Origin of the sequence: Rhodococcus sp. AH-ZY2, assembly GCF_030916465.1 — a bacterium.
In the GTDB taxonomy this organism is placed as follows: Bacteria; Actinomycetota; Actinomycetes; order Mycobacteriales; family Mycobacteriaceae; genus Rhodococcus; species Rhodococcus ruber.
Genome location: NZ_CP126458.1, coordinates 3,880,212 through 3,992,799 on the forward strand (window position 1 = coordinate 3,880,212; position 112,588 = coordinate 3,992,799).

Genomic DNA, 112,588 nt, shown 5'->3' on the forward strand with positions numbered 1-112,588 from the left:
CGTCGATCGACGTGCCGAAGAAGCCCTCCACGTTTTCCTCGACGGTCTGCCGCATGTCGGAGAAGTCGACGACTCCGCCGCGGAACTCCGACAGGTGGGTCGTCTCGGCGGAGAGTGTTCGGGTTGCCTCGTCCCACGTTGCGGGCAGCAGCTCGGAGACGTCCGGGTTGCGGTCACTGCGCGCGACCACCACGGGCTGCTGATCGTCGGTCAGATCGTCGAACGTGTCCTCACCGTCCGGGATCCGGAACCGGACGGTGAGCGCCGACTCGGGCTGCTGCCCGCCTCCGAGGGTGATCGACGCGGCAGGCCGGCTCAAACGCAATGCCGCGCCGTCGCCGGTGTCGACGGGGTCGAGCGGATCGACGACCAACTCGGTGCCGACCGGCGCCACCCCCGCTGCCCCCTCGACCGTGACCGCCCCCTCCGGTAGTTGCACGGTGAGCTCGACCCCGCCGGCCTCCACCGGCGCCGACGCGACGTGCGCCGGTGCGGAATCGGGGGCCGCCGGTTCGGACGGCGGCGACTCGGTGGAGCATGCCGACATCGACACGGCCAGGACCGTCGCCACCGACCATAATCCCTGGGATCGCCTCATACCGCAGTTCCTCCCCTTCACCGGAGCACCGCGGCCGCGGGCCCTCCGTCGCGCGGGTCTCGGACGTATCCGTTTGGCGGACACGTACGTTCGAACGAACCGACGCACGGTGGCTCGATGTTAGATGACGGCCGGGCGCACGTCCGTGCACTCGCGGGACGACACGGCACATTTCAGCGGCTCCGTGCCGGGAAGCACGCCCCGCACCGGATCGCCGGGCCGCTGTCGGATCGGGGACGTCTCATTCACCCCTCGAACACCTCGTACTTGTTCTGACAAATATTTCCCGTGCCCGAAATGGCGGTCATCCGGTAGCCCGCGGCACTCACCGGGAGACCCTCGGGGAACATCTTCTTCATGACATCCCCTACAGGGACCCTGCTGAAATCCCAGCACCCCGCCTTGTTTTGCCCCAAGAAGGGATTATCCCAGAAGATCTGCGCCCAACACTGAGGGTCCGAGCCATTGATGCTGTATGTCAGCCACCCTTTTGTTCCTGTCATGAAGCCCTTGTCTCTCACCGAGAACAGGGAGGCTTCTCCTGGCGGAACCATCTGATCCGGCGGTTCTGCCCATCCGCCGTGGTCGAATGAAGTCCAGGCAATTTCGAGCTCATGCGACGTGTGATTTGCAACTGCGATAGCGACGCCCCGGTCGCCGTCCAGGACGCCGTAAACGGTTCTCAGCGACTCCGCCATCTGCTTGATCGCAACTGCCACAGCCGCGATTGCCACGATACTCATTGGATTTTTCCTTCCGGGTCCGAGCCTAGGTGTCGACTGCAGGGTCGAATATCCATGTAGTCGCGCGTCTCTCCGATATCGATCCTCGGGCCCGAAGTCCACCGATGTCGATCCCACGTCTGAGGGATTGCGGTCCGGGCTGACATAGTTCGCACGGCTCGGCAGACGACAAGGTCCATCCGCCGTGAAGTAGCCGGACCACTGCAGGAAGGGTGCGGGCTCGCCAGGACGACCGGTCAGGAACGAAAGGCGTCCGCTGTCGAGCACATTTCCGCTCGGATCAGCTGAATTCGGCTCCGGCATAGCCTCTTCGACCCCGAGAGGTCGATGGCCAGGACTCGACCAACTGCTCGACGGCCCAGGTCAGCGGCTCCCGTGTCGCGCCAGCACGTCACGCACCGGATCGCCGGGGCCGACGTCGTAGGTGCACTGGTCACCGCGCGGATCGGGCACGAACGCCCACAGCAGCGCACCGGCGGCACCGGCCTCGCGGTAGCCGGTCAGCGCCTCGTCCACCCGCTGGGCGCGCTCGGTGAGCGACAGGCAACTCCCGGCTTCGATGCCGAGTTCGGCCACCAGGATCGGCTTGGTCACCTGGCCGAGGCGCACCGGCAGCCACGCCGCGTCGTCGTAGTCGTGGTACTGCAGCACGTCGAGGTAGGGCGACTGTGCGAGCTGCGCGTAGCCGTCCCCGGCACTGCCGCACTGATCCCCGCCGATCAGGCCGAGGGTGATCGGGTGCCGCGGATCGGTCTCGCGCACGATGCGGCCGACCGCGTCGATCCACGACCGCAGCAGCTGCGCCGAGTCGGCCGGGCACGAACGTCGGGGCAGGCTGCACACCTCGTCGCCGCACACGCCCGGCTCGGGCTCACCCAGCAGGTCCCATGCGGCGAGCGCGGGTGAGACCCGCCATCGGTCCACGGCCAGCCGCACCCAGTCCGCGAAGCTCACCGCGTACGGCGCCCGGCGCACGGTCCAGCCGTGCTCGTACCAGGCGCGATCCTTGTACAGCTCGTTGCCGCACGCGCCGTCCTGCGGGGACAGCACCGGCATCACCAGCTGCCCGTTCCGTTCCGCGGCGGCGAACACGGCGTCGATCGCGGAGAAGTCCAGGGTCCCCGTGACCCGGTTCAGCGCGAGCGCCTGGAAGGCGTTGAACCGGGTCAGCGACGTCGGCGGCAGGGACGAGAAGTACGCATCCAGATCCACCTGCGCGCCGCAGCCGCCATTGACGTCCCAGTCGGAGGCGAGCTGGTACGCGTTGAGCCCGGCCGGCCACCACGGTTTTGCGTCCAGGGTCAGGCCGCGGTGGTCGACGGCGACGCGCGGCGGTGGCGGCGGCTCCGGCGACTCGGACGGCGGTGGTGGCGCGCACGCGGTCGCCGCGATCAGGCAGGCCACGACCACGGCTGCGCGCATGCGCGAACGGTAGCCCCTTGCCGGCCCGGCAGGAAGACCGTCCGCTGTATCGACGGCAGGTGAAGACCGGTTCGGGTCCACTTGCCGCGCGAGCCGTCCGCCGGTGGTCGAAACAGAGCTCTGCAATCCGGCACTCGCCACGCACGAAGTCGAAGTCCATAAGTAGCATTAGTGCTACCATCGGGTATGGAGAGTGTGGGGTTGAAGGAACTGCGCCAGCACGCCAGCGACTACGTCAAGCGTGCCGAAGCGGGAGAGACGATGCTGATCACAGTCGCCGGCCGCCCGAGTGCGATCCTCGGCCCGGCCGGCCGGAAGACGTGGTGTGCCTTCGACGAGGTCGCCGGCATCTTTCGAACCGACACCGATCCGACGTGGGAGGCAGACCGCAACCTGATCGACGACCCGATCGCGGACCCGTGGGCATCGCGGTGAGGACGGTACTCGATACGAGCATCCTGATCGCGAGGGATGTTCCGCCCATTGACGGCGAGGTCGCGATCAGCGCCGTGAGTCTGGCGGAACTGCACTTCGGAGTCCTGGTCGCGACCACCGCGCAGCAGCGCGCTCAGCGGTTGCAGCGCCTGGTCGCCGTGGAGCGCGCGTTCGAGCCACTCCCTGTCGACGCCAGTGTCGCTCGAAGTTACGGACAGCTTGCCGCGGCCGTGCACGCGTACGGTCGCAAACCTCGGCCTCGAGCACTCGATCTGATGATTGCCGCCACCGCGCACGCGAACAACGCCCGACTCGTCACCCGCAACGCGGACGATCTCCGCGGCATCGAACACCTACTGGAGGTCGACACCATCTGAAGGACAACCTGCGATCGCTGCAGGCTCCGATCACCGGGACTCGCTCAGTTCAGGAAGCTCCGCAGGCATGCCGGCGTCCTGCAGCGACGAGGACCGACACCGAAATCGGTGGATTGCGGAGTTCGTGTCGACAGCGCGACCGATGCGGCAGCATGTCGACCATGTGTTCCGATGTGGCGGCGAACCTGCTCGACACCGTGCCGGGCCGCATGCTCGTCCAGTGGCACCTGCGCGCCTACTGCACCGCGGATCCACAGCCGTCCGTCACCGAGTTCGTCGAGGCCGACTCGCTCGAGGACTTCGTCGAGAATGCGCTGCGGATCGTCGGCGAGTACCTCTACGGCAACGGCGCCAACGAGATCCTGGATCTGCCCGTCACCTCCCCCGCCGTCCGTGAGATGAGCGAGGCGATCTGCGACGCCCTGCGTGCGCCGAGTCGCGACACGCTGGTCAACCCGCAGGTGCATCAGGGCGCCGTCACCGAACTGAGCGTGCCGCGGGTGCGCAACCGCGCGCGGCCCGGGGCGCTGCCCGACGGCGCGTTCTGGACCGCGACGCCCCTCGACGACGGGACGTCCGACACGTGGGGTGCCAGCGGCGAGAACCTGCGCAGCGCGACCGACCCCGCCCGCTACACGGTGCACTTCGACCCGGACGTCGCACGGATCGTCCGGATCGACACCGCCGACGACTGGGCCGAGCTGATCGCCGCGCACCCGCTCGAATACCGCGGGGCGCACGTCCCGGACTGGCCGTCGATCGCCGAGCGGTGGGACGCCGTGCACCTGTCTGCGCTCGGCCTGCTGTGCGCCCATCCGCGGCTGTCGGAGGTGCCGTACGACCGGTACGAGGCGGGCGGCTACCGCCACAGCCAGTCCGGACCGTGGCCCGGCGTCGGGGACTGGTCGACGGTGAGCACCGCGTGGCTGCGGATCCCCGAGCGGTTCGAGATCCGTCCCACCGACCCGGTCAGGCGACGAGAACCGGGGTGACGGGCTTCGACCGACAAGACGACAGCCACTCCCCGCGCTCGCCCGACCAGACCTGGCGGCCGTCAACGCAAATCGAGATGTAGCCGCAGCGCTTCCTCGAGCGCTGCGAGAGTTCTCGCCCCGAGCCTTCCGACAGGTTCGGTGTCCAGGCGACGCACGGACACCGAACGTACCTGTTCTGCCTGAGCTTTCGCTGCTCTGGTCAGCCCTGACTCGTCGGGTTCCACGAGTACCTGGAACGGAAAGACGTGTGAGGTGTTGGTGGTCAGAGGAACGACGGTGACCACTCCTCTGCCCAGATTCTCGGCGGTCGCGTTGGCGCGGTCGTTGCTCACGACCACTGCCGGCCGGCGCTCGGCCGCTTCGCTACCCTGCGCCGGGTCCGGATCGACCCAGTGGATCTGCGCTCGGCGGATCATTCGGTGTCGGCCGTGGTGACATCCCACGCGTCGTCTGTGTCGACCTCGGCAAAGGCTGTGGCGTAGTCCCGTTCGAGTCCGGCTGCCGCGAGCAGGCGGACAGCGGCCCGGACTCCCGCCGACCGGCCGCGGAGCCCATGATCCCGGATGTACTCGTCGAGGACGTGGGCATCCTCGTCCGGGAGGCTGATCGTGAACTTGACGGTCATACTGCAAGCATGACCGAAGTATGACTGGTGCACATGATGCGATCCGCGGAGTCGGGTGCGATCAGTCGGGGCCGGGCAGGGCGTGTCCCCGCGGCTCCGGCATGGACGCGAGGCCGCGCGGCCCCGAGATCGGAAAGCACCCCGTCGCGCGACTGTGAGGAACTGAAAAGAACTCGCGGCCGCCGCAGGCCGGCATCTACGCTCGGCGCGATGACCGAGATCCGCCCTGCAGAACCCACCGACGTCGACCGCGCGACCCGCACCCTGGTGCGCGCCTTCGCGGACTATCCCTTCACCCGCCACACCGTCGACGCCCGCGACCACCTGCACCGCGTCGAGGAGTTGCAGCGGTTGTACCTGACCGAGATCGGTCTGCGCTGCGGGCGAGTGTGGGTGTCCGACGACGCCACGGCCGTCGCCGTGTGGATCACGCCCGAATCCACCGATACCCCAGAAGCTTTCGCACGCATCGCCGCGCGCGTCTCCGAGCTGTCCGGCGATCGGGCCGACGCGGCGACGGCCGCGGACGAGGCGCTGGCCCCGCTGCGGCCCAGCGAGCCGGCGTGGTTCCTCGCGACCGTCGCCGTCGATCCGGACCGGCAGGGCTCGGGCCTGGGCGGCGCGGTCCTCGCCCCCGGCCTCCGGGAGGCCCGCGAGGCGGGGGTACCGGCGTATCTCGAGACCTCATCGGAGCGGAACGTCGCGTTCTACCGCAGGCTCGGGTTCGACGTCGTCGGCGCCGTGGATCTGCCCGGCGACGGGCCGCGCACATGGGCGATGATGCGCGAGTAACGTCCCGTCACGCGAATCCCGTTCGCTTCGACGCTTCCGTCGGCAACGACACCAGTTGCGCCTTCTCCGGCTCGGCGGGCACGAGCGGTTGCAGCGGCAACGCGACGTCCGGGGCGGTCACCGTCGCCAGGTGCTGCAGCATCACGCCCTCGCGCAGTGCCCACGGACTCACGTCGAGCAGATCGACGTCGAGCGCGCGCATCGCCTCGTCGGCGACGATCGCACCGGCGGGGATCTGCCGGGCCCGGGCGGGCGAGATGCCGCGCAGCAGCCTCGCCCGTTCACGTGTCGGCAGCTGCGTCAGCCGTCCCGCCCAGCGGTGCACGTCGCTGCGGTGCAGGGTGCGACGCACGAACGGACCGCGCCGCTGAGGTGCTCCGCCCGTCAGGCGGGCCAGCTGCTCGGAGGCATGCGGCTTCCCGCCGATAGCCACCATCGAATGCGAAATCGACACGAGAGTGTGCCCATCGGTCTTATTCGCCGACGTCACCGCTGAGCAGGGACGCTGCCGACTAGGCTCGACGCCGTGAGCGTGCGTGCAGGAATCGTCGTAACCGGGACCGAGGTGCTGACCGGGAGGATTGCCGACCAGAACGGACCGTGGTTGTCTCGTCAGCTCCTGACACTCGGCGTCGACGTCGCCCACATCACGATCTGCGGCGACCGGCCCGCCGACCTGATCGCACAACTGCGCTTCCTCGCCGACCAGGGCGTCGACCTCATCGTCACCAGCGGTGGGCTCGGCCCTACCGCCGACGACCTCACCGTCGCTACCGTCGCCGAGTTCTGTCATCGTGACCTGCTGCTCGACCCCGAACTCGAGGAACACATCGCGGGTGTCATCCGCCGCTACCGCCCGGACACCCCGGATCTCGACAAAGGGCCGACGCGTACCGGGATCCGCAAACAGGCGCGGGTCCCCACCGGTGCCACCGCCCTACCGCCGACCGGCACAGCACCGGGCGTGGTGATCCCCGCAGTAGCCGGTGACCGGCCGGTCCCGACCATCGTCGTCCTCCCCGGGCCGCCCGGTGAGTTGCAGGCGATGTGGCCGAGCGCGATCACCTCACCTGCGGTGGCCGAGGTGCTGACCCGAGCCGACGACATGCAGCAGGAGACCGTGCGCGCCTACGGACTGCACGAGGCGCAACTCGCCGAGACACTGCGCCGGGCCGAAGCAGAGATCGCCGGCCTGGATCGACTCGAGATCACCACCTGTCTTCGACACGGTGAACTCGACATGGTGACCCGATTCGCTTCCGGCGACGCGGACGTCTATCGCCGTCTTCTCGATGTTCTCGCCGAACACCATGGACACAAGATCTTCTCGACCGACGGCTCCACCATCGACGACCGGCTGATCGACGCCCTCGACGGCCGGCTGATCGCGACTGCGGAGTCGTGCACCGGCGGGCTCATCGCTGCGCGTCTCACCGCCCGCCCCGGTTCGTCGGCCTATGTCATGGGCGGGGTCGTCTCGTACTCCAACGACGCGAAGTCCGATCTGATCGATGTACCGGCCGAGATGATCGCCACGCACGGTGCAGTGAGCGAGCAGGTCGCCGCAGCGATGGCCGAGGGCGCCCGACGCCGTCTCGGGGCCGACGTCGCGGTCTCCACCACCGGGATCGCCGGTCCCGACGGTGGCACCGAGACCAAGCCGGTGGGCACAGTCTGCTTCGGCGTCGCGATCGACGGACGGCCGACGTACACCGTCACCCGCCGCTTCCCCGGGGACCGCGAACGGGTCCGAACCCTCACCACCACGGCCGCACTGCATCTGGTTGTCGCACAACTCGAACGAGATTGAACCAGCACCCGAACCACCGTTCACTGCGGCCAGGGCGGCAGCAGCCGACGCGTCAGGTTGCCCACGAGAGTGCGCAGCACACTGTCGGCGAACACGGGACCGCGTGGCACCTGACAAAGTCAGCCCCTTCCGTCTGGTGTCTCGGCCTCGACCCCACAGGACACGAGGATCACCGTCGATGTCGATTCCGACAACATTGCCGGGCCGGATCCCGCCGGAGGCGAATTCGGTCGACACGTGAGCCATCCCCGGTAGTGCATCGACCTCGAGACACCAGCGGTATCACGATGGTGGCCGTGCGCTGGGTGTGATGTCCCCAGGGAGGTTGGTCGGTCGGCTCCGCGTAGTACCCCGCCAGCGGGACAACCCGCCCACTCGGCGCGCCTGTCTGAGAACCTGGAGTGCATGGCTGCCCCCACAGCAACTTCCACCGCGCCCAGGAACATGGCATGGATCCCCGGCGGGACATTCTGGATGGGGTCGGAGGAGTTCTATCCCGAGGAGCGTCCCGTGCACCAGGTCCGGGTTGACGGGTTCTTCATGGACGAGCATCCGGTGACCGTCGCCGAGTTCCGGCGGTTCGTGAAGGACACCGGGCACGTCACCACCGCCGAGACGGCACCCGATCCGCGGGACTACCCCGACGCGGAACCCGAGCTGCTGGTGCCGGGGTCGCTGGTCTTCGTGCCACCGCCAGGTCCGGTGCCGCTCGACGACTACCGCCGCTGGTGGGCGTGGACGCCGGGCGCGCAGTGGCGGCACCCGGAAGGGCCCGGCAGCACCGTGGCGGGACGCGACCGTCACCCGGTCACGCACGTGTCGCACTTCGATGCGCTCGCCTACGCGCAGTGGGCCGGCAAGGAGCTGCCGACCGAGGCGGAATGGGAGTTCGCCGCGCGCGGTGGCCTGGATCGGGCGCGGTTCGTGTGGGGCGACGAGTTCGCTCCCCACGGCCGCTACCGCGCCAACACCTGGCAGGGCCGCTTCCCGTGGGAGAACACCGGCGAGGACGGCTTCGTGGGGACCTCGCCCGTCGGCTCCTACCGTGCCAACGGCTACGGACTGGTCGACATGGCCGGCAACGTGTGGGAGTGGACGGCGGACCACTACACCGCGCACCACGGCGCCGACGGTCGGGACACCGCCCCCGCGCACGCCTGCTGCATCCCCAGCAATCCCCGTACGGGTGCCGGCGACGAGTCCGGCCCGTACCCGCGGCGCGTGATCAAGGGTGGCTCGCACCTGTGCGCGCCGAACTACTGCCTCCGCTACCGTCCGGCGGCGCGGCAGGGCGAGTCGGTCGAGACGTCGACGTGCCACATCGGTTTCCGCTGCATCGTGCGCCCGGACAGGTGACGAGGCCGACGACCGCCGCCGGGTCGCGCTCGCCACCCACTGACCGGTCGACTGCGCAGTTGTCGTGACGACACCCCGACGCGGGCAACGACAACTGCGCAGTCACGGACGACCGATGTTCAGCGAGCGGCGCCTCCCCGCGTCTCCCGGCCGTGATCCAGAACGCCAGCACCGCACCGGCGAGCGCGGCGACGGCAGCCACGAGGAACGCGACGAAGAACCCGCGGCTGTCGTAGACGATTCCCGTCCCGTCCGCTGTCACCACGTGCCGGGCCAGTGCTCACCGCGTTCGCGCACTCGGCGAAGTTCCCGCTCGTGCTGTGGGTGCTGCTGTTCGGCATCGGTATGGGCATCGCGACCGCGTCCATCCTGTGTTTCTCTTCACGGTCCGCCGCCGAGCTGTTAGAGTCACCACAATCATTGATTGATCGCTTGATCAGTAAAGGACCCTCTGTCGCAGTGGGAGGCATAGTGACGACGCACAACGATGTGCCGGTGGCGGTGATCGATCGCGCTGCCCGGCTGCTCGAGGCGTTCCGCGACAGCGAACGGCTCACCCTGGCCGAGCTCACCCGCTTGACGGGCATGCCCCGCTCGTCCACGCACCGGTTACTGAACCAGCTCGTCGAGATCGGCTGGGTCCGACGGGACGCACCCGCGTACTCGCTGGGCACGAAGATGCTCGAGCTCGGCTCCCTCGTCCAGCACAACGACGCCCTCCACCGAGCCGCACTACCCGTCATGCACGAGTTGCACGGCCGCACCGGCCTCGTCGTCCACCTGGCGGTGCTCACGGGCACCGAGGTGCTGTACCTGGAGAAGGTCGGCGGACCCTACTCGATGCGCATCCCCTCCCGCGTGGGTGGCCGGCAGCCGGCACACTGCACGGCACTGGGCAAAGCTCTTCTCGCACAAGGGCAATACGATGTGGAAGCCCTCTTCGCCGATCATCCCCTCCCCGCCCGGACCCCGCACAGCGTCACCGACCCGGGCCGGTTGCGCAGCGAACTCGCCCGCATGCGCGAGCAGCACGTCGCGCACGAACGCGACGAGGCCGCGCCCGGCGTCTCCTGTGTCGCGGCGCCGATCGGACCGGCCGGCAAGTGCGTCGGAGCACTCTCCCTCAGCGGTCCGTCTGCATCGATCCGCGCCACCGCCCTGGCCGCTCCGGTGCGCGTGGCCGCACTGACCGCGTGGCGGCGCTTCACCCACCTGCGTGCCGGAAACGCCCGGACTGCGGTGTGACACCGCATTGATCGATTGATCAATAGATGTGGCACAATGGACCGGCCGACGACCGAGTCCCGAGGAGTGCCATGGATCCGCACGAGCGCCGCCGCCAGATCCTGGACAGATCCGCACACCTCTTCGCGTCCAAAGGGATTGCGGCGACGACCATCCGGGAGATCGCCGACGAGGTCGGCGTCTACTCCGGAGCGCTCTACCACTACTTCCCGTCCAAGGAAGCGATCGTCACCGAATTGATCCGCGAGTACATCGACGACCTGGGCGGGCGGTGTCGCGAGATCACCGCGCAGTCCCAGACCCCGGTCGACCGGATCGAGGCACTCGCGTTGCTGGCCCTGTCCACGTCGGAGGACTACCGCGGCGCCACGACGATCTGGCAGCGCGAGGGCGAGTACATGCGCGACCGCCTCGTCGAGGCCGACCTGGCCGAGACCGCCGACGAGGTCGAGAGAGCGTGGCGGGCGGCCATCGCCGACGGCGTGGCCGAGGGGACGTTCCGCGACGACATCGACCCGGACGTGTTCTACCAGCTGATCCGTGATGCCGTCTGGCAGGCACCGCGGTGGCACCGACCGACGTCGGAGCGTTCCAACGCCGATCTCGCTCGCGAGATCACCCGCATCTTCGTCGACGGCTTCCGCCCCCGCGCCGAATGACCGGCCACGGGGGCGTGCGCACATCGACCGATCAGGCCCGGCGTGCGAGGGTCTCGTCGACCTCCTTCTGCCAGTTCTCCAGCGCACGGGTGGTGTCCACCTCGAATTCGAAGCGCTGCACCATGTCCGGGGTGACGTCCTCGACGTCGACGAAGAACTGGCTGTACCAGCGACGCAACTGGTAGACCGGGCCGTCCTCCTCGGTCAGCAACGGATTCTCGATCCGGGTCTTGTGCTTCCAGATCTCGACGTCCTGTTTGAACTGCGTCTCCACGCCCTCGGTGAACATCGTCGCCATCGCAGCGGCCTCCTCGTCCCCGACCCCGTCCACCTTCTTGACGACGGTGCCGAACTGCAGCACGAACGAGTCCTGCGTGACAGGGTAGTGGCAGTTGACGAGCTTGGTTTCGACCGTCACATCCCCGGACACCGTGTAGACGGTGTCGAGCATGAAGGACGGACCGTAGTACATCGCGTCCGAGATGGTCTGAGAATCCGGGAGGTCGAGCTGCACACCCGTCTTGATGTCGTCGCGGCCCGTCGAACGCATATGCTGGGCGGCGACGTGCCCTTCGAAGACATTCTTGAAGTACTGCGGCATCTGGAAATGGACGTAGAAGAAGTGCGCCATGTCGACGACGTTGTCGACGATTTCCCGGCAGTTCGACCCGGTCACGTGGAAGGTGTTCCACGTCCACTCGCTCCAGACGTCGGTCCCGTAGTCGGGGATCTCCGGGATCGTCACGTCCGCCGGCGGCGGATTTCCCTGCGGATCGTTCCACACGAACAGCAAGCCGTTGCGCTCCATGCTGATCCACGACTTCGTCCGGGCAAGTTTGGGTGTGCGGCGGGCGTACGGGACTTCCGCGCACCGACCGTCGCCACCCCACCGCCAGTCGTGGAACGGGCACGCAATCGTGTCGCCCTTGATCTCGCCACGCGCCAGATTGCCGCCCATGTGGCGGCAGAAGGCGTCGAGCACGTGCAGGGCGCCCTTCGAGTCCTCGAAGACCACCAGATCGGTTCCGAAAACCTGTATCTGGTGCGGCTTTCCGTCGTGGAAGGCCTTGGCCAGGCCGAGGCAGTGCCAGCCGCGGGCATACCGCGTCGGGTTGGTCCCCGTCTCGACGCTCCGAACCTCGATGGTCTCGAGTTCGACAGTCATGAAGTCCTCCAAGTGATGTGCTTCCAGGTGCGGCGACGCCGGACCGGCTACGGTTCGATCTGCTGGGGTTCGACCCGGCGGGAGGGCACGAGCCGGCCGTCGCGCACGGCGCGATCGACCGACTCGTGCAGCGCCCCACAGCGGGGCAGGTAGGTCGTGGTCTTGTCCGCGATTGCCGCCGAAGCGAATTCACGGCACGTCTCGTGGGCCGGTCCGGTCCATTGAATGCTCGTGTGTACCGGGCTGTACTTCGCCACCAGCACCTTGTTGCCACACGTGTGGCACTCGAGCGACTGCATCCGATCACTTCCTTCCTCGGGTACACCGAGCGTAGGAAGTTCCCCGCTCCGTCGCTGCGGGGTGTCAGCTCAGCGGGACACCTGTTCGCTGGGCCGGGCCGGTTCGAGCACGTCGGGAATCTGCACGTTTCTCTCCTTCGGGTGTTCGTCCGTGGATCTGTTCATCGCATGAGCGCCTGGCCGCCGTCGACGGGCAGTGAGTGACCGGTGATGTACTGCGCAGCCGGACTGCACAGGAACACCACCGCCGGGCCGATGTCGGTTTCGGGGTCGCCGAGACGACCGAGGGGTACGGTGTCGAGGTAGGCCCGCGCCTCGTCCGGGCTGTCTTGCGCCCAGACCTCGAGCGCGGGTGAATTCGCGAGTGGGAGAATCGCGTTGACGCGGATTCCGTCGGCCGCCCACTCGCATGCTGCCGTGCGGGTCAGCACCCGGATTGCTTCCTTGGCGGCGGCGTAGCCGCCGTATCCGGACGGGTCCCAGCGCACTCCCGCCGCGGACCCCAGGTTGACGATCGAACCCCGGCCCTTCAGGTGGGAGTGGCATGCCCGCATCAGGCGCAGGGTGGCGGTCGGTCCCGAGTCCATTCCCCGCTGGTAGACCTCCTCGTCCAACTCGAGCAGATGGCCGTGAACGGTGGTCTGGGCGTTGTTCACCAGGATCGACAGTCCGCCGAAGCGCGCGACGACCTGCTCGACCAGACGGTCGATGCGATCCGCATCGGTGACGTCGCACTCGAATGCGGCCGCGCGACCACCCCGCTCCTCGATTTCCGCCGCCACCTTCTCGACCTTCTCCGCCGTCCGGCCGGCGAGGGCCACGCGGGCCCCGGCCGCCGCGAGCGCGAGGGCGATGCCGCGACCGACGCCCTGGCCCGCCCCGGTCACCAGGGCCGTCTCCCCGTTCAGACAGTTCACGTGCGTCCTCCTTCATTGAGTAATCGATCAATCAATCGCCAATGATGCCCCGACGGCACGAACCGGCAGACAACTTCCGCGCACAGTTCCACTGGATGGGAACCTGACAGCTGTGGAAATGGTGATCGCGGTGAACCCCGACCCGGCGTCCAAGCTGGGCTACCTGCTGCGCGTACCCCTCGACGGCGGGCTGGTGTTCCGGACCTCCGGCACCTGGCCGCGCACGAAGGCGCTGTACTGCCACCCCGTGCCGAGCGAGGAGTGGCCCGACGACCCCGAGGTCGTCGAGCGCGTTGCCGTCCGGTCGTGCGCACGCCGCGGCGCGGCGATCGACCTGGTGCTCGACCGCGGTCGCGAGAACCGCTCACAGATCGTGTACACCACCGCCCGCGGACGCGACGTCGTGTTCTGGCAGTCCCCCCGCACCCGCAAGCAGGCCCGCCCCAACGTGCGCACTCCCACCGCCCGCGCCGCGGGCGTCGCCGACCTGCCGATCGTCGTCGACTCGCACGAGCGCTACGCCTACCGGTTCGCCGACCAGCAGGTCGTCCTCACCAAGCGGGCACTGCCGTGCGGTGACTACGGCGTCTTCCACGACGAGCGTCTCGTGGCCTCGGTGGAACGCAAATCGATTCCGGACCTGGTAGGCAGCCTGACGAACGGCACCCTGCGCTACGCACTGGCCGAGCTGGCGGCGCTGCCGCGCGCCGCGGTCGTCGTCGAGGACCGATATTCGGCGATCTTCGCGCTCGACCGGGTGCGGCCGGCGACCGTCGCCGACGGCCTGGCCGAGCTGCAGGTGCGCTGGCCGAACGTGCCGATCGTGTTCTGCGACACCCGTGCACTCGCCGAACAGTGGACCTACCGGTATCTCGCGGCCGCCTACGTCTGGGCCGAGACCGAGAGCCCGGCCATCGCCCGCATCGCCGCGCCCGCCACCGCGGCGCCGTCGACGGCCGAGGTCCGAGCCTGGGCCCGCACGCAGGGCCTACCCGTGCCGGACCGCGGCCGCCTCCGCCCCGAGGTCTGGCAGGCGTGGCGCGCGGCTCACCCGGACTGATGCGATCGCCGACGATGCACTTCTCGTGACGACACGCCGGGCGATGGCACGAGAAGTGCTCACTCACCGGAACATTGGGCGCAACGCTACGGACGGGGCATCGATCACCTGGCGCGAGCACCGGTGTCCGGCACCACCAGGACGTCCGTGGTGGCGTGTCGCAGCACGTGCTGGGCGACGCTGCCGAGCACTGCGTATTCGAGGGCGGAACGCTCCCCGGTTCCGACAGCGATCAGCTCGGCGCGGTGCTCGGCTCCGATCTCCGGAATCATCGAGGGGGCGTGGCCGGATTCGATGCGGGTATCGGCGGGCTCGGGGATCAGGGTCGCGGCGAGTTCGTCGAGGTGGAGGCGGATCTGTTCGGTGCTGACGTGCCGCAGCTGCGCCAGCGCGGCGTCGTCGGCGCCGTGCAGTCGCATGAGTTGTTCGCCCATCACGACGGACACGTGTACGAGAACATGGTCGGCCTCGGGGGTCCAGGCTGCGGCGGTGTGGGCGGCCGAGGTGGCGGCACGAGAGGTGTCGACGGCCAGGAGGACGGTCTGGTAGGGGCCGGCCGGTGGATTCTTGACCACCAGTACGGTCGCGGTGCTGGTGCCGACGAGACGTTCGGCGGTGCTGCCCAGCAACGCTCCGGCGAGCCGGCGGGCTCCGTGCGCGCCGACGACCAGCAGGTCGGTGTCGCGTTCCCGGGCGAGGGCGCCGACGGTGGAGGCGACCTCACCGGCCCGGACCACGCCCTCGATGTCGCCGCCGCAGCGGCGCAGATGGTCCGTCAGGAGAGTGTGCGCGCGCCGCGTCGTCTCCGGTGCGGCCGGGGACGGCACGACCTGCACGGCGGTGAGATGCGCATGGTGCTCGCGGGCGAGTTGTGCAGCGCGGCGCACCGCGTCGGCCGCGCCGTCGGACAGGTCGGTGGCGACCAGGATGTGCCGAAGAGGGGACGTGTCCATCGTGCTCACGACTCGGCACGTCGGGCACGGATGCGGCGGACCGCCCATTTCTCCGCCTCGGCGACGAAGAAGACCGTCAGCCCGACGCCGAGCACCTTCGCCCACTCCACGAGCGTCAGTCCCGCGGAGCCGAACACGGTCTGGAAGAACGACGTGTAGGTGTAGAGCAGCTGCAGCCCGATGCAGGCGGTGATCGCACCCAGTACGTAGCGGTTGCCGAACAGCCCCTCCCGGTTCAGGACCGAGCCCTCGATTCGGCGGCTGTTGATCAGGTAGAACATCTCGGCCACGACGATCGCGTTGACCGCGATCGTGCGGGCCACCTCCACGGTCGTACCCGATTCCAGCTCCCACAGGAACAGCCCCAGCGCGCCGGCCATCATGAGCACCGACACCATCGCCACGCGCCACACGAAGAACGCCGACAACAGCGACTCGGTGGGCGGACGCGGCGGCCTGCGCATCACGGACGCCTCGGTCGGTTCGAACGCGAGTGCCAGGCCCAGGGTGCTGACCGTGGCCAGGTTGATCCACAGCACCTGGGCCGGGGTGAGCGGCAGCGTCAGCTGGAACAGGATCGCGGCGATCACCACGAGCGCTTCGCCGCCGTTGGTGGGCAGCATGAACAGCACGAACTTCTTGAGGTTGTCGTAGACGCCGCGACCCTCGCGCACCGCCGCGGCGATCGTCGCGAAGTTGTCGTCCGCCAGCACCATGTCGGCGGCTTCCTTGGCGGCCTCGGTGCCGCCGGCACCCATCGCCACACCGACGTCGGCGCGGGTGAGGGCCGGGGCGTCGTTGACGCCGTCGCCGGTCATCGCCACCACGTGGCCGTTCTCCTGCAGTGCCCGCACCAGGCGCAACTTGTGTTCGGGGCTGGCCCGGGCGAACACGTCGGTGTCGGCGACCACGCGCCGCAGCGCAGGTTCGTCGAGTGCTTCGATCTCGGCGCCGGTGACGGGCCGCGAGCCGATGCCCAGTCCCATCTGGGTGCCGATCTCGGCGGCCGTGTCGGCGTGATCGCCGGTGATCATCTTGACCGTGATGCCCGCCCGGTGGCATTCGCGGACCGCGACGACGGCTTCCTCGCGGGGCGGGTCGATGATCCCGACAAGCGCGAGCAGGGTGAAGTCGTGCTCGGCGTCCTCGAAGTCGAGGGTTGCACCGACGGCGTCGCGGTCCCGGTAGGCCAGGGCCAGCACGCGAAGTCCCTGCGTGGCGGTCTCTGTCGCGCGGGTGCTCCAGTAGGCCGTGTCGACGACGGTCCGCGAGCCGTCCTTCTCGAGCTGATGGGTACACGCCGCGAGCACCTTCTCCGGCGCGCCTTTGAGGAAGATCCGCTCGTGCACATCGTCGTCGGCGCGGTGCAGGGTGGCCATGAATCGGTGTTCGGATTCGAAGGGCACGACGTCCAGACGCGGCCAGGCGTGCTCGGCGTCCTGCTGAGTCAGTCCCGCCTTGCGTCCGAGTACGAGCAGTGCCGCCTCGGTGGGGTCGCCCTCGATCTGCCATGCCCCGTCCACGTCGAGCAGGCGCGCGTCGTTGCACAGCACACCGGCCCGCACGGCCAGATCCAGCGGGGGGACGGATGCCCGATCCACGACGGTGCCTTCGCCGGCGGTCAGCGCCCCGACCGGGGCGTAGCCGATCCCGCCGACGTCGATGCGGTGGTGCGCGCACAACACCTTCTGCACAGTCATCTCGTTGCGGGTGAGCGTGCCGGTCTTGTCGGAGCAGATCACGGTGACCGAACCGAGCGTCTCGACCGCCGGTAGTCGCCGGATCACCGCGTTGCGCCGGGCCATCCGCTGCACCCCGAGCGAAAGGGTGACCGTCATGATCGCCGGCAGCCCCTCGGGGATGGCCGAGGCGGCGAGCGCGACGACGAGGGTGAACATCTGCGCCGGGGATTCCCCGCGCCACGCGATTCCGAGTACGAACGTCGCCGCAGCGGCGACCAGGATGACCACGGCCAACCACCGGGCGAACCGGCCGATCTGCCGCAGCAGCGGCGTCGTGGTCTTCGGAATTCCGGCGAGGAGGGCATTGATGCGGCCGAGTTCGGTGTGGACACCGGTAGCGGTGACCACACCGTCACCCTGCCCGAACACGGCAACGGTTCCGGCGTAGGCGGCCGACCGGCGATCCCCGAGTTCGCTGTCCGCGTCCACCGGGTGGGACGTCTTGTCCACCGGGACGGATTCCCCGGTCAGGGCCGCCTCGTCGACTCGGAGTTCGCGCACGCGGATCAACCGCAGGTCGGCGGGCACCCGGTCTCCGGAGACGAGTCGGACGACGTCGCCGGGCACCAGGTCGGCCGCGGGGAGATCGACGATCCGTCCGTCCCGGTGCACGCGGGCGCGGGGTGCGAGCATCGCCCGGATCGAGTCGAGCGCCGATTCGGCCCGCCCCTCCTGCACGAATCCGAGGAGCGCATTGATCACGACGGCGGCGAGCAGCACCGCCGTGTCGATCCAGTGCTGCAGGAACGCGGTGATGACCGCGGCGCCGAGCATCACGTAGAGCAGGACGTTGTGGAACTGCCGTAGCAGCCGCCACCACCAGCGGTCCGACGGGGGACGCGGCAGCTCATTCGGACCGTGCTCGGTCAGCCGCCGCTCTGCTTCGTCCGAGCTCAGCCCGGTCGGCGAGGTGCCCAGACGATCCAGCGTGGCGGTGGTGTCGAGCGCGTGCCATCGGTGCATTACTTGCACTTTACCAAATCAGGTGTGGCGGGTGCTGAACCTTCGCGGCGAGGGCGCGCGCACGGAGAGGACCGTCCGACGAGTATCCGGCCCCACAGCGACCGCAACGTCCAGACGCGTCCGGGGGCGCGGGTCAGCCGCGAGTACAGCAAGGCGAGCCCGACAAGGACGGCGAGCCAGGTGACGACGTGGAAGATCCCGTCCCACAGTGTGTCGATCTCCAGGCCGTGAACGACTCCGGGCAGGGCCAGCTCCCGGGCGGGTGCAGCGGTCCGTTCTGCCTCGACCATGACGCCGATCCCTTCGTGAATGCCTCGTGTCGAAGCACCCATACGGATCACGCCGAAACGGGGATGTCGGGCGCTGCGGGTCAGTGCCGGGCACTGCCCACGGTCTCGTGCGTCCCGGTGTAGTGCATCGGGCTGTCCATCAGGTGCGCCGGCGGCAGGTTGCGGTCGGGGGTGTGCACGACGGGCGCGTCCGCCGGGACGCGGCCCCGGGCCCGGTCCCAGCCGGCGCGGGCGCGGGGATGGTAGCGATGACGCCGGGGAACGAGCTTCTCCCCCAGCCCGATCGATCGGCCGACGAGGCGGTGCAGGCGCTGCTCCCGGCGCGAGAAGGTGAACCCGAGGAGGTCGCGCACCGCCGGGTCGTACAGGCCGACCGTCAGCCACAGGAACCCGCGGGTCACCGGCGGCCGCAGCACCGCCCACACGCTCGCGGGCACCCACCGCACGAACGGCGGCCGGCCCAGGTGCGAGAGGTCGAGCACGTCGCGGGTCGCCTTGTTGTCCTCGAGGACCTCGCGGCACATGCGGTCCCAGTAGCACAGGAAATCCTCCCAGCTGTCGGGGACGGACCGCATCGACATCCCGTAGAGCCGGTACCACTGCACGTGCTCGTCGAACAGCCGGTGCTTGTCGGCGAGCGGGAGCGGGCCGTCGAACCATTCGATCGAGACGACGAGGCTGTAGAAGAACGTGGCGTGCGCCCAGTAGAACGTGTCGGGGTCGAGGGCGTGGTAGCGCCGGCCCTGCTTGTCGATTCCCTTGATCGTGTCGTGGTAGCCGCGCACCCGCGCGGCGGTCTCCGGGGCGCGCGGCCCGTCGAAGACGACCCCGTAGATGGGGTACAGCGAGCGGTACAGCCGTTCCCACCGCTCGTCGAAGAACTGCGAGTGCTCCTCCACGGCCGCGCCGAGACCGGGGTGCATGTTCTGCATCGATCCGGCCCACGGCCCGAACACCATTCCGCGCCAGCCGCCGAAGTACTTCCACGTCAGGCTGTCCGGGCCGAGCGGCACCACCTCGTTTTGACTACGCACGTTGTCAGTTTGGGGCGCGACCCGGAGGGTGTCAAGGGCACATGGATCTGCTCGCATCTTCGGAATCTGCCCACGCCGTGAATTTCCGGGAACACGAGGATCTGCGATCGGTCGGGCATGCGCCACCTCGGACTCGGCGGTCCCCGGCCGCGACCGCCGCCCGATCACGACGGTTGGTGCGTCCGATGGACGGCGGAGTGCACCGGCACACGCCTGCGAACACGGCACGGCACCTCGCCGGCCGGGTGCAGCAGCAGGTCGACGGTCAACGGCACCGACCCAGGAGGGGAGCGGAACTCGAACTCACGCAACAGGATCGCCAAGGTCACCGCTGCCTCCAGCATGGCGAAGCGCTGACCGATACAGCCGCGGGGACCGTGACCGAAGGGGAACCACGCATACTTGTGACGCTCCTTCACCCTGTCCGGAGTGAAGCGATCCGGGTCGAACCGGAACGGATCCGGCCACAGATCGGCACGATGGTGGATCACCCACGGCGCCAGATTGACGTCCGCCCCTGCAGGGATCCGGTACCCGCACACCTCGCTCTCCTCGACGGCCCGCCGTGTCAGGTACGGCGAGGGTGGATACAACCGGGCAGCCTCCTCGAGCACCATCGTCGTGTACGTCAGCCTGTGGACGTCGGAGGCAGTCGGTGTCCCGGCGCCCAGCACGCGTTCGGCTTCGTCCCGCGCCTGATCCTGCACACCGGCGTCCTTGCCGAGCAGGTACAGCGCGAACGTCAACATGGTCGCCGTGGTGTCGTGCCCTGCCAGCAGGAACACCTTGACCTGATCGCGAATTTCCTCGGTGGACAACGTGTCGCCGTCTTCTCGGGCCGCCACCAGGCGCCCGAGCAGGTCCGTCCCCGGTTCGGCGACGGTGCGGCGACGCTCGATGATCGCGTCACACAACCCGTCGAGACGGGACTCCGCACTTGCGATTCTGCGATTCCCCGGCGTCGGCCACGAAGAGGGAAACCGAATCGCGGACGCACCCTGCTGCAGGACGGCGCGTCCGAGGACGGGCAATGTCGTGCGTAGGATCGGCAGCATTCGAGGCGCCTGCACGCCGAACAGGATGCGAGCGGCGACACCGAGCGTCAGCGCCCTCATCTCCCCGTCGAGGTCGACGAGACGACTCGTGCAGTTGTGCCACCGAATGGCCACACGATCGGCTTCCGCGACCATCGGCGTCACGTAGCCGTCTACGCTCTGCGGGGTGAACAGGGGCTGGATGAACCGACGCTGACGCAACCATGTCTCGTCCTGGCTCGTGACCAGGCCGTTCCCGTACAGGTCGCGCATTGCGCGGTAGAACTCCGAGTCCTTCCGGTAGTCGAGGTGGCGCGGGGCGTTCAGCAGTTCCCCGACCCCGTCCGGGTGATTGACCGTGAAGAACTCGCGGCGCCGGCCCGGCAGTCCGACGACGTAGCGTACGACGTCGCCGCCCTCTGCATACCCGCGTAGACCGAGTTCGAGGGGATCGCGAAGCAGATCCCTCGTGGATCCCAGCAGCCACGTTCCCCGGACGATCGGTGGCTCCCGCGACGATGTACACGGTGGGGGCGTTCGCCTCGGCTGCGGCGGTGACAGCGGGCTGCGGATGCTGTTGGATGTCATGGCTGTCCTTGTCGTTCCGATGGTCCGGACAGAAGTTCGACGCGGTGACGACCGCCCGGGCGGACCGGATCTCCGGACCGCACACTCAGCATCGGACGCCCAGCGCCGGGAGAGGTGAGTAGCGCACTACTCCAGTCCGGCCCTCGTGCCGGACCGCGATACGCAGGGGACACGACGTGGCGTACCGGTCCGGCACGGACCCGAATCGAGTACCCCTCTACGCGTGCCACCCGCGCGCCGCAGCACAACCCTCGATGCATGGACGAGAACATCGAGACCACGGATGCGATATCCGAGAAGCTGCCGAAGCCGCACGCGACAGTGCGACCGATACGGGCAGGGAAAGCCGACAACGAGCCGTTCGCCGAGTACATCGACGTAGGCGCGCCGGACAGACTCGTGCGCGTCGCGGAGGCCGAACCGGAGACCCTCCAGGTGTCGTCCGACGCTGGATTTCCGCTGCTGTGGTGACCTGGAATCCGCATGTGCTCAGCGCGTGGCCGCTGACGGCTCCTGCGCCGGCGGCGTCATTGCCGGCGCACCGGGCGTCGGCAAGACCCGACTCGCGCGCGAGACCCTGGACCGAGCGCGCACCCGTCGACGTACCTACTGGACGGCAGGGACGGAGTCGTCCCGCAGCATCCCGCTCGGTGCGTTCGCCGACGTCGTCACCGACTTCGGTTCCGACCCGCGCAGGGGGTTCCTGACGTTCCCACCGAGCTGGCCGGGGCCCGACCGAGTAGTTCCACTACTCGAAGCGGTTCTGCGTCAACGCCACTGTTCGCGCAGCAGAGCCGCGAGTTCGTGCCGGTCGTGGGTTCCGGTCTTGGCCTGGGCCCGATACAGATGGCCCTCGACCGTTCGTACCGACATCGTCAGCGCCTCGGCGATCTGCCGATTCGTCAGACCCCGCATCACCATCGAGATGATCTCGCGCTCACGGGGCGTGAGAGGAAGGTCGCGGTCGAGCGTCTCGCGGAGCGCCGGGGTGGTCAGCCCTCCGCACTCCCGGGCAAGACGTTGCGCGCGGGTGCTCAGCGTCAACGACGATCCGCGCAGGTTCGCGCGAGCGAACGCGAGGGCGGCGCGCGCAGCAGCATCGGCGGCTGCAGCGGTATCCCCCATCTCCTCGAATTGCGTTGCAAACGAAGATAATACCTCTCCGTCGTGGTCGTACACCGCGGAGGCGAACGCGGCCGCAATACGCGCGCGACGGCTTCCCGTGCTCTCCGCAAGCTGCGCCAGCCGCCCTCTTCCCGTCGTGTCGCCCAGTTGAACTGCGACCTGTAGGCACATCACTTCCCGGGCCTTCTGACGATGCGCGACGGCGTACTCCGCGGCCCGGAGCGCGACGGCCACCGCTGTACTGACCTCCCCCGACGCCGCGTGGCTCCAGGCGTGGGCGAGCAACCGCTCCGAGTCGACGAAGTCGAAGGCCGGGTGCCGGTTCCGGTCGACGTCGGCCAGCAGCGCCGTCGCCGCAGTACTGCGACCTGCCATTGCCAGTGCCTGAGCGAGGAGCATGCCGTACCGATACATCAGGACCGGGTAGTCGAGCGACTCGAACTCGGCGAAGGCCCGCTCGAGGTGTTCGAGGGCGAGCGCCAGCCGCCCGCCCCCGAGCGCGGCCATGCCCGCGATCGCGGTTCCCACCGCGCTCGTCACACCGGGGAGGCGAATGCACTCGCGGTAGGTGCGAGCGGCAACGGCTTCGGCTTCGGCCACCTCGCCGGCGAGGAGCATCGCGCCGACATGGAACTCGACGAGGCCTACGCGCTGGTACGAGGCTTCCTGCCAGGATTCCGCCAGTCTGTAGCCCTTCGATGCGGTTTCCGAGGCCAGCTTCGACTCGCCCACATCCCCTGCCGCGATGACGGTTCCCCAGATCGCGCACATCGCCGCCGACGCGGGCACCCGTGTCGGGTCGACATCCCGGCCGAGTTCGAGTGCGGCCAGGGGATCACCCGCGACAGCGCTCTGCACGGCTCGAACGGCGCGCAACGACTCCGCCACGGTCGGCGGGGCGTCGCCGAGCGCGTTGTCGACGATCCGTTTCGACTCCTCCGCCCGCGCCAGGATCCACAGCATGTTCGTAGCCCGAAGCGTCAGCACACGCGCGAGCCGATCGTCCGTCAGGCTTTCGAGCGGCATGGCGGCGAGCACATCCTCGGCCTCGGTTCCCCGGTTCAGCAGCAGAAGGGCGTGAGCACGACAGAGGTCGGCTTCGGCCCCGCCTCCGGCGAGCGAACTCGCATGGGCCAGCCTCTCGCAGAGGGACAGATCCAGCAGCGCCATCGCGCCTCGAGCGGCGCGCAGGAACAGGTCCGGGTCGATCGGCAGGTCCGAGTCGGCATGCAGGACCGCCCGCCGTACGACGTCCTCGGGTTCGGACGGCGGGCGAGCCGCGAGCGCCGAGACGACACGCCCTCGCAGGCGCCGCAGTCGCGTGTCTCCGGCTCGTGCTCGACGCACCTCTCCGTACAGCGGATGAGCCATTCGCGCAGTTCTCGCTCGGTCTTCGGCGTCTATCCGGATCAGCCCGCGGTTCTCCGCCTCTTCCACCGCATCGAGGTCGGACAGCTCCGACAGCACCGCGACGGGCAACGGTTCCGCCACCGCAACCAAGTCCAGGACCGTGCGCACCGCCTCCGGGAGGCGGCGGATCTGTTCGCCGAGCAGGTCCGCAATACTGTCGGAAACGGTGAATTCTTCCTGCCAGAACCACAATCCGTGACAGTCTCGAAGTCGGCCGCTGGTTACCTCCTGTGAGACGAGATGCCGCAGGTACAAGGCGTTGCCGCGCGTCAGATCCCATATCTGCGACGCCGACTTCTCGGCTACGGGACTGCCGAGCACACTGGCGAGCAGTGCGTCGGACTCGGATCGCGACAAGGGCTGAAGGTCGCGCCGCAGCAGCATGCCGTCCTTCCACAGGGCGGTGACGGCATCAGGTGCCGACTCCCCGGACCGTACCGTGACGATCAGCCGGGCAGTCCCCCGTAATGCCACATGGTGGATCACGAACGCCGAAAGTTCGTCGAGCAGATGCGCGTCGTCGATCGACAACACCTCGTCGGAGCCTTCGGAAGTGGACGACTGTACGAGCTGGTCGATCAGCTGAAGGGGGTTGGAGGTGGGGTGGTCACACCATCCGGCGAGAGCTCCCAGCGGCACCGTCCGCGCCGATGCCGTCCCCACCGCCGACCGCACGGAAATGCCGGCCGAGGATGAGCGGAGCACCAACTCGTGCGCCAGTCGGCTCTTGCCCACCCCGGCCTGGCCGGCGATCACACATCCGCGGTAACCGTCGGTGCCGTCGAGCGCCGCCTCGAGTAGACGCAAGTCCCCGACGCGTCCGATGAGCGGCCCTTCCCCCGCCATAACCGCATCGTAGGGACGTCGCTCGTACCGTGTCCACCATCACGCGGCGGCCCGGAGGGCGTCAAGGACGCACAGACTTGCTCGCACGTTCGGAATCTGCCCACGCCGTGGCCTGTGCGAATTCCGAAGATGCGAGCAAGTCCTTCCCCGGTGCCGGTTCGCTCAGCCGAAGGAGAAGTGGTGGCTGCCGACGAACCGGGTCTGCGCCGGGCCGGGGATCGAGACGTCGATCGACCCGACGCTCCGGTACACGTGGTCGTCGTCCTGGCAGTCGGAACGAACGGTGTAGTCGCCGTCGGGCACGTTGTCGAACTTCACGGTTTCGTAGTCGGCGTAGTAAATCTTCGCGCTCTTCACCAGGGGAATCTCGTCGATCACCGCGTTGCAGTAGTGCGGGTAGTCCGCCTCGGGAGCCCGGTAGTAGATGAACTTGACCGTGATCGTGTTCTCCCGCACGCTCACGCTCCAGCTGCCGTACGGGTAGGGATCCACTGCTGATGCCGTGGGCGCGAGGCCCGTCATCAATGCGAGCGGCGCCGCGAGGGCGACCGCCGCGCGTCCGAGCTTCGAGCCCTTCATGGGCGTTCCTTTCGACCGTCGACCAGCCCGACCGGTTCAATGGTCGACCCAGGAACGGGTACAGGAACTGCAAAGCGCCGCAGTCGAACACAACCCGTGATCAACATCGGCCGACTGTCACCCGGCCGTGACCGGACGTGTCACGGAACAGTCACGCCGCGTGCCCGTGGCACCGACGATGCAGGGCACGCACCTCGTCGACGAGTTCCGGCACCGGGCCCTCGACGGTCACCGCGGGCGCGACCTCCCGGATCGGCAGTGACCGGACGGGCGCCGGCGGCACGCCCATCTCCTCCAGCCAGCCGGCGAGTTGCGCCGACGACGCCACGTACACGACGCGTCCGAGCCCGACCCAGCCGTGCGCGGCCGCGCACATCGGGCAGTGCTCACCGGAGGTGTACACCGTCGCGCCGGCGCGCTCGGCCTCGCTCATATGTGCGGCGGCCCAGCGGGCCAGTTCGAACTCGGGATGCCTGGTCCGGTCGCCGCCCGCGACCCGGTTGCGGTCCTCCGCGAGCCGCGTGCCGTCGGCCGACACCAGCACCGAGCCGAACGGTTCGTCGCCGGCGTCGAGCGCCTCCCGTGCCAGCTCGACGCACCGTCGCAAGTGCGTCATCTCCGATTCGTCGATCACGTGGTCCTCCCGGTGTCGCGGTCGCCGACCGCATCATGTCACCGCGGTCGCCGACCGCATCATGTCACCGCGGCCGGCAGGCCGGTCTCAGCCCGCGCAGGTGTCCTCGTCGGGCATGCCGGCGAACCGCCGGTCCATCCAGTCCATCCCCTCCACGGCGGCGGGAAGCAGGCCGATCCCGTGTCCCGCGCCGGTCCCGGGCAGCACCGGCGGAATGGCGTAGCGCCGATAGGTGACGGATGTGCCTCCCGCACACCATTTCCCGACCATCGTGTCGACGCCACCGACCTGGACGAAGTCGTCCGTCGCATTCTGCGCGACGAACATCGGGATCGTGGGGGCGACGTTGCCGAGTTCCTGCTCGCGCACGAGCGACGCCCACGGTTCGGCGGCCAGGTGATCGGCGATGGGCTGGCCGCCGACCGTGTACCAGGCCGTCGGGAAGAACGGATTCATGCGGGGCGCGTCGTAGACGCAGTACGTCTCGGCGCGCGCGAGAATGTCGCGTCCGGCGGGATTGAACACCCCGAGCAGTTCCTCCCGCACCTGCGGATAGGCCGCGGCGAAGCCGTTGACGACCCAGCCGATCCCGCCGGAGAGCAGCGATCCGTCGCCGGCGACGGCGAGGTCGGCGAGCGACGCGGGCGGGGAACCGGCGACCGCGGCGACGACGGGCAGGTCGGGGGCGTAGGTGCCGGCCAGTTCCGCGGCCGCCGCCGACGACATGCCGCCCTGCGAGTAGCCCCAGAAGCCGATGCGGGTGTCCTCGTCGATACCGCGGTCGGTCAGTTGCAGCGCCGCACGGGCCATGTCGAGCATGGCGTGCCCCTGAGAGACGCGGTTCAGGTAGGGATGCCCACCGGGCGTGCCGAGGCCCTCGTAGTCGGTCATCGCGACGGCGTAGCCCCGCGCGAGCAGCGGCACGATGTGCAGGTATTCGTACTCCTGGAGGTGGTTCGTCAACTTCGACGGCGCGCACTGGTCGCCCATGCCCTGCGTGCCCGGACCGAGGACGACCGTCGGGCGCGGACCGTCGCCGGCCCAGGGCCGCGACGGCACGAATACCGTGCCGGTGACCGCGATCGGGCCGCCCGTGGCGTTCTCGCTGCGGTACATCACCCGGGTGGCGAGAGCGTCGAGCGCCGGTGCGACGACGGGCTCGGCGCGCAGGACGTCGCCGGCCGCGCCGCCGGGCAGCGGATCGGGTGGGAGGTAGAACGCGTCGTGGCCCGATGCGGACCCCGTGGGAGCGGCGGCCGCGACGGACCCTGCGACGAGTGGCGCCAGCAGCATCGTCAGGGCGGCGGTGAACAGGCGGGCGGTGGGCGTCGGCATGCCGAGCATTCTGCACACATATGTACTCCGAAGGAAGGCGCCGCGACGAGGTTTCTGAAACGAGTTCTACGATCGTTCCGGTGCTGCGGCCCGATGAGCGGGACGAGCGCCGCCGGCATTCTCCCGCCGCGGCTAGGGTCCGGGTCGCCGCTGTATCCGCAGGACGGAAGGGACGCGACCATGACCGTCGAAGAGCGACTGGCCCGGCTCGAGGCGCTCGAGGAGATCCGGATGCTCAAGCACCGGTACTTCCGTGCGTGCGACGCCAAGGACCCGGAGGGCATGCGCGCCTGCTTCGTCGCCGAGGGTGCCGACATCTACTACGGCCCCGCGCTGGGCAGCTTCGACGACGCCGACGGTCTCGTCGAGGTCTACGCCCGCCTCGCCCTCGAGCGCCTTGACGACCGGTACGTCATCCTCGACATGCACCACGGCATGCACCCGAGCATCGAGATCATCGGCGACGGCACCGCCACCGGGGCATGGACGCTGCGGTTCCGGCAGGTAGACCTGCGGGCCCGCACCGAGCGGGTCAGCGCACTCGACTACGACGACGACTACGTGGTCGAGGACGGACGATGGAAGATCGCCCGGTGCCACGTGCGGGTGCACTGGTCCATCGAACGCCCCCTGACCGACGACGTGAAAGTGATGCATTAACGCCTCTCCTTCCCGAAGGCAGGAGATTCCCGACTCAGACCGCAACCGCACCACCACCCGGAGGGAGGTGATCCGCTTGACTCACGTCGTCGACACCGGTGTGGCCACGCTCCGCCACAGCCAGAATCACCCTGGCAGCGTTCCGGTCCCGGCACGCGGTATGCCCGCACGCCCAGCACCGGAAGATACGTTCCCCGAGTCCGAGGCGTTGCTTGGCTCTCGCGAAACACCTCGAACACGTCATGGTCGTGTACGCGGGCCGCACCAGCACCACCTTCCGGCCGGCCCGCCTGCCCCGCTCGATCAACTCCCGTTTCACCGTCGCGACCGCGGCATCGGCGGCCGTGCGCGCCATCGTCGACCTCGACAGGAACCGGGGTCGGAAATCCTCCACCGCGACCAGATGATGCGCCTCGACCACGGCCCGGGCCCAGATCCGGCCGTCGTGCCGGCTGCGCCGGGCCGCTTTCTTCTGCACCTTCGCGGCCCGGGTGCGGGCCCGGCGATAGCCCCTCGAGGGTGGGTGCCCCGTCCCCCGGCGGCGCCGCGCCATCGTCCGCTGCGCTCTCGCCACCTGCGCCGCACACCGTCTCCGGTGCCCGTGCTGCGGCAGGTCGAACCGCTCCTCGGTGGCCGTCGCGGTGCGGGCCACGCCCCAGTCGATCCCGACCGCGCTGTTCGGGTCGGCGGCCGGGATCGGCTCGGCCTCGCGGGTCACCACGAACGAGGCGTACCAGTGCCCCAGGCAATCGCGGGTGATGCGCACACTCGACGGCGCCGACGGCAGTGCCCGCGACCACACCACCGGCACACGCACGCCTTTGGGCAGCACCAACCGGCCGTGGCGGATCCGGAACCCGCGGCGGGTGTACTCGAGCGAGGGCAGGGTCTTCCTCCGCGCCTTGAACCGCGGCCGGCCCCGGCCCTCGACCGTGCACGACGCGTCCAACGCCTGCGCGTAGGTACGCAGCATCTGCTGCTGGGCGACCTGGGAGCCGTCCCGCAACCACGACGAGCGGGCCCGGGCGTCGGTCAACTGCTTGGCCAGCTTCCCGAACGTCGGCCGGCGACCGGCCTTGTGTTGGTGCACCGCCTCGTTCCACAGGAACCGGCAGCGATGCCACTCGGCGATCAGGGCAGCCGCGGCGGTGGTGCCCGGCCGCAACCGGTAGTTGTAGCGCACCACCTCGACCCCCATGCCGGCACGCTAACCGACCCCACCGACAGGTTCGCCCGACACCACCACTCCCCCGAAAGGAGGACGGCGCTTCCTCTCCCTCGTGAATGAGGCAGTATCGCGCCGCACATCAGATGACCGAAGACATGACCGAAGACACGACCGAACACAAGGTAGCCCTCGTCACCGGCGCGAGCCGCAGCGTCGGCAAGGGCATCGCGTGTGCCCTCGGCTCCGACGGCTGGACCGTCTACGTCACCGCCCGCGGACCGGTCGGCACCGACGGGCCACTGGACCGCACCGCCGCCGAGGTCACCGCGCGCGGCGGGACCGGCATCGCCGTGCAGTGCAATCACACCGACGACGAGCAGGTCCAGGCGCTGTTCCGGCGCATCGCCGACGAGCAGGGCGGCCGGCTGGACCTGCTGGTGAACAACGTGTGGGCCGGGCCGCCCGGTTTCGCGGGCTTCTCCGAGCCGTTCTGGCAGCGCCCGCTCTCGGACTGGGACTCGCTCGTCGGCCTCGGACTGCGTGCGCACTACGTCGCGTCCGTCGAGGCGGCGAAGCTCATGGTGCCGCGCGGCAGCGGAACGATCGTCAACATCTCCTCGTTCGGCACGCGCGGCTACCTGCACTCGGTGCTGTACGGCATCTCGAAGGCGGGGCTGGACAAGATGGCCGCCGACATGGCCGTGGACCTGCGCGGGACCGGCGTGACCGCCCTGTCGGTGTGGCCGGGGCTGGTCAAGAACGAGGCGATGCTCGCCCGCGGCATCGACAACTTCGAGGGCTTCTCCCTCGCCGACGCCGAGACCCCCGAGTTCGTCGGACGGGTGATCGTCGCGCTCGCGAACGACCCGAAGGTGAACGAGCGCAGCGGGCACACCCTGATCACCGCCGAGACCGCCCTCGACTACGGGGTCGTCGACGTGAAAGGCAATCAACCGGATTCGCATCGGGCGGCGTTCGGCGGCGGCCCGCTGTACTGATCCGCGGAGGGCGCGAAATCCTCTGTGGTCCCTCCCAGGGACGAGATAGCCTCCGGAAAAGGGCGAGAGGGCGGGCACCGTGCACAGTGAGAACATCCCGGTCGCCGGCTCCGACGGCACGGAATCGACGGGCGTGCTCGATCTGCCGGAGGGCCCGCCGCGCGCGTTCGCACTGCTCGCGCACCGCTTCGGCACGGCAGCGTCGCAGATCTCGGAGGTCCTCACCGAGCACGGCCTCGCCGTCCTGCGCGTCGCCTGCGAGGCCGACGAGGGCTCGGGTTCCGAGGTCACCGCCCTCGTGCACGCGGCGAATCACCTGCGCGACCACTACGCCGCTCCCAGCATTCTGATCGGCCACTCCCTCGGTGGCGCCGCCGTCCTCGCGGCGACCGAGCAGGTGCCCGAGACGCGAGCCGTGGTCACGATCGGCGCCCCGGCGGCGACCGAGCAGATCCTCGAGCTCGGTGCCGCGCTGCTGGTGATGCACTCCCCCGAGGACGACACCGTCGACATCGACAACGCCCGCCAGATCTTCGAGGCCGCCCGTCACCCCAAGTCCTTCCTGTCCGTCGACGGCGCCGACCACCTGCTCACCCGGCAGTCCGACGCCCGGTTCGTCGCCTCGACGCTGGCGGTGTGGGCGGGCAGATACCTGGACGAGCACACCGCGCCGCAGCCGTCCCCGGCCGAGGGTGTCGTCGAAGTCTCGTGGAACGGAGCCACCCGGTTCGGGCAGCGCATCACCATGGGCCGGCACGTGATGACCGCCGACGAACCCTCTCCCGCGGGCGACGACACCGGGCCGTCACCGTACGACCTGCTGCTCGCCTCCCTCGGCGCCTGCACGTCGATGACGCTGCGCATGTACGCCGACCGCAAGCAGTGGCCGCTCGAGAACGTATCGGTTTCCTTGCATCACAGCCGGATCCACGCCGCCGACTGCGAGGACTGCGAGACCCGGACGGGGCGGCTCGACAGGATCGAACGCGTCATCCGGCTCGTCGGTGATCTCGACGAGCAACAGCGGCAGCGTCTGCTCGAGATCGCCGACCGCTGCCCGGTACACCGGACCCTGCACTCGGAGATCGTGGTGGACACCGCCCTGGCAGCCGGTGATCGGACCGACGACGCGCCGCCCTGAGCTCGCTACCCCTCACGCCAGGTGGCAGGCCACCTGCCCGCCCCCGGGCACCTCGGTGATCTCGGGGCGGCGTTCCCGGCACACCGGTAGCACCTTCGGGCAGCGGGTACTGAACGCGCACCCGGCGGGCGGATTCGCCGGGTCGGGCAGCTCGCCCGTGAGCCGGATCCGTTCGCGGCGGCGTTGACGGGCCGGGTCCGGGACGGGCACCGCCGACAGCAGCGCCTGCGTGTACGGGTGCGCCGGCTCGGTGAACAGCCGCTCCGACGGACCCCACTCGACGATCCGGCCCAGGTACATCACCGCCGTGGTGTGGGCGATGTGCCGGACCACCGCGAGGTCGTGCGCGATGAACAGGTACGCGATGCCCAGCTTGGCGGAGAGTTCCTCGAGCAGCGCGATCACCTGGTTCTGGGTGGAGACGTCGAGGGCGCTCACCGCCTCGTCGGCGACGACCAGTTTCGGCTCCACCGCGATGGCCCGGGCGATGGCGATGCGCTGGCGCTGCCCGCCCGAGAACTCGTACGGGTAGCGCTCGGCGTGTTCGGGCCGCAGCCCCACCTGTTCGAGCAGCTGCCCGACCTTCCGGCGACGGGCAACGGCGTCGAGGTCGGTGTGCACCTCGAGCGGTTCGGCGACGGCGTCGCCGACCGTGCGCGACGGATCCAGCGACGAGTACGGGTCCTGGAACACCATCTGCATGTCGCGGCGCGCGGCGCGCAGCTCCGACTTCCCCAGGGCGGTGACGTCGACACCGTCGAGCACCACCGACCCGGCGGCGACGTCCACCAGCCGCAGAATGCCGCGCGCGGTGGTGGACTTCCCAGAGCCGGATTCCCCGACCAGGGCGAAGGTTTCGCCGGCGCGGATGTCGAACCCCACCTCGTCCACCGCGCGGATCGTGCGCTTCTTCGCGAACGGGCGTCCCCGCACCGGGAACTCGACCCGCAGGCCCCGCACGCTCAGCAGCGGTGCGTTCGTGTCCTTCTCGACGACGGTCATGCCGTTCCCTCCAGGATCAGATCGGTCACCCGGGCGCAGCGCGCCGTCCGGCCGTCGCCCACGGTGAGCAGCGGCACGTCGGCGGCGCACTCGTCGGCGCGGTGGGGGCAGCGCGGCGCGAACCGGCAGCCGACGGGGATCGAGCCGGGCGGCGGTGGTGAGCCGGCAATGGTGTGCAGCTCGCTGCGCCCGCCCACGTCGGGCACCGAGCGCAGCAGACCCGCGGTGTACGGGTGGCGGGGCGTCGCGTACAGCGGCTCGGTGCGGGCCCGTTCGACGACCTGCCCCGCGTACATCACGACGACCTCGGTGCACAGGTCGGCGACCACCCCCAGGTCGTGGGTCACGAACAGCACGCCCATCCCGAACCGGCCGGCCATCTCGCGGATCAGGTCGAGCACCTGCGCCTGGATGGTGACGTCGAGCGCGGTGGTGGGTTCGTCGGCGATGAGCAGCTTCGGTTCGCACGCCAGCGCCATCGCGATCATCACCCGCTGCCGCATGCCGCCGGAGAACTCGTGCGGGTACTGGCGGATCCGGCGGGCGGCGTCGGGGATGCCGACCAGGTCGAGCACCTCCACCGCACGGGCCGTCGCCGCCTTCCGGTTCACGCGGCGGTGCCGCCGCACCACTTCGGCGATCTGGTCCCCGACCGTGAACACCGGGTTCAGGCTCGTCATGGGCTCCTGGAAGATCATGGCGATGTCGTTGCCGCGCACCGCTTCCAGCTCGCGCGCCGGCATGGTCACCAGGTCGCGGCCCTGGAAGCGGATGCTGCCGGCGACGGTGCGGGACTGCCGGGGCGGCAGCAGCCGCAGCACCGACGAGCAGGTGACGGATTTTCCGGAGCCGGACTCGCCGACGAGGCCGACGAGCTGCCCGGCCGCGACGTCGAAGGACACGTCCTGCAGCACCGGTGTCCACCCGGGTGCGGTGGCGAACTCGACGCCGAGACCGTCGACGCTCAACAGTGGTTCGGTCACTTCTCGCTCCGATTCTCGCGGCCCACCGAATCGCGGATCCCGTCGCCGAGGGTGTTGCAGGCGAGCACGGCGAGGATGATCGCGACGGCGGGGATCAGCACGGGCCAGGCGGTGTAGTTCCATGCCTCGCGGCCCTCGGCCAGCATCCGCCCCCAGCTCGGATCCGGTGGTTGCACGCCGAGTCCGAGGAAGCTGAGCGAGGATTCGGCGAGCATCGCGAAGCCGCAGGCGAGACTGATCTGCACGATCAGCGGGGAGAGGGTGTGGGGGAGGATGTGCTGGCGCACGATCCGCGTGGTGGGGGTGCCGATGCTGCGGGACGCCTCGATGAAGGTGTTCTCCCGCACCGCGATCACCGCGCCGCGCACGACGCGGAAGAATCTCGGGCCGAACACGATTCCGATCGCGAACATGGCGTTGGTGAGATCGGGTCCCATGACGCCGACGATCGCCACCGCCAGCAGCAACGGCGGGAAGCTGAGGAACGCGTCGGCGATGCGCGAGAGCAGCGCGTCCCAGCGCCCGCCGAGGAATCCGGCCGCGAGGGCGGGGATCACGCCGAGGAGCAGACCGACCGTCACCGAGATCGCCGCGGCCGTGACCGCGACGCGGGCACCGTAGAGCAACCGCGACAGGGTGTCCCGGCCGAGGTTGTCGGTGCCGAGCAGGTAACCGTCGGACAGCGGTGGCAGCCGGCGGGCCGTGAGTTCCTGTACCAGCGGGTCGTACGGGGCGATCAGCGGCGCGGCGAGCCCGAGCACGGTGATCAGGGCCAGGAACACCGCCGCGGCGACGGCGGCCCGCCGGCCCCGGAACCGGCGCAGGAACCGGCGGCGCGGCGATTCGACGGCGGCCGGTGCCGCCTCCGTGATCGGCTGCAAGGAGGTGAGGGTTTCGCTCATGCCGCGCTCCTGGTCCGAGGGTTGAGGTACCCGTACGAGATGTCGACGAGCAGGCTCATCACGACGGTGGCGAAGACACCGAAGATGACGACGCCCTGGATGGCGGGCAGGTCGCCGGACAGCACCGCCTGCACGGCGAAGTCGCCGAGTCCCTTGAGGCCGAACACCGACTCGATGACGGCCGTGCCGCCGAGCAGGAACGCGATCTGCATGCCGAGCACGGTCGCGGTGGGGATGAATGCGTTCTTCAGGGCGTGCTTCCACAGGACCGAGCGCCGCCCGAGTCCCTTGGCGGTGGCGGTGCGCACGTAGTCCTGCTGCATCACCTCGATCATCGAACTGCGCAGCTGGCGGGCGATCTCGGCGGCGGCGGCGAGGCCGAGCGCGATCGCCGGCAGCAGCAGGTGACTGAGCCACGGCCACAGGCCCTTGGCGAGCGGGGTGTAGCCGGTGGCGGGCAGCACCCTCAGTTGCAGCGCGAAGACGAGCACCAGGATCAGCCCGAGCACGAAGTTCGGGGTCGCGACGCCCAGGGTGGAGCCGACGCTGGTGGCGCGGTCCTGCCAGCTGCCCGGCCGGCTGCCGCCGACGATGCCGGCCGGGATGCCGACGGCCAGCGCGACGAGCACCGCCACCAGGGTCAGGGACACGGTGACCGGCAGCCGGTCGACGATCATCTCGAGCACGGGCGCCTTGTAGGTGAAGCTGGTGCCCAGATCACCCCGCACCAGTCCGCCGAGGAAGTCGGCGTACTGCACGACGACGGGCTGGTCGAGCCCGAGTTCGGTGCGCACCAGTTCGATCTGTTCGGGTGTCGCGGTCTCACCGGCGATCCGGTGTGCGGGATCGCCGGGGATCAGGAAGATCAGGCCGAAGGTGATGGCGGTGGCGATCAGCAGCAGCGGTAGCACCGCGAGCAGCCGTTGCCCGATCAATCGAAGCATCCTGCCGGTCCTTTACATCTGTCGAGGTGTCGCTCGGGGCGGTGCCGCCGCGGTCATTCGGCGGCGGTGAGGCCGATCCCGCCCCATTCGTCCAGTGCGCGGTACGGCTGGTAGCCGACGACCCGGTCGGTGAGGGTGGCGCCGAGGTCGGAGAAGGCCAGGGGGATCATCAGTGCCTGGTCCACGACCGTGGCGGAGACCTCGCCGAGGAGCTGTCCGCGGGCCTGCTGGTCCGGTTCGGCGTTCGCGGCGGCCAGGGCCTCGGCGAAACCGGGGGTGACGTCGTGCGACGGGTTCTGCGGCGAGTCCGGGGCGAAGTACGTGGTCAGCAGCAGCGACGGATCGGCCCGTCCGGAGAAGGTGGTCAGCACGGCGTCGAGCTCACCGCGGTTGAAGACCGGCGACATCTCGGCGGGGCTGAGCAGCCGGATCTGCATGGTGACGCCGATCGCGTCGAGTTGCTGCTGGACGATCTGCGCGATCCGCTCGTTCTCGGGCAGGTTCATCACCCCGGCGGTGAAGGTGAACCCGTCCGGCAGTCCGGCCGCCGCGAGTGTCTCGCGGGCGGCCCGCTCGTCGTAGGCGTAGCGGTCGGCCAGCTCCGGGTTGTAGGCGAAGTAGCCCTGCGGGAAGTTCTGGCTGGCCGCCTCGCCGTGACCTTCGAGGGCGGAGCCGACGAGGGCCTGCCGATCGATCGCGGTGCTCAGCGCCCGGCGCACGTCCACCTTGCCGAATTCGCTGCGGGTGCGGTTGAAGTGCAGGACGTAGTGGTTCAGGCTCGTCTGCACCTGCGAGTTCAGCCCCTGGGCGGCAGCGGGGTCGATCGAGAGCGGGGTGGCCATCGCGATGTCGAGTTCGCCCGACGCCAGCGCGTTGATGCGGGTCTGCGGGTCGGTGACGACTTCCCATTCGAAACGCTCGGCGGTCACCGATGCCGGATCCCAGTAACCGTCCCAGGCCGCGAAGTCGTACGACGCGCCGGGCTGCGCGTCGGCCACGGTGTACCGGCCCGCACCGACCGGCCGCAGCACCAGGGCGGCGTCCTTGTCCGGCGTGCCGAAGGCATTCGGGCTGACCATCATTCCCGGCAGATCGGACAGCGTCAGGACGAGTTGCGTGCCGGGCCCGTTCAACCGCAGCACCACCGTGGTGGGATCGGGGGTCTCGATCGCCTCGACCGGAGCGAGCATCGTCGTGGTGATCGAGTCCGGCTCCTGGGCGCGTTCGAGATTGGCCCGGACCGCCTGTGCGTCCAGCGGGGTGCCGTCCTGGAACTGCAGGCCCTCCCGCAGACGGAAGGTGAGGGTGCGCCCGTCGTCGGAGAACTCCCACGACTCGGCCAGTCCCGGAATCGGATTCGCGTCCCGGTCGCGGTGCACCAACCGGTCGTACACCTGGGTCAGCATGATGTTGTCCTGCGCGACCCGGGTCTTGTGCGGGTCGAACGACGACGCCCCGTAGGTGGTCGCGTACCGCAGCGTCGCCTGCGGATCGACGACGTCGGACGGCGCGGTGCCGGCGGAACCGCACCCGGCGAGGAGCGCGACGGCCAGCGCGGCGCCCAGGGCGAGTCTCGTGCGACGAGCCATGATGTTCTCCGTTTCTCGGCGGGGGATGGAGACGGGCGTTACGGCGCGGCCACTCCCACTCCGCGCCACTCGTCGAGCACCCGGCTCGGCTCGTAGCCGACGACGGTGCCGGAGGTGATCGCGCCGAGTTCGGCGAACGCGACGGGCAGCATCGCGGCGTGGTCCATCACCACGGCGTTGACCTCCCCGAGCAGGGCGGCACGTTCGTCGGGGTCGGTGGCCCGGTTGGCCGCCTCCATCGCCGCCCGGAAGCCGGGGATGTCGTCGTGCGACGGGTTCTGCGGCGAGTCCTGCCCGTAGTACGAGGTCAGCAGCAGCGACGGTTCGGCGCGCCCGGTCAGGGTGGTGAGGATGGCGTCGAGTTCGCCGCGGTTGAACGCGGGATTGAGGTCGGTCGGCGTCATCGACCGGATCTCCATCGTGATGCCCACCCGCGCGAGCTGTTCCTGCATGATCTGCGCGATGAGCTGGTTCTCCGGCAGGTTCGACGCACCGGCGACGAACGAGAACCCGTTCGGCACGCCGGCCTGCGCGAGCAGGGCCTTCGCGCGTTCGGGGTCGAAGGCGTACTGGCCGTCGAGGGCGGCGTTGTGCGCGAAGTACCCCGTGGGGAAGTTCTGGCTGGCCGCCTCGCCGTGCCCCTCGAGGGCGGTTTCGACCACGGCCTCCCGGTCGACGGCGTGGGCGAGGGCCTGCCGCACCTCGAGGCGGCCGAATTCGCTGCGGGTCCGGTTGAGGTTGAGCACGTAGTTGTTGAGGGTGGTCTGCACGTGCGACTCGAGGCCCTGCTGCTCGGCCGGGTCGACGGACAGCGGCGTGGCGATCGCGGCGTCGAGCTGACCGGAGGCCACCGCGCTCACCCGGGTCTGCGGATCGGTCATCACGATCCACTCGAAGGCGCGGGCCTGCACCGCGTCCGGATCCCAGTAGCCGTCCCGGGCGACGAACTCGTACTGCGCACCGGGCTGTGCCTGCGCGACGGTGTAGCGGCCGGTGCCGGCGGGAGTCAGCACCAGGGCGGCGTCCTTGTCGGGGGTGCCGAACGCGTTGGGATCGACCATCATTCCGGGCAGATCGGAGAGGGTCAGCACGAGCTGCCCACCTGGTCCGTCGAGCCGCAGCACCACGGTCTGCGGGTCGGGGGCCTCGACCGCGGCGACACCGGCGAGCATGGCGGCGGTGATCGAGTCGGGCTGCATCGCGCGTTCGAGGTTGGCCACCACCGCGGCCGCGTCGAACGGGGTGCCGTCGGAGAACGTCACGCCCTGCCGCAGGCGCAGCGTCAGGGTGGAGCCGTCGTCGGCGAACTCCCACGACTCGGCCAGGCCGGGAATCGGGTTCGCGTCCCGGTCACGGTGCACCAGCCGGTCGTAGACCAAATTGAGCATGATCGAGTCGCTGGTGATTCTCGTCTTGTGCGGGTCGAACGACGACGCGCCGTAGGTGGTGGCGTAGCGCAACGTCGCGTTCGGGTCGGCGGTCTGCGCGGCGTCCGTCGCCGCGGAGCTGCCGCACCCGGCCACCGCGACGGCGACGGCGAGCACGGACAGGGCGGCCTTCATCGATCTGCGAAACATGACAGTCCTCGGGGTGATTCGGGTCGTCGACGGGTTCACGGGGCGGCGACGCCGACGCCGCGCCACTCGTCGACGAGCAGGGTGGGTTCGTAGCCCACGACCTGATCGGTCAGGGTGGAGCCGAGCTCGAAGAACACCAGCGGGATCGCGAGCGCGTTGTCGCTCACCAGTTTCGACACGTCGCCGAGCTTGTCGGCACGCGCCTGCAGTTCGGACTCGCGGTTGGCCGCATCCAGGACCTCCTGGAATCCGGGGGCCGTGCTGCGGGACGGGTTCTGCGGCGACTGCGCCCCGTACAGCGAGGAGAACAGCAGGGCGGGATCGGACCGGCCGGTGAAGGTGGTGACGATGGCGTCGGCGTCCCCGCGGTTGAACGTCGGGGAGGCTTCGGACGGCGGCATCGGCTTCAGCTGCATGTCGATGCCGACCTCGGCGAGCTGTTGCTGCACGATCTGCGCGACCTGCACGTTCTCGGGCAGGTTGAGCAGGATGGCGGTGAAGGAGAACCCGTTCGGCAGTCCTGCCTGCGCCAGGAGCTGTCGTGCCCTGTCCGGGTCGTACGGGTAGGCGCCGGCCAGGTCGGGCTCGTAGGCGAAGTAGTCCTTCGGGAAGTTCTGCGTCGCGGCCTCGGCGTGACCTTCCATCGCCGTGTCGGCGATGGCCTGCCGGTCGATCGCGTGCGCCAGCGCCTGCCGCACCTCGAGCTTGCCGAACTCCCCGCGCGAGCGGTTGAGGTTGACGGCCATGTGGTCGAGCCGCAGCGCCGTCTCGACCCGCAGGCCCTGCTGCTCGGCGGCATCGATGGTCAGCGGGGTCGTGATGGCGGCGTGGAGGTCTCCGGAGGTGACGCCGGCGAGGCGGGCCTGCGGGTCGGTCATCACCGTCCACACCACGCTGTCGGTGCGGACCGCGTCGGGATCCCAGTAGCCGGGCCGCGCGGTGAACTCGTACTCGGCGCCCGGCTGCGCGCGGGTGACCGTGTAACGGCCGGCACCGGCCGGGGCGAGGGCCAGCGCGGCGTCCTTCTCCGGTGTCCCGAATGCGTCGGGGTCGACGATCATTCCCGGCAGGTCGGACAGCGCGAGGACGAGTTGCGCGCCGGGCCGGTCCAGCGCGAGCACGACGGTGCGCTCGTCGGGAGTCGTGATGCCGGTGACCCCGGCGAGCATCGGTGCCGTCACCGAGTCCGGTTCGAGCGCGCGGTTCAGGTTGGCCTGGACGGCGGCCGCGTCCACGGGGGAACCGTCGGCGAAGCTCACCCCCTCGCGCAGATGCAGGGTGAGGGACTCGTCCGTCAGCTCCCACGATTCGGCCAGGCCGGGGACGGGTTGCGCGTCGACGTCGCGGTGCACGAGCCGGTCGTAGACCAGGTTGAGCATCGTGGCGTCACTGGTGATCTTCGTCTTGTGCGGGTCGAAGGAGGATGCGCCGAAGACCGTCGCGTAGCGCAGCGGGATCGCGGGGTCGGCGACGCCCGAATTCTCGGACACCTCGGAGCCGCACGCGGTCACGAGCACCGCGCACGTTCCGAGAGCGGCCGTCCACCGCCGGATGGAAAACCTGCCCGTTGCGACCGGCATCTCGCCCCTTCCTCGAAGCGCTCGCGCGCACAATCGATTTCAGGACGGACGCCGATGCGCACGGCCCTGTTGCCGACCGAACGTAGGGGCTTGTGACGTGCCGCACATCGCCGTTCCCACTGAACGAGACCGTGCGGCAGCCGGTGGTCAGCCGAGCGCGCCGAGAACGGCGGCGTTCACCTCCGCGGCCGGGACCATGGGCATCGTGTGGTGCGTCGCGCCCTCGACGAGCACCGGGCGCAGCCGCGGACTCGCGGCCTCGACCGTGGCCGCCACCGTCGCACTGTCGTGGACCTTGCTGCCGGCCGCGAGGACGACCGTCGTGTCCACGGCGAGTCCGGCGAGGGCGCGGCGGGCGGGACGTTTCGGGACGACGAGCTTGCCCGCCGGGAAGTGCTCGGCACCGAGGGCGACGAGCTCGAGCCAGTCCTCGTCGAGTGACCGGCCGCCGGTCTCCCAGCGCAGGAATCGGCGCTGGCGGTCTCCGCTGGGCCGCAGCAGCAGCGGGACCGCGCGAGCCAGGTATCCGGCGCGCATCCGGGCGAAGCACGAATTCGGATCGAGCAACACCATGTTGCGGATCCGCTCGGGGCGTTCGAGTGCGTAGGCGAGCGCGACCATGGCCCCGTACGAGTGGCCGGCCAGGTGGAACGAGGACACACCGAGCGCCGCGGCGACGCCGTCGAGCCACGACCGCAGGTCGTCCACGTCGCGCACGGGCCTTCCGTGCGCGACGCTCCGACCCACGTCACCGATCGGATCCACGGCCAGCACCCGGTACCGGCCGGCGAGCGCGGCGGCGTTGGCGAACCACACCGTCGACGTCGCTCCCCCGCCGGGCAGCAGGACGACCGGCGGCGCGTCGTCGCTGCCGCAGACAGTGACATGCGTTGTGCCGAAGTCCGATTCGACCGTCACCGGACGGACGTCTGCCGGCCATTTCGCCAGCACGGCATCGTAGGCGCGGAGGAACCGTTCCCCCTCGGTGGTGGTTGCGAACCCTGTCGTCGACGCGCGCGGCATCGTCTCCCCCTTTCGTCCGGATCAGCCGGTCGGTCCGGCCATCCCGTAGAACCGTTCCACCCGCATCCGCAGCACGAGCCGGCGGTCGGCGACCATCGCGTCCCGGAACTCGTCCCAGTCCGGATGTTCGCCCTGCACCTTCCGGTACAGGGCGACGAGGTCCTCGACGGTGTCGTCGTGCGGGTCCGCCGCGACGGGCGACAGCTCGGCCGTGCCCTCGGCGACCGCGTACGCCCAGCCGCCGGCGGCGCTGACGTACAGGCTCACCCGGGGGTCGCGGCGCGCGTTCGCGGTCTTGGCGCGGCCGTCGGTGACGGAGACCGCGAAGGTCCGTGTGCCCGGGTCGTAGTGGTAGACGATGTTGGACAGCTGCGGCCGCCCGTCCCTCTTCAGGGTGACGAGGGCACCGATCGTCGAAGTGGCGAACAGCGCTTCGAGACTGTCGGCGGTCACGGCCTCACCATCGCTTTCCGTGGGATCGGTAGCGTTTGACGTACTCCACCCAGTTCCAGGTGGACAGGAAGCCCTGCGCCGCCTCGTACCCCTTGGCGAACTGCGCCTCGATCTCGGACTTGTCGATGTCGAAGTCCAGGACGCCGACCTCGGTGGAGTCGACGCGGATCGTGCGGGCGCTCACCCACGGCTGATTGAGATGCGCCTGGTCGCGGCCGACGAGGACGGTGGTGACGATGCCCTCGATCAGCTCCGGGGAGTCACCGAGCGCCGAGAACGGGCGCAGCAGCCGCAGCGGGGGCAGGACCTTGTCGTTGCCGGCGGGCAGGTTCGGCAACACGGTGACACCGAACGTGGGCCAGCGGGGCTGGTCGGTGTCGATCCGGTCGAGCGAGTCGATGGGGAAGTTCGACAGCAGCCCGCCGTCGACCAGCGTCGACCGCAATCCGGACGTGGCCGTGAGCGTCGCGGGCCGGAAGTAGAACGGGATCGACATGGACGCGCGCACCGCGTCGGCCACCGACTGCTCGTCCGGATCGAGGCCGTAGACCGAGCGGTAGTCCCACGGCAGCCGGACCAGCAGCCCTCGCGTGATGTCCGTGACCGTGACCACCAGCCGGTACCGTCGCTCCTCGGGGAGGTCCTTGTCGTCCGTCCGCAGATCCCCGAAGGTGCTGACGCCCAGGTCCTTCAGCGTGTCCCGGATCCAGGCGTGCGCGTAGTCGCCGCGATAGAGGCCCGATCCGCGCAGCACCCCGAACGCGGGACCGAACAGGGGAATCCGCTCGACCGGTCCCGGGTCGAGGAACTTGTCGTACTCGATTCCGAAGACGGCGTCGCGCATCTGCTCCCCCGTCCACCCGGCCTTCGATCCGGCCGCGACGACGGCGCCGACCACCGCGCCCGCCGAGGTGCCCGAGACCCGTTTGAGCCGGTAGCCGGCGTCGGCGAGCGCCACGACGGCGCCGGCGAGCCCGATGCCCTTCACCCCGCCGCCGGCGAGGACGAGGTCGGCGGGGCCCGGGTCGGCGGTCATCGCCCGCCCCCGAGGCCGCGTCCGCCGCTCGGAACGATCCGTTCACACCCGTCCATGGCCGCCCCCTCCTGCAGCTTCCGGGAAAGGAGTCTTGGCTCCCCGTGCTCCCACCCTATGCCGCGCACCGCGGAGCGTCGGCGGTAATCGCAGCGTGTCCCCGTTCAACCCACGATGCTGTCGAGGGCGGCGATGATGCGGGACGGCGCGTGCCGGCTCTCCGTGCGCCGGATCATCCGGATCCAGGTGGCGAGCGGTTCCTCGGGTCGCGGAACCGGGCACAGGGACGGTCGTTGCGATTGAATCGCAACCGGACGGGTACGCCTCCGGCAGCGAAGACCACGACCGGAGGAGACAAGCCCGTGAACACTCACGTCACCGCGGACACGCTGCGCACGCTGCTCGAGTCGTCGCTCGACGGTGCGACGCTGATCCTGCAGGGCGGCCGGCCGCAGGTCGTCGCCGCGGACGACCTGACCGACGAGAACCGCGCGCTGGTGATCGTCACCCGCGACGAGCTGCGCGGGCAGTTGCCGAAGGACCGGGACTACAACGACACCGATCTCGAACTCCACGCCACGACGCTCGAGGCGACCGTCGCGAATCTCGGCGGCTGACCGGGACGAGCCGGCGCCGCGGGCGCCCGGTCAGCTCGGCCGGGCGTCGGGATGTTCGCGCACGAAGTTGAGATACGCCTTCGACGGCGTCGGCCCGCGCTGGCCCTGGTACTTGGAGCCGACGGCGGCGCTGCCGTAGGGGTGCTCGGCGGGGCTGGTCAACCGGAACAGGCACAGCTGCCCGATCTTCATCCCCGGCCACAGCGTGATCGGCAGGTTGGCCACGTTGGAGAGCTCGAGGGTGATATGCCCGCTGAAACCCGGGTCGATGAATCCGGCCGTGGAATGGGTGAGCAGCCCGAGCCGGCCGAGCGACGACTTGCCCTCGAGGCGACCGGCGAGATCGTCGGGCAGGCTGCACGTCTCCATCGTCGACCCGAGCACGAACTCGCCCGGGTGCAGGACGAACGGCTCGCCCGGCGGGGCCTGCACGAGCGAGGTGAGTTCGTCCTGCCGCAGCGCGGGGTCGATGTGCGTGTAGCGGGTGTTGTTGAAGACCCGGAACAGGCTGTCGAGCCGCACGTCCACGCTCGACGGCTGCACCATCGCGACGTCGAAGGGGTCGATGCCGAGACGCCCGGAGGCGACCTCGGCGCGGATGTCGCGATCGGAGAGCAGCACGGGGTAGAGACTAACAACCCGCCCCGGGCCGCCCCGCGGCTCGCGCGCCGGGCGGGCGCCGGCGGCCGGGCGCGGCGACTAAGCTCGGCCCCACATGGTGCACGATCGGTCCCTCGCGCCGTGCCCGGTGACAGACTGGAGCAACGAGCGCCGCAAAGCGTGCCTGCGCTCCACGCGGCTCGGGCACCGCTGGCGGCGGTTCGGGCGCGTGCGCCGCGGTCTCGCGTGGCTGGCGCTGCTGACGGTTCCGGTCTCGATCCTGGGCGGGCAGTACTGGATCCACGACGTCGCCCCCGAACGCGACCGGCTGGCCCACACCCGGCCGCACCTGCATCCGATCTTCGACGCGGCGGATCCGGCCGATCGCGCCACCGCGGTGGTGAGCATGGTCGGACTCGGCAATCTCGATGCCACCGACACCGCCCGTGCTCTACCGGCGCTGGCCGCGCTCGGGCAGGTGTGGGCGGTGCAGTACGACAACACCGGCCTCGACACCGCGGTCATCAGCCGGATGATCGTCGACCACGCGGAGCAGGCCGGGGTGGAACGCGTCGTGCTGACCGGGCACAGCATGGGCGGCATCATCGCCCTCGAGGTGGCCGGCCACGTCGTCGCCGACCCGGACCTGGATCTGCTGGCGGTGATCCTGGACTGCACTCCCGTCGATCTGCACGCGGTGCGGGCCGACAAGCGCGACACCGGGGAGGATCTGCTGCGCTGGGTGGGGTGGGTGCCCGGGGCGCGTGAGAGCCGCACCCTGCGGCTGGTGGTCGAGACCGCCGCCCGCAAGGACCGCTACGTCGTTCCGCATCCGCACGGCCTCCCCACCGTCGATCCCGGCGGGCTGGTCGACGCGGTCACCGAGGTGCTCGAGGACAAGATCTTCGACCGCGACGTGGCCAGCACCGGGCTGATCGAGTCCCAGTTCGAGGCCATCGTCGCCTCGGGTGCGCTCGATGATCTGCGGGCGCTGGCGTCGCGGCGCGGGGACAGTCGCGGGCCGGCGGTGGTGTTCGTGCGTCCCGGGCGCGGCACCGACGACGACGTCGTCGACGTGGACTACAGCCAGCGGGTGCTGTTCGAGCGGGTCGGCGGTTCGAGGGGTTCGCTGCTGGTGGTCCGGTTGGCCGGCACCGGGCACGCCAACCCGATCCAGCAGCCGCAGGCCTACGACGCCGCCGTCGCCACGAAGATCGTGCCGTTCGTCGATCGGCTCGCCGAACGGGACACGCGGCCGGTGCGGGCGAGCGAGCGGTGACCGACGCCGCGGTCGACCTCCGCGCGGCGCCGACGGAGGGTCAGGCGCCGGTGGCGTGCTCGCCCAGGATGGTGGTCAGTTCCTCCGCGTACGCGAGCTGGGTGCGCAGACGGGCGCAGCTGTCCTCGGCGCGCCGGTGGAACTCCGCGAGCACGCCGCGGGCGCCGGCGGCCGCCTGTCCGGAGGGCGCGGCGTCGGCGATCCGATCGAGAGCGGCGAGCAACTCGCGCATCTCCTCGAGGGTGAAGCCGAGCGGCTTCATCCGCCGGATCACCAGCAGGCGCCGTACGTCGTCGTCGGTGTAGAGACGGAACCCGCCGGTGCTGCGGGCGGACGGGGTGACCAGGCCCACCTCGTCGTAGTGACGGATGGTCTTGATCGACAGTTCGGTGCGCGCGGCCACCTGCCCGATCTGCATATGCCCCGAATCGATGGTCACAGCCGCACCCTTTCCTCCCGGTCGTCTCCACCGTAGCGAGCGGCCCGACCCTCGATTCGAACTCTACCCTCACCGGAGGGTAGAGTTCGGCGGGTTCCGCGGACGCGACGATGCCGTCCCGCCCGCGCACGGGGGTGCCTCGCCCCCGGTTCCCCATCCCGGCGCCGGAAAGAAGACCCGACTGTGACCACTCCTGCCGGCAGCGCGCCGGCCGTTCCCGAGGCGGACGCCGACCCCGCCTTCTCGGTGCGCGGCGCCCTGCGCTCCCCGAAACGCCTGAAGACCGAGGTCCTTGCCGGACTGGTCGTCGCGCTGGCGCTGATCCCGGAGGCGATCTCGTTCTCCATCATCGCCGGGGTGGACCCGCGGGTGGGGCTGTTCGCCTCGTTCACCATGGCCGTGACCATCTCCATCGTCGGCGGCCGCCCGGCGATGATCTCCGCCGCCACCGCCGCGATCGCGCTGGTCATCGCGCCGGTGACCCGCGAGTACGGCCTCGACTACCTCGTCGCCACCGTCATCCTGGGCGGAATCTTCCAGGTGGTGCTCTCGGTGCTGGGGGTGGCCAAGCTGATGCGGTTCATCCCGCGCAGTGTCATGGTCGGCTTCGTCAACGCCCTGGCCATCTTGATCTTCACCGCGCAGTTGCCGCACCTGATCGACGTCCCGTGGCTGGTCTATCCCCTCGTCGCGGTGGGGCTGGCGGTGATGTTCCTGCTGCCGAAGCTCACCTCCGTGGTGCCGGCGCCGCTGGTGGCCATCGTGGCGCTCACCGCCGCCGTGCTCGTCTTCGGCTGGGACGTGCCGAACGTCGGCGACGAGGGTGAGCTGCCCGAGTCGCTGCCGGCGCTGTTCGTCCCCGACGTGCCGCTGACCACCGAGACCCTGTCGATCATCGCGCCCTACGCGCTGGCGATGGCGCTGGTCGGCCTGCTCGAATCGCTCATGACCGCCAAGCTCGTCGACGACATCACCGACACCCACTCGAACAAGACCCGCGAGGGCTGGGGCCAGGGGGTGGCGAACCTGGTCACCGGGTTCTTCGGCGGCATGGGCGGCTGCGCGATGATCGGCCAGACCATGATCAACGTGAAGGTCTCCGGGGCGCGCACCCGCATCTCCACCTTCCTGGCCGGGGTGTTCCTGCTGATCCTCGTCGTGGCCCTCGGCGACATCGTCGCACTGATCCCGATGGCGGCCCTGGTCGCGGTGATGATCATGGTCTCGGTCGCCACCCTCGACTGGCACAGCATTCACCCCCGCACCCTGAAACTGCTGCCGCGCAGCGAAACCCTGGTGATGCTGGTGACCGTCGTCGCGACCGTCGCGACCCACAACCTCGCGATCGGGGTGATCCTCGGGGTGGTCACCGCGATGGTGCTCTTCGCCCGCCGCGTCGCCCACATGATCAGCATCGAGAAGGTCTCCGAGGCCGACACCGACCACGACGGCACGGTCGACACCCGTGTCTACAAGGTGCACGGCGAGCTGTTCTTCGCCTCGAGCAACGACCTGATCTACCAGTTCGACTACGTCGGGGATCCGCGCAACGTCGTCATCGACCTCACCGGCGCCGACATATGGGACGCGTCCACCGTGGCCACCCTCGATGCGATCCGGCACAAGTACGCCGCGAAGGGCAAGCACGTGGAGATCGTCGGCCTCGACGGCGCCAGCCTCGACCGCCTCGACCGGCTCTCCGGCCGACTCGGCGACGGCCACTGACCGCCGCCGGGCGGACGGCGGCTGCGTCAGCGCGCCTGCGACGACATGGTGAGCAGGAAGTCGGTGCACGCGTCGATGACCTCGTCCTGGCCGAGCGGGCTGTCACCCTCGAGCCACGCCGTGAGGACCTGGGCGAGGCCGCCGACGACGAAGTGGGCGGCGAGATCGAGCCGGGGCGTGGAGCTCACCTCGAAGAAGTCCACCGCCTGCGCCGTCACCAGGCCCGCGAACATGCGTGACGACTCCAGTCGCCGGCTCACCAGGTGTGGATTCGCCTGGCTGACGGAGAAGACGAGCCGGCCCAGGCGCGGGTCCTCGGCGACCTCACGGACGATGTTCTCCACGCCGGCGCGGACCACCGCCCGCTCGTCGCGCGGCGCCTCCGTCACCGCGCGCAGGGTGCTCTCGGCGATGCGCTGGATGACGTGGTCGTACACGGCGACGGTGAGTTCGTCGCGGTCGGCGAAGTTCTCGTAGAAGTAGCGGGAGGCCAGGCCGGTGCGCTTGCACACGCCGCGGACGGAGAGCGTGTGATCGCCGTCGGGTCCGCCGAGGATGTCGAGCCCGGCCTCGATGAGCTGCGCCCGTCGTTCCGCCTGCCGCTGTTCTCCCCCGCGTCCTCCGTAGAGCCGTCCTGTCACCATCGGTCCATCTTCGCAGGCGACCCCTTTACCCCGGTCATATATGTGACTACAGTCGTGTTCACATATAGGACGGACGAAGGGATCGAACTCGTGACCACCCTCGAGAAGCCTGCGGAGTTCGACGACGTCATGGACGGGCTTGGTCTCATGGCAGGCGCGGCGAACGTCATCATGCAGCTGTCCCACCCCGGCGTCGGCTACGGCGTCGTCGAAAGCCGCGTCGCCTCCGGACGGCTGTTCGACCACCCGATCAAGCGCACCCGCACGACCCTCACCTACCTGGCCGTCGCGGCCACCGGCACCGACGAGGAGAAGAAGCTCTACCGCAAGGCCGTCAACACCGCCCACCGGCACGTCCGCTCCACCGAGACCAGCCCGGTCGAGTACAACGCGTTCGACCCCGACCTGCAGCTGTGGGTGGCCGCGTGCATCTACCGCGGATTCGAGGACGTGCACAACGCGCTCTACGGGCCGATCCCCGCCGAGGCCGTCGACTGGTACTACCGCAAGGGCGCCGCGTTCGGCACCACCCTGCAGGTGAAGCCTGATATGTGGCCCGCGGACCGCGAGGCGTTCGAGAAGTACTGGAACGACGCGCTCGCCCGGGTCGACATCGACGACGTCGTGCGCGAGCACCTCTACGCCATCGCCACCATGCGCTTCCTGCCCCGGCCGGTGTCGCTGCTGTTCGGCCGGCTCAACCTGTTCCTCACCACGGGCTTCCTGCCTCCGATGTTCCGCGACCGGATGCGGCTGCCGTGGAGCCCGCGCGACCAGCGCCGCTTCGACCGGCTCACGCGCACCCTCGGGGCGGTCAACTCGCGGATTCCGGTGGCGCTGCGGGAAGCGCCCTACCGGCTGCTCATGGCCGATCTGCGCCGGCGGATCCGGACCGGTCGTCCCCTGGTCTAGGCGCTCCGGGACCGGTGCGCAGCCACCTCAGCAACTGCCGGTAGACCTCGTCGTCGTTGAGCAGCGTCAGATGGTGCGCAGGCGCCCGGTGCATCCCGTCCTCCGCACGGAAGCCGATGCGCCGGGTCCGGCCGTTCCCCGACGCGCTCGGCACGAGGACGAGTCCGTCCCCGAGCAACCGGCCCAGCGGATGCGTGGGACTACGAGTCAGGGTCGCCGACACGAAGCAGTGCATCGCCCCGTCGAGCAGCGGCACCTCCCGGCACACGGCGCGCCGCAGGTCGTCCGCGTCGCGACCGGACCAGTCCTCGTCCACCACCGCGCCCCGGTTCAGGTCGCGGATGCCGGCGCTGCGCCGTCGCAGCAGCGTCCCGAACGGCTTCGACTCCGGGATCGCGACGAGCGCCGCGCTCGCATAGTGCACCGCCTGCTCGAGCGGCGCCCCCAGATGCGGGGACCCGAGCGAAACCACATGGCGCACACGGCGAGACCACGCCTTCTCGGTGCCGTAGAAGCAGGCGCTGCGCGCGACGAGTCCTCCCATCGAATGACCGACGAGGGCGATCTGCTCGACCTCGCGCGGCCACGCCCGCACGAGCGCGTCGAGCAGCTCCGACAGCTCGCGCCCGTTGACGGAGATGTGCCGGCCGGTGTTGTAGCGCACGAACACCGACGTGCAGCCGAGATCGTCGACGAGCCGTTCGCCGTAGGTTCGGCGGCCGCCGAACCGCCACGTCGCCTCGGTCTCCATCAGCCCGTGCACGAACACCACCACGCGGTTCGTCGCGTGCGGGAGCGCGCGAGCGAGGGCGTCGGCCGTGAGCGGCACGGCCCGGCCGTCCACCCGCACCGACACGGGCAGCGCCAGCGGTGATCCCTCCGACTCGAGGACGTCCCCGATGAGGCCGTCGACCGCGGCGATCGCCATCGCGCCGCGAACGGTCTCCGACGGCGCCCGGTCCCCGGCGGACTCCGCGAGCCCGAACTCGGCCAGTGCCGCCGTCGCCGACGCGGCCTCCCGGATCACGGAATAGACCCCGTCGGTGATCGCGTCGTGCGCGGCCTTGACCGCCAGCGCCGGCGTCCCGACCCCCAGCGCGACCGCCCCGAACACCCGGTCCGCGATGCGGCGGTGCACCGCCTGCACGCCGCCGGTCGCCGCGCCCACCTCGTCGAGCAGCAGCCGAGCCAGCTCGGACGCCTCGGACCGCCCCGCCGTGGCCTTCATGCCTTCAGTGTGCGGGAACGGCGCGTCGCTGTCGTCTTGTCCGAGCATCTTGTCCGAGCGGGAGGATCTCGCGACGAACGGGCGGTTCCGGACGTCGCCACTCGGCGTTTGCCGCAGCCACGCCCCGTTCGACGCAGGAACGTCCCGGTCGGTGTGACAACGGCCGCGCGGAGTCTGCTACAGTGTGCGACGAGCTTGGGACGACGCCGAGAAATCGGCAAAAGCCCAGCGTGCCGATGTAGTTCAATGGTAGAACATCAGCTTCCCAAGCTGAATACGCGGGTTCGATTCCCGTCATCGGCTCAGACAGAAAACCCGCTCCCACCAGTATGGGAGCGGGTTTTTTGCTGTCACGGTCAAGTTGTCACATCGGCTCGGTGTCACATCGGTGTCACAATCGCCCCGAGAACGGTCGCGGCATCCTTCAAAGCATCGTTCTGGCTGTGCGCGTAGACCTGCATGGTGAACGACGCATCGGCGTGCCCTATCCACGCCGCTATCACCGCCACCGGCACGCCTTGCAGGTGCAGCGTCGTCGCTGCCGTGTGCCGGCAATCATGCAACCGCAGCGGGCGGACACCCGCCTTCACCGCGAAATCACGCCAGTACCGCGACAACACCGCAGGGTTGTAGGGCTCCCCTGCCTCATTGCTGACGACACATTCCCCCGACCCGTAATCAGGACCGAGCGCCAGCCGCTCCCGCATCTGCCGGACCCGAGCTGCCTCGAGCGCAGCTTTCAGCGGTCCGGACAACGGCAGGGTCCGGCGGGAGGTGACTGTCTTCGGTTCGTTCTCCACGGTGCGACTACCGGCCATGACGCGATTCGTGGCAATCGACAGCGTGCCCGCCTCGAGGTCTACATCCGACCATCGGAGACCCGCTATCTCACCCCGACGCAGCCCAGACAACGCCAGGTGCCATGCATGACCGTTCCTGTCTTTGTCGGCCGCTGCGAGTAGGGTCCTTACCTCGTCTGCTGTGTAGGTGCCCATTGCCTTGTACGGGACCGGCACCCTGTCTACCCCTGCCGCCACATTCCGCGCGATGAATCCTTGGTCCACAGCGTCAGCAAGGACCTGTTGAATCGTCGCAATGACTTTGTTCACCGCCGCCGGCGACCAGGCTTTCCGAACACGCCCCTTGGCGGTTGTGGTGCCACCGGCCCGGAGGTCCCTCACCAGGTCGTCGATGTGTCGTTTCGCGACTGCCTGCAATGGCATGTCGCCGTGACGTTCGCGCAGCGGCGCAAGGTCGTATTCGAGCTTGGACAGTGACGTTGCTCGGAGGTTGTGGCGTCCTGCGATGTAGTCGCTGCACGCCTGGTCTACGGTGACCGTGGACCTTACGACGTAGGTACCGGCGTCAACCTCGGTGTGGATCTTCGCGTGGGCTGCGTTCGCTTCATCAAGCGTCTTGAACCGCTTCCGCGTCTGACGCCGTTTCCCCGTCACCGGATCACTGCTGGCATCGAGTGTCACCTCATATCGGGTCTCTCCCGACTTGAGCGTGATCTTTCGCATCCCTGGCAGAAGCCGCTGACGCCTAGCCATCGGAGTCGCTCACGTACAAGCCATCCTGACGGAGCTTCTCGCGAAGTTCGATCAATTCTCGTGTCCGCTCTTCTAGCCTGCGTACCCAAAACTCCACGTGCTCTGCGTCCGACTTCCCCTCGACCATGAGTTCCGCACTCCTGATCCCCTCCTTCTTGAACAGAAGGCTACGAGTGGCGCGAACAGGGAGCGAGCACTCCCATTTCTCCCGGCGCACCTCGGCAGTGTCGTTTGCAGCCCGCGACACACCGAGATCGTTGTCCGTGTACTCCATCTCTTCGCCCGAGAACCACGTCATTGCATCAACGGATCGGACTCTCACGTTCGGCAGGACCTCGACCGGGCCGTCCGGGAGCTGAGGATAAAGGAGCTGTATGGGAGGTACACACAGTGCCTTTGCTAGAACCGCCAGCTCGGCAACGTCGAGTTTCGCTGCACGACTGTTGCTTTCAATCTTGGCGATAGTCCCTCGCGTGATCGGATATCCGAGTTCAGCCGTTCGCTCTGCGAGCTGTACGGCCGAGATTCGGTGTACTTCCGTTCGGAGTCGATGAACCTCCGCGCCTACCCGTGCCGCCTGTTCGTTCGCCCATTCTCGAGCTTCCGCCGAACCCCTCGTGTTGCTCTGCATAGGGACAGACTACAGCGGACCCTGCCGTAGTTTGGAACGTCCGTGGTAGTGTTCTAGACACAAGCAGGAGGTACTCCTGAATGACACTATCTTGAACACTCCAGGAGGACGGTATGACTACCGCGGAAGCTCGACTCCACAAACTCCCCGCCGCGCAGGAGCGTCTTGGAATCGGACGTTCCAAGATCTTCGAGCTCATCGCTTCGGGCGAACTTAGGTCCGTGAAGATTGGGCGCACTCGCCTCGTACCTGAGAGCGCGCTGACCGAGTTCATCGCAAAGCTTGAGAACAGCGCGGCCTGATGCCCGCACAGAAGAACGCCCCCGGAGCGGCTGGCACCGCGTCCGAGGGCAAGGAAACCGCCACCTACCAAGAGGGAAGTTCCATGAACAACGATACCGCGTTACCGCTGCTGGCGGCGCACGCCCTGCTCGCCGATATCGGCGCGACAGTCGACGAGATCCTCGACAACTCCGGATACACCCTCGGGGAAGCAATGCACGCCGCTGCACTGGTCGGCCTCGACCCCGAGATGGACTACCGCAAGGTACCGCTGATCCCCGCGACCGCTGTCGACGAGATCCGCCGCCGCATCCTCACAGAGCGGGCCGAGCTGGCTGCCCTCGACGCCGATATCGAGGAGGGGCGCAAGTGAGCATCCTCGAAATCAGCCTGGTGTCCATCCTGTTCGCAGAAAACGTCGCCCTGCTGCTGGCACCCATGTGGGACACGCCCCACCGCGACCGCGACTCACTCGGTGAAGCGGCACAGCAATCGATGAGGAGGCTCCGCCCGTGACCTGACAAGCAGCTCCCTTCAAAACGCTCGACAACGAACCCGCACTCGTTGAACGCACCGGGGCAGGGAGCCCGCCAAAAAGCTCCCTGCCCCACAAAATCCGAAAGGACGCGCCCCGATGCGCTACCTCAACGATAAGACAACCGAGCCGGTAGGACCCGATCCGCTGGCCCCCCTCGATGCGGAAGTTCGTCGGCACGGTGCACGTATCGCCACCAAGTGCCGTGTGTGCGGACGCTGGCTTGTCGCCCCAAAATCTCGCTCGGCACACGAAGGACCCAAGTGCCGCAACCGTTCGACCGCCGGCGGTGCGGAATGAGAGACGAACTGCTCAACGCCGCGCACGCCATCGTAGAACTCGGTGCCGACATCATCCGATCCGACGACATCGGTTTCCACGCCGTCGAATACGCCGTCCGCAATTGGGCCGTGTTCCCGCTCCGAGGGAAGATCCCCGCGATTCCGAAAGAGGCCGGTGGGCGCGGTGTCCTCGACGCCACCACCGACCCCGAGATCGTCGCGCACTGGTGGGGCGGACCGTATGCCGGATGCAACATCGGCGGTCGAGTCCCGGAGGGAATGCTCGCCCTCGACACCGATCCGCGAAATGGTGGACTCACAACACTCAAAACACTCGAAAGTCGCTACGGGAAACTACCCGACACGCTCACCACGGTCTCAGGCCGCGGCGACGGGGGAACCCACCGTTTCTATCGCAGGCCAGTGGGGAAGCTGTCCTCGAAGCGACTGGGCCCCGGAATCGACATCAAGACATCGAGTGGGTACGTCGTCCTGCCCCCGTCGATCCATCCGGACAGTCGAAAGCCATACACCCGCATCGATGCCCCGGTAGCGGACCCACCCGAATGGTTGGTCGAGTTGCTTCTACCGGAGCGGATCGAACCGCAGATCCGCCCGCGCAGGAACATCGCGTTCACCGGGCCGTCGATCGCTGACACGTACTCGACCACCGCGTCGTGGGTAGACATCCTCCCCCGTCACGGATGGCGGTGCCTCGACGCGGACCCCGACGCCGATGGTGCGCGCTGGCTGCACCCGAACGCCACCTCCGCATGTTCGGCGACCGTCCGTAACGGGTGCCTGTTCGTGTACTCACCGAACACCCCGTTCGACATCACCGAACCGTCCGACCCGCACGGCTATACGCGGTTTCGTGCCTATGCCGTCCTCAACCATGCAGGAGATATGAGTTCCGCAGCTCGCGCCCTCGCCGGCAAGGAGGTGGCTTAGATGATCGACGCCTCCACGGTCCAGCCGTTCACGCCCGACGTATTCGACGGCCCACCGATCCCGCTGACCCGAACCCGACCGATCCCCGAGTTCCCAGTCGAATCGTTCCCGCCTGCCATCGCAAACATGATCGCAGCGGTCGCGGAAGCCTTCCAGGTGGATGCAGCGATGTCGGGAACATCGGCACTGAGCGCTCTGTCCGCCTGCACGGGTGGACACGCGGAAATCGAGATCCGTCGCGGTTGGCGCGAACCTCTGTGCCTCTACACCGCGACGATCGCAGACCCGGGCGAACGTAAGTCGGGTGTCCAGGGGACGATGGTCCGCCCGATCCTCGAGGTCGAAGCCGAACTCGCAACCAAGGGTGCCGCCGAACGCCTCGAGACCGAGACGCAGAAGCAAATCGCGATGAAAGCCGCGGAGAAGCAACGCAACGCCGCAGCCAACGCCGACCCCTCGAATCGGAATGCAGCGATCGCAGACGCTATAGGGGCCGTGCAGGCAGCGGAAGCGATCGTTGTGCCTACGGTGCCCCGCCTCGTCGCCGACGATGTGACCCCGGAGGCCGCAGCATCCCTGCTCGCTGAGCAGAACGGCAGACTCGCGATCATCTCTGCCGAGGGTGGCATTTTCGACATCATCGCCGGCCGCTACTCGCGCGGTGTGCCGAACATGGATCTGTGGCTCAAGGGGCACGCCGGTGACCCCCTCAAGGTCGACCGGAAGGGCCGCGAACCCGAGTACATCAAACGCCCCGCGTTGACGCTCGGACTGATGATTCAGCGGTCCGTGCTCGCAGCGATCGCCGCGAACGGGGACTTCCGGGGCCGAGGATTCCTCGCACGCATCCTGTTCGCTATGCCGGTCTCGAAGGTTGGCTCACGCAAGATCGCCGCCGACCCGGTAGCCGAACACGTCGAAGCCGCCTATAACGCCACGGTTCGCACCCTGGCGGAACAGATGGTCAAGTGGTCGGGGGATCCCGCCGTCCTCACCTTGACCAGCAAGGCCGAGGAAGCCGTCCGCACCATCGAGACGATCGTCGAACCGACACTCGCCGGCGACGGAGAACTCGCGCACATGGCCGACTGGGGATCGAAGTACGTCGGCGCGATAACTCGGATCGCGGGAATCCTGCACCTGGCAGAACACGGCGAACCCGGAGTCAAGACACCAGTTCGGGCGGAGACAATCGTCGCCGCCGCGAAGGTCGGCGCCTACTTCAAGGCCGCTGCGATCACCGCGTTCTCCGAGATGCAGACCGACCCGGTGACCGCCGATGCCGTCTATCTGCTCGGACGAATCGGCAAGCTCGGTACCGAGTTCTCCGAACGGGATCTGCATCAAGCCAGCCGAAGCCGGTTCAGAGCCAAAGCCGACATGATGCCTGCCCTGCACCGTCTCATCGAAAACGAGTACGTGGCACCGATGCCGATCGAGGAGACGACGACCGGGCGCCCACCCTCCCCGCGGTATTTGGTCAACACACACGGCTCAAAAGGCTCACAACACTCAGAAGTAGCTGCCTAACCGCTTTCTGAGGGTTCTGAGGGTTCTGAGAACACCTTCATGCGGAATCGAACAGATAGAGACCGAGACCTTCTGAGCCTTCTGAGTCTTTTGAGCACACCTTCCGATCCAACTGAGAAGAGGACCCGTGAGCAGACGCAAGTCCCGGCCCCCGCACACCCTCACCCTTACCGCACTGGTCGACCCTCGCCTCGAGGGCGCCCGGTGCACCGGCAAAGCCCCACTGTTCGACGACGAACTCTGAACCATCCCGGGTCTCATGCACACACTGTCATTTGTGTGCGACCGGTTGATCGGCACCGTGTTCAGCGTAGTACTTGGCTTCGTACTCGGCCGGTGGGATCCGCCCGAGACGATGCATGAGCCGGCCGGTGTTATACCAATGCACCCACGCCGAGGTGGCCTCCTCGACGTCACCGATGGTGCGCAGCGGCCCCTTGCGGAACGGGGAATCATCGGCGACGCACTCGGCCTTGTAGAGCCCGATCGTCGTCTCCGCGAGGGCGTTGTCGTAGGCGTCACCTACCGACCCGATCGACGGCCGAAGTCCTTGCAGGAACAGGGTTTCCCCGAAGCGCAGAGCCGTATATTGAGAGCCCGCATCCGAGTGGTGAATAGTCCTCTCGCGCAACGGATTGCCTTGCATCGACCGCAGCATGCAGGCCTGATTCACCGCCCGCTCTACGAACGCGGTTTCCTTCGACGTCGACACCTCCCAACCGACGATCGTGCCGGCGAACGCATCGATCACGAACGCGGTGTACGCGAAGCAGGGCACCATCCGCACGTACGTGAAGTCGGCGACATAGAGCGCATCGGGCCGGTCGACCCGGAAGTTCCGGTCGACCAGGTCCGGTGGCCGCGGCGCCGACGGCTCCGCGATCGTGGTGCGGACCCTCTTCGCCCGGGTGGCGCCGCGCCACCCGCCCACGCGCATCAGCCGCTCCACGGTGCAGCGGGCCACCTCGATGCCCTGACGCCGCAGGTGGGCCCACATCTTCAGCGAGCCGTACAACGACTCCGGTTTGCGTCTGCCGTACTCGTCCCGCTCGACGTAGTACGAGGCCAGCACCGCGGTGATGGTGGCGTCCCACAAGGCGCGCTTCGACAGCGGGCGCGCCAGCCAGGCGTAGAAGGTTCTCGGGGCGATCGTGCACCCGTGCTCGGTGAGCACGCGGCAGATCGGTACGACCCCGAACTGATCGCGGTGTTCGGCGATGAATCGGCAGATCACTTGCGTGGCGGGTCGCACTCCCGCGCGAAGAAAGATGTTGCGGCTTTGAGTATTTCGATGGTCTTTTCGAGCTCGGCGTTCTTCCGGCGCAATGCCCGCAGTTCGATCTCCGCCTCGGACGCCGACGCGGCATGGGTGCCGTCACCCGCCGCTTCGGCCTTGCGGACCCACACCCGTACGGTCTCCGTCTTCAGTGACATCCGTTCGGCGATTGTGCGGATCGCCTCGTACTCCGAGGCGTAGTCACCACGGTGCTCGAGGACCAGGCGCACGGCCTTCTCCCGTACCTCGGCTGGATAGACATTCGGCATAAGGTTCACCTTCCCAAGAAAGAAGGTGTGCATCAAACCCGGGACGATTCACTCCCCGGCGAAACCACCGAGGCCCGCTCCCAACGCCTCGCCTACGCCACGAACATCTGCCGCGGCTGCCCAGTCCGCACCGCCTGCTACGCCGCCAGCCTCGAACACGACGCCGCCGGACTCTGGGCCGGACGCATCCGCAACATCGACCACACCACCCGGAAGAAGGTGCCCGCGTGAAACTCCACGGCCGCAGTCTCACGCCACACATCACCGTCGACCCCGCAGCCCGCCGCCCCATCCTGCTACGCCTCGGAGGTCTCGTGCTCGCCATGAGCACCACCGAAGCCCAGCAAATCGCGGACCAGCTGCACGATGCCGTCGAGGAGGCCGACCAATGACCCCACCCGTGCAACGCCTCGCCCCCGGCGTCCTCCTCCTCACCGGCGATGCCGTCGACGCCCTCGCCTACGCAGTGCAAGTCGCCCAACGCGCCCGACGCCGCAACGGACTACCCGCCTCCCGCGCCCTCACCGCCCTCGCCCTGGCCGCAACAGGACACGCGGACAACGAAACCCACCCACCGGAGCACAGTGAACCCCACACCACAACGGAATGGATCACCACCGAGGAGGCAGCCCGAATGCTCGGATGCAGCAACCGGCAAGCCCGGCGCCTCGCCCCCCAACTCGGAGGACAACTCACCGGCGGACGGTGGCTACTCGATCGCCAAGCCGTCACCGAACACCTGAAAGGCAGGAACGCAGCATGAGCTACACCAGGCGCGAACTACTCGACGCCCTCGCTGCAATGACAGACGACGAACTCGAAACCACCATCGCCGAAGCCCGCAACGCCGGCACCGAAACACAACGAGCCGTGCGCCAACTCTTCGGACACACCACCACCGAACCCGAAACCCCACCCGACCCCGCACACGGCAACGTCGTACCCAGCGAAGGCCGCAACCCCCACGGGCGCAGCCACACACAGCAACTCCACCAATTCACCCGCGAACTGTTCCACGGCCGCGACTACTGAAAGGCACCCACATGGACAACCTCATCGACGCCACCGTCGCCTACAACCTGACCCGCCAAACCGCACGCCACATCGGCTACGAACTACCCACCGAACTCGTCGACACCATGACCCGCCTCGACACCCTCGCCGCCGCCCGGTTCCCCGAACCCGACCGCGACGCCCTCGGAGAAGCCCTCGCCGCGGCAGTCCTCGACAACCGCGATCCCCTCGACGACACCACCATCACCCGACACCTCATGGCCGGTGTCCTCAAAGACTCACGCTACGGAACCCTGCTCAACGACCACGCCAAACGCGGTCGCGCCACCGCCCTCACCAACGCAGTCCCCGCCCTGGTGAAGACATGGAAAAAGATCGTCACCGACGCCGACAACACCCTCGCCGCCGCCCGCGAACAGGTCCCCAACCTCGACGTCACCGACACCAACACCACCCACAACGCACGAGCATGGGGGCAGGCCCGCGAAGCCGCCGCCACCCTCGAACAGATCACCCAGGCCTGGACGATGGTGATGACCGCGACACGGCACGCCCGCACCGAACCACGCACCCAACTGCTGATCGTCGCCGACCTCACCGCCGAACAACTCGACCAGCTCGGACCCCACGCCACCATCCACACCGCAGTAAACGCCGGACACCGCTTCACCCTCGCCGACGCCGACACCTACCGGCACCGCTGCGAACAAGTACAGGCCCAGCGCGACGAACAGAAACGACGCGCCGCCCTCGCCCTCGAACACCGAACCAAGGGCCGCAGCCTCGGCATCGCCAACACCTAACCCCCAAGCCCCTGCGCGTGTGCCCCGCGCAGGCAGCCCGGCACCCGACGCGATCATGTCCTCTCAGACGACCGCCTCGGGGCCGGGCAACCCACACGATGGTGGGGGCAGACTCCCGCCGGCACCCGTTTGCCGCCATTCCCGGCATAGGCGGGCTCTCTCTCTAGCAGCTGGATGAACCGCCCTGCACGGGCGAACAAGACCCCGAAGGAGGCCCGTTGTGGCGTCGAACGAATGCCCGCCCGGACTGAAAGAGGGCGGCCGGCGATTGTGGCTGTCGGTGACCGACGAGTTCGAACTCGGTCAGCACGAGCTGGTGGTGCTGATCGAAGCGTGCCGCACCGTCGATGCTCTCGCCGAGTTGGAGAAGATCGTCACCCGCGACGGGGTGACCAACGAATCCCCGCAGGGACTGCGGGCACACCCGGCGCTGGTGGAAGCCCGGCAGCAGCGGGTGACCCTCGCCAAGCTGGTCGCGTCACTGCGCATCCCGCTCGACGACGAACAGTCCGCGGGCCGACTGCCGCAACAGCGCGTCGGGGTCCGCAAGGCGAGTCTGTCGGTGGCCCGATGAGACGCCGCACCCACGTGACCCACGGCCGTATCCCTGCGCACCTCGCCGAGTACCGCGACACCGACGACTGGCCCGGCGACAACGACTGTCAACGCTATCTGTCGTGGCTACAGGCCCGCGACGAGTGGGGCGACCAGCATTGGCCGGGTGGTTCGGCGTTGCTGCCCGGACAGGGTGAGGCGTGGGCGAACATCCCCGACGAACCGTGGAACCCGTACCAGGATGGTGCGTGGTGAGGCGCCGCAGCGTGGAGGTCGACGGCGTACCCGCCGCCCTCGCCGAGTTCCGCGAAGCCGACTGGCCCGGCAACACCTGGCGGGACCGCTACGACATGTGGCGGGAGGCGATGCGCCGGCACCACGACACCCACGGTTGGCCGGGTGGACCGCTGGACATGTTCATGCGAGCCCTGTTCGTCCGGCACCGCCACGACGGCACCCCACTGCCACCAGGGGTATGGGCTGTGTCAAGGATTGTGGACAGGTCCTCGGTGATTTCGGGTGTGTCAGGCCGCCTCGGTTAGGTCCTCGGCGGCGGGATTGTGGGCGTCGGCCCATGCCTGGGCCGGGGTGCGGTAGCCCAGGCTGGAGTGCGGTCTTTGACGGTTGTAGAACACCTCGATGTACTCGGCGACGGCGAACCGTGCTCGGGCGCGGGTATGGAACACCTGCTGGTGGTACATCTCGTTTTTCAGGGTGGCGAAGAACGTCTCCGCCGCGGCGTTGTCCCAGCACACCCCGGTGCGGCCCATCGACTGCACGAACCCGTGCTGGGTGCAGTAGGTGACGAATTCGTCGGAGGTGTACTGAGACCCGTGGTCGGAGTGAAATATTGCCCCTTCGGCGGCTTGGCCCTGCGTACGGGCCATTTCCAGGGCGTCGACGACCAGGCTGGCGCGCATGTGCTCAGCGGTCTGCCATCCGATCACCTTGCGCGTGGCCAGGTCGATCACGGTGGCCAGGTACAGCCACCCCTGGCCGGTGCGTAGGTAGGTGATGTCGCCGACCAGTGCGGTGCCGGGGCGGTGACTGCTCGGGGCGAAGTCGCGGCCCAGCTTGTCGGCGAAGACTTGGGCTTTCTCGTCCGGGACGGTGGTGCGTTTGTAGGCCTTGCGCTGGATCGCCGCCAGGCCGAGCTCGCGCATCAGGTCGGCCACGAGCCCCACCGAGGCCGGGTGCCCCTCGTCATTGAGAATGGCAGCGATGCGCCGGCACCCGGCAGTGCCGCGCTGCTTATGGAAAACGCGCTCGACCTCCATCTTCAGCGCTTCGCGGCGCGCCTGGGTGGCTGTAACCTGCCCGGCGCGGGCGCGCCACGCGTAGAACGACGAGCGGGCCACGCCGAGCTGGGCGCACATCCAGTCGATCGGAAAGTTCGCCTTCTCCGCCTCGATCAGGACTGACTTCTCGTTCAGTCCTGCTCCCGGGCGAAGAAGGCCGCGGCTTTTTTTAGGAACTCATTTTCCATCTTCAGCTTGCGGTTCTGCTCCTCGAGCTCGGCCAGCCTGCCGTGGTCGGCCGGACTCATCGACGTGTCCGGCTCCGGATTGGCCTGCCGGTGCTTCTGAACCCAGTTGCCCAGAGTGCCCGGGTTGATCGCCAACTCCCCGGCCACCTCGGCAATCGAGCGGTCACTCTGCAGGACCAGCTGCACCGCCTCGGTCTTGAACTGCGGACTGAACTTCCGCCTCGAACTCGCTGCCATGATCTCGATCCTCTCGCCTCAAGAGGTTGTCCAAGATCTTTGATACACCCCAGTAACCACCTATTTCGGACTGCCCGCCGAACGATGAGGGCGACTTATCCAGCTGATGTGCGTGAGAAGGCCCTAGGCCGGGAATGGTCCCGGTCTGCCGGGGTGGCGGGGATGGCCCCCACCCCACAGCAGCGGACCACCGTAGGCGTTGGCGCTCGCTGTGGCCGCAATGCAACGGCAATCCCACAGGAAGGAAGGAACACCCATGAGACAGCCCAAATCGGCCGCAGGTAAGGCACTGGTGGCTGCACAGAATGCCGCCCTTGAGCGTGCCTCGAGTGAGCGTGGCGAACAGCTGGTGTGGAGTGAAGCGGAGGAGGCTGCGCTCGAGCGGGCGGGGTCGACGGTGGATCGCGCCGAGGATCTGCGGAGGCTGCTCGCCGCCGAGTTGAAAGCCGAGGATCCGAACGGCAACAAGGTGGTGAAGTACTCCGCGGAGATTCGTGCGTTGGATCGACTGGTGGTGCAGCTGTTGGATCGGCTGGCTCCGGATGAGGTGGGCCCGGTGAAGTCGAAGCGTCATCAGCGTGCCGCTCAGGCCCGGTGGAATAGGCGGGCTCAGTAGTGGCGCGGTCGACGGGCCGGGTGTCGCGGTTTGTGGCGCCGGAGGAGTGGCCGGATTGGGTGCTGTGCTTCGGCCGGGGTTGGCATGACGACCAGGGGGTGCAGGAGGAGATCCGCGCCGAGTGGCTGGATTGGAAGCGCCGCCGGGCTCGATGGGCGGAATCGGTGCCGGCGTTCTCCCCGGCTTCCGCTGCCGAGGAGCATCGCCGGCGTATCCGATCGCGTCCGTAGTCGAAGAGGCTAGGAGTCGAGTTCCTGTAGGGCCTCGAGACACTTGGGGCACGCATTGTCGGTGCCATCGTCGAAATTGCGAGGGTAGTCGTCCTGATATGACTGTGGCCGCGGGTGCAACTCGCTCCCGTCCCCGGTGGTGTAGCCGCATAGTGCGCCGCCGTCGGGTGGCATTCCGTGCACGTGCCCGTCCTGGGTTTGCGGAAACACGCCCTCAAGAATGTCGCCCTTTGTCCACGTCATGACATCGCCTCCCAGCTCGAATGGAATCCGGTGCGACGGAGGATAGCTGAGGTGGTATCAACTTCGAGGGCGTGTCGCATCAAGTGATGGAAACGGGATCCCCTGTCCCTCCCACTGGGGAGGGATGTGACGTCGGGTGCGGGCCGGCGCTTCCCGAGCATTGCGCTCCGCCGACCCGCATCGCCGACACTATCTCGAGTCGAACGGGTGTGCGAACCTGTTCGGTGTGGTGAAGTCGGTCGAGCGTGCCCCGCAGGTGTGTCCGAACGGGCATCGCTTGGGGCCGCGTCGGGTCCTGGTTGGTTGGGTGCCGTGTGACTGCACTCCCGGTGCCGGCGGGCATCGTACGTACACGTGTCGGGCGTGTGAGGTGACTATCGGCGTGCCCCCGCATGTGGGACCGCCGCGGCCGGGCGTGAGCTGGTCGGGCGGGTATGACTGAGACTTTGACTCACCTTCGGGGCTCCGGGCCGGGGTGGGCTCCGGGTGCGCCCCCAGGTCCGACCCAATGCCGCGCTGTCACAGCGGTGTCACTACGGGGTGTAGATTACCCCGTCCTACCACGGACACTGACGGACTGTCGTCGCAGGTGAACCGGCATCTGCCGGACCCTAGCGGACCGCCGAAATCGCGTCCGGCCGACTTCCCAAGCTGAATACGCGGGTTCGATTCCCGTCATCGGCTCTCCCGAAGGGCCCCGGCCGGCGCACCGCGCAGCCGGGGCCCTTCGCCGTCGGTCCGACTCGGCGCGCCGACTCGGGCCCGCGGGACGATGCACGGCTCAGCCGACCAGCAGAACTCCGGTGAGCGCGATCGTGACGACGATGACCGTGGAGGCGGCGGCGAGAGCGAAAGGTCGCCATCCGATACCACGCAACACGGACAGCCGGACCCCGGTACCGAGGGCGAACATCGCGGCGGTGAGCAGCGCGGTCTGGGTCACTCGCGCGGCGTCGAGCCACGCCGGTCCGAGAACGCCGGTGGCCCGCAACGCCACGCAGGCGAGGAATCCGATCAGGAACAGCGGCACCAGGGGCGGCCGCCTCGTCTGTGTGAGAGTGGCGGCGCGGCGTCGTGACGCCACCCCGATCCATGCGACCACCGGCGCCAGCAGCGCCACCCGGGCCAGCTTGACCGTCACCGCAACGGCCAGGGCGCCGCCGCCCACCGCCGCGGCCGACGACCCCGCGTCGAGCGCGCCGCCGGCAGCGACCACCTGCGCCACCTCGTGGATCGCGGCGCCGGCCCACATCCCTGCCTGGGCCGAGTCCAGGCCCAGGGCGGCCGCAGCCGCGGGCAGAGCCGGAATCATCACGGTGCCGAAGACGACGACCAGCGCGACCGTGGTCACCAGTTCCCGTTTGCGTGCGTTCACCACGCCGTCGACCGCAGCCGCGGCGGCGGCACCGCAGATCGAGAAACTGCACGCGATCAGCAGCCGTTGCGTCCAGCCGATCCCGAGCATCCTCCCGAGCACCATCGACCCGGCGATGCCGAGGCCGACCACGGCAGCGACCACCGCGAGCGTCCCCCATCCCAGCGCCAGCACGTTCGGCAGCAGCAATTGCAGACCGAGCAGCGCGACTCCGATGCGGAGCAGTCGCCGCGACGCGACGGTCACACCCGGTTCGAGGACCGCCGGCAGGGTCCTCACATTCGCGACCACTGCGCCGAGCAGGATCGCGATCAGCAGCGGACTGATCCCGCCGAACACGCGTGCCGCGACAACGGCCACTGCCGCCGCCGCGGCAGACAACACCAATCCGGGTAGCGATGCACGCACGCGCTCGAGCGAGACGTGCCGCGTGACTCCCGTACCACGGCCGCCGTTGCGTCCCCGGTCCCCCGGCTGGGCAACCTCGTCCGCGACCGGTCGCGTGTCCGGACCGGCCGACCTGTCGTGTTCGGGATCTGTGCGGTCGGTCTCCGCGGCTGCGGTAGCACCCTGCACGCTGCACACTCTCTTTCTTCCACGTGTCGGCACGAGGACCCGGCCCGGCCGAGATATTCGGGCCTGTGGCCGGTTCGGACGTCGCCGTGATCGAGCGGGCCACGGTCGAGCGGCCCCGCCGAGGGATCCCCCTACGGGACCCCGAATGCGACGTACCTCACAGTATCCGGATCCGGCACGGCATACTTTTCCCAGCGGGACACGGTGTATTCGATACGGGACGCCCCGAAGCGCAATTCTCGAACCCCCGACTACCGAGCCACGTCGATCGACGACGTGACACACCGCCCGGGGAGTCGGTGTGATGCCGGGAGGCGACCCGGATCAGCGTGGGGACTCGTCGCCGGGACGGGCGAAAACACGCCGGGGCCGACTCACGATTCGGGCCGGGTCGCCATGGCGCCGTTGCCGGACCGAAATGCCTTGGCAAGACACGCACAACCGTCGGTCCGGAAGCTCCCGCTCATACCGGCACGTCCCCGGCTCCGACGCCGGCATCGGTCCGGTGCTCGGCACGCCACTGTCGCGGACTGCAACCGAATTCGTTGCTGAACCAGCGGGAGAAGTTGCTCGGGGAGGAGAAGCCGAGCAGGTCGGCAACTTCGGTGAGCGAGTAGCGCCGACCGGCAACGAGGTGTTCGGCCAGGTCCACGCGGGTGGCATTGAGCACCGCGGTGTAGTTCTGCCCGGCCTCGGCGAGGTGACGGTGCACGGTGCGCCGGTCCACCCCGAGGCTGCGGGCGACCTGCTCGACCGAGCATCGCCCGGTGGGCAGCAGCAGTTCGATCAGCTCGCGCACCCGAGTGACGAGCATCGCGTCGGGCCGGGTGTCGAGGCTGTCGAGGTACTGGCGGGCATACGGACCGATCGAGGGACCCGACATGGCATTGGGAGCGTCGAGATCGCTTGTGTAGAGGACGATTCCGGTGAACTCCTGGTCGAACTTGACCATGGGCCCGAACACGTCGAGGTGGGTGCTGATGTCCTCGGGGGCGAGGTGGGTGAAGCAGACCGCCAATGGCCGCCAGCGGCCACCGCGGAAATCGCGCAACAGCCCGTGCAGGACCCCCATCACCAGTTCCATGGCCTGCCGGGTGTCGGCAGGTTCACCCAACTCGAGCGTCACCCGGATGGTCGCCACGTCCTCGGCCTCGACCAACCGCATCCGCAGGGCCTCGTTGTACATGTGCTGATAGCGCATCAGGAACTTCAGCGCGCTGCGGACGTCGGGTTCCTCCCGGAGGACCAGACTCACCGGGCCGAGGCTGGCGAAGCGCCGTCGCTCGACGAGCCGCAGCCCGAAGTCGGGGCAGCGGGCGGCGGCCGCCGAACGTTCCAGCAGGCGCGCGATCGCGACGGCAGGGATCCACCGGTCCGGCAGACCCAAACCCGTGGGATCGAGCCCGACGCTGCGCAGCAACGGCGTGGGGTCCATTCCGAGCGAGGCGCACAGGTCGGCATACCCGGTGATGGCGGCGTAGCGGGCCAACGGCTTCATGTCCGACCCCACATCCCGTCCCAGAGGGAACAACCCAGGTCACCTCAAGATACGCTCGCCCCGGCACGGGCGGGCGGGGGCATGCCTCGGTGATCGTCACGGCCGTCGTCCGGCTTCGTGGAGAAAGGCCTCGATCACCGGGGCGAGCCCGTCCGCGTCGGTGATCAGTTCGATGTGCCCGCCGTCGTGCCGGTGCAGGGTGGCGTGCGGCAGCAGTCGGTGCAGGATGTGGGCGTTGGCGATCGGGACGATGGGATCGTCGGTGCCGGCGACGATCAGGGTGGGCTGGCGGATGGCGGGAAGCAGCGGCAGGCTGGTCCACACGGCACCGGCCAGCAGCTGATGCAGGTAGCCGATCGCCGATCCGGCGTGGGTCTGGGCGCCGAAGAGGGCGGCGATGTCGTGGCTGCGGTCTGCCGCGGTACCGCCGTAGATCCGGCCGGCGATCGCCGCCGCACGCCCGGGGTCGGTGAATCGGCGACCGGTGACCATCTTGGCGAGCACCCGGGGGTGTCCGGGCACCATGAGCGCCCCGGTGGCAGTGGCGACGAGCACGAGTCGCCGACACCGGCGCGGGTTCTGGAACGCGAACTGCTGGGCCAGCGCCCCGCCCCAGGACAAGCCGAGCACGTCCACCGTGCCGATACCGAGCCGGTCGAGCACCCGCCCCAGGAGCCGCGCGAGGTAGCCGAACCCGTAGGGCGCGAGCGAGGGCGGCGACCCCCCGGCGCCGGGGACGTCGAACCGGACGATCGTGGTGGCCGGATCGAGGGCGGCGACGAAGGGGTCGAGCACCTCGAGCCCGGCGCCGATCCCGTTGCACAGCACCAGCGGCACTCCGAACCCGTGCCGGACGTGGGCCCGGATGCGTTGCCGGCCCACGAGGATCTCGTGCCGCGTGGTACGAGCGCCGCCGGTCATCGGTAGACGATGACGACCTCGGCCACGCACACCGGCCGCACCCCGCCCCGGATCTCGTAGGTGAGCGTGAACACCGCCTCGATGCCGGCGGGCTTCTCCACCGCGGCGGTGAGGGTGACCGTGGCGCGCAGTTCCGATGCGACCGGGACCGGCGCAGGAAACCGGACCTTGTTCGTCCCGTAGTTCACTGCCATACCGAGGTCGTCGAAGACCAGTACCTCGGCGAGCACGATCGGCGTCAGCGACAGGGTGAGGTAGCCGTGAGCAATGGTGGTGCCGAACGGTCCGGCCGCAGCCAACTCGGGCTCGGTGTGGATCCACTGGTGATCACCGGTGGCGTCGGCGAACCGGCCCACCTGTTCCTGGGTGATCTCGCGCCAGTCGGTGCGGCCGAGTTCGCGCCCGACCAGATCGAGCAGCGCGCGCGGGTTGTCGAGTGTGGTGGTCATGATGTCGTCTCCTGGGATCAGCTGTGGTGAACGTAGGTGCCCGGTGCGGCGTCGAGCGGGGAGTGGGCGGCACCGCCGACGGTGGTGGGGGCAGGAACGGTGGGGCCGCTGCGCGCAGCGAGCCAGGCGGTGTAGTCGGGCCACCACGAGTCTCGGGTGACCTCCGCGCGGTCGAGCCACTGCTCCGGGGTGTCCGAGTCGACGGTCCCGACCCGGAAGGACGCCTTGGGGTTTCCAGGTGGGTTGACCAGCGCGGCGACGTGCCCGCTGGTGGAGAGCACGAACCGGGTGTCGGCACCGCCCAGCAGGGCGGCGCTGCGGTAGCAGCCCTGCCACGGCGAGATGTGGTCGGCGATCCCGCCGATCACGTACGCGTCGGCGGTGACCGCGCCGAGATCGATCGGGGTACCCGACAGCTCCATCGTGCCGGGGGCGGCCAGCGCGTTGGTGACGCCGATGCGGACCAGGTCGCGGTGCAGGCCGGCGGCCATGCGGGTGGTGTCGGCGTTCCAGTGCAGCACGTCGAACGGCGCGGGCGGGCGGCCCTGCAGGTAATTGTTGACCCAGTAGCGCCACACCAGGTCGGTCGGGCGCAGCCAGGCGAACACCTCGGCCAACTCGTCCCCGTCCAGGTAGCCCCTGGACTGCGAGCGTTCGACCGCAGTCGCGGCGGTGCGTTCGTCGAGGGCGGCGGCGGCGAACCCGGCCCGCGCCTGGTCGAGCACGGTCACCGCCAGGGTCAGCCCGGCAACCCGGTCGCCGTGTCCGGTGGCGGCCAGGTACGCGGCGGTCGTCGCGGCCAGGATCCCGCCCGAACAGCTGCCCTGCAGGTGCGTGCGGCTGGCCCCGGTGATCGCCTGGACGGCGTCCATCGCATCGACGATCGCCGTGACGTACGTGTCGAGGTCCCAGTCCCGGTGTTCGGCATGGGGGTTGCGCCAGGAGATGGTGAACACCTGCTGGCCCTGGGCGACGAAGTACTCGATCATGCTGCGGCCTGGGGCGATGTCGGTGATGTAGTACTTGTTGATCACCGGCGGCACCATCAACAGCGGCACCTCGTGCACGGTGGCGGTGTGCGGCGCATACTGGATCAGTTCGAGTACCGGGGTTCGCAGCACCACCGCCCCGGGGGTGACCGCGACGGTCTCGCCGAGGGTGTAGGCACCGGGTTCGACCATGGCGGGCACCCGCGGCTTGGTGGCCATGTCGCAGGCGAATGCACGCGCCCCGCGCAGCGCGGACAGTCCGCCGGTGTCGATGAGCGCCTTCCATCCGAGCGGGTTGAGTACCGGATTGTTGCTCGGCGCGAGACCCTCGACGAGGTTGTCGAGCACGAACCGCATCCGTTCGGTGTCGCGCCAGTCCAGGCCGGCGTCGGCGAGCAGGGCATAGGCGGTGTCGGCGGTGGCGAGGTAGGCCTGCATGCTGCGACGCAACCACGGGTTGTGCTGCCAGGCCGGGTCGGCGAATCGCTTGTCGCCCTTGGCGGGTGCGCGGTCGGCGCGGCCGGCGGCAACGGCGGCGAGCTCCCTGGCCAGGGTTCCGCCGCGGTGCGCGAGCGTGCCGGGGCGGGCGGCCAGCCCGCCCGCGAGCCGGGCCCAGCCTCGATCGGGCAGCATCCGGCGGGCCAGGCCGCGGGCCGAGCCGGCCAGCAGCAGGTCCACCGGCGCGGCGGGCTCGTCGGAACGGTGCACGGGCTCGGTGGTGGTGACGGTGGTGGTCATGCTCGGTTGCTGCTGCTTTCGAATGTGGGGATGGTGATGTCGCGACGCAGGATCTTGCCGGTGGGGCCCTGGGGCAGGGAGTCGAGGATCCAGACGTGGCGCGGATACTTGTAGGCGGCGACGCGCTGTCTGACGAATTTCACGATCTCGACGGGGTCGGCGCTCATGCCGGCTCTGAGCGTGACCGCGGCGCCGATCTCCTCGCCGAGGGTGTCGTGTGGGATGCCGACCACCGCGGCCGCCGCCACGGCAGGATGCTCGTAGACAACCTCCTCGATCTCGCGGGGGTAGACGTTGAACCCACCGCGGATGATCAGGTCCTTCTTGCGGTCCACGATGTAGAAGTAGCCGTCGGTGTCCATGCGGCCGATGTCGCCGGTGGCGAACCAACCGGCCGCGTCGATCGCGGCCGCGGTCGCCTCGGGCAGGTTCCAGTAGCCCTTCATCACGTTCGGTCCCGCGATCTGGATCTCGCCGGGTTGCTCGGCCGGTACCTCGACACCGGAGCCGTCCACCACGCGCATCCGCACCCCCTCGATCGGGGTGCCGATCGAACCCGTCTTGCGGACGCGGTCCGGGTGGTTGAACGAGGCGACCGGCGAGGTTTCCGACAACCCGTACCCTTCCAGGATCACCGCGTCGAAGGTCCGCTCGAAGTCCTCGAGAACCGCCACCGGCAACGATGCACCGCCGGACACGCACACTCGCAGGCTCGCCGTCGCCGCCGCGTCGAATTCCTCTGCGACACCCAGCATCGCGGCGTACATCGTCGGCACGCCCTCGAACACGGTGACCCGGTCGCGGGCGATCACCTCGAGCGCGGTCCGTGGGTCGAACCGCGGCACCAGGGTGAGCATGGCGCCCACGAGGACCGAGGCGTTGAGCCCGCACGTGAGTCCGAAGACGTGGAACAGCGGCAGTGCGCCCATCACCACGTCGTCGGCTCCGACCTGGATCAGGGTGCGGGCGGTCACCTCGGCATTACCGGCCAGTCCGGCGTGGGTGAGTTCGGCGCCCTTGGGCTTGCCGGTGGTACCCGAGGTGTGCAGGATCACCGCGGTGTCCTCACCCGCCCGCGGCACCGGGGCGGCCTGCGCCGGCAGGTCGGCGATCAGCCGGGCGAGGGCGTCGTCGTCCACCAGCCACAACCGGGCGTCGGCCACATCGGCCGCAGCGCGGGCCTCCTCGGCGAACACCGGGGTCGCGAACAGCGCCGCCGCGGCGGTGTTCGTCAGGAAGAACTCGATCTCGCGGGCCTTCAGCAGCGGGTTCATCGGCACCGCGACCGCCCCGCGGCGCAGAATGCCGTAGAACACGATCGCGAACGCCGCGGTGTTGGGCAGCATCACCGCGACCCGGTCGCCGGGTGCGATCCCCGCCCGTTCGAGCAGGGTTGCCACCCGCGCCGCGGCCGCGTCGAACTCCGCGAACGACAGCGTGTCCTCGCCGCACCGCAGGGCGGGCTTGTCGGGGTAGTTGCGCGCCGACACAACGAGATTGGTACTGAGATTGGTCATGTGGTGGGTCTCCGGTGGGCTTCGTGAACGGGGTCGTGGTCAGTGGTCGTATCCGAGCCGGCGCGGGACAGCGAGGGCACGCACAGCGCCGGGGCACAGCGACTGGGGCCGAGGGCCCCGGTCAGCCATGCGATGCGTGCGCCGCCGTCGAACCGGGTGGGTCTCGGACGAGCGAGCCACTCGGTGGATTCGGCCGGGTCAGTGGTCGGCGCGGTGATGCTCACAGTCCGAGGTCCCGTCCGATGATCTCCTTCATGATCTCGTTGGACCCGGCCCAGATCTTGGTCACCCGCGCGTCCTTCCATGCCCGCGCAACCCGGTATTCGTTCATGAACCCGTAGCCGCCGTGCAGTTGCACGCAACTGTCGAGTATCTGGTTCTGCACCTGCGAGCTCCACCACTTGGCCTTCGCGGCGTCCACCGCGGTCAGCCGGCCTTCGGTATGCGCCTGCACGCACCGATCGACGAATGCCTGCGCCACCTCGAGCGTGGTGACCAGTTCGGCGAAGAGGAACTTGTTGTACTGGAACGAACCGATCGCCTGGCCGAATGCCCTGCGCTCCCGGGCGTAGTCCAGAGTCTCGCCCAGGATCGCCTCGGCGTGCGCGAGATTCGACACCGCCGCGCAGATCCGCTCCTGCGGCAGCATTCGCATCATGTGCGCGAACCCGCTGTCGACCGCGCCGATCACGTTCGTCGCGGGGACCCGGACGTCGGTGAAGAACAGCTCGGCGGTGTCGGACTCCGGTTGACCGACCTTGTCCAGCTTGCGGCCCCGTTCGAAGCCCGCCATGCCGGTCTCGACTGCGAACAGGGTGATGCCCTTGGCCTTCTTCTCCGGGCTCGTCTTCGCTGCCACGATCACCAGGTCGGCGTGGTAACCGTTGGTGATGAACGTCTTGGAACCGTTGAGGATCCAGTCGTCCCCATCGCGTCGGGCCGTGGTCTTCAGCCCGGCCAGGTCCGATCCCGCGGCCGGTTCGGTCATCGCGATCGCCGTGACCAGCTCCCCGGTGCAGAACCCCGGCAGCCACCGCTGCTTCTGTTCCTCGGTGGTCAGCTCCACCAGATACGGCGCCACGATGTCGTAGTGGATTCCGAAACTCGACGCGATCGCCGCACTCACCCGCGAGAGCTCCTCCCCCACCACCGCGTTGAACCGGTAGTCCCCCGCCGCGCTGCCTCCGTACTGTTCGGGTACCTCCAAACCGAGTAGGCCGAGCTTGCCCGCCTCGATCCAGATCTCGCGGTCGATGAACCGCTGCTCGATGATCCGCTCGTGCTCCGGAATCAGGTGGCGTTGCGTGAAATCACGGACCGTGTCACGAAAGGCGAGGTGGTCGGCGGCGTAGATGGTCCTGGTCATCGGTCTTCCTGGTGGGGGTGGCGACGGTGGCGTCCGAGTACTCCGGGCAGGTGGCTGCGCCTGCCGGCTGCAGCGACGATCTCGGAGCTGGTGATGTGGCCCGTCGAGTGCGGGATTCGATCGAGAACCCATGCGGGTCTTCGGGTTGCGACTCCACAGTAGTGGAACCACACTTCCCGCACTTATCCCTTCGGGTCGGCAGACTGTTCAAATCGGGACAGGGGCGTACCTGCGCCGATGACATTGCCTGCCGCACGAATCCGACGAGCACCCCGCCGGCACGCGCCCCCCGGTCGACGCGATCGTCCGACATCGTTCCGCCCGGCGCCATTCACACCGTCCCGGAGGCGACGTCGACATCTCAGGCCCGTCGATCCGACCGGATCCGGCTACAGCGTCTCGAAGTGAATAGTTGATGTCCCACCAGGAAAAGTAATACCGGGAGCGGCCGCGTAGCGTTAGGTCCATCACAAGAGGAGCAGGCCGGTGACCGACCCCACACCCCGAACCGACGCAACCGAACGAACGTGAAAACTGTTCTACACCGAGTTATTTCGAATCGAGTTGGCGTCAGGACGCGCGGGGCCCGGGGCCGACGAGGGAGATCCGCGGGCGAGCATCGTTCGTTTCCGTGAGCCACCCGTCACCGTACTCCACCCCAATTCATCTAGGAGACAACGAAATGTCTGTCACGAGCGAGACGCCCCGGTGGGCACGAACGGTGACCCCGTTCCGGGTCGAGCCGTTGACCGCCACGATCGGCGCGGAGCTGTTCGACGTGAACCTGGGCGAGGTGTCCCGCGACGACGCGCTGTTCGCCGAGCTGCGGGCACTGTTGCTCGAGCACAAGGTGCTGTTCTTCCGCGATCAGGACATCACCCGCGCCGAGCACGTCGCCCTGGCCGAGCGGTTCGGCCCGCTCGAGGATCACCCGGTGGCCGGCAGCGACCCCGACCATCCCGGCCTGGTGCGGATCTACAAGGACCTCGACAGCCCGCCCGAGCACTACGAGAACGCCTACCACTGCGACGCCACGTGGCGGGCGAACCCTCCGATGGGTTCGGTGCTGCGCGCCGTGGAGATCCCGCCGGTCGGCGGCGACACCATCTGGGTGAACATGGCGCAGGCCTACACGCGGCTGCCGCAGTCGGTGAAGGAGCGGATCGAGGGACTGCGCGCCCGGCACAGCATCGAGGCCAGCTTCGGTGCGAACATGCCCGTCGAGGCACGCCACGCCCTCCACCGGCGGTTCCCCGACGCCGAGCACCCGGTGGTGCGCACGCACCCGGAAACCGGCGAGAAGATCCTGTTCGTCAACGCCTTCACGACGCACATCGTCAACTACCACACCCCCGACAATGTGCGCTTCGGGATCGACTACGCCCCCGGCGCCGGGGATCTGCTGCGCTACCTGATCAGCCAGGCCACGATCCCGGAATACCAGGTGCGGTGGCGCTGGACGAAGAACAGCGTCGCCATCTGGGACAACCGATCCACGCAACACTATGCGGTGCAGGACTATTGGCCCGCCGTCCGCAGGATGGAACGCGCCGGCATCGTCGGCGACCCCACCTTCTGAACCGCCCTCTCACCCTCCCCACTCTCACGACAACTCCGATCGGAGCATCACCATGCACTTCCACGACGACGCCCTGTTCCCCGAGAACCAGGAGAAGCTGGTCATCACCGTCGCCCCCTACGGCCCCGAGTGGGACATCGACGACTTCGCCGAGGATCTGCCACTGACCATGGACGAGCACGTGCAGAAGGCGGTGGACTGCTACGACGCCGGAGCCACCGTGCTGCACATCCACGTCCGTGAACTGGACGGCAAGGGCTCCAAGCGGCTCTCGAAGTTCAACGAACTGCTGGCACGGCTGCGCGAGGCGGTGCCCGAGATGATCCTGCAGGTCGGCGGCTCGATCTCGTTCGCCCCCGAAGGCGAGGGCGCGGACGCGAAGTGGCTCTCCGACGACGCCCGCCACATGCTCGCCGAACTCGACCCCAAGCCCGACCAGGTCACCATCGCGATCAACACCAACCAGATGAACATCGTCGAGCTGATGACCGCCGACGACATCGCCGGCACCTCCTTCGAGCGCCCCGAGGTGTACGAGGCCTACCGCGAGATGACCGTCCCGGCCGGGCCGGGCTGGGTCGAGGAGCACCTGCGCCGGCTGCAGGCCAACGGCATCCAGCCGCACTTCCAGCTCGCCGACATCGCCCAGCTCGAAACCGTCGAGCGGTTGATCCGCCGCGGCGTCTACACCGGCCCGCTGATGGTGACCTGGGTCGGTATCGGCGGCGGTTTCGACGGCCCCAATCCGTACAACATGATGGAGTTCGTCCGCCGCACCCCCGACGGCGCGGTGCTCACCCTGGAAACCCTGATGCGCAGCGTGCTGCCGGTCAACACCATGGCCATCGCAATGGGTCTGCACGCCCGCTGCGGCACCGAGGACACCCTGTGGGGCCGCAAGGGCGAGAAGATGACTTCCGTCGCCCAGGTCGAACAGCTCGTCCGCATCGCGAACGAACTCGGTCGTGAGGTCGCCACCGGCAAGGATGCCCGCGAGATCTACCGCCTCGACGAGCACTACACCGACGCCGACGAGACCCTCGCCAGGATCGGCTTTGCGCCCAACCGCCGCCCCGGTCAGCGCGGCTTCACCCAGCACGCCTGACGCGGTATCCGCGTGACCGGTGGGCGCGACACCACAACCCGGTGCCGCGCCCCCGGATACGCGAAACCCCCTCCCAGCCAACGTCATCGGTTCCACCTCGGCCGTCGAGCTCGTCCCCTCACCCAGATTCAGGAAGATCATGTCGTCTGTCACCACCACCGCGCCGGAGCGGCCCGCGGCCGTTTCGGCGCCGTCGCGCCGCAGCGGGCGATCCCGGTTCTACCCGTGGCTCGTGTTCGCGCTCACCTTCGGACTGCTGCTGTCGGACTACATGTCCCGGCAGGTCCTCAGCGCGGTGTTCCCGTTCCTGAAAGCCGAATGGGCGCTCTCGGATTCGCATCTCGCATCGCTGAACAGCGTGGTCGCGTTGATGGTGGGGTTGCTCACCCTGCCGCTGTCGATGCTCGCCGACCGGTGGGGCCGGGTGCGCAGCCTCGTCGTGATGGCCGCGTTGTGGAGCGTGGCGACCCTGCTGTGCGCGGTGGCGGGCTCCTACGAGCAGATGCTCGGCGCCCGGTTCCTGGTCGGGGTCGGTGAGGCCGCCTACGGCAGCGTCGGTATCGCAGTCGTGCTCAGCGTGTTCGCCCCGCGGCTGCGAGCCTCGCTCTCGGGTGCATTCATGGCCGGCGGTTCGTTCGGGTCGGTGATCGGCGTCGCATTCGGCGGGGTCATCGCCGTACAGCTGTCCTGGCGCTGGTCCTTCGCGTCGATGGCGGTCTTCGGGCTGGTCCTGGTCGCACTGTTCTGGGCGCTGGTCAGTGAACGCAAGCTCGCCCGCCACGCCGTCGACGACGACGCGAACACCACCCACATCGCTGCGCCCGGCACGGCTGCACGTGCCCCGATCTCGAGCCTGTTCACCAACCCCGCGGTGCTGTGCGCCTACATCGGCGGCGGGCTGCAGATGTTCACCGCCGCCGCGCTGATGGCGTGGCTGCCCAGCTTCTTCGGCCGCTCCTACGGGCTGGCCGCGGACAAGGCCGCCGCGATGGCCGCGGTCTTCGTGCTGCTCATCGGCGCCGGCATGATCGTGTGCGGCATCGTCGCCGACCGGGCCGCCCGCATCGACCCGGCCCGCAAGTGGACGGTCGCGATCGCGATCAGCCTCGCCGCCGGAGTACTGCTCATCGTCGGGTTCCAGCTGCCGGTCGGCACCGCGCAGCTGGTGCTGGTCGGACTGGGCGCGTTCTTCTCCGCCGGCTCCACCGGCGCGGTCACCGCGATGGTCGCCAACCTGACCCACCCCACCGTGCGGGCCTCGGCGTTCGGCACCACCACCCTGGCCAACAGCCTGCTCGGGCTGGCTGCGGGCCCGTTCGTGGTCGGCATCCTCGCGGACAAGATCAGCCTCGCCAATGCGCTGCAGCTCGCGCCGCTCGTCTACCTGGGGGCCGTCGTGGCGCTGCTGGTCGGCAAGCGCGTCTACCCCGCCGGCGTCCGCAAGCTCGCCACCGTGTCCGCCGCCTCCACGCAACGGACCGGAACCGAGCAGTGAACTCTCCCGAACCCGAGGCAGGCTACGGCCACCGGCCCGCCGCGGAGGATGCCGTCCGCGAGCTCGCCGAGGCTCCGCAGCTCCCACCGGTCCCCGCCACGGTCGCCGTTCGACGTCGATCCCTGGTGAAGACCTCGGCGCGGCCGGATACCGTGGACCCGACACGGACAGGTCAGGGAAGCGCCGGATGATCACGCGAACGAGGTTCTTCTCCGTTCATCTCTCGAGGTCGGCGCGATCGGGTCCTCCCCCGGACCCGCCGCCTCCGCCGGCGCCGTCGAGCTGGTGAATTCCTGACTCAACGGCCTACGACGACAGCGCCCCGTCGAAGGGAGGCGGGAAGCGCCGCAGGCCGAACCGATGCGTCGCATCGAGCGCCTCTTCGTACCACTCGCCGATCCCGGCGACCCGAGTGAGGACCTCGGCGCGGCCGGATACCGTGGACCCGACACGGACAGGTCAGGGGAGCGCCGGATGATCACGCGAACGAGATTCTTCTCCGTTCATCTCTCGAGGTCGGCGCGATCGGGGCCGCCCCCGGACCCGCCGCCTCCGCCGGCGCCGTCGTCGGGCCTGTGGTGGCAGCTGGTGGCCGTCGCCGTCCTGCTCGGTGGTCTGGTGGTCGCCCTGGCGCTGCAGACCCCGACGTCGAGCACCCTGTCCTACAGCGACTTCGTGGACCGGGTCGACGCGGGCACCGTCCAGCAGGTGACGATCGACGACCGCGGATCGGCCTACGGAACCCTCTCGGACGACACGGAATTCGTCACCCAGCTGCCGACCGCACTGAACCTCGCCGGGCTCGACGCGAAGCTGCGGGCGAAGCAGGTCCAGGTCAGCGCGGAACAGACCGACGACAGCCCGTGGGCCGCGATTCTGCTCAGCATGCTGCCCTTCGTCGTGTTCGCGGGGCTGTTGCTGTGGGTCGGCCGCCGGGCACAGCGCGCCTTCAGCGGCGGCGGCATCGGGGGCATGGGCGCGTTCGGCCGCTCGAAGGCCCGCGTGATCGAGGCGAACCGGCCGACCACGCGCTTCGCGGACGTCGCCGGGTACGACGGCGTCAAGCAGGAGGTCAGCGAGGTCGTCGACTTCCTGCGGGATCCGGAGAAGTACGCGGCCGCCGGCGCGAAGGGCCCCCGCGGGGTGCTGATGATCGGCCCGCCGGGCACCGGCAAGACACTGCTGGCCCGCGCGGTGGCCGGCGAGGCGGAGGTGCGCTTCCTGTCCGTCACGGGCTCGGAGTTCGTGGAGATGTTCGTCGGGGTCGGTGCCTCCCGGGTGCGGGACCTGTTCGAGCAGGCCCGCAAGAGCCCGCCGTCGATCATCTTCATCGACGAGATCGACGCCATCGGCAGCAAGCGCGGCGTCGGGACCTACGCCGGGAACGACGAGCGGGAACAGACGCTCAATCAGTTGCTGGCCGAGATGGACGGCTTCGACCAGAGCGTCGGCATCGTGGTGCTGGCGGCGACGAACCGCCCGGAGGCGCTCGATCCGGCCCTGCTGCGGCCGGGCCGGTTCGACCGCACGGTGGTGATCCCCCTGCCCACCCAGTCGGAACGGGCCGCGATCCTGGCGGTGCACCTGCAGGGCAAACACTTCGGACCCGACGTCGATCTGAGCGTGCTCGCCCGGGCCACCCCGGGCTTCTCGGGTGCGGATCTGGCGAACCTGGTCAACGAGGCCGCCATCAATGCCGTCCGGGACGACCGCACCGTCATCTGCGCCGACGACTTGTCGTCCGCGCGTGACCGCCTGCTGCTCGGACGCCGCGAGAGCGCCAATGCCCTGCTCCCCGACGAACGGACCTCGGTGGCGGTCCACGAATCGGGCCACGCGTTGCTCGCGGCCCTGTGCCCGCACGCCGACCCGGTGGCGAAGGTGACGATCCTGCCCGCGGGCATGGCCCTGGGATCGACCCAGCAGCTACCCGAGGTCGAACGCCACCTCTACAGCGAGGGATATCTCAACGACCTGCTCACCGTCCGGGTCGGGGGGCGGGCCGCGGAGCTCGTCGTGTTCGGGGAGGGGTCGACCGGCGCCGCCGACGACCTGAGCGGCGCGACCCGCATCGCCGTGCGCATGGTGCGGGAATTCGGGCTGTCCGAAGCGTTCGGCCCGGTGGGGTACGGCTCCGGCGACCCCAACTACCTGCACGCCGACACCAGTGAGCGCAGCCTCGTGCGGCCCTACTCGGAACACACCCAGCAGCTCGTGGACCGCGAGGTCGCCCGCCTGCTGCGGGCCGCCGAGGAACGGGCCGTCGCGCTCCTGACGCAGCACCGGGCAGCGCTGGACCAGCTGGCCGCGATCCTCGTCGAGGAGGAGACCGTCGACGGCGAGGTCGTACTCGACGTGCTGCGGGCGGAGGCGGACGGCGCCCGGCCGCAGCGCCTCGGCACCACCTGAGCGGCGCGCGGGCCGGATCGCACTGTGCCGACATGATTTGCCGTGCCGACATGATTTGCCCCGCGGTGGGGAAACCGGTCTGCATGGCACCTCTCCCCGACCCCGCGACGATCCGGCGCTACCGCATCCACGCGACCCCCGACGGTCACCGGTGGGTGATCGGCACCCACGATCCGTCGCTCGGCATCGATTTCGGGCCGGGCCCGGAGGCGGAGGCCTGGGCGCGGGAGGCCTGCGCCGACCTGGAATCTCCGCCGTCGCAGAACCTGTACAACTGGCGGCCGGTGCCCCCGGGGCTCACGGGCTCGCGGTTCGGGCCCGACCGGGGCATGCCCGGGCCGAGGCGATGACACCGGCATGCGCCTACCGTGAACGAGGTGGACGCCCGTGCTCTCGTCACCGCGGCCCGCGTCGCCCGGCTGGCCACGACCGGACCGGACGGGCGGCCGCACCTCGTGCCGATCGTGTTCGCGCTCGTCGACGACGCGCTCTACACGTGCGTCGACGACAAGCCGAAGTCGACGCGGCGGTTGCGGCGCCTGCGCAACATCGAGAACGATCCGCGGGTGGCGGTGCTCGTCGACCACTACGACGACGACTGGTCGCGGCTGTGGTGGGTCCGTCTCGACGGCACGGCCACCGTCCACGATCCGCGCTCGGAGCTCGGCTCGGCCGGTCTCGCGGCGTTGGCCGTCAAGTACGCGCAGTACCGCGCGGCGCGCCCGTCGGGACCGGTGCTCCGGATCGACGGGCTGCGCTGGCGGTCGTGGTCCGCGGGCGGCGGATCAGCCGATCGGGCGACGCCACGGCCCGGTGATCGCGAGGGTCAGGCCGGGTGACTGGATGTTGACGAACAGGGTCCTGCCGTCGGCGCTGAAGGCGGGCCCGCAGAACTCGCTGTCGTTGAGTTCGTTGCGTGCGATCGTGAACGGCTTCCCCTCGGCGGTGACGCCGATGAGGTGGCTGATGCCGTCGCCGTCCTCGGCGAGGATCACCCCGCCGTACGGCGAGACGGTGATGTTGTCGGGACCGTCGTAGTTGCCGGTGTCGACGGACGGGTCGGGGTTGACCCCGAACAGCGTCTTCAGCGTGACCGTCTGCGAGGCCGGATCGAAGAACCACACCTGGCCGTCGTGTTCGGCGATGCTGCCGTCGCTCGTGCGGGCGTAGCTGGCGACGAAGTAGGCGCCGCCGTCGCCCCACCACTGGCCCTCGAGCTTGCGGCTGCGGGTCACCTGGTCGGCGGCGAACTGCTCGCGCACCGGTGTGGTGGCGGCGTCGCGGTCGGGGACGTCGACCCACCGCACGGTGTAGCGCACCCCCGGCTCGGTGGCCTGCGACAGGTCGGGCACGTGCGCGCCGCCGTCGAAGCAGGCCATCGCCTGCAGGCTGCCCGCGGTGTCGCCGCCGGGCGACTGGGCGAGTTCACGCAGGGCACCCGGCCCGCCCCGGAAACCCTGCGGGGGCGTCCACCGGTAGAACAGGCCGTTGGGCTCGTCGGCGTCCTCGGTGAGGTAGATCGCGCCGGTGGCCGGGTCCACGGCGACCGCCTCGTGCGCGTACCGGCCGAGGAACTTCAGCGGCACCGGGCTCTTGCCGCGGTTGGCGTCCTGGCTCGCGGGGTCGACCTCGAACACGTAGCCGTGATCGAGCGTGAATCCCTTCGAGCCGGCCCGGTCCTCGGTCTCCTCGCACGTCAGCCACGTGCCCCACGGGGTGATGCCGCCGGCGCAGTTGTTCACGGTGCCGGCGAGGCTGACGTACTGGCCGGTGCGCTGCCCGTTCGGGCTCACGGTGACGGTGGTGGTGCCGCCGCGCGCGCCGGGGTCGTAGGTCAGGCCGTCGACGACGGGCACGCCGAACGGCTCGTCCTTGCCGATCTCGTGGTTGGTCACGATCGTGGAACCGTTGCCGTGCGCGAACACACCGTTGGCGTCGGGATCGCTGGGGACGGGCGTGCCGTCGTCGAGGGTCGTCTCCCCGGAGCGCGACACCACGGTGTACGAGAACCCTACGGGCAGAGCGAGAATGCGCTGGGGATCCGGGACGAGCGGGCCGTAGCCGATCGCCCCGCCGGGGACTGCGGACGCGAGTCCGGGACGGACGAGCGCCTCGACGCTGCCGGCGAGGGCCACGCCGAGGCCGGCCAGTGCGGTGCGCCCGAGGAATCCCCGGCGGTTCAGTGGTGCCGTCGTCACTGTTCTCGATACCTCCATCGATGCGGTCGGGTCCTCCGGACCGTAGGTGCCGGAAAGCCCGGTTCCGTGGCCGGCGAGTGACCGCGAATCGAACCGGAGGCGAACGTCGCGGGGGCGGTCAGGCGACGTCGGAGTCGACGGGCAGCCCGGCGAGTCGCCACTCGAGCACACCGTCGGCGGCGCGCCGGGCCGGCACACCGTGGGTGCGCAGCAGCCGGACGGCGTCGTGGGCGAGCACGCAGTACCGGCCGCGGCAGTAGGCGACGATCTCCCGGTCCGCCGGCAGGTCGGCGAGCCGCTCGGTCAGCTCGTCCAGCGGCACGTGCAGTGCGCCGGGCAGGTGCCCTGCGGCGTACTCGGCGGCGGGGCGCACGTCGAGCAGGACCACCTCGCCTGTCTCGAGGCGGTGCAGAAGTTCCTCGGTGTCGACGGCGGCGGTGTCGTCCGGGCCGAGGTAGGCGCGCCGGGCGAGCTCGGTGTGCGGGCGGTGCCGCTGGGCCACGCGACGCAGGGTGTCCCACAGTTCGGCGACGTCGTCCCCGGCGAGCGAGTAGAAGATCCGTTTGCCGTCGCGGCGGGACCGCACCAGCCCGGCCGCGCGCAGGGTCTGCAGGTGCGCCGAACAGGTGCTCACGCCGAGCCCGGCGGCGGCGGCGAGCTCGTCGACGCTGCGCGGTCCCTGCGCGAGCAGGTCGAGCAGTTCCAGACGTGCGGGATTGCCGAGCACCTTGCCGACGGCGGCGAACTCGGTGTACAGCGCGTCCTTGGCGGCTCGGTCAGCCACGGGTGGGTCCTTCCTGTGGGGCGCGGGTGGGCCGGGGATGCGTTTCGTACATGCGCACCGCGACGACCAGTCCGGACAGGGCGGTCAGCGCGGCCACGACCCACACGGCGGCGTGGATGCCGAACGCGTCGGCGACGACACCGGCCAGCAGGGCGCCGGCCGCGAAGCCGCCGTCGCGCCAGAGCCGGTACACGCCCACGGCCCGGGCCCGCCAGGCGGGATGGGCGACGTCGCCGATCGAGGCGAGCAGGGTCGGGTAGACCAGCGCGGTGCCCGCGCCGAGCGCGGCCGCGGCGATCGCCCACGGCAGGAAGGAGTCCGAGACGGCGATCACGGCCAGGGCGAGCGCCTGCAGCCACATGCCGGCGACGATCATCCACTTGCGGCCCCACCGGTCCGACAGTGCACCGGTGGCCAGCTGGCCGACTCCCCACACGGCCGGGTACAGCGCCGCGAGGATGCCGATCCGGCCGACGGACAGGCCGGCCGCGGCGAACAGGATCGGGAACAGCCCCCAGGCGAGGCCGTCGTTGAGGTTGTTGACCAGCCCGGCCTGGCTGGCCGAGGACAGGGCCGGTTCCTTGAAGCTGGTCTGGACGAGCACCTGCCGGTCGGTGAGCTTGTCGTGCAGGTGGTCGTGGCGTCCGTCGGCGCGGGCGACGTGGCCGACGGCCTCGAGACGCGCGTATTCGCGGGTCTCCTTCACGGCGAGGGTAGACAGTCCCAGACCGAGAGCCGCGAAGGCGATGCCGAGCAGGAAGGGCGCGGGCCGCAGCCCGTAGGCCTCGGCCAGATATCCGGTGGCCAGCGCGGTCGCGGCGACGGCGGCATACCCGGCGGCCTCGTTCAGTCCCATCGCGAATCCCCGCCGGGCCGGGCCGACGAGGTCGATCTTCATCACCACGGTGGTGGACCAGGTCAGTCCCTGGCTGATGCCGAGCAGCACGTTGGCGAAGATCACCCAGCCCCACGAGGGTGCCCAGATGAGCAGCAGCGGCACCGGGAGGGCGACCAGCCACCCGGCGACGAGCACCGGTTTGCGCCCGTACCGGTCGGAGAAGGTGCCGGCGAAGTAGTTGGTGATCGCCTTCGACAGGCCGAAGACGAGGATGAACGACAGCCCGGCGGTGTAGGCGCGGATGCCGAATTCCTCCTCGGCGAGCAGCGGCAGCACGGTGCGTTCCTGACCGAGCATGCCGCCGACGAGCGCGTTGACGACCACCAGCAGGGTGAACTGGGCGAGGTTGCGGCGCAGGCCCAGTCCGATCTGCTTGTCGGGCGGGGCGGTGGGTGGCGTGGGGGTGTTCATGAGCGCCTTCCGGGACCTGTCGTATGACCGTACGATACGACATTCTACGGAATTATGGAATGTCCCGGAGTGTCCGCCGCGGTCCGCTCACGACCGCGGAGCCCCGGCGTGCCCACAGCGTCACCGCGGCCGCAACCCAGATCGCGGCGAACCCCGCCGCGAGCCACCACCCCGCGTGCGCGAGGTCCACGCCCGCGGCCCAGGACGCGACGGGCTGATACCCCGGCAGCAGTTCGTCGACCGCGGACAGCGTGATGATCGCGCCGAGCACACCGGCGGCGACCACGGACACGGCGGTGACGACGACGTTGAACATCTGCCGATCGCGGCTGGGGATCTGCGCCGATCCGTACATCCGCACCATGGCGATCCCGTTGACCCCGTCGACGGCGGTCATCCCGGCCGCGAAGCACAGCGGCAGGCACAGCACCAGCCAGGTGGCGGCGCCCGAGAGGCTCGCCGTCACCGCGAGCGCGATCAGACCCACCGACGAGGCGGTGTCGAAACCGAGACCGAACAGGAAGCCCAGGACGTAGACGTGGCGGGGATGACGCACCCGTCGCAGCGGCGCCGACAGGACCCGCGCCGCCGCGGACGAGTGCACCTCGTCGGTACCGCAACGCCGGGCGGCGAGCGTGCCGCGCAACGCAACCGCGTTGACCCCGGCGACGAGCAGCAGGAAGCCGCCCGCCACGGCGGCACCGAAGGTCCCCAGGGCGGTGGCGGTCGCACCCTCGCCCGCCAGCAGACCGGTGGTCGACCCGATCCCGGCGACGACCGCCGACGTCGCCAGCAGCACGACGCTGCTGTGGCCGAGACTGAACGCCAGCCCCACCCCCACGGGGCGGCGCCCCTCGGCGACGAACTTGCGGATCGCGTTGTCGATGCCCGCGATGTGGTCCGCGTCGAGTGCGTGTCGGGCGCCCAGACCGTAGGCCGACAGGGCCACCCCGAGGGTGAGCGCGTCGCCGGCCGTGAGACGGGCCAGACCGAGCAGCCCGAAACCGAGCGCGTGGACCAGGACGACCGCGGCCACCGTGGCGGCGACACGCACCCGGGCGGGGGCGTGGGTGCGGACGTCCGAGCGCACGTAGTGCCACGGCGGCGAACCCGGTTGCGGCATCCCGGTCTCCCTTCTCCGGTCGTCTGTCGTAACTCACCGCGATGCCGGCGTGGGCCGACCGCGAGTGCACGGGCACACCCGCCGCGGGCGATCGAGGTGGGTCAGCGCAGGCTTTCCGCGTGCCGGACCGTCGTCTCCAGGTGCCGATCGACGCTGCGCAGGTCGAGTCGCGCGTCGGCGAGGAGGTCGAGGATCTCGAGGAGCGCGGCTTCGGCGGAGTCGCCGTGGGAATGCCGGTCGATGCGTCCGAACTCCTCGCTGAGCTCCTGGATCCGCCGGTCGAACCCGTGCAGATCCGCACGCAACTGCGAGGCCTGCCGGGCCAGCTCGGGAGTACTCATGGGCGGGACCGTCCTTCGAGTCGACGCGCGGGGTGTGCCCCCATCGTGGTGGACCGGGAGAGCCGGCGCCACGGATTCGGCCCGCGCCGGTTCGACCGGATCGACCCGCGGAATCACCTGTGCGATCCTTGCCCGAGTGGGATAATCACCGCCGAGCTACCGGTAATGCACCGCGGGGAGGCGTGGGGAGATGGATCCGGGACGGCAGAGCTTCGGTGTGCACAGGTGGTCGGACGAGCACCTGGATCGGCTGGTGGGAGAGAACCCCACGGACGGCGTGCTCGAGCGGAGCGGCCAGGTCCACGCCGCCCGGATCGAAGCGGCCCGCAGACGCGACGGCGGAACGTTCGACTGGACCGGCCTCGTCGAGGACCCCACCGATCCGGATCGCCGCCTCGATCCCCTGGTGCTGTCCCTGCCGACCGGCGTGACCGAAGAGCAGGTGCGCGCGGCCCTGCTGGGCCGGGCGCGCGTCCTGTACGGGCCGCACGTGCTGATCGGGCACGTCTGCGCCCGCGACTGACCGCCGGGCTCACGGGCCGTCGAAGGCCGTGAATCCCGCCTCGGACAGCGACGTGCGGAAGCGGTCCCCGGCCGGTCCGAGCCGGGTGATCCACACCAGCACCTCCGACATCGGTGCCGCCGTCGCCGCCACCGGGATGCGCGTGATGCCCTCGTCGAGCGTGGCGGTGCCGACCACCTGGGACAGGTGGAGGGGACCGCCCCCGGCCGGGGCCGTCCGGATCTCGACGCGCGAACCGGCGCTGAGACTGTCGATCCACACCTCATCGAGCCGCACCGGTTGCGCGAACGCGACTGTCAGACCCAGTCCGGCCCGTCCCGCGGGGAGCTGACGCGGATACAGTTCGGTGCTCCACGCCGTGTTCGGGTTCCCGTCGACCGCCAGGTCGGCCGTCACGGCGTTGTCCGCCGCGCCCTCCTGCGCATGGGCACGCACCGCGCGGGGGACGACGGGGCCGGCGGTCCCGCCCTCCGTCGGGGGCGACGCGGCGGCGACCACCGGAAGCGTCGCCGGCGATGCCGACTCGGCACGCGGTCCGCTCAGCGCGGTGCCGGCCACCCAGCCGACCGCCGCGAGACACGCCACGCCCACCAGCGCCACCACGGCCGGCACCGCCGCACTGCGACGGGCGGTGGCCGGGGGCGGCTCCGGCTCCCGTGCGGGTGCCGCGGTCTCGGCCACCGGTTCCGGACGGTGCGGCGGCGCCCCCGGCAGCAGCCGTCCCAGCCGCTCGGCGAACACTGCTGCAGTGCACACACTTCCGTCGACCGCCTCGTCGGCCAGTGCCCGCATCGCCGGTGCACCACCCCGGTCTCCGAGCATGCACCTCAGGGCCGCGCCGAGACCGGCGACGTCGGTCGTCTCGTCCGCGCCGGGCAGCGTCGCGGGGAAGGCCAGGACCGCGGCGCCGGACTCGTCGACCCGGATGCGCACCGGATCGTCGAGGCCCAGGATCGTCGACTGCCGGTGCGCGGCACGCACCGTCTCGGCCAGACGAAGCATGATGCGCGCCGCGGCGGCCGGATCGGGACGGTCCCCGGCGACGTCGGGCAGCGACCGGCCTGGCGTCCATTCGGACACGACCACGCAGCAAGCGGAGTGGTCGGCGACATCGAAGACACGGGCCGCCGCTCCTACCCGTCCGAACGCGGCCGAGGCCGTGCGCGCACACAGCGCGTGGAAGAAGGCACCGTCGTCGCCCGCCGGTCGCGGGGCGACGGTCAGCGCGACGGTGCGGTTCATGACGGTGTCGTGTCCGCGCCAGCACTGCAGGCCGTCGACCGTTCCGTGCCGATCGACCAGAACATAGCGTCCGTCCGCGACGCGCGACCCGGCCGCCGGCTGCCGACTCGGCGGCTCACCCGGAGCCGCACCGTCGTTCTCGGTCATCGACGATCCCCTCCCCGGATCCGGGTCCCTGGCCGTCATTGTCCATCGCGGCGCTGCCGGAAGTGCACGATTTCGGCATCGGCGCGCCGGTCGGCAGTTGCCGCGTCCGTCTCACCGATCCTCGGCCGCGCGGCGTTCCGGCAACGCGCGGAGACGATCGAGCAGGCGCGCGAAACCGTCGTCGCCCGACGGTGCCGCCGGCGGGTCGATCGCCAGGCCGTCGCACAGCCCGCCGTACCAGGAGCCGAGGACCTCCGGCAGCTGCGCGTAGGTGCCGCACGGCACGAGGGCGTGCAGGACGTCGTCGCTCATCAGCGGGGCCATCTCCGCCCAGCGCCGGTCCCGGGCGAGCGCACCGAGCCGCTCGCCGAGACCGGCGAGACCGTGCATCTCCAGGGTGCGCCGGTAGGCGGGGGTCGAGTACAGGAACGCGAACTCCGAGCGTGCGGCGTCGGTGGCGGCGGCGACGGCGGCGTCGTCGCGTCCGGTGATCGGTTTGGGGACCACCACGACGCGGGGACCGCCGTCGCCCCGGCCGGCGCGGGCGGCGCCCTCCCGCAGTGCCGGCAGGACCCGCTCGCGCAGGAACAGCGGATGCGAATTCGTGGGGTGGGTGACGAAGCCGTCGGAGCGCTCCCCGGCGAGCACGCACATGCGGCGGTTGACCCCACCGGTCCACAACTGCGGGGCCGCGACGTCGAGCGGGCCGGGCCGGAAGTACGGCTGCAACCGGTCGAACGTGTAGTGGGTTCCGCTGTGCGACAACGGATTGTCGGTGGAAAACGCGTCGAAGATCGCCCGCAGGGAGTCGAGGTAGTCGCGCAGCTGCGCGGCGGGATCGCTCCACGGCATCGAGAAGCGGCCCACGATGTTGCCGCGGACCTGCGTCGCGATCCCGAGCTGGAAGCGGCCCCCGGAGAAGCGGGCCAGCTCCCAGGCGGAGTAGGCGGTGACCATCGGGCTGCGGGCGAACGCCACGACCATGCTGGTCCGCACCGTCAGCCGCGAGGTGTGCTCGAGCGCCAGGGCGCACACCGCGAACGGATCGCGCACCGTCTCCGACACGTGCACGGTGTCGTATCCGAGGGCCTCGATCCGGCGAACCCGCTCGGCCACCCGGCTCAGCGGCGTGTCCGCCGGCAGTGATGCCACCACTTCCATCTCGGGACCTCCGTGTCGATCAGAAGACGACGATCCCGCGCAGGTTCCGTCCCTCGTGCATGTCGGTGAAGCCCTGCGCGATGTCGTCGAGCTTGTAGGTGGCGGTGACCAGTTCGTCGAGCTTCAGCTTGCCCGAGGTGTACAGCTCGATCATCCACGGGATGTCGGCGGTCGGGGCCGAGGCGCCGAACAGCGAACCCTGCAGCCGCTTCTGGTACAGCACCAGCTCCATCGGGCTGACGGGGATTCCCACGTCGCTCATCGCGCCGAGACCGGTGACCACGCACGTGCCGGCCTTGCGGATCGCGGCGAACGCCTGCGCGATGTGCTCGCCGGTCGTCACGCCCACGGTGACGATCGCGGCGTCGGCGCCCTGACCGTCGGTGCAGGAGCGGGCGATCTCCGTCGCCTCGGCCATGTCGGCGACGGCGTGCGTCGCACCGAACCGCAGCGCGCTCTCCCGCTTGAACGGCACCGGGTCGACGGCGATGATCCGGGCCGCGCCGGCGTGGGCGGCGCCCTGGACGGCGTTGATGCCGATGCCGCCGACGCCCTGCACGATCACGGTCTGCCCCGGATACACCTCGGCGGAGTTGACCGCCGCGCCCCAGCCGGTGCCCACCCCGCAGCCGAGCAGGCACAGCTTGTCCAGCGGCAGGTCCTTGTCGACCTTGATCGCCGAATCGACGCTCACCGTGGTGTATTCGCTGAAGGTGGACAGGCCGCAGGTCTGTGCGACCGGTGCCCCGTCGAGACTGAGCCGGAAACTCGCCGGGTCGTCGGGCCGGCTGCCGGTCATGATCGCCGCACCCCGGTCGCACAGGTTCTGCAGTCCCTTGGCGCACCACCGGCACCGGCCGCACGCGGCGAGGAACGAGAACACGACGTGGTCGCCTTCGCTCCAGCCGGATGTCTCGGGCCCGACCTGCACGACGACGCCGGCGCCTTCGTGGCCGCCGCAGATCGGGTAGCTGCCGACCGCGTGGTCGCCGGTGGCGATGTGGTCGTCGGAGTGGCACAGGCCCGCCGCCACCATCTGCACCGTCAGTTCGCCGCGCCGCGGCTCGTCCAGTTCGAGGTCGGCGATCTCGTACGTGCCGGGTGCCTGGCGGATGATCGCGCCACGGGTTCTCATCGGGTTCCTTCGGATGGGTGGGACGGTGGCCGGGTTCGGTGCACCGTCAGGGGGTGACCTGGGCGTCCATCGCGGCGCGGTAGCCGTCGCCGTACGGCGGCAGCATCCCCCACTCGCGGCGCGGATCCTGGTCGGGGGCGACGAACACCGTTCGGGCGTGGCTGAATTCGAGGAAGCCCTCGCGGCCGTTGTAATGCCCCGTGCCGGAGGCACCGATCCCGCCGAACGGCGCGTCGAGCATGCCCGGATGCATCATCACGTCGTTGATCGTCACGCCCCCGGAGGTGGTGGATTCGACGACGGTGCGCTGCTCGTCGTCGTCCTTCCCGAAGTAGTACAGGGCCAGCGGTTTCGGCCCGGCGTTGAGCTGCGCGATCACGTCCGCGAGGTCGTCGTAGGTGCGCACGACCATGGCCGGTCCGAAGATCTCCTCCTGCGAGATCGCCGCGTCCGCCGGCGGGTCGACGACCAGCCGCAGGGGGCGGCGCCGGTCGGTCGCGTCGATCGGTTCCGCCGGCACGGTCTCGATGCGTGCCCCCCGCTGTTCGGCGTCGCGGATGTAGCCGTCGATGCGTGCCGCGTGCCGCTCGGTGACGACGGCCGTGGCGTCGGCGTTGCCGGCGGCGGTGGGCAGCAGTTCGAGATACGACGCGCGGACCGCGGCGACAAACGGCTCGAGGCTCTCCGACGGGACGTACACGGTGTCCGGGTTGACGCACAGCTGACCGGCGTTGGTGGCCTTGCCGACCGCGATCCGGTAGGCGGCGGCGGCGAGGTCGGCCGAGCGCCCGACGATCGTCGGGGACTTGCCGCCGAGTTCGAGCGTGACGGGCACCAGGTTGCGGGCGGCGTTCTCCAGCACCGAGCGGCCCGCGGCCTGGCCGCCGGTGAACACGATGTGGTCGAACGGCAGTGCCGTCAGGGCCTGCGCCACGTCGGGACCGCCGGTGATGACCGCGACGTCGGCGGGGTCGAGGAACTCGGCGGCCGCCTCGGCCAGCACCTGTGCGGTGCGGGGGACGAGTTCGGACGGCTTGAGCACAGCCCGGTTCCCGGCGGCCAGCACCCCGGCGAGCGGGCTCAGGAGGGTGAACACCGGCGCGTTCCAGGTTCCGATGATCGCCACCGACCCCTTCGGCTGGTACTGCACCGAGGCGGTGGCGCCCAGCTGGTCGTACGGGGCGAAGACCGACCGGTGCTCGGGCCGCATCCACTCCTCGAGGTGGTCACGCGAGTACTTCAGCGCGGTCAGCGAGCCGAGCACGTCGTTGACGGTGGAGTACCCCGGGTGGCGGCCACCGAAGTCGGCGTCGATCGCCTCGACGATCCGCCCGCGGCGGGCGACGAGCATGTCGATCACCCGCTGGATCCGGGCGCGGCGCTGCGCCGCGGAGCTGGTCCGTCGTGCGCGAAACTCCCTCTGCTGGTTCTCGAGCAGCGCGTGCACGTCGGTGCCGATGGTTGCGGTCATGGCGCGGATGCTATGGGCGGTGCCGGCCGGTCCCCGGCGCAGTCCCGTTGAGCGAGACCGCTACCCGCTCAGTCGGTGGCGACGTACGCGCACCCCTCCCCCGTGCCGGGGGCACGTCGGTCCCGCCGGGTCCACAGCACCCCGTCACCCGGGGTCGGCCCCTGCCGGACCAGTTCGCGTTTGAGGATCTTGTTGGTGGCGGTCACCGGCAGGTCGGGGGCGATGCGCACGTGGCGGGGCCAGGCCTTCGGCGACAGATCGGGTTGCGCGGCGAGGAACTCCTCGAACCGGTCGGGGGTCAGCTCGGCGCCGTCCCGCAGGACGAGCGCGGCCATCACCTGATCGCCCACGTGCGCGTCGGGCACGGCGTAGACGGCGACGCGGCTCAGCGCCGGGAGCCGCTGCAGGATCCGCTCGATCGGGGCGGCGGTCAGGTTCTCGCCGTCGACCCGCATCCAGTCGGCGGTGCGGCCGGCGAGATAGATCCAGCCGTCGGCGTCCTTGTAGGCGAGATCGCCGGACCAGAACATGCCGTGCCGGAGTCGCTCGTCGGTGGCCTGCGGGTCGTTGTAGTACCCGGAGAAGAACCCGGCGCCGTGGGTGTTGACGAGTTCGCCGATCGCCTCGTCGGCGTTGAGCAGGGCGCCGGTGTCGTCGAACTCCGCGGCGGGGCACTCGGTGACGGTGGCGGAGTCGTACACGGCGACGCCCTCGAGACCCCGGCCGATCGAGCCGCGCGGGGTGCCCGGTTCGCGGGTGACGATGACGGCGTTCTCGGTGGATCCGAAGCCGTCCCACACGGTGCAGTCGAACCGACGCGCGAACTCCTCGATGTCGCGGTCCGTGGCCTCGTTGCCGAACGCCACCCGCAGCGGGTTGTCCCGGTCCTCGGGCCGCTCCGGGGTGGCGAGCACGTAGGCGAGAGGTTTGCCCACGTAGTTCATGTACGTCGCGCCGTAGCGGCGGACGTCGCCGAGGAACCGGGACGCCGAGAACGTGGCCGGGGCCATCGCCGCGCCGCTGCCGACGCCGACGCTCCACCCGGCGAGCACGGCGTTGGAGTGGAACAGCGGCATCGACAGGTAGCACACATCCCGGTCGGTGATGCCGAACCGCCCGATGAGGTTCTGGCCGGCGAACAGCACCATCAGGTGCGCGACGCGGACCGGTTTCGGGTCGCCGCTCGTGCCGGAGGTGAAGATCATCATGAACGTGTCCATCGCCTCGGCCTCGCGGTGCGGGCGCAGCTCGCCGGCGCCGGCGAGCAGATCCGCCCACTCGGGCGTCGACGTGTCGAGGATCCGCACCCCGAGTAGGTCGAGGCCGTCGAGCAGCGGCCGGTGCTGCCGATCGGTGACGACGATCTGGCAGTCGGCGCGCGAGATGTCGCGGGCCAGACCGTCGCCGCGACGGGTGGTGTTGATGCCGCACAGGACGTATCCGCCGAGTCCGGCCGCGGCGAGGGCCTCGAGCATGTCGGGGGTGTTGCCGAGCACGGTTCCCACGTGCATCGGGCGGTTCGGGTCCGCGAGGGTGAGCAGCGCGGCGGCCTGGGCGGACGCACGACCGAGGTGCTCCTGCCACGTCCAGGCGCGGTCGCCGTACACCACGGCGGTGCCGGTCTGGCCGAGTCGCGCGCGCAGTGCCTGCTGGACGGTGTCTGCCACGGTCTCACCTCGTCGTCGTGGGGTCGGTGGTCAGGTGCCGGGACAGGAACGAGATCTGGTGCGCGACAGCAGCGTCGAACCATTCGTGCCCCGGCCAGACGCCGAAGTGGTCGCACGGGTAGTGGCGGACCTCGGCGCGGCCCCGCTCGGCGGCGAGCGCGGCGGCGCGCGGCGGCGCACTGCGGTCGAAGTCGGCGATCTGGACGAGCAGCGGGCAGCGCAGCCCGGCGGCGTCCTTGCCGGGACGGTAGGTGCCGAGTTCGAGTGCGATGCGGGCGTCGATCTCGTTGCGCCACGTCGGTCCGGCCAGGACGGTGTAGTCCTCGAAGTAGCCGTCGAGGGTGAGTGCCGCGGTCTCCCCGGGCCGGCCGACGACCGGGATGGTGACGGGTCCGCGGCCGGTCCGCGTCGAGACCCGGCTGCGAGCGCCGGTGGCCGCGGACCGCATCATCGTCCGTGCGGAGTGGTGCCGGCCGGCCAGCCGTCCCGCGGCCGGTCCGTCGACCAGCGGGGTGACGGCGACGACGGCGGCGACGTCGGAGCGGTGGGCGCCGACGGTGAGCACATGCCCACCGGAGAGCGATACTCCCCAGAGCACCAGTCGATTCCGGTCGACACCGTCGAGCGCCGCGGCCGCGTCGAGGGCTGCCCGGTAGTCGTCGGCCTGGCCGCGCAGGTCGACCCGTTGCCGCGGCGTGCCGCCGGAGGCGCCGAACCCGCGGTAGTCGAAGGCGACGACGTCGAGGCCGGCGTCGGCCAGGCGATCGGCGAACTCGCGGAGTCCGGAATCCTTGGTGCCGCCGAGGCCGTGCGCCATCACGACCGCCGGCCGTCCGTCGTCGCCGGTGAACGCGTCGCCGCGGCCGGGGAAGTGCCAGGCGTCGCAGTCGGCGTCGCCGGAGCGGAAGGTCAGGTTCCGGGGCGTCATCGGCGTGCCCCTTCCGGGACGTTGCCCACCGGGCGTGGGGAGTTCTGGGCCGCAGCACGTTTCAGTCCGTCGGGCAGCTCGTGCACCCGCAGGTCGTGCTCGTAGAGGAAGTAGTCGACCTGCTGGGTGTGCCGGGGCCGGTCGAGCATGTGCCCGGTGTACTTGCGCTGATCGGCGTCGATCACTCGTTCCATCTCGTCGGGCGGCGGCGGCCGGTACCGGCCGATCACGTGGGCCGCGACGAGCCGCGCCTGGCACTCGACGAAGGGGAACAGGGTCGGGGTGGCCTGCGCGAAGCCGACGAACGCGAGGTTGTCGATGCCGGGCGCGAAAATCCGCTTGTAGAGCCGGATGTGGTTGCCGGGTGCGGCGATGAAGTCTTCGTCGAAGAACGGGAAGGTGATGTTGTACCCGGTGGCGTAGACGACGACGTCGAAGTCCGAGGAGGTGCCGTCGGCGAAGTGCACCGTCGCGCCGTCGAGCAACCGGATGTCGGGTTTGGCGACGACGTCGCCGGAGCCGAGACGCAGCGGCAGTTCCACCGACTGGGTGGGGTGCGCTTCGAAGAACTTGTGGTTGGGCGTGGGCAGTCCGTACCGCTCGGGCCGGCCGGCGAGGAGTGGCTGGCCGAGCTGGGCGAGTTTGCGCTGCCACGACAGCGGCAGGTGCGGACTGGTCCGGTAGTACTTGTCGGCGGGCCGCCCGGCGATGTACTTCGGCACGATCCACGCGCTCGAACGGGTGGAGAGGGTGACCTCGTTGCCGAGTGCCTTCGACGACAGCTCCACCGCGATGTCGGCGGCGCTGTTGCCGATCCCGACGACGAGGATGCGCTTGTCGGAGAAGTCGATCGGCGTGCGCGGATCGATGTAGTGGTGGGAGTGCAGCGACGTGCCGGTGAACTCTCCCGGGAAGTCCGGGATCCGCGGGTCCCAGTGGTGCCCGTTCGCCACGACGAGGTAGTCGAAGTACCGGGTGCGCCCGTCCTCGGTGTCGAGTTCCCACCGGCCGTCGTCGCCCCGGCGGGCGTGCACGACGCCGTTGCGGAACTCGATCCGGGACTCGAGGTCGAACGCCGCGGCGTATCCGTCGAGGTACTGCTTGATCTGGGTGTGGTGCGGGAAGTCGGGGAAGGACTCCGGCATCGGGAAGTCCTTGAACGACAGCTGGTGCTTCGACGTGTCGATGTGCAGGGAGCGGTAGGCGCTGCTGTGACCGTTGGGGTTGCCGAACGCCCAGTTGCCGCCGATCCGGTCCGACGACTCGAAGCACGTGTAGGGCACGCCGTAGTCGCCGAGCATCTTTCCTGCGGTCAGACCGCTGATTCCCGCGCCGATGACGGCGGTGGTCGGTGCCGGCATGTCGCAGCTCCTCGTGTGCAGGTTCCGGCCCCCCGGTGAGCCGGTCCGATCGCCGGCGCGAACGCGTCCGGTGACGACGACCCCAATGTAGAACATGTTCACCGCGGGTGTAGACACTTTTCGGAAAGTGTCTACTGCGCGTAGGGTCGGCTCGCGGGCCGGCGGTCCGCGAGCCGAGAGGAACAGCGCGTGCCCACCGAGACGACACCCGGAAGCGTCCGCGAGCGGCTGCTCGCCGCGACCGAAGAAGTCCTGCGCGCCAAGGGAATCCGGGCGACGACGATGGCGGAGGTGGCCGAGGTGGCCGAGGTGTCCCGGGCCTGGCTGTACCGGCACTTCCCGGACAAGGCGAGCCTGGTCGGCAGCGTGATCGTCCGGCTCGACGACGCGTACTGGACCGCAGCCAGGACGGCCCTCGCCGGGTACGGCACCTTCGTCGAGCAACTCGCGGCCGGCGTCCGGATCGGCCGGGCCACCTACGACGATCCGGGGGCGCTGCCGCTCCGGCTGCGCGCCGCCGAGCCCGAGGAGTTCGCGGCGTGCGCCGGCGCGGGGGTCCGCGAGCTCGTTCCCGACCTCGCGGCGTTCTGGCTAGAGTTCGTGGTCGCGGCGATCGAACGCGGGGAGGTCCGCGACGACGCCGAGCCCGTCGAGGCCGCGGAGTGGGTGGCGCGCTCGCTCATCAGCCTCGCGACGGTGCCCGGCAACACCCTCGACCCCGACGACGACGCCGCCGTGCTGCGCTACGTGCGGCGCTACGTGCTCGCCGGCCTGTCGCTCACCGCGCCGCGCTGATCGGCGCCCGTCAGCCCTCGCGTTCGAAGGTGACGAGCAACCCCTCGACCCCGCCCGGGCCGACGCGGCCCTTGATCTCGGCGGACGTGATGGCCTTCAGGCGCCATCCCTGCCGGGCATGCTCGTTGAGCAGATCCTCGAGCTTGTCACCGGACATCTTCCCGCCGAGCATCTTCTCGCGGACCTCGACGACCTTGTACGAGTACATCGCATTCCTCATGTCGTGGCGATCGGGAATCAGCAGGGGCGCCGACCCTTCGCATCCTACTCGCGCCCACCCGGTGCGAGCCGCGCTCGACGACGGAAGTACGAATCCACCCGAGCCAGGCTGTCAGCAGGTTCCCAGCTTCCGTCCACGGATTCCCCAGCATCGCTTCGTAGCGTGAACCTCACCGAACCGAGAGGACACCGCAATGAGTTCACGCCGGGCGCGTCGCGTTCCCACCGACCCCGACCTCCACGAGCACGACCTGGGCCTGGCCCACGACATGAGGACGATGCTGTCGCGCCGGCGGATGCTGGCCGTCTTCGGCGTGGCCGGCACCGCCGCCCTCGCCGCGTGCTCGACGGGTGGGTCGACGTCCACCTCGGAGGCCGCCTCCGCCACCACGGCGTCGAGCACGACCGCGGCGGCCACGGGCGGGTGCGTGGCGGCCGCACCGCAGGAGACCGCCGGACCGTATCCCGGCGACGGATCGAACGGGCCCAACGTCCTGATCGAGTCGGGAATCGTGCGGCGCGACCTCACCACCAGCTTCGGCAGTTACACCGGCACCGCCGAGGGCGTGCCGACGACCGTCACGCTGCACCTGCAGGATCTGGCGGCCGACTGCGCCGCCGGTGCGGGCATGGCGGTCTACCTGTGGCACTGCGACCGCGACGGCAACTACTCGCTCTACAGCGAGGGTGTCACCGAGCAGAACTACCTGCGCGGCGTGCAGGTGGCCGGGGCCGACGGCACCGTCTCGTTCACCTCGATCTTCCCGGCCTGCTATTCGGGACGCTGGCCGCACATCCACTTCGAGGTCTACGACTCCCTCGAGGTCGCCGTCGCCGGTGACAACGCCCGGCTGACGTCGCAGATCGCCCTCCCCCAGGACGTGTGCGAGACGGTGTACGCGCAGGCCGAAGGTTATTCGCAGAGCACCCGCAACCTCGCGCAGGTCGGTCTCGACTCCGACAACGTCTTCGGGGACGGCTGGGACGCCGAACTCGCCGCCGTCAGCGGCAGCATCGACACCGGCTACGCCGTCGACATCACGATCGGTGTCGCCGAGAAATCGGCGAACGTCCAGTCCGACATGCCGCCGCAGGGCGGGATGGGTGGTGGCCCGGCAGGGGGCCGCCCGGCAGGTCCGCCGGCCGGGCAGTGACGGGACCGCCCGCGCCGATTCGGCGTGCCCTTACGCTTCGTCCGCTCCATTTCGGCCCTGCCCTGTGGGGGTGCGACGGCGGCAGACTCGCCCCATCGCCGCCGCCCCGGAAAGGACCCCCCGTGAGCGCCCCCTCCCTGTCCCAGCACACGACGACCCTGCGTTTCCTCGATCCTGCCGACGGCACTCCGCTCGGCTGTGTCGCGACCTGGCCGGACCACCGGTTCACCCTCACCGACGTCGTCGACGTCCTGCGGCGCTTCGGCCTCCACGTCAGCGATCACCGGCCGCTGGACGAGCCGGGGACGCACCACTTCACGATCGCACCGGCCGCAACCGTCGCTCCGGATCCCGGGGTGCTCGAGCTGATCGCGGACGCGTTCGTCGCGGGCACCGAGGGCCGCACCGAGATCGACGACTTCTCTATTCTCGTTCTGCAGGAGGGAATCTCGTGGAGGTGGGTCGATCTCGTGCGGGCGGCCGTCCGGTTCCTGGCCCAGGCCGGGATCGGCCTGTCGCCGGCGTACATGCTCGGCTGCCTGACCGCCACCCCCGGCTTCGCGGCGGACCTCGCCGCGCTGTTCGACGCCCGGTTCCGGCCCGGGCTGCCCGACCGGGACGGCGCCGTGGCCGCCGCGGGCGCGGCGGTGGCCGGCCACATCGATCGCGCCGCGACGTTCGATCTGGACCGGACCCTGCGGGGGCTGCGCTCGTTCGTCGACGCGACGCTGCGCACCAACTGGTTCCAGCGTGGGGGCAGCAGATCGTACGCGTCGTTCAAGCTCGATCCGTCCGCGCTGAGCGTCGGCGCAGCGATCGTGCCGGTGCGGGAGATCTACGTCCACTCCCGTGACGTCGAGGGCGTGCATGTGCGGGCCGAGCTCGTCGCGCGCGGCGGACTGCGATTCTCCGAACGCCCGGAGGACTACCGCACCGAGGTCCTCGGGCTGATGGCGACCCAGGCCGTCAAGAACGCGCCCATCGTCCCCGGCGGCGCGAAGGGCGCGTTCGTGATCCGGCCCGGCTCCGGCGCGGACCTCACCACCGCCTACACCACGTTCGTGCGCGGCCTGCTCGACGTCGTCGACAACATCGTCGACGGCTCGCCCGTCACCCCGCCCGACACCGTCGCCTACGACGGCGCGGACGCCTACCTGGTGGTCGCCGCCGACAAGGGCACCGCCCGCATGTCCGACACCGCCAATGCCGTTGCCGCCGAATACGGTTACTGGCTCGGCGACGCCTTCGCCTCGGGCGGGTCGGCCGGCTACGACCACAAGGCGATGGGCATCACCGCCCGCGGCGCGTGGGTGGCCGTGCGGCACCGCTTCGCCGAGCTCGGCCACGACGTCGACACGCAGACCTTCACCGTCGCGGGCATCGGCGACATGTCGGGTGACGTCTTCGGCAACGGCATGCTGCTCAGCGACCGCATCCGCCTCGTCGCCGCGTTCGACCACCGGCACATCTTCCTCGACCCCGACCCGGACCCCGCCGCCGCCCACCGCGAGCGTGCGCGGCTGTTCGCGCTGCCGCGCTCGTCCTGGGCCGACTACGACCCCGCGGTGATCTCCGCGGGCGGCGGCGTGTGGCCGCGCACCGCCAAGTCCGTGCCGCTGTCCGCCCCTGCCCGCGCGGCCCTCGGGATCGACGCCGAGACGCTGACACCCGACGAGCTGATCAAGGCCGTCCTGCGCGCGCCTGTGGACCTGCTGTGGAACGGCGGTGTCGGCACGTACGTGAAGGCCTCCGGCGCAACACACGGCGACGCCGCCGATCCCGCCAACGACCGGGTCCGGGTCGACGCCCGCGAGGTACGGGCCCGCGTCGTCGGGGAGGGCGGCAACCTGGGCTTCACCCGCGCCGCCCGCATCGAGTACGCGCGCTGCGGCGGCCGCTGCGACGGCGATTTCGTCGACAACGCCGCCGGCGTCGCCACCTCGGACCGGGAGGTCAACATCAAGATCGCGGTCGACCGCGCGGTGGCGGCCGGGACGCTGGCGCCCGGGCGGCGGGAGACCCTGCTCGCCGCGGTGACCGACGACGTGGCCGCGGCGGTGCTCACGGCCTCCCGCGATCAGGTGCTCGCCCTGGGAGCCGGCGAGCACGACGCCCCGGCGCTGCTCACCCAGCACGAACGCCTGATCGAGGACCTGGCGCGGGCCGGCCGGATCCCCCGCAGCGACGACAGCCTGCCCACCACGGACGAGATCCGGGAGCGGCGGCGAGCGGGCACGGGCCTGCTGCGCCCGGAGCTGGCGGTGCTCCTGGCGCAGTCGAAGAACGTCGTCGCGAGCGAGCTGGCCGCGTCGTCGCTGCCGGACTCCCCGGCCTGCGCCCCGTGGGCCGAGAGCTACTTCCCCGCCGAGATCCGGGCCCGCGCCGCGAGCGGCGTGGCCGAGCATCCCCTGCGCCGGGAGATCGTCGTCGCGTCGCTCGCGGACGAACTCGTCAACCGGCTCGGCCCCGGCGCCCTGTACCGGTTCGAGGAACGGTTCGGCGCCGCCACCGAGGACTCGGCGCTCGCCTACGTGGTGGTCAGCCGGGTGCTGCACACCGAGGACATCCGGGCCCGGATCCTCGCGGCGGGCGCCGACGCGCGCACCACGGTGGCGGAACTGAGCGCGCTCGCGCGCGTCGTCGAGGCCGAGATGGCGTGGTTGCTGCGCCACACCGCCCGCCGGACGCTCCGCGACGTGCTCGCGGGTGCGTGCACCGACGCGGACACACCGGAGGCTCTCGTCGCGGTCTTCGCCGCGCCCGTCGCCGCCGCCCTGGGCGACCGGCCCTCGGCCGAGGACTGCCGCGGCGCCTTCGCGAACGCCGCGGTGGCGCTGCGCCTGGGCATCGACCCCGCCCGTGTCGCCGCGGCCCGCGACGAACTGGCCGACCTCCTCCACATTCGCCGGCTCCTGGACGGTTTCGTGACCCGGGTGCGCGGCCCGTACTGGGAGGCCATGGGTGCGGCGGCTCTGCGCGACGAGATCGCCGACCGGCTCGACGCGCTCGTCGTCACCGCGCTCGACGGCCGTGCCGCGGACCTGCCCGATCGCGCGCACCGGCTCGTGCGGCTCCTCGACCGGCTCCGCGGTGAGGACGCGGTGGACACCGCCCGGCTGGCCGTGATCGCCGGGGAGCTGCGCCTGCTCGACCGCTGAGCGGGTGTCTCTTATGGATCGGCTCTTGCGTGCGGCATGACGCATGTCGTGGATGATGCGTTGCGTTCCCGGGACCCGGCCCCGGCACCGGGATGTGCCGCGCGGTCGGTGTCCCGGGGCCCGATACGCCACCGCAAGCCGCGCCGCGGTTCGTCGCATCGCCTCGCCTCATCCCCTACGGACAGAATCCGCGACCCCACTCAGGTGGGGCAGGGAGGAGAGGGCCATTCGGAGCGTACAGCGGGTCGAGAACACCCGCGCGGCGGGCAGGCCGTACACGCAGGAGGATGAAACTCCTTCTGCCACAGCCTCTCCTGGATGGTCCCCACTACGAGCAGGTGGGGCAGTGGGCGACCAGGTCGGCGCGCATGCCCAGACTCACCGCAGCATCGACCACGCGCGGCCACATCCGCGGCTCCGCCAGCGCGAAGTCCTGTACCGCGCCGCGCGAGTCGGCCGGTACCTCGAGCCGGTCCTCGGTGTTCCACAACGCCAACGCAGGACCGTTGGAATGCGCGGCGTCATAGTAGACACCGTGGATACGCCGTCGAGCCACGGGCTGATCCTCGTAGATCGCCCGCGCCCACTGCTGGGTGCGCGGGCGCGGATAGTCGCCGGTGGCCAGCGACGGCAGCGCACCGATGCGCATCGCCGCGCCCTGCCCGCGCAGGTCGAGCACGGTGACCGGGGCGGTCGGTCGCAGCAGCGCCACCCGGTAGCGCGGGCACACCGCCGCCGCAGGGAAATCCCCGAAGACCTCGCCGAGCGCCGTGGCCAAGTTGCCGGCGACGTACAGCACCGACCGCCCGTCCGGACACGTCCGCGGCGCACCGTCGGGGGCCGGCAGATGCGGGTCCAGTCGGTGCAACGGCCCGAAGTGCCGGTGGGTGGTTCCGTTCGGGGTGTGCGGGGACGGGTGGTAGATGCGGCACCAGCGCCACGGGTGGCCGGGGCTCGGTTCGCGCCACCGCCAGACCCATGCTCGTCCGCCATGCAGCGGTCGCGTCGGTGCGGGAAGTGGGGCTACCACGCGGCTGCGGTGCCGGCTTCGGCCGCCCGCACGACGTCGTCGATGCGCCCGGCGGCGAGCGCTTCGGCCGGGGTCGCGCCGTCGAGGTCGGGGTTCACGTTCAGGGCCCATTCGGTCAAAGACACCGCACCCCCGGGAAACACCCGACTCACCCGGGCCAGGCCGGGCACGAAGCCCTGCTCGGTGTCGGCGTCGAACTGCCACGACGGCAGTCGCCACTCCCGGCCCTTCTTCACCCCGATCAAATCCCCCGCCTTGAGACGATCGAGGACCGCCTGCTCGGACACCTCGAGCAGCTCCGCGGCCTCCGGTCGGGTCAGGGACTCCGCCACCACCGCGCGACGGGCCCGATACTGCCGGCGCAGGTTCTCCAATGCGGCGTGTCTACGCTCGGCCGGGGACGGACCCCGCCCCCACAACCCTGCGTCCAGCCCCTCACCCTCGTCCCCGACCACGCCGAGCACGAAACTCTCCCGCTCCGCCTCCGGCACACTGCCGAGCACGTCCTTCAACACCGCGGAAAAGCCCGCTGCACCCGGCGCCGAAGTCGTGGTACCTGCAGCGCCGGACGCGGGCGGCGTCGTCCGCGGGGTCGACGTGCGGGACTTCGTCCCGGCCGCCCGACCCCTGTCCTTCGTGCGCGCGGTCGAGGCCGACCCGATGTTCGTACGACCGGTCCGCTTCGTGCTCATATCCCCAGGCTACGCCTCTGAACAAGATAAACAAGAAAAGAAAGCGAAGGAGGGGACTGCCTCGGCTCGACGATGTGGATGCGCATCGACTTCCCTGGAGTTTCCCTGGGGTCGGATTCGGGATCGGCGGACCACCCGAACTTGTCGAGGCACCATGACACTCCTCGCCGCGCTGCGCCGGCACTTTCAGGTACACGCACGAACTGCCCGGTCACGGCTCTTCCTTTCACGATGAGGCCGGTGATCTAAGGCGCCGGTTCCCCGATCAGCAAGGCGAGCAGCAGCTCTGCCCGGACGCGGGCATCACCGAGGTCCACGCCGAGCACCTGCTCCGCCTTGGCGATCCGGCTGCGCAGGGTGTGCCGGTGCACCTCCAGGGCCGCGGCCGCCGCCTCCCATTGCCCGTTCGCCTCGAGGAAGGCCCGCAGCGACGCGACGAGCCTGGTCCCGCGACCGCGGTCGTAGTCGGCGAGAGCGGACACCGTCGACGCGGCCACGGATTCGAGCACGGCCCGCACCGCCGGGGACGCGAGCAGGGCGGTGCCGTGGGTGGCGTCGAACTCGACGAGGCGGTGCGCCGCGTTCGCGGCGGCGACGGCGTGCTCGGCCTGTTCGACGGCGCGGCGGGTGTCGGTGAGCCGGTGCGCGGCGCTGAGGCCGCCGCGGAGGGTGCGGGCCTGCGGCGGGGACAGGTCCGCCAGCAGCGCCGCCACGTCGGACAGCGTGTCCTCGCCGCGCAGCAGCACGGTGAGCGCCTCGTCGTCGCTGCGCGCGTACAGCGGCCGCTGCCGGGCACCGAGACCGGCGTCGAGCACGCGCCGCACGTCGGCCGGGATCGGGGTGTGCAGCTGCAGGATCCGGATTCGGTTGCGGGTGCCGACCGCGTCGGCGAGATACTCCGAGGCGTCGCCGGAGTCGAGGGCACCGGCGACGAGGAGACCGAACACCTTTGCGCCCAGCGCGTTCCGTTCCGCCCGCAGCCGCCGCGGCTCGTCCAGCTCGAGGGTGACGAGGGAGACGGCGTGGCCGATCAGGACGAGTTCGACGTTCTCGAGCGGCCGGTCGGCCTGCACGGCCAGGTATCCGCTGACGACGCCGGCGTGCGTGACCGGCTGCACCGTCAGCGTCCGGCCGGGCCGGCTCGTGGTGACCGAGCCGGCGCCGTCCCGGCGCAACTCCGGGATCTGCTCCGCCAGCTCCGCCGCGGCCTCGGGGTGGGCGGCCACCTCCCCGGTGCGCTCGTCCAGGTAGGCGACGGCGGTGTGAGTGGCGACGGCCAGTTCGCGCACGACGGCCGGCACACCGCCACGCAGCACGGCACGGGTGATGCGCACCTGGGTGTCGGCGGCGCGCCGCACGAGCTCGTACTGCTGCTCGGCGAGCCGGGCGGTGACGGCACGGCTCACGGCGGCGAACGGCGTCGTGTACGGCACCTCGAGCAGAGCCAGCCCCACCGCGTCGGCCGCCTCGAGGACCGACTGCGGAATCCGCTCGTGCGACAGCCCGGTGCCGAAGCCGAGGGCGGCGACGCCCGCCTCCGCGAGGCGGCGCACGTAGTCGCCGCCCGCCGCCGGCTCCAATCCCAGGCCGATGGTGAGGACGAGTTCCCCGCCGGAGAGCCACGGCCGCGGGTCCAGCAGTTCGGTGGGCTGGACGAAGCCGATCTTCCGGTCCATCCCGGCTCGGCCACCGCGCAGGGTCAATCCCAGTCCCGGTTGCCGCAGTAGCCAGGCGATGCCGACGCTCATGGGGCCATCGTAGGACGCCTCGACGAAATGGCGCGGTGCGATTCGCCGAGTTGTACGGATCGGCCCTGTCTCGGGTCCGCCGCCGCTCCCATACTCGAATCGTCTCTACGCCGCCGAGCCCGAGGAAGTCCCCCATGACGAGCATCGAATACCGCCTTCCACAGCAGCGTCGCCTGGTCACCGCGCTGCCCGGCCCGCGCTCGGCGGCACTGACCGAGCGTCGCCGCACGGCGGTCGGGGCGGGTGTGGCGTCCTCCGTGCCGGTCTACGCCGCCGACGTCGACGGCGGGATCGTCGTCGACGTCGACGGCAACGCCCTGATCGACCTGGGTTCCGGTATCGCGGTCACCAGCGTCGGCGCCTCGGACCCGGCGGTCGTGGCGGCGGTACAGGAGCAGGTCGCGCACTTCACGCACACCTGCTTCATGGTCACCCCCTACGAGGGCTACATCGCCGTCGCCGAGAAGCTCGCGGCCCTGACCCCCGGCGACCACGCCAAGCGCACGGTGCTGTTCAACAGCGGCGCCGAGGCCGTCGAGAACGCGGTGAAGATCGCCCGCGTCGCCACCGGTCGCAGCGCCGTGGTGGTCTTCGACCACGCCTACCACGGCCGCACCAACCTGACGATGGCGCTGACCGCGAAGAACCAGCCCTACAAGGAGGGCTTCGGCCCGTTCGCCCCGGACATCCACCGTGTGCCGGCGTCCTACCCGTTCCGGGAGGGCCGCAACTACGACGGCACCGAGGTCACCGGCGAGCAGGCCGCCCACCGCGCGATCTCGCAGATCGACAAGCAGATCGGCGCGCACAACGTCGCCGCGATCGTGCTCGAGCCCATCCAGGGCGAGGGCGGATTCATCGTGCCGGCCAAGGGTTTCCTGCCCACCCTCGTCGACTGGGCGAAGGCCAACGGCATCGTCTTCGTCGCCGACGAGGTGCAGACCGGCTTCGCGCGCACCGGTGACTGGTTCGCCGGCAACGACGAGAACATCGTCCCGGACCTGATGACCCTCGCCAAGGGCATCGCCGGCGGCATGCCGCTCGCCGCGGTGACCGGCCGCGCCGAACTGATCGACGCCGTCCACGGCGGCGGTCTCGGCGGCACCTACGGCGGCAACCCCGTCGCGTGCGCCGCGGCGCTCGCCACCCTGGACCGGATCGAGCAGCTGGACCTGTGCGGCCGCGCCCGGCGCATCGAGCAGATCGCCACCGATCGGTTGCGGGCGCTCGCCGCGGACGTCGACATCGTCGGCGAGGTCCGCGGCCGCGGCGCGATGCTCGCCGTCGAGTTCGTCCGGCCCGGCACCCGCGAGCCGAACCCGGAGGCCACCAAGGCGATCGCCGCGAAGGCGCTCGAGCAGGGCGTCATCGTGCTCACCTGCGGCACCTACGGCAACGTCGTCCGCCTGCTGCCGCCGCTGGTGATCTCCGACGAGCTGCTCACCGACGGCCTCGACGTTCTCGCTGCCGCCGTCCGCGACGTCGCGGGCGTGCGCCCGACCCTGGCAGGAGTCACCCGATGACCCACACCCTTCCCGCGGGCGTCCCGACCCGCCTCTGGCTGGGCGGCAAGCTCACCGACTCGTCCACCGGCGCGACGTTCCCCGTCGAGGACCCGGCCACCGGCGCGGTGCTCGCCGACGTCGCCGACGCCTCCGCCGACGACGGGCTGCGCGCCCTCGACCTCGCCGTCGCCGCGCAGGCCGAGTGGGCGGCGACCCCGCCGCGCGTGCGGGGCGAGATCCTGCGCACCGCCTTCGAACTCGTCCACGCCCGCGCCGACGACTTCGCCCGCGTCATCACCCTCGAGATGGGCAAGACCGTCGCCGAGGCCCGCGGCGAGGTGAACTACGGCTCGGAGTTCCTGCGCTGGTTCGCCGAGGAGGCCGTGCGCATCGGCGGCCGCACCGCCACCGCCCCCGCCGGGAACGGGCGCATCCTCGTCACCAAGGAACCGGTCGGGCCCGTCCTGGCGATCACCCCGTGGAACTTCCCGCTGGCGATGGCCACCCGCAAGATCGGCCCGGCCCTGGCCGCGGGCTGCCCGATCCTGGTCAAGCCGGCCGCCGAGACCCCGCTGACGATGCTGCTGCTCGGGCAGGTCTTCGCCGACGCCGGCCTGCCGGCCGGGGTGCTGTCGATCCTGCCCGCCACCGATGCCGCGGCGCTCACCGGGCCGCTGCTCGCCGACGCGCGGCTGCGCAAGATCACCTTCACCGGTTCCACCGGCGTCGGCAAGCTGCTGGTCCGCCAGTCCGCCGACCGGCTGCTGCGCACCTCGATGGAACTCGGCGGCAACGCCCCGTTCCTGGTGTTCGACGACGCCGATCTCGACGCCGCCGTCGACGGCGCGATGGCCGCGAAGATGCGCAACGGCGGCGAGGCCTGCACCGCCGCCAACCGCTTCCACGTCGCCCGCCGTGTCGCGGTCGAGTTCACCGACAAGCTCACTGCCCGCATCGCGGCGCTGCGCAGCGGCCACGGCCTCGACGACGGCACCGACCTCGGCCCGCTCATCACCGCCCGGCAGCGCGCCACGGTCGACGCGCTGGTGCGCGACGCCGTCGAGCGCGGCGCCCGGGTCCGCACCGGCGGGCAGATCCCCGACGGGCCCGGCACGTTCTACCCGCCGACCGTGCTCGACGAGGTGCCGGCCGACGCGCGGCTGCTGCGCGAGGAGATCTTCGGCCCGGTCGCGGCGATCACCGTCTTCGACACCGAGGACGAGGCCGTCGCCGCCGCCAACGACACCGAGTACGGCCTGGCCGCCTACTTCTACACCCGCGACCTGGACCGCGCGATGCGCGTGGCGGGCGCACTGAAGACCGGCATGGTCGGGGTCAACCGCGGGGTCATCTCCGACGTCGCCGCCCCCTTCGGCGGCGTCAAGGAGTCCGGTTTCGGCCGCGAGGGCGCGGCCGAGGGCATCGAGGAGTACCTCGACACCAAGTACATCGCCCTGTAGCGGGACCATCAGGAATCCGAATACCGGCTCGGTCCGGGAGCGCGGCACGTCGCGCTCCCGGGCCGAGCCGTATCCTATTGGGACTCAGTCATTCCGGAGCCGATCCAGGCGCGCCTCGAGTCCGGCGATCATCGCGTCGAGGCCGGCGTCGAAACCGGCGTCCGGGGTGTAGTCGCCGCCCGAGCCGGCGAACGCGTCGATCGCCGCGGTGAACACCGGGCTGACGCCGGCGAGGTCGGCGGTGTCGAAGATGTCGGCCGGGGCGTTGGCGTCGAGCGCGGAGCCGAAGATGAACGACTCCAGCGCGACGACGACCGGCACGATGGTCCCGATCGGCCACCCGGCCTCGGCGAAGCCCGCGGCCACCGCCTCGTAGACCGCGAGGGTGCGGGGCGCGCCCGCGACGGGCATCACGGCGATCACCGGGACCAGCGGCGCGTGCCGGGCGAACACGTCCCGGTAGGACAGGGCCCAGCGCCGTGTCGCCACGGCCCACGGCTCGGTGCCGAACCCGCTGACGTCGACCTTGGTCATGAGATCTTCCTGCACCCACAGCAGGACGTCCTGCTTCGAGCGCACGTGGTTGTACAGGGCGGACGGGGCCACCCCGAGGGCGCGGGCGAGCTTGGCGACGGTGAAGGCGTCGTAGCCGCCGTGTTCGATCACGTCGAGTGCGGCGTCGGTGATCGCTTGCCGAGACAGCACTTTCGTCGACGGCCGGCCGGCGCGCCGGTGCGTCCCCTCTCCCACGCCGCTCCCCCTCCGTCTCACGATTTCCGGCCACGAATTGCCGCGAGGGTCTTCTCCTCGCGCCTCGATGAGGTTACAGTGTGATGCGACACATATGAATGTCGTTCATTTTCTCGAAGGGGAATCCCATGCAATCCATCGAGCGTGACGTCGTCGTCGTCGGGGCGGGACCGTCCGGCCTGACCGCCGCCTACCGCCTGCGACAGGCGGGCCTGCGGGTCGCCGTCCTCGAAGCCCGCGACCGCGTCGGCGGCCGCACCTGGACCGACACGATCGACGGAGCGATGCTCGAGATCGGCGGTCAGTGGGTGTCCCCCGACCAGACCGCCCTGATCGCCCTCCTCGACGAACTGGGTCTGCGCACCTTCGCCCGCTACCGCGACGGCGAGAACATCTACCTCGACGCCGAGGGCCGGCCCGTCCGGTACCGCGGCGACACGTTCCCGACCTCCGAGCACACCCGCGCCGAGATGGACAAGCTGATCGCGCTGCTCGACGCGCTCGCCGCCGAGATCGGCCCCCACGAGCCGTGGGCGCATCCGCGGGCGCGGGAACTCGACACCGTCTCCTTCCACCACTGGCTCCGGGCTAACTCGGACGACGAGGAAGCGTGCGCCAACATCGGGTTGTTCATCGCCGGGGGCATGCTCACCAAGCCGGCCCACGCGTTCTCCGCGCTGCAGGCGATCCTCATGGCGGCATCCGCGGGTTCGTTCAGCAACCTCGTGGACGAGGACTTCATCCTCGACAAGCGCGTCGTCGGCGGTATGCAGCAGGTGTCGGAGCGGCTGGCCGAAAGGCTCGGCGACGACGTGTTTCTCGGAAATCCGGTGCGGACCCTGCACTGGTCCGAGGGCGCGGAGGCCGGGGCGCCGGGGCGCGTGCGCGCGGTGGCCGACGGGGTCGCCGTCGACGCCCGGTTCGCCGTGCTGGCCGTGCCGCCGAACCTGTACTCCCGCATCTCCTACGTCCCGCCGCTGCCGCGCCGCCAACACCAGATGCACCAGCACCAGTCCCTCGGGCTCGTCATCAAGGTGCACGCCGTGTACGACACGCCGTTCTGGCGCGAGGAGGGCCTGTCCGGCACGTGCTTCGGCGCCGGGGCGCTCGTCCAGGAGATCTACGACAACACCAATTTCGAGGATCCGCGGGGCACCCTGGTGGCGTTCGTGGCGGACGAGAAGGCCGACGCCGTCTTCGAACTCTCCGCCGCGGAACGCAAGGCCGCGATCCTCTCGTCCATGGCCGGTTATCTCGGCGAGAAGGCCCAGAACCCGGTGGTCTACTACGAATCCGACTGGGGCTCCGAGGAGTGGACCCGCGGGGCCTACGCGGCGAGCTACGATCTCGGCGGCCTGCACCGCTACGGCAAGGACCAGCTCACACCCGTCGGACCGATCCTCTTCTCGTCGTCCGACCTGGCCGCCGAGGGCTACCAGCACGTCGACGGCGCCGTGCGCATGGGCGAGGACACGGCCCGGCGCATTCTCGACGCCCTCGGCTCCCGCGCGACCGCGGCGGCCGGCGCCCCGGCGCACTGACCGCCCCGCCCTTCCCCCTGCAGATCCGAAGATCCGGTTTCACAATAGTTTTCACGCTCGCTCGGCGCCCGTCTCGGCGTCCGACCCGCTCACGACGAGGTGAGCATTCCGGTCCCGGCGGCGCCGCCCTCCGGCAGCGCCGCCGCCCTCCGAACCTTTCGCACCCGATCCGGCCGCCGGATCCCTGGCCCGGCACCGTCGGTGCGGCCCACACTGATCACCAGAGTCCCTGCCCCGGCCGGGCAGGCCTCCGAGAGGAACCCAGCCATGACCGCTCTCCGCGAGAACTACATCGACGGCGCATTCGTGCCCTCGACGGCCACCGAATCCCTGCCGCTGATCGACCCGGTCGACGAATCCCTCGTGGGCTCGATCCCGGTGTCGACCGCCGCCGACGTCGACGCCGCGGTGGCGGCCGCGCAGCGCGCGTTCCGCACCTGGGGCAGGACCACCCCCAAGGAACGCCAGACGGCGCTGCTGAAGCTCGCCGACGCCCTCGAGGAGCACTGCGACGAACTCGTCGAGGCGGAGTGCCGCAACACCGGCCAGCCGAAGTCCATGATCGCCGACGAGGAGGTCAAGGTCGGTGCGGACCAGCTGCGCTTCTTCGCCGGCGCGGCCCGCATGCTCGAGGGCAAGGCGGCCGGCGAGTACATGGAGGGCCACACCTCCTACGTGCGGCGCGAGCCGATCGGCGTGGTCGGTCAGGTCACGCCCTGGAACTACCCGCTGATGATGGCGCTGTGGAAGATCGGACCCGCGCTCGCGGCCGGCAACACCATCGTCCTCAAGCCCAGCGACACCACCCCCGACAGCACGCTGGTGCTCGCCCGCCTGACCCGGGGCATCCTGCCCGACGGCGTCTTCAACGTCGTGCTCGGCAACGCCGCCACCGGGGCCGCCCTCGTCGAGCATCCCGCGCTCGGCCTGGTGTCGATCACCGGTTCGGTCCGCGCAGGCACCGAGGTGGCGGTCTCCGCGGCCCGGCAGCTCAAGCGCGCGCACCTCGAACTCGGCGGCAAGGCCCCCGTCCTGGTCTTCGACGACGCCGACGTGCCGAAGACCGCCGAAGCCGTCGCGGCGGCCGCCTTCTTCAACGGCGGCCAGGACTGCACGGCCGCCACCCGGGTACTGGTCCACGAGTCGATCCACGACGACCTCGTCGACGCGCTGGCGCGGCAGGCCGAGCTGCTGCGCCCGGGCCGCCCCGACGACTCGGACGCCTTCTACGGCCCGCTCAACAACGCCGCGCACTTCCAGCGCGTCACCGACAAGATCGCCGCCCTGCCCGCCTCGGCGACGATCGTCACCGGCGGCCGGCGCGCCGGCGAGAAGGGCTTCTTCTTCGAACCGACGATCGTCACCGGCGTGGGCCAGCACGACCCCATCGTGCAGGACGAGACGTTCGGCCCGGTCCTGACGGTGCAGTCCTTCGCCACCGAGGACGAGGCCGTCGCGCTGGCCAACGACGTCCGCTACGGGCTCGCCGCGAGCGTGTGGACCCGCGACCACGGGCGCACCCAGCGGCTGTCCGCCACGCTCGACTTCGGCGCGGTGTGGATCAACTGCCACATCCCGCTCGTCGCGGAGATGCCGCACGGCGGGTTCAAGCAGTCCGGCTACGGCAAGGACCTCTCCGCCTACAGCGTCGAGGACTACACCCGCATCAAGCACGTGATGAGCACCCACGACTGACCTGCCGCGGCCCGACCGCGCCGTTGCCGGAAGCCGGCGGCACCCTCCCGCCGGCTTCCCCTACCGGATCGGAATCCCATGAGACTGGTTGTCGGATACCTCGCCACCCCCAGCGGCGCGGACGGGCTGGCGCTCGGCGTCCAGCTCGCCCGCAGCCTGGGCGCCGAACTCGACATCTGTATGGTCCTGCCCCCGGACCGCCCGGTGCCCTCCCGGGTGCCCGCCGAACCCGGGTACGAGGACGTCCTCGCCGGCACGGGCGAAGCATGGCTCGCCCAGGCGGCGGCCACGGTGCCCGACGACGTGCGGGCGCACACGCACCTGAGCTTCCACGAATCCTTCGCGCAGGGCCTGCTCGACGAGGTCGCCCGGCTCGGTGCGCGCGCCGTCGTTCTCGGGGCCGCGGGCGACGGGCTCCTCGGCCGGCACTCCATCGGCACGGTGTCGTCCGAGCTGCTGCATTCCGCGCCCGTGCCGCTGGCCCTGGCACCGCGCGGATTCCGACACTCGGCCGCGCCCCGCGTCCACGAGGTCACGTGCGCACTCGGCACCCGCACCGGAGCGGACGTCCTGCTCAGGACCGCGGTCCGCGCCTGCGAGCGGATGCGCACGCCGCTGCGGCTCGTCTCGCTCGTCGCCCTCGATCCGCACGGTCTCGGCCGCGACGCGCGCAAGTCGCACGAACTCGCCCTCGAGTCGGCGCGGGCCCACGCGCGCACCCTTCTGGACACCGCCCGCGCCGAGCTTCCCGGCGACTACCCGGTCCGGTCGCTCGTCGCGGACGGGGACACCGTCGAATCGGCGGTGGCGAAGCTCGAATGGCACGACGGCGACGTCGTGATGGTCGGCTCCAGCCGGCTCGCCCAACCGCACCGGCTCTTCCTGGGTTCGACGGCAGCGAAGATGCTGCGGGTCGTTCCGGTGCCCATGATCGTCGTTCCCAAGCACGAGTTCGAGAACAGTGAGTAGACCCGTCATGACGAATTCGCTTCCCACCACCGAGATCCGGGAGGTCCCCCCGATGGCCGCACCCACCGACGGTGTCGTCTCGAAGGGCCTGGCCGCCGGCCGGATCGGCACCTTCGGCGGTGCCGTCCTGGGCATCTCGTCCGTCGCGCCGGGTTACACGCTGACCGCGAGCATCGGCCTGATCGTCGCGGCCGTGGGACTGAAGATGCCGGCGATCTTCATCGCCGGGTTCGTCCCGATGTTCCTCACCGCGTACGCCTACCGCGAACTCAACTCCGAATCACCGGACTGCGGAGCGTCGTTCACGTGGTCGACGAAAGCCTTCGGCCCGTACGTGGGGTGGATGTGCGGCTGGGGCATGGTGATCGCGACGATCATCGTGCTGTCCAACCTGGCCGCGATCGCCGTCCAGTTCTTCTACCTGTTCCTGGCGCGGATCACCGGAGACGCCGCGCTCGCGGATCTGCCCGGGAACAAGCTCGTCAACGTCGGCACGACCCTGGTGTTCATCGCGATCGCGACGTGGATCGCGAGCCGCGGCATCACCACCAGCGAGCGCGTCCAGTACGCGCTCGTCGGCTTCCAGATGGTGCTTCTGCTCGCGTTCGCGGTCGCCGCGCTCGTGCACGTCGGCGCGGGCGACGCGCCCGCCGGGCTCTCGCTCGACGCCTCCTGGTTCGACCCGTTCCACGGACTCGCACTCGGCGCCTTCGTGATCGGCGTGACCGGCTCGATCTTCGCGTTCTGGGGATGGGACACGTGCCTGACCCTCGGGGAGGAGTCCCGCGACCCGAAGAAGACCCCGGGCCGGGCCGGGTTGCTGTGCGTGGCCACGATCCTGCTGACCTACCTGCTGGTGTCGGTCGCGGCGATGATGTACGCCGGCGTCGGTACGACGGGTCTCGGGCTGGGCAATCCCGACAACTCCGAGAACATCTTCGGCGCCCTCGCCGATCCCGTCCTGGGTCAGTGGGGCGGCCTGCTGCTCTTCCTCGCGATCTTCGTCTCGTCGGTGGCGAGCCTGCAGACCACCTTCCTGCCCGCGGCGCGGACGATGCTCGCCATGGGCGCCTACGGCGCGTTCCCGCGCCGGCTGGCGGCGGTGCACCCCCGCTTCCTGGTGCCCTCGTACGCGACGGTCGTCGCGGGGGTCGTCACCGCGGTGTTCTACGCCGGCGTGACGTTCCTGTCGGAACGGACCCTGCTCGACACCATTGCGGCGCTGGGGATCATGATCTGCTGGTACTACGGGATCACCGCGTTCGCGTGCGTCTGGTACTTCCGGGGACGGCTGTTCACCAGCGCTCGCAACGCCGTGTTCCGCTTCGCCTTCCCCCTCTCGGGCGGGATCATGCTCGCCGCCGTCTTCGCGATCTCCGTGGGCGAGAGCATGAATCCCGACAACGGCAGCGGCGCCGAGATCGGCGGCATCGGACTGGTGTTCTTCCTCGGCTTCGGGATCCTGCTGCTCGGTGCGGTCCTGATGCTGGTGATGCGGGCCCGCAACCCGCAGTTCTTCCGCGGGGAGACCCTCACGCGCAGCACCGCCGCGCTCACCGGTGAGACGGACGTGCTCTCCACCGACCGCGGTTGACCTCGGACCGCACCGATCACCGCCGGCCGGGCCGCTCAGCGCCCGGCCGGCGTCTGTGCGACCAGGCCGGCCACCAGTGCGCGCAGGCCGAATTCGAAGGCGGCATCGGCCCGTTGCGGATTGGGGCCCGCGGTCTGCAGCGCGGCGCGCATCGCGTCCCCGGTCTCGGGGACGTTCGCCCACACCACCTCGGGCGCGGCGAGGTCGAGCGCCGAGCCGAGAACGAAGCTGTCCACCGTCGTGACGGCATGCAGCACCTGCGCCGGGGTGAACCCGGCATCGGTGAATGCCTGTGCCAGAGCGTTGTACAGCCCGAACGCGACCGGCGACTGCACGGTCTGCGCGGTGAACAGCGGGATCAGCCGCGGATGCGCGGCGTAGGCGCGACGGTACTCGCGGGCGAGGGCGGCGACGGTCTCGGACCAGTCGCCGGCCGGGGCGCCCACGGCGATGGTGGACATGATGCGGGCCCGCATGGCCTCGACGATCTCGGCGCGCCCGGACACGTGGTTGTACAGCGACGACGGCCGCACCTTCAGCCGTTCGGCCAGTCCGGGCATGGTGAAGTCGCCCGCGGTGTCCACCATCCGGATGGCGGCGTCCGTGATGATCTCGGGCGAGAGCAGCCGCGTGGGCGGTCGTGGCATACGGACACTCCTCGAAATCGTCGTGGGCTCTTGCCCGGAACGCGCTCGTCCACCATACTTAACGAATCACATTCGTTTTATCCCCCGGACCGATTCCCGAGGACCCCATGCTCACCATCACCGCCACCACGCCGCCCGACTCGCTGTGCCGAGTGGACACCCCCGATCGGCCGCCGCTGCGCGTCGGACTGGTCCAGCACCGCT

General features: G+C 69.9%; 110 protein-coding genes, 1 tRNA gene and 1 other annotated feature (2 of these 112 only partly in view). Of the genes, 49 read left to right on the forward strand and 62 right to left on the reverse strand.

Annotated elements, in window-relative coordinates:
- From QNA09_RS18620 to QNA09_RS18630, 3 genes are all read right to left on the reverse strand, one after another.
- A protein-coding gene (locus QNA09_RS18620) for a hypothetical protein (RefSeq protein WP_157179996.1) crosses the window boundary here: on the reverse strand, positions 1–598 show its start. Its footprint begins 1,145 nt before the window's first position; the window shows 598 of its 1,743 coding nt (coding positions 1–598); the start codon lies at positions 596–598; its stop codon lies off the left edge, out of view.
- 245 nt (positions 599–843) lie between these two features.
- A complete protein-coding gene (locus tag QNA09_RS18625; RefSeq protein ID WP_119700016.1) occupies positions 844–1,341 on the reverse strand; it encodes a hypothetical protein in 498 nt (165 codons plus the stop codon).
- A 363-nt stretch (positions 1,342–1,704) separates the two neighbouring features.
- The gene (locus QNA09_RS18630; protein ID WP_010593322.1) at positions 1,705–2,763 is read right to left on the reverse strand and encodes a mannan endo-1,4-beta-mannosidase; all 1,059 of its coding nucleotides are present in this window, start codon (positions 2,761–2,763) and stop codon (positions 1,705–1,707) included.
- A 186-nt stretch (positions 2,764–2,949) separates the two neighbouring features.
- On the opposite strand from QNA09_RS18630, the gene QNA09_RS18635 reads away from it, so the two are divergent.
- From QNA09_RS18635 to QNA09_RS18645, 3 genes are all read left to right on the forward strand, one after another.
- Complete coding sequence (locus QNA09_RS18635; protein ID WP_029539937.1) at positions 2,950–3,198, forward strand: type II toxin-antitoxin system Phd/YefM family antitoxin; 249 nt, start codon at positions 2,950–2,952, stop codon at positions 3,196–3,198.
- Complete coding sequence (locus QNA09_RS18640; RefSeq protein ID WP_010593324.1) at positions 3,183–3,575, forward strand: type II toxin-antitoxin system VapC family toxin; 393 nt, start codon at positions 3,183–3,185, stop codon at positions 3,573–3,575. Before QNA09_RS18635 ends, QNA09_RS18640 begins: the two co-directional genes overlap by 16 nt.
- 161 nt (positions 3,576–3,736) lie before the next feature.
- Positions 3,737–4,567, forward strand: coding sequence for a hypothetical protein (locus QNA09_RS18645; RefSeq protein WP_244213176.1), 831 nt, complete (start codon positions 3,737–3,739; stop codon positions 4,565–4,567).
- A gap of 62 nt (positions 4,568–4,629) precedes the next feature.
- Here the strand turns inward: QNA09_RS18645 and QNA09_RS18650 are convergent, their stop codons facing one another.
- Both QNA09_RS18650 and QNA09_RS18655 read right to left on the reverse strand, forming a co-directional pair.
- Positions 4,630–4,986 (reverse strand): type II toxin-antitoxin system PemK/MazF family toxin, encoded by a 357-nt coding sequence (locus QNA09_RS18650; RefSeq protein WP_010593326.1) that lies wholly within the window; start codon positions 4,984–4,986, stop codon positions 4,630–4,632.
- Positions 4,983–5,195, reverse strand: a complete 213-nt coding sequence (locus QNA09_RS18655; RefSeq protein ID WP_010593327.1) for a ribbon-helix-helix protein, CopG family — start codon at positions 5,193–5,195, stop codon at positions 4,983–4,985. The genes QNA09_RS18650 and QNA09_RS18655 overlap by 4 nt, the downstream gene beginning before the upstream one ends.
- Before the next feature lie 210 nt (positions 5,196–5,405).
- On the opposite strand from QNA09_RS18655, the gene QNA09_RS18660 reads away from it, so the two are divergent.
- On the forward strand, positions 5,406–5,987 hold the full coding sequence (locus QNA09_RS18660) for a GNAT family N-acetyltransferase (RefSeq protein WP_010593328.1): 582 nt from the start codon (positions 5,406–5,408) through the stop codon (positions 5,985–5,987).
- Positions 5,988–5,994: 7 nt separating this feature from the next.
- On the opposite strand, the gene QNA09_RS18665 is transcribed toward QNA09_RS18660, so the two are convergent.
- The gene (locus tag QNA09_RS18665; protein WP_237658121.1) at positions 5,995–6,441 is read right to left on the reverse strand and encodes a hypothetical protein; all 447 of its coding nucleotides are present in this window, start codon (positions 6,439–6,441) and stop codon (positions 5,995–5,997) included.
- 72 nt (positions 6,442–6,513) lie between these two features.
- On the opposite strand from QNA09_RS18665, the gene QNA09_RS18670 reads away from it, so the two are divergent.
- The 4 genes from QNA09_RS18670 (at position 6,514) to QNA09_RS18685 (ending at position 11,057) form a co-directional block, all read left to right on the forward strand.
- Positions 6,514–7,797 (forward strand): competence/damage-inducible protein A, encoded by a 1,284-nt coding sequence (locus QNA09_RS18670; protein ID WP_029539938.1) that lies wholly within the window; start codon positions 6,514–6,516, stop codon positions 7,795–7,797.
- Positions 7,798–8,241: 444 nt separating this feature from the next.
- Positions 8,242–9,153, forward strand: coding sequence for a formylglycine-generating enzyme family protein (locus QNA09_RS18675; RefSeq protein WP_029539939.1), 912 nt, complete (start codon positions 8,242–8,244; stop codon positions 9,151–9,153).
- A 471-nt stretch (positions 9,154–9,624) separates the two neighbouring features.
- Complete coding sequence (locus QNA09_RS18680) at positions 9,625–10,398, forward strand: IclR family transcriptional regulator (RefSeq protein WP_010593332.1); 774 nt, start codon at positions 9,625–9,627, stop codon at positions 10,396–10,398.
- Between the two features lie 71 nt (positions 10,399–10,469).
- A complete protein-coding gene (locus tag QNA09_RS18685) occupies positions 10,470–11,057 on the forward strand; it encodes a TetR/AcrR family transcriptional regulator (RefSeq protein ID WP_119700018.1) in 588 nt (195 codons plus the stop codon).
- A 31-nt stretch (positions 11,058–11,088) separates the two neighbouring features.
- Here QNA09_RS18685 and QNA09_RS18690 read toward each other — a convergent pair whose 3' ends face one another.
- The 3 genes from QNA09_RS18690 to QNA09_RS18700 all read right to left on the reverse strand — a co-directional run bounded on the left by QNA09_RS18690 (position 11,089) and on the right by QNA09_RS18700 (position 13,438).
- Entirely contained in the window at positions 11,089–12,222 is a 1,134-nt protein-coding gene (locus QNA09_RS18690; RefSeq protein ID WP_119700330.1) for a Rieske 2Fe-2S domain-containing protein, read from the reverse strand.
- Between the two features lie 47 nt (positions 12,223–12,269).
- The gene (locus tag QNA09_RS18695; RefSeq protein WP_099528039.1) at positions 12,270–12,521 is read right to left on the reverse strand and encodes a hypothetical protein; all 252 of its coding nucleotides are present in this window, start codon (positions 12,519–12,521) and stop codon (positions 12,270–12,272) included.
- A 161-nt stretch (positions 12,522–12,682) separates the two neighbouring features.
- Positions 12,683–13,438, reverse strand: a complete 756-nt coding sequence (locus QNA09_RS18700; protein WP_010593336.1) for an SDR family NAD(P)-dependent oxidoreductase — start codon at positions 13,436–13,438, stop codon at positions 12,683–12,685.
- A gap of 118 nt (positions 13,439–13,556) precedes the next feature.
- On the opposite strand from QNA09_RS18700, the gene QNA09_RS18705 reads away from it, so the two are divergent.
- Positions 13,557–14,498: an ERCC4 domain-containing protein gene (locus tag QNA09_RS18705; protein ID WP_010593337.1), complete on the forward strand. Its 942-nt coding sequence runs from the start codon at positions 13,557–13,559 to the stop codon at positions 14,496–14,498.
- A 104-nt stretch (positions 14,499–14,602) separates the two neighbouring features.
- Here the strand turns inward: QNA09_RS18705 and QNA09_RS18710 are convergent, their stop codons facing one another.
- The 5 genes from QNA09_RS18710 to QNA09_RS18730 all read right to left on the reverse strand — a co-directional run bounded on the left by QNA09_RS18710 (position 14,603) and on the right by QNA09_RS18730 (position 21,102).
- On the reverse strand, positions 14,603–15,451 hold the full coding sequence (locus tag QNA09_RS18710; protein ID WP_244213259.1) for a universal stress protein: 849 nt from the start codon (positions 15,449–15,451) through the stop codon (positions 14,603–14,605).
- Between the two features lie 5 nt (positions 15,452–15,456).
- Positions 15,457–18,156: a cation-transporting P-type ATPase gene (locus QNA09_RS18715; protein WP_119700019.1), complete on the reverse strand. Its 2,700-nt coding sequence runs from the start codon at positions 18,154–18,156 to the stop codon at positions 15,457–15,459.
- The gene (locus QNA09_RS18720) at positions 18,156–18,446 is read right to left on the reverse strand and encodes a DUF2243 domain-containing protein (RefSeq protein ID WP_237210671.1); all 291 of its coding nucleotides are present in this window, start codon (positions 18,444–18,446) and stop codon (positions 18,156–18,158) included. The genes QNA09_RS18715 and QNA09_RS18720 overlap by 1 nt, the downstream gene beginning before the upstream one ends.
- An 80-nt stretch (positions 18,447–18,526) precedes the next feature.
- Positions 18,527–19,459, reverse strand: coding sequence for an oxygenase MpaB family protein (locus tag QNA09_RS18725; protein WP_119700333.1), 933 nt, complete (start codon positions 19,457–19,459; stop codon positions 18,527–18,529).
- Positions 19,460–19,644: 185 nt separating this feature from the next.
- Positions 19,645–21,102 (reverse strand): cytochrome P450, encoded by a 1,458-nt coding sequence (locus QNA09_RS18730; RefSeq protein ID WP_119700020.1) that lies wholly within the window; start codon positions 21,100–21,102, stop codon positions 19,645–19,647.
- Positions 21,103–21,360: 258 nt separating this feature from the next.
- Here QNA09_RS18730 and QNA09_RS18735 point away from each other — a divergent pair, with 258 nt between their 5' ends.
- Positions 21,361–21,573 (forward strand): hypothetical protein, encoded by a 213-nt coding sequence (locus QNA09_RS18735; RefSeq protein WP_119700021.1) that lies wholly within the window; start codon positions 21,361–21,363, stop codon positions 21,571–21,573.
- Positions 21,574–21,870: 297 nt separating this feature from the next.
- Here QNA09_RS18735 and QNA09_RS18740 read toward each other — a convergent pair whose 3' ends face one another.
- The 4 genes from QNA09_RS18740 to QNA09_RS18755 form a co-directional block, all read right to left on the reverse strand.
- Positions 21,871–24,483 (reverse strand): LuxR family transcriptional regulator, encoded by a 2,613-nt coding sequence (locus QNA09_RS18740; RefSeq protein ID WP_119700022.1) that lies wholly within the window; start codon positions 24,481–24,483, stop codon positions 21,871–21,873.
- Between the two features lie 162 nt (positions 24,484–24,645).
- Positions 24,646–25,062, reverse strand: a complete 417-nt coding sequence (locus tag QNA09_RS18745; protein WP_006945883.1) for a hypothetical protein — start codon at positions 25,060–25,062, stop codon at positions 24,646–24,648.
- Positions 25,063–25,213: 151 nt separating this feature from the next.
- A complete protein-coding gene (locus QNA09_RS18750) occupies positions 25,214–25,696 on the reverse strand; it encodes a nucleoside deaminase (RefSeq protein WP_162919337.1) in 483 nt (160 codons plus the stop codon).
- 87 nt (positions 25,697–25,783) lie between these two features.
- Positions 25,784–27,040, reverse strand: coding sequence for a lipase family protein (locus tag QNA09_RS18755; protein ID WP_119700023.1), 1,257 nt, complete (start codon positions 27,038–27,040; stop codon positions 25,784–25,786).
- Positions 27,041–27,211: 171 nt separating this feature from the next.
- On the opposite strand from QNA09_RS18755, the gene QNA09_RS18760 reads away from it, so the two are divergent.
- Positions 27,212–27,691: a nuclear transport factor 2 family protein gene (locus QNA09_RS18760; protein ID WP_119700024.1), complete on the forward strand. Its 480-nt coding sequence runs from the start codon at positions 27,212–27,214 to the stop codon at positions 27,689–27,691.
- 34 nt (positions 27,692–27,725) lie between these two features.
- Here QNA09_RS18760 and QNA09_RS18765 read toward each other — a convergent pair whose 3' ends face one another.
- Positions 27,726–28,889, reverse strand: a complete 1,164-nt coding sequence (locus QNA09_RS18765) for a transposase (RefSeq protein ID WP_308071992.1) — start codon at positions 28,887–28,889, stop codon at positions 27,726–27,728.
- A gap of 125 nt (positions 28,890–29,014) precedes the next feature.
- On the opposite strand from QNA09_RS18765, the gene QNA09_RS18770 reads away from it, so the two are divergent.
- On the forward strand, positions 29,015–29,857 hold the full coding sequence (locus tag QNA09_RS18770; RefSeq protein WP_119700026.1) for an SDR family NAD(P)-dependent oxidoreductase: 843 nt from the start codon (positions 29,015–29,017) through the stop codon (positions 29,855–29,857).
- 79 nt (positions 29,858–29,936) lie between these two features.
- Positions 29,937–30,998, forward strand: coding sequence for an OsmC family protein (locus QNA09_RS18775; protein WP_119700027.1), 1,062 nt, complete (start codon positions 29,937–29,939; stop codon positions 30,996–30,998).
- Positions 30,999–31,010: 12 nt separating this feature from the next.
- On the opposite strand, the gene QNA09_RS18780 is transcribed toward QNA09_RS18775, so the two are convergent.
- From QNA09_RS18780 to QNA09_RS18825, 10 genes are all read right to left on the reverse strand, one after another.
- Positions 31,011–32,000, reverse strand: a complete 990-nt coding sequence (locus QNA09_RS18780) for an ABC transporter ATP-binding protein (protein WP_119700028.1) — start codon at positions 31,998–32,000, stop codon at positions 31,011–31,013.
- On the reverse strand, positions 31,997–32,983 hold the full coding sequence (locus tag QNA09_RS18785) for an ABC transporter ATP-binding protein (protein ID WP_119700029.1): 987 nt from the start codon (positions 32,981–32,983) through the stop codon (positions 31,997–31,999). Before QNA09_RS18785 ends, QNA09_RS18780 begins: the two co-directional genes overlap by 4 nt.
- Positions 32,980–33,885, reverse strand: coding sequence for an ABC transporter permease (locus tag QNA09_RS18790; protein ID WP_308071993.1), 906 nt, complete (start codon positions 33,883–33,885; stop codon positions 32,980–32,982). The genes QNA09_RS18785 and QNA09_RS18790 overlap by 4 nt, the downstream gene beginning before the upstream one ends.
- Positions 33,882–34,829, reverse strand: a complete 948-nt coding sequence (locus tag QNA09_RS18795) for an ABC transporter permease (RefSeq protein WP_119700031.1) — start codon at positions 34,827–34,829, stop codon at positions 33,882–33,884. The genes QNA09_RS18790 and QNA09_RS18795 overlap by 4 nt, the downstream gene beginning before the upstream one ends.
- 53 nt (positions 34,830–34,882) lie before the next feature.
- Positions 34,883–36,418, reverse strand: a complete 1,536-nt coding sequence (locus tag QNA09_RS18800) for an ABC transporter substrate-binding protein (RefSeq protein ID WP_040270226.1) — start codon at positions 36,416–36,418, stop codon at positions 34,883–34,885.
- Between the two features lie 38 nt (positions 36,419–36,456).
- A complete protein-coding gene (locus QNA09_RS18805; protein WP_102031481.1) occupies positions 36,457–37,980 on the reverse strand; it encodes an ABC transporter substrate-binding protein in 1,524 nt (507 codons plus the stop codon).
- A gap of 50 nt (positions 37,981–38,030) precedes the next feature.
- The gene (locus QNA09_RS18810; protein ID WP_119700032.1) at positions 38,031–39,575 is read right to left on the reverse strand and encodes an ABC transporter substrate-binding protein; all 1,545 of its coding nucleotides are present in this window, start codon (positions 39,573–39,575) and stop codon (positions 38,031–38,033) included.
- Positions 39,576–39,722: 147 nt separating this feature from the next.
- Positions 39,723–40,598 (reverse strand): alpha/beta fold hydrolase, encoded by an 876-nt coding sequence (locus tag QNA09_RS18815; RefSeq protein ID WP_119700033.1) that lies wholly within the window; start codon positions 40,596–40,598, stop codon positions 39,723–39,725.
- A 21-nt stretch (positions 40,599–40,619) separates the two neighbouring features.
- On the reverse strand, positions 40,620–41,051 hold the full coding sequence (locus QNA09_RS18820) for a PPOX class F420-dependent oxidoreductase (protein ID WP_010596821.1): 432 nt from the start codon (positions 41,049–41,051) through the stop codon (positions 40,620–40,622).
- Between the two features lie 4 nt (positions 41,052–41,055).
- Positions 41,056–42,087 (reverse strand): patatin-like phospholipase family protein, encoded by a 1,032-nt coding sequence (locus tag QNA09_RS18825; protein WP_048773287.1) that lies wholly within the window; start codon positions 42,085–42,087, stop codon positions 41,056–41,058.
- Between the two features lie 359 nt (positions 42,088–42,446).
- Here QNA09_RS18825 and QNA09_RS18830 point away from each other — a divergent pair, with 359 nt between their 5' ends.
- Complete coding sequence (locus QNA09_RS18830) at positions 42,447–42,701, forward strand: hypothetical protein (protein ID WP_017679926.1); 255 nt, start codon at positions 42,447–42,449, stop codon at positions 42,699–42,701.
- Between the two features lie 30 nt (positions 42,702–42,731).
- Here the strand turns inward: QNA09_RS18830 and dcd are convergent, their stop codons facing one another.
- Positions 42,732–43,322: a dCTP deaminase gene (gene dcd, locus QNA09_RS18835; RefSeq protein ID WP_003934612.1), complete on the reverse strand. Its 591-nt coding sequence runs from the start codon at positions 43,320–43,322 to the stop codon at positions 42,732–42,734.
- A 94-nt stretch (positions 43,323–43,416) separates the two neighbouring features.
- Between dcd and QNA09_RS18840 the strand changes: the two genes are divergently transcribed.
- Entirely contained in the window at positions 43,417–44,580 is a 1,164-nt protein-coding gene (locus QNA09_RS18840; RefSeq protein WP_040270216.1) for an alpha/beta hydrolase, read from the forward strand.
- A 40-nt stretch (positions 44,581–44,620) separates the two neighbouring features.
- Here QNA09_RS18840 and QNA09_RS18845 read toward each other — a convergent pair whose 3' ends face one another.
- Positions 44,621–44,998 carry a MerR family transcriptional regulator gene (locus tag QNA09_RS18845; protein ID WP_064065712.1) on the reverse strand — a complete coding sequence of 126 codons (378 nt, stop codon included), beginning with the start codon at positions 44,996–44,998 and terminating at the stop codon, positions 44,621–44,623.
- A gap of 204 nt (positions 44,999–45,202) precedes the next feature.
- Here QNA09_RS18845 and QNA09_RS18850 point away from each other — a divergent pair, with 204 nt between their 5' ends.
- A complete protein-coding gene (locus QNA09_RS18850) occupies positions 45,203–46,744 on the forward strand; it encodes a SulP family inorganic anion transporter (RefSeq protein ID WP_064065711.1) in 1,542 nt (513 codons plus the stop codon).
- 26 nt (positions 46,745–46,770) lie between these two features.
- Here QNA09_RS18850 and QNA09_RS18855 read toward each other — a convergent pair whose 3' ends face one another.
- Positions 46,771–47,388, reverse strand: coding sequence for a TetR/AcrR family transcriptional regulator (locus QNA09_RS18855; protein ID WP_010596815.1), 618 nt, complete (start codon positions 47,386–47,388; stop codon positions 46,771–46,773).
- A 90-nt stretch (positions 47,389–47,478) separates the two neighbouring features.
- Between QNA09_RS18855 and QNA09_RS18860 the strand changes: the two genes are divergently transcribed.
- Complete coding sequence (locus tag QNA09_RS18860) at positions 47,479–48,300, forward strand: oxygenase MpaB family protein (protein WP_048773280.1); 822 nt, start codon at positions 47,479–47,481, stop codon at positions 48,298–48,300.
- Here QNA09_RS18860 and QNA09_RS18865 read toward each other — a convergent pair.
- A complete protein-coding gene (locus tag QNA09_RS18865; RefSeq protein WP_119700035.1) occupies positions 48,251–49,528 on the reverse strand; it encodes a triacylglycerol lipase in 1,278 nt (425 codons plus the stop codon). The two genes, QNA09_RS18860 and QNA09_RS18865, sit on opposite strands and share 50 nt — an antisense overlap.
- A gap of 232 nt (positions 49,529–49,760) precedes the next feature.
- Between QNA09_RS18865 and QNA09_RS18870 the strand changes: the two genes are divergently transcribed.
- Positions 49,761–49,831, forward strand: a tRNA-Gly gene (locus QNA09_RS18870).
- Between the two features lie 77 nt (positions 49,832–49,908).
- Here QNA09_RS18870 and QNA09_RS18875 read toward each other — a convergent pair.
- Positions 49,909–51,009 (reverse strand): tyrosine-type recombinase/integrase, encoded by a 1,101-nt coding sequence (locus QNA09_RS18875; RefSeq protein WP_308071994.1) that lies wholly within the window; start codon positions 51,007–51,009, stop codon positions 49,909–49,911.
- Positions 51,010–51,073: 64 nt separating this feature from the next.
- Entirely contained in the window at positions 51,074–51,712 is a 639-nt protein-coding gene (locus QNA09_RS18880; protein ID WP_308071995.1) for a hypothetical protein, read from the reverse strand.
- Positions 51,713–51,825: 113 nt separating this feature from the next.
- Between QNA09_RS18880 and QNA09_RS18885 the strand changes: the two genes are divergently transcribed.
- The 5 genes from QNA09_RS18885 to QNA09_RS18905 all read left to right on the forward strand — a co-directional run bounded on the left by QNA09_RS18885 (position 51,826) and on the right by QNA09_RS18905 (position 55,291).
- The gene (locus QNA09_RS18885) at positions 51,826–52,014 is read left to right on the forward strand and encodes an excisionase family DNA-binding protein (protein WP_308071996.1); all 189 of its coding nucleotides are present in this window, start codon (positions 51,826–51,828) and stop codon (positions 52,012–52,014) included.
- Positions 52,015–52,097: 83 nt separating this feature from the next.
- Entirely contained in the window at positions 52,098–52,367 is a 270-nt protein-coding gene (locus QNA09_RS18890; protein WP_308071997.1) for a hypothetical protein, read from the forward strand.
- Positions 52,364–52,510, forward strand: coding sequence for a hypothetical protein (locus tag QNA09_RS18895; protein WP_308071998.1), 147 nt, complete (start codon positions 52,364–52,366; stop codon positions 52,508–52,510). The genes QNA09_RS18890 and QNA09_RS18895 overlap by 4 nt, the downstream gene beginning before the upstream one ends.
- Before the next feature lie 315 nt (positions 52,511–52,825).
- Complete coding sequence (locus QNA09_RS18900; RefSeq protein ID WP_308071999.1) at positions 52,826–53,761, forward strand: bifunctional DNA primase/polymerase; 936 nt, start codon at positions 52,826–52,828, stop codon at positions 53,759–53,761.
- Positions 53,762–55,291: a YfjI family protein gene (locus tag QNA09_RS18905; protein WP_308072000.1), complete on the forward strand. Its 1,530-nt coding sequence runs from the start codon at positions 53,762–53,764 to the stop codon at positions 55,289–55,291.
- A 271-nt stretch (positions 55,292–55,562) separates the two neighbouring features.
- Here QNA09_RS18905 and QNA09_RS18910 read toward each other — a convergent pair.
- Positions 55,563–56,836 (reverse strand): IS3 family transposase gene (locus QNA09_RS18910; RefSeq protein ID WP_119699219.1). Its coding sequence is split into 2 segments (ribosomal slippage): positions 55,563–56,560 and positions 56,560–56,836, totalling 1,275 coding nucleotides; the frame shifts between segments, so codons are not numbered across the junction.
- Positions 56,433–56,564 (reverse strand) — a sequence feature (AL1L pseudoknot). (Overlaps the previous gene by 132 nt.)
- A 27-nt stretch (positions 56,837–56,863) precedes the next feature.
- On the opposite strand from QNA09_RS18910, the gene QNA09_RS18915 reads away from it, so the two are divergent.
- The 8 genes from QNA09_RS18915 to QNA09_RS18950 all read left to right on the forward strand — a co-directional run bounded on the left by QNA09_RS18915 (position 56,864) and on the right by QNA09_RS18950 (position 59,750).
- A complete protein-coding gene (locus tag QNA09_RS18915; RefSeq protein WP_308072001.1) occupies positions 56,864–57,067 on the forward strand; it encodes a WhiB family transcriptional regulator in 204 nt (67 codons plus the stop codon).
- Positions 57,064–57,228 carry a hypothetical protein gene (locus tag QNA09_RS18920; RefSeq protein ID WP_308072002.1) on the forward strand — a complete coding sequence of 55 codons (165 nt, stop codon included), beginning with the start codon at positions 57,064–57,066 and terminating at the stop codon, positions 57,226–57,228. The genes QNA09_RS18915 and QNA09_RS18920 overlap by 4 nt, the downstream gene beginning before the upstream one ends.
- Positions 57,225–57,599, forward strand: a complete 375-nt coding sequence (locus tag QNA09_RS18925) for a hypothetical protein (protein WP_308072003.1) — start codon at positions 57,225–57,227, stop codon at positions 57,597–57,599. Before QNA09_RS18920 ends, QNA09_RS18925 begins: the two co-directional genes overlap by 4 nt.
- A complete protein-coding gene (locus tag QNA09_RS18930) occupies positions 57,596–57,868 on the forward strand; it encodes a hypothetical protein (protein ID WP_308072004.1) in 273 nt (90 codons plus the stop codon). The genes QNA09_RS18925 and QNA09_RS18930 overlap by 4 nt, the downstream gene beginning before the upstream one ends.
- A gap of 11 nt (positions 57,869–57,879) precedes the next feature.
- Positions 57,880–58,653, forward strand: a complete 774-nt coding sequence (locus tag QNA09_RS18935) for a hypothetical protein (protein WP_308072005.1) — start codon at positions 57,880–57,882, stop codon at positions 58,651–58,653.
- A 220-nt stretch (positions 58,654–58,873) separates the two neighbouring features.
- Positions 58,874–59,227 carry a terminase gene (locus QNA09_RS18940; protein ID WP_308072006.1) on the forward strand — a complete coding sequence of 118 codons (354 nt, stop codon included), beginning with the start codon at positions 58,874–58,876 and terminating at the stop codon, positions 59,225–59,227.
- Positions 59,224–59,463 carry a hypothetical protein gene (locus QNA09_RS18945; protein ID WP_308072007.1) on the forward strand — a complete coding sequence of 80 codons (240 nt, stop codon included), beginning with the start codon at positions 59,224–59,226 and terminating at the stop codon, positions 59,461–59,463. Before QNA09_RS18940 ends, QNA09_RS18945 begins: the two co-directional genes overlap by 4 nt.
- Positions 59,460–59,750, forward strand: coding sequence for a hypothetical protein (locus QNA09_RS18950; protein WP_308072008.1), 291 nt, complete (start codon positions 59,460–59,462; stop codon positions 59,748–59,750). The genes QNA09_RS18945 and QNA09_RS18950 overlap by 4 nt, the downstream gene beginning before the upstream one ends.
- On the opposite strand, the gene QNA09_RS18955 is transcribed toward QNA09_RS18950, so the two are convergent.
- A protein-coding gene (locus tag QNA09_RS18955; RefSeq protein ID WP_141764068.1) for an IS3 family transposase occupies positions 59,733–60,931 on the reverse strand; the annotation gives its coding sequence in 2 pieces (ribosomal slippage) (positions 59,733–60,676 and positions 60,676–60,931; 1,200 coding nt in all). The genes QNA09_RS18950 and QNA09_RS18955 overlap by 18 nt on opposite strands.
- 256 nt (positions 60,932–61,187) lie before the next feature.
- Here QNA09_RS18955 and QNA09_RS18960 point away from each other — a divergent pair.
- Positions 61,188–61,547: a hypothetical protein gene (locus QNA09_RS18960; RefSeq protein WP_308072009.1), complete on the forward strand. Its 360-nt coding sequence runs from the start codon at positions 61,188–61,190 to the stop codon at positions 61,545–61,547.
- 1,254 nt (positions 61,548–62,801) lie between these two features.
- Here QNA09_RS18960 and QNA09_RS18965 read toward each other — a convergent pair.
- From QNA09_RS18965 to QNA09_RS18995, 7 genes are all read right to left on the reverse strand, one after another.
- The gene (locus tag QNA09_RS18965; RefSeq protein WP_172603556.1) at positions 62,802–63,980 is read right to left on the reverse strand and encodes a YeiH family protein; all 1,179 of its coding nucleotides are present in this window, start codon (positions 63,978–63,980) and stop codon (positions 62,802–62,804) included.
- Between the two features lie 454 nt (positions 63,981–64,434).
- Positions 64,435–65,469: an AraC family transcriptional regulator gene (locus QNA09_RS18970; protein WP_010596811.1), complete on the reverse strand. Its 1,035-nt coding sequence runs from the start codon at positions 65,467–65,469 to the stop codon at positions 64,435–64,437.
- Positions 65,470–65,565: 96 nt separating this feature from the next.
- Positions 65,566–66,390: a poly(3-hydroxyalkanoate) depolymerase gene (gene phaZ, locus QNA09_RS18975; protein ID WP_308072010.1), complete on the reverse strand. Its 825-nt coding sequence runs from the start codon at positions 66,388–66,390 to the stop codon at positions 65,566–65,568.
- The gene (locus tag QNA09_RS18980; RefSeq protein WP_010596809.1) at positions 66,387–66,839 is read right to left on the reverse strand and encodes a MaoC family dehydratase; all 453 of its coding nucleotides are present in this window, start codon (positions 66,837–66,839) and stop codon (positions 66,387–66,389) included. The genes phaZ and QNA09_RS18980 overlap by 4 nt, the downstream gene beginning before the upstream one ends.
- Before the next feature lie 17 nt (positions 66,840–66,856).
- A complete protein-coding gene (locus QNA09_RS18985) occupies positions 66,857–68,566 on the reverse strand; it encodes an alpha/beta fold hydrolase (protein WP_308072011.1) in 1,710 nt (569 codons plus the stop codon).
- Positions 68,563–70,083: a long-chain fatty acid--CoA ligase gene (locus QNA09_RS18990; RefSeq protein ID WP_308072012.1), complete on the reverse strand. Its 1,521-nt coding sequence runs from the start codon at positions 70,081–70,083 to the stop codon at positions 68,563–68,565. The genes QNA09_RS18985 and QNA09_RS18990 overlap by 4 nt, the downstream gene beginning before the upstream one ends.
- 220 nt (positions 70,084–70,303) lie before the next feature.
- The gene (locus QNA09_RS18995) at positions 70,304–71,449 is read right to left on the reverse strand and encodes an acyl-CoA dehydrogenase family protein (RefSeq protein ID WP_308072013.1); all 1,146 of its coding nucleotides are present in this window, start codon (positions 71,447–71,449) and stop codon (positions 70,304–70,306) included.
- Positions 71,450–72,131: 682 nt separating this feature from the next.
- Here QNA09_RS18995 and QNA09_RS19000 point away from each other — a divergent pair.
- The 6 genes from QNA09_RS19000 to QNA09_RS19025 all read left to right on the forward strand — a co-directional run bounded on the left by QNA09_RS19000 (position 72,132) and on the right by QNA09_RS19025 (position 78,876).
- Entirely contained in the window at positions 72,132–73,028 is an 897-nt protein-coding gene (locus QNA09_RS19000; RefSeq protein ID WP_308072014.1) for a TauD/TfdA family dioxygenase, read from the forward strand.
- 52 nt (positions 73,029–73,080) lie between these two features.
- Positions 73,081–74,133: a 3-keto-5-aminohexanoate cleavage protein gene (locus QNA09_RS19005; protein ID WP_308072015.1), complete on the forward strand. Its 1,053-nt coding sequence runs from the start codon at positions 73,081–73,083 to the stop codon at positions 74,131–74,133.
- Positions 74,134–74,272: 139 nt separating this feature from the next.
- A complete protein-coding gene (locus tag QNA09_RS19010) occupies positions 74,273–75,628 on the forward strand; it encodes an MFS transporter (RefSeq protein WP_308072016.1) in 1,356 nt (451 codons plus the stop codon).
- 588 nt (positions 75,629–76,216) lie between these two features.
- Positions 76,217–78,037: an ATP-dependent zinc metalloprotease FtsH gene (ftsH, locus tag QNA09_RS19015; RefSeq protein WP_308072017.1), complete on the forward strand. Its 1,821-nt coding sequence runs from the start codon at positions 76,217–76,219 to the stop codon at positions 78,035–78,037.
- Positions 78,038–78,120: 83 nt separating this feature from the next.
- Positions 78,121–78,387, forward strand: coding sequence for a hypothetical protein (locus tag QNA09_RS19020; protein WP_017679913.1), 267 nt, complete (start codon positions 78,121–78,123; stop codon positions 78,385–78,387).
- An 18-nt stretch (positions 78,388–78,405) separates the two neighbouring features.
- Positions 78,406–78,876, forward strand: a complete 471-nt coding sequence (locus tag QNA09_RS19025) for a TIGR03668 family PPOX class F420-dependent oxidoreductase (RefSeq protein WP_017679912.1) — start codon at positions 78,406–78,408, stop codon at positions 78,874–78,876.
- Here the strand turns inward: QNA09_RS19025 and QNA09_RS19030 are convergent.
- The 5 genes from QNA09_RS19030 to QNA09_RS19050 form a co-directional block, all read right to left on the reverse strand.
- Positions 78,823–80,235, reverse strand: a complete 1,413-nt coding sequence (locus QNA09_RS19030; RefSeq protein ID WP_010596022.1) for an alkaline phosphatase PhoX — start codon at positions 80,233–80,235, stop codon at positions 78,823–78,825. The two genes, QNA09_RS19025 and QNA09_RS19030, sit on opposite strands and share 54 nt — an antisense overlap.
- 118 nt (positions 80,236–80,353) lie before the next feature.
- Complete coding sequence (locus QNA09_RS19035; protein WP_010596023.1) at positions 80,354–81,019, reverse strand: metalloregulator ArsR/SmtB family transcription factor; 666 nt, start codon at positions 81,017–81,019, stop codon at positions 80,354–80,356.
- Complete coding sequence (locus QNA09_RS19040) at positions 81,012–82,328, reverse strand: MFS transporter (protein WP_017679911.1); 1,317 nt, start codon at positions 82,326–82,328, stop codon at positions 81,012–81,014. The genes QNA09_RS19035 and QNA09_RS19040 overlap by 8 nt, the downstream gene beginning before the upstream one ends.
- A 52-nt stretch (positions 82,329–82,380) precedes the next feature.
- Positions 82,381–83,451, reverse strand: a complete 1,071-nt coding sequence (locus QNA09_RS19045; RefSeq protein ID WP_017679910.1) for a HoxN/HupN/NixA family nickel/cobalt transporter — start codon at positions 83,449–83,451, stop codon at positions 82,381–82,383.
- 101 nt (positions 83,452–83,552) lie between these two features.
- Positions 83,553–83,792: a hypothetical protein gene (locus QNA09_RS19050; RefSeq protein WP_010596026.1), complete on the reverse strand. Its 240-nt coding sequence runs from the start codon at positions 83,790–83,792 to the stop codon at positions 83,553–83,555.
- A 190-nt stretch (positions 83,793–83,982) separates the two neighbouring features.
- Between QNA09_RS19050 and QNA09_RS19055 the strand changes: the two genes are divergently transcribed.
- A complete protein-coding gene (locus tag QNA09_RS19055; protein ID WP_308072018.1) occupies positions 83,983–84,315 on the forward strand; it encodes a hypothetical protein in 333 nt (110 codons plus the stop codon).
- 9 nt (positions 84,316–84,324) lie between these two features.
- Here the strand turns inward: QNA09_RS19055 and QNA09_RS19060 are convergent, their stop codons facing one another.
- The 7 genes from QNA09_RS19060 to QNA09_RS19090 form a co-directional block, all read right to left on the reverse strand.
- On the reverse strand, positions 84,325–85,704 hold the full coding sequence (locus QNA09_RS19060) for a hypothetical protein (protein WP_308072019.1): 1,380 nt from the start codon (positions 85,702–85,704) through the stop codon (positions 84,325–84,327).
- Positions 85,705–85,815: 111 nt separating this feature from the next.
- Positions 85,816–86,865, reverse strand: a complete 1,050-nt coding sequence (locus QNA09_RS19065; protein ID WP_308072020.1) for a TIGR03617 family F420-dependent LLM class oxidoreductase — start codon at positions 86,863–86,865, stop codon at positions 85,816–85,818.
- Positions 86,866–86,884: 19 nt separating this feature from the next.
- On the reverse strand, positions 86,885–88,000 hold the full coding sequence (locus QNA09_RS19070) for an NDMA-dependent alcohol dehydrogenase (protein ID WP_010596031.1): 1,116 nt from the start codon (positions 87,998–88,000) through the stop codon (positions 86,885–86,887).
- A 46-nt stretch (positions 88,001–88,046) separates the two neighbouring features.
- On the reverse strand, positions 88,047–89,480 hold the full coding sequence (locus QNA09_RS19075) for an aldehyde dehydrogenase family protein (RefSeq protein WP_308072475.1): 1,434 nt from the start codon (positions 89,478–89,480) through the stop codon (positions 88,047–88,049).
- A 59-nt stretch (positions 89,481–89,539) separates the two neighbouring features.
- A complete protein-coding gene (gene fadD1, locus QNA09_RS19080; protein ID WP_017679905.1) occupies positions 89,540–91,138 on the reverse strand; it encodes a fatty-acid--CoA ligase FadD1 in 1,599 nt (532 codons plus the stop codon).
- A 4-nt stretch (positions 91,139–91,142) separates the two neighbouring features.
- Complete coding sequence (locus tag QNA09_RS19085) at positions 91,143–92,066, reverse strand: alpha/beta hydrolase (protein WP_064065702.1); 924 nt, start codon at positions 92,064–92,066, stop codon at positions 91,143–91,145.
- A complete protein-coding gene (locus QNA09_RS19090; RefSeq protein ID WP_017679903.1) occupies positions 92,063–93,427 on the reverse strand; it encodes an NAD(P)/FAD-dependent oxidoreductase in 1,365 nt (454 codons plus the stop codon). Before QNA09_RS19090 ends, QNA09_RS19085 begins: the two co-directional genes overlap by 4 nt.
- Before the next feature lie 189 nt (positions 93,428–93,616).
- Between QNA09_RS19090 and QNA09_RS19095 the strand changes: the two genes are divergently transcribed.
- Positions 93,617–94,222, forward strand: coding sequence for a TetR/AcrR family transcriptional regulator (locus tag QNA09_RS19095; RefSeq protein WP_203011098.1), 606 nt, complete (start codon positions 93,617–93,619; stop codon positions 94,220–94,222).
- A 10-nt stretch (positions 94,223–94,232) separates the two neighbouring features.
- Here QNA09_RS19095 and QNA09_RS19100 read toward each other — a convergent pair whose 3' ends face one another.
- Positions 94,233–94,430: a DUF4177 domain-containing protein gene (locus tag QNA09_RS19100; RefSeq protein ID WP_006935226.1), complete on the reverse strand. Its 198-nt coding sequence runs from the start codon at positions 94,428–94,430 to the stop codon at positions 94,233–94,235.
- 205 nt (positions 94,431–94,635) lie between these two features.
- On the opposite strand from QNA09_RS19100, the gene QNA09_RS19105 reads away from it, so the two are divergent.
- Together QNA09_RS19105 and QNA09_RS19110 are read left to right on the forward strand one after the other, a co-directional pair.
- A complete protein-coding gene (locus tag QNA09_RS19105; RefSeq protein WP_203011099.1) occupies positions 94,636–95,595 on the forward strand; it encodes an intradiol ring-cleavage dioxygenase in 960 nt (319 codons plus the stop codon).
- A gap of 122 nt (positions 95,596–95,717) precedes the next feature.
- Positions 95,718–98,753 carry an NAD-glutamate dehydrogenase domain-containing protein gene (locus tag QNA09_RS19110; protein ID WP_203011100.1) on the forward strand — a complete coding sequence of 1,012 codons (3,036 nt, stop codon included), beginning with the start codon at positions 95,718–95,720 and terminating at the stop codon, positions 98,751–98,753.
- Positions 98,754–99,081: 328 nt separating this feature from the next.
- Here the strand turns inward: QNA09_RS19110 and QNA09_RS19115 are convergent, their stop codons facing one another.
- The 3 genes from QNA09_RS19115 to QNA09_RS19125 all read right to left on the reverse strand — a co-directional run bounded on the left by QNA09_RS19115 (position 99,082) and on the right by QNA09_RS19125 (position 102,223).
- The gene (locus QNA09_RS19115; protein ID WP_203011101.1) at positions 99,082–99,783 is read right to left on the reverse strand and encodes an RES family NAD+ phosphorylase; all 702 of its coding nucleotides are present in this window, start codon (positions 99,781–99,783) and stop codon (positions 99,082–99,084) included.
- Positions 99,777–100,475, reverse strand: a complete 699-nt coding sequence (locus QNA09_RS19120; RefSeq protein ID WP_237211352.1) for a helix-turn-helix domain-containing protein — start codon at positions 100,473–100,475, stop codon at positions 99,777–99,779. The genes QNA09_RS19115 and QNA09_RS19120 overlap by 7 nt, the downstream gene beginning before the upstream one ends.
- Before the next feature lie 245 nt (positions 100,476–100,720).
- Positions 100,721–102,223, reverse strand: a complete 1,503-nt coding sequence (locus QNA09_RS19125; RefSeq protein WP_308072021.1) for a PucR family transcriptional regulator — start codon at positions 102,221–102,223, stop codon at positions 100,721–100,723.
- 134 nt (positions 102,224–102,357) lie between these two features.
- Between QNA09_RS19125 and gabT the strand changes: the two genes are divergently transcribed.
- Entirely contained in the window at positions 102,358–103,746 is a 1,389-nt protein-coding gene (gene gabT, locus QNA09_RS19130) for a 4-aminobutyrate--2-oxoglutarate transaminase (RefSeq protein ID WP_048773259.1), read from the forward strand.
- Positions 103,743–105,188 carry an NAD-dependent succinate-semialdehyde dehydrogenase gene (locus QNA09_RS19135; protein ID WP_017679895.1) on the forward strand — a complete coding sequence of 482 codons (1,446 nt, stop codon included), beginning with the start codon at positions 103,743–103,745 and terminating at the stop codon, positions 105,186–105,188. Before gabT ends, QNA09_RS19135 begins: the two co-directional genes overlap by 4 nt.
- Before the next feature lie 84 nt (positions 105,189–105,272).
- On the opposite strand, the gene QNA09_RS19140 is transcribed toward QNA09_RS19135, so the two are convergent.
- Positions 105,273–105,938, reverse strand: a complete 666-nt coding sequence (locus QNA09_RS19140; RefSeq protein ID WP_228287100.1) for a TetR family transcriptional regulator — start codon at positions 105,936–105,938, stop codon at positions 105,273–105,275.
- A 128-nt stretch (positions 105,939–106,066) separates the two neighbouring features.
- Between QNA09_RS19140 and QNA09_RS19145 the strand changes: the two genes are divergently transcribed.
- The 4 genes from QNA09_RS19145 (at position 106,067) to QNA09_RS19160 (ending at position 111,737) form a co-directional block, all read left to right on the forward strand.
- Positions 106,067–107,479, forward strand: coding sequence for an NAD(P)/FAD-dependent oxidoreductase (locus QNA09_RS19145; RefSeq protein ID WP_124258867.1), 1,413 nt, complete (start codon positions 106,067–106,069; stop codon positions 107,477–107,479).
- 267 nt (positions 107,480–107,746) lie between these two features.
- Positions 107,747–109,174, forward strand: a complete 1,428-nt coding sequence (locus QNA09_RS19150; protein WP_017679892.1) for a gamma-aminobutyraldehyde dehydrogenase — start codon at positions 107,747–107,749, stop codon at positions 109,172–109,174.
- A 78-nt stretch (positions 109,175–109,252) separates the two neighbouring features.
- Positions 109,253–110,143 (forward strand): universal stress protein, encoded by an 891-nt coding sequence (locus tag QNA09_RS19155; protein WP_017679891.1) that lies wholly within the window; start codon positions 109,253–109,255, stop codon positions 110,141–110,143.
- A gap of 52 nt (positions 110,144–110,195) precedes the next feature.
- A complete protein-coding gene (locus QNA09_RS19160) occupies positions 110,196–111,737 on the forward strand; it encodes an APC family permease (protein ID WP_304563469.1) in 1,542 nt (513 codons plus the stop codon).
- Positions 111,738–111,772: 35 nt separating this feature from the next.
- Here the strand turns inward: QNA09_RS19160 and QNA09_RS19165 are convergent, their stop codons facing one another.
- On the reverse strand, positions 111,773–112,384 hold the full coding sequence (locus tag QNA09_RS19165; RefSeq protein ID WP_017679889.1) for a TetR/AcrR family transcriptional regulator C-terminal domain-containing protein: 612 nt from the start codon (positions 112,382–112,384) through the stop codon (positions 111,773–111,775).
- A gap of 107 nt (positions 112,385–112,491) precedes the next feature.
- Between QNA09_RS19165 and QNA09_RS19170 the strand changes: the two genes are divergently transcribed.
- A protein-coding gene (locus QNA09_RS19170; RefSeq protein WP_017679888.1) for a nitrilase-related carbon-nitrogen hydrolase crosses the window boundary here: on the forward strand, positions 112,492–112,588 show its beginning. Its footprint extends 869 nt past the window's final position; 97 of the gene's 966 nt are visible here — the first part of the coding sequence; the start codon lies at positions 112,492–112,494; its stop codon lies off the right edge, out of view.

What these genes read in the sequence shown, in the direction of transcription:
- QNA09_RS18960 (WP_308072009.1), top strand. Translation starts at nt 61,188, where the DNA reads ATGAGACAGCCCAAATCGGCCGCAGGTAAGGCACTGGTGGCTGCACAG.
- QNA09_RS19060 (WP_308072019.1), bottom strand. Translation starts at nt 85,704, where the DNA reads ATGACCGAGAACGACGGTGCGGCTCCGGGTGAGCCGCCGAGTCGGCAG.
- QNA09_RS19070 (WP_010596031.1), bottom strand. Translation starts at nt 88,000, where the DNA reads ATGAGAACCCGTGGCGCGATCATCCGCCAGGCACCCGGCACGTACGAG.
- QNA09_RS18815 (WP_119700033.1), bottom strand. Translation starts at nt 40,598, where the DNA reads ATGCCGCGCGCGTCGACGACAGGGTTCGCAACCACCACCGAGGGGGAA.
- QNA09_RS18770 (WP_119700026.1), top strand. Translation starts at nt 29,015, where the DNA reads ATGACCGAAGACACGACCGAACACAAGGTAGCCCTCGTCACCGGCGCG.
- QNA09_RS19000 (WP_308072014.1), top strand. Translation starts at nt 72,132, where the DNA reads ATGTCTGTCACGAGCGAGACGCCCCGGTGGGCACGAACGGTGACCCCG.
- QNA09_RS18695 (WP_099528039.1), bottom strand. Translation starts at nt 12,521, where the DNA reads ATGCAGTCGCTCGAGTGCCACACGTGTGGCAACAAGGTGCTGGTGGCG.
- QNA09_RS19055 (WP_308072018.1), top strand. Translation starts at nt 83,983, where the DNA reads ATGGATCCGGGACGGCAGAGCTTCGGTGTGCACAGGTGGTCGGACGAG.
- QNA09_RS18990 (WP_308072012.1), bottom strand. Translation starts at nt 70,083, where the DNA reads ATGACCAATCTCAGTACCAATCTCGTTGTGTCGGCGCGCAACTACCCC.
- QNA09_RS18625 (WP_119700016.1), bottom strand. Translation starts at nt 1,341, where the DNA reads ATGAGTATCGTGGCAATCGCGGCTGTGGCAGTTGCGATCAAGCAGATG.
- QNA09_RS18925 (WP_308072003.1), top strand. Translation starts at nt 57,225, where the DNA reads ATGACCCCACCCGTGCAACGCCTCGCCCCCGGCGTCCTCCTCCTCACC.
- QNA09_RS18810 (WP_119700032.1), bottom strand. Translation starts at nt 39,575, where the DNA reads ATGCCGGTCGCAACGGGCAGGTTTTCCATCCGGCGGTGGACGGCCGCT.
- QNA09_RS18805 (WP_102031481.1), bottom strand. Translation starts at nt 37,980, where the DNA reads ATGAAGGCCGCCCTGTCCGTGCTCGCCGTCGCCGTCGCGGTGGCCGGG.
- QNA09_RS18740 (WP_119700022.1), bottom strand. Translation starts at nt 24,483, where the DNA reads ATGGCGGGGGAAGGGCCGCTCATCGGACGCGTCGGGGACTTGCGTCTA.
- QNA09_RS18995 (WP_308072013.1), bottom strand. Translation starts at nt 71,449, where the DNA reads ATGACCAGGACCATCTACGCCGCCGACCACCTCGCCTTTCGTGACACG.
- QNA09_RS18780 (WP_119700028.1), bottom strand. Translation starts at nt 32,000, where the DNA reads ATGACCGTCGTCGAGAAGGACACGAACGCACCGCTGCTGAGCGTGCGG.
- QNA09_RS19105 (WP_203011099.1), top strand. Translation starts at nt 94,636, where the DNA reads ATGAGTTCACGCCGGGCGCGTCGCGTTCCCACCGACCCCGACCTCCAC.
- QNA09_RS18905 (WP_308072000.1), top strand. Translation starts at nt 53,762, where the DNA reads ATGATCGACGCCTCCACGGTCCAGCCGTTCACGCCCGACGTATTCGAC.
- QNA09_RS18825 (WP_048773287.1), bottom strand. Translation starts at nt 42,087, where the DNA reads ATGACCGCCGACCCGGGCCCCGCCGACCTCGTCCTCGCCGGCGGCGGG.
- QNA09_RS19005 (WP_308072015.1), top strand. Translation starts at nt 73,081, where the DNA reads ATGCACTTCCACGACGACGCCCTGTTCCCCGAGAACCAGGAGAAGCTG.
- QNA09_RS18765 (WP_308071992.1), bottom strand. Translation starts at nt 28,889, where the DNA reads ATGGGGGTCGAGGTGGTGCGCTACAACTACCGGTTGCGGCCGGGCACC.
- QNA09_RS18755 (WP_119700023.1), bottom strand. Translation starts at nt 27,040, where the DNA reads ATGCTCGGCATGCCGACGCCCACCGCCCGCCTGTTCACCGCCGCCCTG.
- QNA09_RS18760 (WP_119700024.1), top strand. Translation starts at nt 27,212, where the DNA reads ATGACCGTCGAAGAGCGACTGGCCCGGCTCGAGGCGCTCGAGGAGATC.
- QNA09_RS19120 (WP_237211352.1), bottom strand. Translation starts at nt 100,475, where the DNA reads ATGAGCACGAAGCGGACCGGTCGTACGAACATCGGGTCGGCCTCGACC.
- QNA09_RS18690 (WP_119700330.1), bottom strand. Translation starts at nt 12,222, where the DNA reads ATGACTGTCGAACTCGAGACCATCGAGGTTCGGAGCGTCGAGACGGGG.
- QNA09_RS19045 (WP_017679910.1), bottom strand. Translation starts at nt 83,451, where the DNA reads ATGCCGCAACCGGGTTCGCCGCCGTGGCACTACGTGCGCTCGGACGTC.
- QNA09_RS19125 (WP_308072021.1), bottom strand. Translation starts at nt 102,223, where the DNA reads ATGAGCGTCGGCATCGCCTGGCTACTGCGGCAACCGGGACTGGGATTG.
- QNA09_RS18935 (WP_308072005.1), top strand. Translation starts at nt 57,880, where the DNA reads ATGGACAACCTCATCGACGCCACCGTCGCCTACAACCTGACCCGCCAA.
- QNA09_RS18790 (WP_308071993.1), bottom strand. Translation starts at nt 33,885, where the DNA reads ATGAGCGAAACCCTCACCTCCTTGCAGCCGATCACGGAGGCGGCACCG.
- QNA09_RS18630 (WP_010593322.1), bottom strand. Translation starts at nt 2,763, where the DNA reads ATGCGCGCAGCCGTGGTCGTGGCCTGCCTGATCGCGGCGACCGCGTGC.
- QNA09_RS19165 (WP_017679889.1), bottom strand. Translation starts at nt 112,384, where the DNA reads ATGCCACGACCGCCCACGCGGCTGCTCTCGCCCGAGATCATCACGGAC.
- QNA09_RS18675 (WP_029539939.1), top strand. Translation starts at nt 8,242, where the DNA reads ATGGCATGGATCCCCGGCGGGACATTCTGGATGGGGTCGGAGGAGTTC.
- QNA09_RS19155 (WP_017679891.1), top strand. Translation starts at nt 109,253, where the DNA reads ATGAGACTGGTTGTCGGATACCTCGCCACCCCCAGCGGCGCGGACGGG.
- QNA09_RS18745 (WP_006945883.1), bottom strand. Translation starts at nt 25,062, where the DNA reads ATGAAGGGCTCGAAGCTCGGACGCGCGGCGGTCGCCCTCGCGGCGCCG.
- QNA09_RS18655 (WP_010593327.1), bottom strand. Translation starts at nt 5,195, where the DNA reads ATGACCGTCAAGTTCACGATCAGCCTCCCGGACGAGGATGCCCACGTC.
- QNA09_RS18730 (WP_119700020.1), bottom strand. Translation starts at nt 21,102, where the DNA reads ATGACATCCAACAGCATCCGCAGCCCGCTGTCACCGCCGCAGCCGAGG.
- QNA09_RS18645 (WP_244213176.1), top strand. Translation starts at nt 3,737, where the DNA reads ATGTGTTCCGATGTGGCGGCGAACCTGCTCGACACCGTGCCGGGCCGC.
- QNA09_RS19050 (WP_010596026.1), bottom strand. Translation starts at nt 83,792, where the DNA reads ATGAGTACTCCCGAGCTGGCCCGGCAGGCCTCGCAGTTGCGTGCGGAT.
- QNA09_RS18900 (WP_308071999.1), top strand. Translation starts at nt 52,826, where the DNA reads ATGAGAGACGAACTGCTCAACGCCGCGCACGCCATCGTAGAACTCGGT.
- QNA09_RS18845 (WP_064065712.1), bottom strand. Translation starts at nt 44,998, where the DNA reads ATGCAGATCGGGCAGGTGGCCGCGCGCACCGAACTGTCGATCAAGACC.
- QNA09_RS18715 (WP_119700019.1), bottom strand. Translation starts at nt 18,156, where the DNA reads ATGCACCGATGGCACGCGCTCGACACCACCGCCACGCTGGATCGTCTG.
- QNA09_RS19150 (WP_017679892.1), top strand. Translation starts at nt 107,747, where the DNA reads ATGACCGCTCTCCGCGAGAACTACATCGACGGCGCATTCGTGCCCTCG.
- QNA09_RS18710 (WP_244213259.1), bottom strand. Translation starts at nt 15,451, where the DNA reads ATGGACACGTCCCCTCTTCGGCACATCCTGGTCGCCACCGACCTGTCC.
- QNA09_RS19145 (WP_124258867.1), top strand. Translation starts at nt 106,067, where the DNA reads ATGCAATCCATCGAGCGTGACGTCGTCGTCGTCGGGGCGGGACCGTCC.
- phaZ (WP_308072010.1), bottom strand. Translation starts at nt 66,390, where the DNA reads ATGACCGGCGGCGCTCGTACCACGCGGCACGAGATCCTCGTGGGCCGG.
- QNA09_RS18735 (WP_119700021.1), top strand. Translation starts at nt 21,361, where the DNA reads ATGGACGAGAACATCGAGACCACGGATGCGATATCCGAGAAGCTGCCG.
- QNA09_RS18795 (WP_119700031.1), bottom strand. Translation starts at nt 34,829, where the DNA reads ATGCTTCGATTGATCGGGCAACGGCTGCTCGCGGTGCTACCGCTGCTG.
- QNA09_RS18885 (WP_308071996.1), top strand. Translation starts at nt 51,826, where the DNA reads ATGACTACCGCGGAAGCTCGACTCCACAAACTCCCCGCCGCGCAGGAG.
- QNA09_RS18800 (WP_040270226.1), bottom strand. Translation starts at nt 36,418, where the DNA reads ATGGCTCGTCGCACGAGACTCGCCCTGGGCGCCGCGCTGGCCGTCGCG.
- QNA09_RS19020 (WP_017679913.1), top strand. Translation starts at nt 78,121, where the DNA reads ATGGCACCTCTCCCCGACCCCGCGACGATCCGGCGCTACCGCATCCAC.
- QNA09_RS19135 (WP_017679895.1), top strand. Translation starts at nt 103,743, where the DNA reads ATGACCCACACCCTTCCCGCGGGCGTCCCGACCCGCCTCTGGCTGGGC.
- QNA09_RS18685 (WP_119700018.1), top strand. Translation starts at nt 10,470, where the DNA reads ATGGATCCGCACGAGCGCCGCCGCCAGATCCTGGACAGATCCGCACAC.
- QNA09_RS18880 (WP_308071995.1), bottom strand. Translation starts at nt 51,712, where the DNA reads ATGCAGAGCAACACGAGGGGTTCGGCGGAAGCTCGAGAATGGGCGAAC.
- QNA09_RS18985 (WP_308072011.1), bottom strand. Translation starts at nt 68,566, where the DNA reads ATGACCACCACCGTCACCACCACCGAGCCCGTGCACCGTTCCGACGAG.
- QNA09_RS18970 (WP_010596811.1), bottom strand. Translation starts at nt 65,469, where the DNA reads ATGAAGCCGTTGGCCCGCTACGCCGCCATCACCGGGTATGCCGACCTG.
- QNA09_RS18650 (WP_010593326.1), bottom strand. Translation starts at nt 4,986, where the DNA reads ATGATCCGCCGAGCGCAGATCCACTGGGTCGATCCGGACCCGGCGCAG.
- QNA09_RS18980 (WP_010596809.1), bottom strand. Translation starts at nt 66,839, where the DNA reads ATGACCACCACACTCGACAACCCGCGCGCGCTGCTCGATCTGGTCGGG.
- QNA09_RS18840 (WP_040270216.1), top strand. Translation starts at nt 43,417, where the DNA reads ATGGTGCACGATCGGTCCCTCGCGCCGTGCCCGGTGACAGACTGGAGC.
- QNA09_RS19065 (WP_308072020.1), bottom strand. Translation starts at nt 86,865, where the DNA reads ATGGAAGTGGTGGCATCACTGCCGGCGGACACGCCGCTGAGCCGGGTG.
- QNA09_RS18890 (WP_308071997.1), top strand. Translation starts at nt 52,098, where the DNA reads ATGAACAACGATACCGCGTTACCGCTGCTGGCGGCGCACGCCCTGCTC.
- QNA09_RS19160 (WP_304563469.1), top strand. Translation starts at nt 110,196, where the DNA reads ATGGCCGCACCCACCGACGGTGTCGTCTCGAAGGGCCTGGCCGCCGGC.
- QNA09_RS18855 (WP_010596815.1), bottom strand. Translation starts at nt 47,388, where the DNA reads ATGGTGACAGGACGGCTCTACGGAGGACGCGGGGGAGAACAGCGGCAG.
- QNA09_RS18635 (WP_029539937.1), top strand. Translation starts at nt 2,950, where the DNA reads ATGGAGAGTGTGGGGTTGAAGGAACTGCGCCAGCACGCCAGCGACTAC.
- QNA09_RS19085 (WP_064065702.1), bottom strand. Translation starts at nt 92,066, where the DNA reads ATGACGCCCCGGAACCTGACCTTCCGCTCCGGCGACGCCGACTGCGAC.
- QNA09_RS19090 (WP_017679903.1), bottom strand. Translation starts at nt 93,427, where the DNA reads ATGCCGGCACCGACCACCGCCGTCATCGGCGCGGGAATCAGCGGTCTG.
- QNA09_RS18720 (WP_237210671.1), bottom strand. Translation starts at nt 18,446, where the DNA reads ATGGTCGAGGCAGAACGGACCGCTGCACCCGCCCGGGAGCTGGCCCTG.
- QNA09_RS19100 (WP_006935226.1), bottom strand. Translation starts at nt 94,430, where the DNA reads ATGTACTCGTACAAGGTCGTCGAGGTCCGCGAGAAGATGCTCGGCGGG.
- QNA09_RS19010 (WP_308072016.1), top strand. Translation starts at nt 74,273, where the DNA reads ATGTCGTCTGTCACCACCACCGCGCCGGAGCGGCCCGCGGCCGTTTCG.
- QNA09_RS18945 (WP_308072007.1), top strand. Translation starts at nt 59,224, where the DNA reads ATGAGACGCCGCACCCACGTGACCCACGGCCGTATCCCTGCGCACCTC.
- QNA09_RS18930 (WP_308072004.1), top strand. Translation starts at nt 57,596, where the DNA reads ATGAGCTACACCAGGCGCGAACTACTCGACGCCCTCGCTGCAATGACA.
- QNA09_RS18865 (WP_119700035.1), bottom strand. Translation starts at nt 49,528, where the DNA reads ATGAAGGCCACGGCGGGGCGGTCCGAGGCGTCCGAGCTGGCTCGGCTG.
- gabT (WP_048773259.1), top strand. Translation starts at nt 102,358, where the DNA reads ATGACGAGCATCGAATACCGCCTTCCACAGCAGCGTCGCCTGGTCACC.
- QNA09_RS18705 (WP_010593337.1), top strand. Translation starts at nt 13,557, where the DNA reads ATGGTGATCGCGGTGAACCCCGACCCGGCGTCCAAGCTGGGCTACCTG.
- QNA09_RS19040 (WP_017679911.1), bottom strand. Translation starts at nt 82,328, where the DNA reads ATGAACACCCCCACGCCACCCACCGCCCCGCCCGACAAGCAGATCGGA.
- QNA09_RS18660 (WP_010593328.1), top strand. Translation starts at nt 5,406, where the DNA reads ATGACCGAGATCCGCCCTGCAGAACCCACCGACGTCGACCGCGCGACC.